Raw genomic sequence first — 94,778 nt, forward strand, 5'->3', positions numbered from 1 at the left:
CGGCTTCTTCTTCCCCATGCTCTCCATGATGGACATCATCCTTCCGGGGCCGAAGCCCCTGATCTCCGATGTCCGTCAAAGCGGATCAAGCCCACGAGTGTCAGCCGCCGTTCCGTGGTGCCCACATGATCACGCCCATGCCCGCCAGGCAGACCAGCACGCCCGTCACGTCCCAGCGGTCGGGCCGGTAGCCGTCGGCGACCATGCCCCACAGGATCGAACCGGCGACGAAGATCCCGCCGTAGGCGGCGAGGACGCGGCCGAAGTGGGCGTCGGGCTGGAAGGTGGCGACGAAGCCGTACGCGCCGAGCGCGAGGACGCCGCCGGCTGCCCACATCCAGCCGCGGTGCTCGCGAACGCCCTGCCATACCAGCCAGGCGCCGCCGATCTCGAACAGCGCGGCGACGACGAAGAGGGCGGCGGAACGGAGGATCAGCATGAGGGCAGCCTCGCACGAAGCCTCTGCCGGGAAGAGGGCGGTCCGGCCGACCGTTTTCGGTCACACAACGTGACACGTGTCGGCCGGCGACTTCGAGTGCCCCGGGATGGCGGGAGCCAATCCGAATAGTCATGAACAAGCCATGAAAATGGCCGGTCTTGTACTGCCGTCGTTAAACGTACGGTTGATCACATCCGGTTGTTGACCTTGGGCAACTGATGTCCTTTTCCTTCCTGTTGACGCTCCCTTTGCCTGCCCGTTTTAGATACGGAAGTCAACTGTGAGAGCGCCATGGGTGGGATGTAGCGGGGATGTGGACTGGATTGCGGGGCGGGAGCAGGGCCTTCGGAGCGCTGCTGAGCGTGACGTTGGCCGTGGGAGTGATTCCGGCCTTGGGAGGCGGTGAGGCCGCGGCGGCTGTGCCGGCCGCGCCGCGGAGCGCGGAGGCCGCCCCTGCCGAGGGTGGTGTGTCGGAGGCGGACGCGCTGGCCGAGGCCAGGCGGACGGGGAAGCCGGTGGAGATCTCCGCCCGGCGTGGGGAGAGCCGTGAGGTGTTCGCCACGCCGGAGGGGAATCTGGAGGCGCGGGAGTATCTGCGTCCGGTGTGGGCCCGTGGCCAGGGCGGCTGGAAGCATGTCGACACCAGCCTGGTGGCGACCGGTGAGGGCATGGTCGCGCCGAAGGCCGCGACGGTGGACGTGGAGTTCTCCGCCGGTGGCGGGTCGGCGCCGTTGGTGCGGATGCGGCGGGCGGGGCGTGAGCTGAGCCTGTCGTGGCCGACGGCCTTGCCGAAGCCGCGGCTGGAGGGGGCGGTGGCGACGTATCCGTCGGTGCTGCCGGACGTGGACCTGCGGATGACCGCGCAGGAGGACGGCTTCACGCAGCTGCTGGTGGTGAAGTCGGCGAAGGCCGCGGCGAGCGAGGAGCTGGCCGAGCTGCGGCTGAAGCTGTCGGCGTCGGGCCTGGACGTGCGGGAGACCGGCGAGGGCGGTCTGGAGGCCGTCGACAAGGGCGCGGCGGGCGCGGTGTTCGAGGCGCCGAAGCCGATGATGTGGGACTCCAGCGCGGGGGAGCAGGCCGCCGGCCCCGCGCAGTCGCGTGTCGCCACGCTCGGCGCGCAGGCCGCGGCGCCGGAGGAGGCGAGTGGTGAGCCGGGTGCGGGCGAGTCGGGCAAGCTCGCGCCGGTGGGCGTGGACGTGACGGCCCGGCAGGACGAGCTGGTGCTGACCCCGGACGCGGACGTGCTGAAGGGCGAGGACACCACCTACCCCGTCTACATCGATCCGCAGTGGTACACGCCGAAGGCGTCGGCGTGGACGATGGCGTCGAAGTACTGGGCCTCGTCGCCGCAGTGGAAGTTCAACGGCGCCTCGGATGCCGGTCTGGGCTACTGCAACTGGGACTACTGCGCCCCGCACGACACCAAGCGGCTGTTCTACCGGATTCCGGTGTCGACGTTCGCGGGGAAGTCGATCCTGTCGGCGGAGTTCGTGGTCCGCAACACGTGGTCGGCTTCGTGCAACGCGCGCAGCGTGGAGCTGTGGCAGACCAAGGACATCTCCTCCTCGACAACGTGGAACAGCCAGAACGCCTCGGGCTTCTGGATCAAGCAGCTGGCGTCGAAGTCCTTCGCCTACGGCTACACCGGCTGCGCGGCCAAGGACGCCGAGTTCGACGTGAAGTCGGCGGTGCAGACGGCCGCCAACAACAAGAGCGCCACGATGACGTTCGGGCTCCAGGCGGCCAGTGAGACCGACGGCTACGCCTGGAAGCGGTTCTCGGACAACGCGTATCTGCGGGTGCAGTACAACCGGCCGCCGCCGCAGATCAAGATGTCGCAGCTGACGATGGAGTACGGCGGCACGTGCAAGAAGCCCGCGGAGGCGGCGCGGGTGCGCACGCTGGGCAAGATCTACGCGAACAGCGTCACCGACCCTGACGGCGACACTGTCGCGGTCGAGTTCCAGGCGTCGTGGGACACCGGGGACGGCAAGGGTGTGATCGCGCGGTGGAAGCCGGCGCTCACCTCGTACAAGAAGTCCGGGTCCAGCTTCTCGATCAGCCTGCCGACCTCCGTGCCGCAGAACAAGCAGATCTACTGGCAGGCGCGCAGCTACGACGGGGCGCAGTACTCGCCGTGGTCGTCCTCGGGTGACCCGACCGCCTGCTACTTCTCCTACGACACGAAGGTGCCGAAGGCGCCGTCGATCAGCTCGGGCGAGTACCCGGCCTCGAACCCGGAGGACCCCGAGGACCCGTGGTACGACGGGCTGGGCAAGTACGGCACCTTCGAGCTCAAGGCCGCCGACACCGATGTGACCAAGTACTGGTACGGCATCAACGGCGACCCCACCTCGAAGAACGCGGTCACCACGTCCGCGGGCGCCGCGAAGAGCATCCGCATGCTGCCGGCCAAGCCGGGACTGAACTTCGTCACCGCGCAGGCCTTCGACCAGGCCGGAAACGCCGGTGAGGTCCGCACCTACCAGTTCCGGGTCAAGGCCGGACAGCCCGAGCGGGCGATGTGGCAGCTGGACGAGGCTGCCGGGGCCACCACGGCCGTGTCCACGACCACGCCGCGGACCGTGCGGCTGCACGGCGGCGCCGCGCTGGGCGCCGCGGGCAGGAAGGGCACCGGTCTGCACTTCGACGGCACGTCCGGGTACGCCGACTCCGACCTCACCGTGGTGGACACCTCGGACAGCTTCTCCGTGGCGGCCTGGGCGCGGCTCGACCGGATGCCGACGTCAGCGGCGATCATCGCCGCCCAGCCGGGCAACCACTCTCCGGGCTTCGAGCTGTACTACTCCCAGTCCTACGACCGGTGGGTGTTCAACCAGTACACCTCCGACACCGCGGGGGCTTCCATCGCCCGGGCCATGGCCGCCGCGCCCGGGGACGCCAAGGCGGGCGCATGGACCCATCTGGTGGGCGTGTACGACGGCAAGGCCAAGCAGCTGCGGCTCTATGTGAACGGCACGCAGGCCGGTGCCACCGCGTACACCACCGCCTGGGAGGCCCGCCGCGGGCTCCAGCTGGGCGCCGGCATCTACAGCGGTGTCCACAAGTCCTTCTTCCCGGGCACCGTCGACGATCTGCGGATCTTCGACCGGGCGGTCAGCGCGGCCGAGGCCGGGCGGCTGTACCAGGACCAGGAGCTCACGACCGGCCGTCCGGCCCGCGCGGTCTTCCCGCTGGACGAGGAGGCGACCGCCCAGGAAGCGGCGGGAACGGCCGCCCGGCAGCCGCTGACCCTGCACGGCGGCGCGAACCTGGGCGTGAAGGGAGTCGCGGGCAACGCCCTGAAGGTGGACGGGACCAGCGGTTACGCGGCCACGGACCTGCCCGTGCTCAACACGGCCCGCTCGTACTCCGTTTCCGCCTGGGCGAAGCTGCCCGCGGGAGGCACCAGCGGCAATCGCACGGTGCTCAGCCAGAGCGGCACCTATTACAGCCCGTTCTACCTCTCCTACGAGGGGGAGGTGAACACGTGGAGCCTGCGCACCTCGCTGGAGGACGTGGAGTCGGGCAACATCCGTGATCAGCGGGTGCGGGCCAACCAGCCGGCGCAGCCCGGTACGTGGACCCATCTGATGGCGGTCCACGACGTCGACGCCCAGCAGATCCGCCTGTACGTCAACGGGCAGTTGCAGGGCAGCTCCGCCGCGCCCAAGACCTGGGAGGCCCAGGGGCCGGTGCAGGTCGGCCGCACCATCTGGACGGGCAAGTACGTCGACTACTTCGCCGGGGAGATCGACGACGTACGCCTCTTCGACCGCCCGGTCACCGATGACGAGGCCCAGCAACTGTTCCGGCAGCGTCCGCTGGTCAAGGGGCGCTGGACGTTCGAGACGGCGTCGGGCTCCCCGCTGGTGACGCCGGACGCGTCCGCGTCGGGCAACGGCATGACGCTGTACGGCGGTGCGCAGCTCGACTTCGGCTGGGTCGACGGCGGCGTGAGCCTCGACGGCGTCAACGGTTACGGGGTGACGTCCGCCGTGCCCGTGGACACCGGCGCCAGCTTCACCGTCACCGCCTGGGCCCAGGCGGCGGCCGTCCCGGACAAGGGCGTTGCCCTGCTCAGCATGCCGGGGGCGACACAGGACGCGTTCGCGGTGCGGTACGAGCCGAGTGCCGATCCGGACCGGGATCCGGGCCGATGGCGGATCGCCGTGGCGTCGGCCGACAGCACCGGCGCCACGGTCGCCCAGGTCGACAACGGCCAGTTCTTCAGCCCGACCGACTGGACCCACCTGGCCCTGGTGTACGACGGCTTCACCAAGCAGCTTCAGCTCTATGTGAACGGTGAGCTCGAAGAGGTGGGGTGCGCCGACGGCGACGGCACGCCGGACGGTTCCGCCTGCACGGACCGGGTCTCCTGGGCGGACGACGTGCTGTCGTTCCCCGCGACACGTCCGTTGCAGCTGGGCCGGGCGCTGACCGGGCCGAGCACATGGGGGGCGTACTGGCCCGGTTCGGTGTCCGACGTGTGGGCCTTCCAAGGCACGTTGACCGAGGCGCAGGTCAGGCAGCTGGCCACCGGCCAGTTCGGCATGGCCACCGAGGTTCCCGGCGGCCAGTGACCCTCTCCGTGGCCGGCCTGCTTCCTCCGCGGCCGGCCACGGCCCTCCCCGGCTTGGCAACCGGCATCCAGCATCCAGCTTTCGCCCCACCCCGTGCCGTGCGCACGGGGCGGGGCTCGCAGTGAAGGGCGAAGTAGAGGATGAACGGCAGATCGAGCAAGTGGCTCGGCATGCTGCGACGAGGTACCGCGCTGACCGCGGCCGCGGTCATGGTCGGCACGCTCGTGCAGGGACTGACGGCACAGTCCGCCGCCGCGGCGGAGAACGGGAAGGGCCGCCCCGCGCTGCCGTCGTCCGAGCGGCCGGTTCCCGGCTCGGCCGGCAGCGTCAAACCCCGCACCCTGACGAAGGGGCCGCGCACCCCGGGCAAGGCGCCCGACGCGGTCTGGCCGGCGGCGGCGAGCACGTCGGTGGAGCTGCCCGCGGCGGGAAGCGGGAGCGCCGCGTCCGCGGCGCCGCGGGCCAAGGGATTCCCGCTGTCGCTGGACGTCCCGCCGGGGGCGGGCAAGAACTCCGCCCGGGGTGAGGTCGAGGCCCGTGTTCTCAGCCGCAGGGCGGCCGAGGACGCCGGTGTCGACGGCGTGCTGTTCACCCTGCGGTCCGGCGACGACCGGAAGCAGTCCCAGCCCGGCAGGCTGCGCGCCCGGCTCGACTACTCCGGTTTTGCGGGGGCGTTCGGTGGCGGTTATGCCTCCCGGCTGACTCTGGTGGAGCTGCCCGCGTGTGCGCTGACGACTCCGGAGGAGGCCCGCTGCCGTACGAGCGTGCCGGTGGAGACCGTCAACGACACCGAGAAGCAGACGCTGACCGCGCAGGGGGTGACGCTCGGCGCGGCCGCTCCGACGGTGCTCGCGGCGGTGGCGGAGGCGCAGAGTGCGAGCGGCGACTACACCGCGACGCCGCTGTCGCCCTCGGCGACCTGGAGCACCAGTCTGAACACGGGTGACTTCTCCTGGTCGTACGACATTCCGGTGCCGGACGTGCCGGGCGAACTGGCTCCGAGCCTCGGTCTGTCGTACTCCTCCGGCTCCGTCGACGGGCGCACCGGTGCCACGAACAACCAGGCGTCGTGGGTGGGTGACGGCTTCAGCCTGTGGCCCGGTTCCATCGAGCGGCGGTACAAGCCGTGTGCCGACGACGGAGTGAAGAACGCGGACGGCAGCAAGCCCGGTGACCTGTGCTGGGCGTACGACAACGCGTTCATCACGTTCAACGGCAAGGGCGGCGAGCTGGTCCCCACTGGCACCGACTCGTGGAAGCTGAAGGACGACGACGGCACCAGGATCGACCGGCTGACCTCCGGCGGCCGCGGCAACGGGGACAACGACGGGGAGTACTGGCGGCTGACCGACCCGGACGGCACGCGCTACTACTTCGGCTACAACCGGCTGCCGGGCTGGACGGACGGCAAGCCGGTGACGAACTCCGCCTGGACGGTTCCGGTGTTCGGCAACGACTCCGGTGAGCCCTGCCACGCCGCGGCGTTCGCCGACTCCTGGTGCCAGCAGGCCTGGCGGTGGAACCTGGACTACGCCGTCGACGTGCACGGCAACGCCATCGCCTACTACTACAACCAGGAGACCAACTCCTACGGCCGCAACCTGAAGGCCAAGGACAACACCCCCTATGTCCGCGGCGGCACGCTGGACCGGATCGAGTACGGTCTGAAGTCCTCCTCGATGTACGGCACGAAGGCGCTGGCCAAGGTCAGCTTCACCGACGCCGAGCGCTGCCTGCCCGACGCCTCCACCACCTGCACCGACATCGGCAAGGACGCGGCGTACTGGTACGACACGCCGTGGGACCTGAACTGCGAGGCGGGCAAGGACTGCGACAAGGGCCGTCTCTTCCCGGTGTTCTTCACCCGCAAGCGGCTCAGCGAGATCACCACCCAGGTCTTCGACGGCAGCGCCTACCAGCCCGTCGACTCCTGGAAGCTGACCCACCGCTGGGGCATGGCCGACACCGACTACCAGTTGCTGCTCGACTCGATCCAGCGCACGGGTCACACCGCGACCCCGGCGGTCACCCTGCCGAAGACCACCTTCGCCTACACCCAACTGGCCAACCGCCTGGACCGGACCGGTGACGGCTACCCGCCGTTCATCAAGGCCCGCCTGTCCACGGTCGCCGATGAGTACGGCGGCCAGATCGACGTCAACTACTCCGCCCCGGCCTGTGACTTCGCCGCGCTGCCGACACCGCAGTCGAACAGCACGCGCTGCTTCCCGCAGTACCTCGGCGGCAGTTCGTCGGCCGATCCGGAGCAGCAGTGGTTCAACAAGTACGTGGTCACGTCCGTGACGGCGACCGACCGCACGGGTGGGGCGCCGGACGAGGTCAGCACGTTCCAGTATCTGGGTGGTGCGGCCTGGCACTACGACGATGACGACGGGCTGACGAAGGAGAAGTTCAAGACCTGGTCGCAGTGGCGTGGTTACGGTCAGGTCCGGGTGCAGACCGGTGGCCAGGGCGGCGCGTCGGCGATGAGGTCGCAGGAGGACACGTACTTCCTGCGGGGCATGGACGGCGACCGCAAGGACGCCAGTGGCGGCACGAAGTCGGTGAGTGTGACCTTGGGCGCCGGTGAGGGCGATCCGATCACCGACCACGAGTCGGCGGCCGGCTTCGCCTACAAGTCCGTGCGCTACTCCGGCCCCGGTGGCAAGGTCCTGGAGAAGACGGTGGACCGGCCCTGGCACCACCAGACGGCGAAGAAGACCCGCAGCTGGGGCACTGTCACCGCCAACTTCACCGGTACCAAGTCGACCTCGTCGTGGACGTCGCTGGACGACGGCGCGGGCGTGAAGTGGCGGACCACCGAGACCCTCAACGAGTTCGACACGGTGGCCGGGCGCGTCACCCAGGTCGAGGACCGCGGTGACACGAGCACCGCGACCGACGACACCTGCACCCGCACCACCTACGCCACCAACACCACCGACAACATCCTCAACCTGCCCTCGCGGGTGGAGACGGTGGCGAAGGCCTGTACCGCGAGTGTCAGCCGTCCCGCGGACGTGATCTCCGACGTCCGCACGGCCTACGACGGCGGCGCGTACGACGCGGCTCCCACCAAGGGCGACGCGACGGCGAGCGCGGCGCTGAAGGACTACAACGGCACCACCGCCCTCTACCTGGAGTCCGGCACCACGTACGACTCCTACGGCCGGGAGCTGACCAGCACCGACCTGACCGCCGACGTGACCGCCACGGCGACGGGGACGGTCACGCGCGCAGCGCGCAAGGACGGCCGTACCACCACGACCGAATACACTCCCGCGACCGGTTTCGCCACCACGGTGAAGGTGACCACGCCCCCGGCCAAGGCGGGCAACGCGACCACCGCCCAGACGACGACCACCACCCAGGACATCCTGCGCGGGGTGCCGGTGAAGGAGGCCGACACCAACAGCAACTCCGTCGACTACGCCTACGACGCCCTGGGCCGCACGGCCAAGGTGTGGCTGGCCGACCGGCTCACCGGTCAGACCCCGACCTACCAGTACACCTACACCGTCACCGACGGCCGGCCGGTCGCCGTGGGCACCAGGACGCTGGGCAACAACGGCGCCCAGCGCACCTCCTACACCCTCTACGACGGCTTCCTGCGCACCCGCCAGACCCAGGAGCCCGGCCCGGACGGCGGCCGTCTGCTGACCGACACCTTCTACGACGAACGCGGCCTGACCGCGAAGGAGTTCGCCACCTACTACAGCACCGGCGCTCCCTCCACCACGCTGTTCAAGCCCGAGGACGCGCTGGGAGTGGAGAGCCAGAACCGGTACACCTACGACGGTCTGGGACGCGAGACGGAATCGAGGCAGATCGCCGGGAACGGCGACGGCGGCAGCGTGCTGGGCACCACCAGGACGATCTACGGTGGTGACCGGACCACGGTGATCCCGCCGGTCGGCGGCACCGCCACCACCACCGTCACCGACGCCCGCGGCCGGACCACCGAACTGCGCCAGCATGTCGCCCGCAGCGCGGAGGCGGCCTACGAGACCACCAAGTACACCTACACCCCGCGCGGCGAGCTGCTGAGGCTCACCGACCCGGCCGGCAACAACTGGTCGTACACCTACGACCCGATGGGCCGCCAGTTGACGGCGACGGACCCCGACAAGGGCACCACCACCAACAAGTACGACGACCGCGGCCAGTTGGTCACCACCAAGGACGCCCGCCCGGGCACCCCGGTCCTGTGGAACGGCTACGACGACCTCGGCCGCAAGACCGAACTGCGCGAGGGTTCGGCGACCGGCACCCTGCGCGCCGGCTGGACCTACGACACCGTCAGCGGCGCGAAGGGGCAGCTCGCCGAGTCCACCCGCTACGTCGACGGCGCCGCCTACACCACCAAGGTCACCCAGTACGACCGCCTCTACCGGCCGGTCAGGACCGCGGTGGTCATCCCCGAGCGGGAGGGCGCCCTGAAGGGCACCTACCAGAGCGGTACCTCCTACCTGACCTCCGGGCTGGTCGGCGGCGTGAGCTTCTCCGCGGCCGGCTCGCTCCCGGGCGGCAGTCAGTCGTTCACGTACGATCCGGAGACGCTGCGGCCCATCTCCCTGCTGGGCGACGGCTTCAAGGCGGAGACCAGCTACAGCCTCACCGGCAAGCCCCTCCAGTACGCGATCTCCAACACCAGTGGCGGCAAGACCACCTGGGCCACCAACACCTACGAGTGGGGCACCCGGCGTCTGGCGACCTCCCGCGTGGACCGCCAGGACATCGCCGGGGTCGACCAGAACAGCACCTACCGCTACGACGAGGCGGGCAACGTCCTGTCCGTCTCGGACGTCTCCCGCTCCGGCACCGACAACCAGTGCTTCACCTATGACCACGTGCGCCGCCTGACCGAGGCCTGGACCCAGACCACCACGGGCTGCGCCACCGCACCCAGCGGCAGCGTGCTCGGCGGCCCGGCCCCGTACTGGCACTCCTACACCTACGACCTGGCGAACAACCGTTCGACAGAAACCCTCCACGACCCCACCGGGAACGCGGCCAAGGACGTCAAGCGCGCCTACGCCTACCCCGACGCGGGCAAGGACCAGCCGCACACGCTGAACTCCGTGACCAGCACCGGCCCCACGGGGACGGTGAAGGACTCCTACGGCTACGACGAGACCGGCAACACCACCGGCCGCACCGTGGGCGGCACCACGCAGAGCCTGGAATGGGACACGGAGGGCCACCTGGCGAAGGTGACCGAACCCGTCGCGGGCGGCAGCGACAAGGTCACCGAGTATCTCTACGACAGCGAGGGCAACCGCCTGATCGGCCGCACCCCCACCGGTACCACCCTCTACCTCGGCGCCACCGAGATCACCCTGGCCAAGGGCTCCACCACGCCCAAGGCCACCCGCTACTACGACCTCGGCGACGGCAACCAGGCCGTCAAGAGCGACGACGGCACCGTCTCCTTCACCCTCGCCGACCACCACGGCACCGCCCAGCTCGCGATCGAGGCCGGTACCCAGAAGCTCACCCAGCGCCGCACCCTGCCCTTCGGCGGCACCCGCGGCACCGAGCCGGACGCCTGGCCCGGCACCAAGGGCTTCGTCGGCGGCACCGACGACACCCAGGTCACCGGCCTGACCCACCTCGGCGCCCGGGAACACGACCCCGCCACCGGCCGGTTCCTCTCCGTCGACCCCGTCCTGGACACCGGCGACCCGCAGAGCCTCAACGGCTACGGCTACGCCGGCGGGAACCCCGTCACCTACAGCGACCCGTCCGGGGCCATCAGGATGAACCCCGACGGCACGCAGTGCCGTGACGGCTGGGAGAAGTGCGGGCCCGGAAACGTCCGAAGCAGCGCTTCGAAGTCGAGCGGCTCCGAGGGTCCGGTCCGGGCCTGCCGGTGCGGATCACGTCCCGTGCTCGTCAAGGGCAAGACCAAGCCCACCGGCCTCGGCGGTACTCCGGGCCGCCGCAATCTCGCGCCCTCGAAGTCGGCTCCCAAGGGCTGGCTGAAGACCGCCCCGCCGAGCCCCAAGCCCGAATCCCAGAAGAAGTGGTACCAGCGTGCGGCCGACTCGTTCGCCACGACGCCCGGCGGCTTCAAGGAGAGGCTCCTGGGGGCGGCGTTCGGCGCCCTCGGAATGGACGACTCCAGAGGTTCGTGCGCCAGCCTGGGAGGAGGTTTCTTCGTCACCGGTGAGATCTCCGGCTGCCTCGTGATGACGAAGAGGCCGGATGGCCACGTGGACTTCGGGTGGACGAGGTCCGCCAGCGTCGGCGGGTTCGGCTTCGGATTCAGCGGTGACGTCTCCACGCTCCACAGCAACGCGGACGACATCAGCCAGTTCGCCGGAAACGGCCGCGACGTGGGAGCGTCCTTCTTCAGCGGCCTCGGTGGCACGGTCAACCACGAGACCGCCATCGGCACGTACAACTCCCGGGGGGAGCAGGTGACCTCGCTTGAGCTGGGCATCGGACTGGGTGTTGAGTACGAGGGATACGCCGGCGTGAACAGGACGTGGAGCGGCAGATGGTTCACCCGATGACAGCCAGAGAGGTCCGCACGTGTTCAGTCTGATCATCGGGATCGCCCTGATCGCCTTCGGGGTCTGCCTCATCGCGGACCTCGGGGGGATCGCGACCCGGATCCACGCCTTCTTCACCTCGTTCATGAACCCGGGACAGGCCACCACCGGAACCATCCGGCTGGTCGGGGTCTTCGCCGCCCTCGTGGGGGTCGTCTGGGTCGTGACGTCCTTCCCGCTCGGGTAGCGGGCCGTAGCGCGACCGAGGTGTGCCGGGAGCTGTCCCGGCACACCTCGGTCGTCGCATGCGGGCCGGGCGGAATACTTCCGGGGCGGGGACGGTTGGGCAGCTATAGTTGAACCGTCAACAACTTGGAGGGTGAGTGGCCATGCAGTTCGGGATCTTCAGCGTCGGCGACGTCACGCCGGACCCCACCACGGGGCGTACGCCGACCGAGCGCGAGCGGATCAAGGCCATGGTCGCCATCGCGCTGAAGGCCGAGGAGGCCGGCCTGGACGTCTTCGCGACCGGTGAGCACCACAATCCGCCGTTCGTGCCGTCGTCCCCGACCACCATGCTCGGCTACATCGCGGCGCGGACGGAGCGGCTGATCCTCTCCACCTCCACCACCCTGATCACCACCAACGACCCGGTGAAGATCGCCGAGGACTTCGCGATGCTCCAGCACCTGGCCGACGGGCGGGTGGACCTGATGATGGGGCGCGGCAACACCGGGCCGGTCTACCCCTGGTTCGGGAAGGACATCCGGCAGGGCATCAACCTCGCCGTCGAGAACTACGCCCTGCTGCACCGCCTGTGGCGCGAGGACGTCGTCGACTGGGAGGGCAAGTTCCGCACGCCGTTGCAGGGCTTCACCTCCACGCCCCGCCCGCTGGACGGCGTACCGCCCTTCGTCTGGCACGGCTCCATCCGCTCCCCGGAGATCGCCGAGCAGGCCGCGTACTACGGCGACGGCTTCTTCCACAACAACATCTTCTGGCCGGCCGACCACACCAAGCGGATGGTCGAGCTGTACCGGAGCCGGTACGCCCACTACGGGCACGGCACGCCCGAGCAGGCGATCGTCGGGCTCGGCGGCCAGGTGTTCATGCGGAAGAACTCCCAGGACGCGGTGCGCGAGTTCCGTCCCTACTTCGACAACGCGCCGGTCTACGGACACGGGCCCTCCCTGGAGGACTTCACCGCCCAGACCCCGCTGACCGTCGGCTCCCCGCAGCAGGTCATCGAGAAGACGCTGTCCTTCCGCGAGTACGCCGGCGACTACCAGCGCCAGCTGTTCCTGATGGACCACGCGGGCCTGCCCCTGAAGACCGTGCTGGAGCAGATCGACATGCTCGGCGAGGAGGTCGTGCCGGTGCTGCGCGAGGAGTTCGCCAAGGGCCGCCCGGCGGACGTGCCGGACGCGCCGAACCATGGCTCCCTGCTGGCCGCGAGCCGGTCCGGGAACGAGGAAGAGGTGAGCACCGTATGAAGCTCGTCGTCGTCTCGGCGGGGCTGAGCGTCCCGTCCTCCACGCGGCTGCTGGCCGACCGGCTGGCGGCCGCGACCGCCGAGCACGCCGGGTCGCTGGACACGCGGGTGATCGAACTGCGGGACCTGGCCGTGGAGATCGCGCACAACTTCACGGGCGGCTTCCCCGGCCCGGCCCTGGCGGACGCGCTGGACGCGGTCGCGGAGGCGGACGGGCTGATCGTCGTCACGCCGGTGTTCTCCGCCTCCTACAGCGGACTGTTCAAGTCCTTCTTCGACGTGCTCGGGGTACGGGACGAGGGCGCGCTGGCCGGCAAGCCGGTGCTGATCGCCGCGACCGGCGGCACCGCCCGGCACTCCCTGGTCCTCGACCACGCGCTGCGCCCGCTCTTCGCGTATCTGAAGGCCGTCGTCGTCCCCACCGGCGTCTACGCCGCCTCGGAGGACTGGGGCGCCGAAGGCCTGCCCGAGCGGATCGCGCGGGCCGCGCGGGAACTGGCGGCGCTGATGACGGGGCTGTCGGCGGGGCGGCGGCCGGAGCGGGCCGCCGTGCCGGAGCAGGCCGCGCACGCGCAGGCCGGCGGGTTCACGGTGGTGCCGTTCGAGGAGCAGTTGGCGGCGCTGCGGAGGTGACGCGTATCCGCTGCTCGGGAGGGCCGCGGGAGGGCGGGCGCCGCCGTCGATGGTGAGAGGACGGTAGGCGACCCGCCGCGTTGCCTCCGAGTCGGTGAGAGGCGGGTAAAAAGGGTGATCGTAGGCCCATTCGTCTCGGCCGCGGGCCTGCGGCCTTGGCAGACTGGACGGGTGCCTCAGACTCTGCTCCTCGCCGAAGACGACCGTGCCATCCGTCACGCCCTGGAGCGTGCCCTGACACTGGAGGGCTACGACGTGACGGCGGTTGCCGACGGCGTCGAGGCACTCGCCCAGGCCCACAAGAGCCCGCCGGACGTCCTCGTCCTCGACGTGATGATGCCGGGCATCGACGGGCTCCAGGTCTGCCGGGTGCTGCGCGCCGAGGGCGACCGCACCCCGATCCTCATGCTCACCGCCCTGGTGGAGACCGCCGACCGGATCGCCGGCCTGGACGCCGGTGCCGACGACTACGTCGTCAAGCCGTTCGACGTCGAGGAGGTCTTCGCCCGGCTGCGTGCCCTGCTGCGCCGTACCAGCCCGGTCGGCGTCGGCGCGGGCGGCGCGGGGGACGTACCGGCGAAGGAGCCGCAGGTGCCCGAGCGGCAGATCGAGGCGGCCGGGATCCGCATGGACCTCCAGGCCCGCCGGGTGTGGCGGGGCACGCGCGAGCTGGAGCTGACCCGCACCGAGTTCGAACTCCTCGAACTGCTCGTCCGCAACGCGGGAATCGTGCTGGACCACTCCACCATCTACGACCGGATCTGGGGCTACGACTTCGGCCCCGGCTCCAAGAACCTCGCCGTCTACGTGGGTTACCTGCGCCGCAAGCTCGACGAGCCGAACGCGCCGCAGCTGATCCACACCGTCCGAGGTGTGGGCTACGTGCTCCGGGAGGACTGAGTGGGCCGCCTCGCGCGGCTGCTGGACAGACCGCGGCCCCGGCTGTCGTCGCTGCGGACCACGTTCGCGGTGTCGTTCGCCGTGGTGACCGCCGCCGTCACCGTCCTCGTCGGCATCCTGTCGTACAACTCCGCCGCCCGGCTGGTGCGGGTGGACCAGCAGTCGGTGTTCACCCAGGTCGTGCAGGACGTACGGGACGAGGTACGGCGCTACCAGCTGATGCCCGCGGACTTCACCTCCTCCCGTCCCGGGCACGAACTGGTCCGGCCCAACCGCACCAACGTGCAGGTGCTCGGCGCGCACGGCGAGATCGTCGACCACGGCACACCGCCGCTGCCCGTGACCGCCGAGGACAAGGCCGTCGCCGCCGCCGCGAAGGCCGGCAAGTCCGTCGAGTACAAGGACGTGCACGTCAAGGGCGAGGTGTACCGGATCGCGACCGTCGCCCTCGGCAAGGGCCACGGCGCCGTGCAGGTCGCCCAGGAGTTCAGCGACACCGAGGACCTGCTGCGCGCGCTCCAGCAGCGCACGCTGATCCTGATGGGCGCCGTGGTGATCGCCGCCGGCCTGTGCGGCTGGTGGCTGGCCCGCCGCATCACGCGCCGGCTGGTGATCCTCACCTCCGCCGCCGAGGGCGTCGCCCGCACCCGGCGGCTCGGCGTCGCGGTGCCCGTCACCGGCTACGACGAGGTGGGCCGCCTCGGCCGCTCCTTCGACCGCATGCTGGGCCGGCTCGCCCAGTCCGAGGAGGACCAGCGCCGCCTGGTCCAGGACGCGGGCCACGAACTGCGTACGCCGCTGACCTCCCTGCGCACGAACATCTCCCTGCTGCGCCGCATCGACGAACTGCCGCCCGCCACCCGCGAGGAACTCGTCGCCGACCTGACCCAGGAGGCCCGCGAGCTGACCGACCTGGTCAACGAACTGGTCGACCTCGCGGCCGGGCAGTCCGACACCGAGCCCGTGCAGCGGGTCGACGTCGCCGACATCGCCGAGGACGTCGCGGGACTGGCGCGCCGGCGCAGCGGACGCGACATCGTGGTCCGCTCCAGCGGCGACACCACGATCCAGGGTCGGCCGGGCATGCTCCAGCGGGCCATCTCCAACCTCGTGGAGAACGCCACCAAGTTCGACCGCGGCGGCAGGGCGCCCATCGAGATCGCCGTCGCCGGGCCCGCCCGGCCGGGCACGGTCCGCGTCGAGGTCCTCGACCGCGGGCCCGGTATCGCCGCGGGCGACCTGATACGCGTCTTCGACCGCTTCTACCGCGCCGCCGACGCCCGCTCCCTGCCCGGTTCCGGCCTCGGCCTGTCCATCGTCCGCGAGGTGGCCCTGGCCCACGGCGGCGCGCCGTTCGCCTTCCGCCGCGAGGGCGGCGGATCGGTGATCGGGTTCACCGCGGGCGCGGAACGGGGCCACCACGACACGGGCGGAACGGCGACCGGATCCCGCGGTCCGGGCCGGGACCCGGGCCGCGGCAGCTGAGACGGGACACCGCCCGAGGAACTGGGACGGCGACGGGATACGCCCTCTAGGAAGACGCGTCGGTGCACTCCCCGGCCGGCCGGGACTCCTTGCGGCGGGCGAGGGACGGCAGGGCGGGCGCGGTGAGGAAGCCCTCGGCGCGGGCGCTGGCGATCCCGATGCGCGGGATGTCGCTGCTCTTGGCGAACAGCAGGAAGCGGGGCTCCCAGACCGGCCGGTACTTGGCGTTGGCGCGGTACAGCGATTCGATCTGCCACCAGCGGGAGAAGAAGGTGAGCACCGAGCGCCACAGCCGCAGCACCGGCCCGGCGCCCAGCCGCGCCCCGCGTTCGAAGACCGAGCGGAACATGGCGAAGTTCAGCGACACCCGCCGCACCCCGAACTCCCCCGCGCGCAGCAGAAGTTCGACCACCATGAACTCCATCAGGCCGTTCTCGCCGTCGCGGTCGCGGCGCATCAGGTCCAGCGACAGCCCGTGCTCGCCCCACGGGACGAAGCTCAGCAGCGCCCGCGGCACCCCGTCGGCGTCCCGGCACTCCAGCATCACGCAGCGGCCGTCGGCCGGATCGCCCAGCCGTCCCAGCGCCATGGAGAAGCCGCGCTCGGTGGCGCCGTCGCGCCAGCGGTCGGCACGCTCGACGAGCAGCGCCATCTCCTTGTCGGGGATGTCCTCGTGCCGGCGGACGCACACGGTGTAGCCGGCCCGGCGGACCCGGTTGTGGGCCTGCCGTACGACGCGCATGGCGCGTCCCTCAAGGCTGAAGTCGGCGACGTCGACGACGGCCTCGTCGCCCAGTTCGAGGGCGTCCAGGCCGTGCCGGGCGTAGATCGTGCCGGCCTCCTCGCTCGCGCCCATCACGGCGGGAGTCCAGGCGTGCCGGCGGGCCTCGGTCAGCCAGGCGTCGATGGCGCCGGGCCACGCCTCCGGGTCGCCGATGGGGTCGCCGGAGGCGAGGCTGACCCCGCCGACGACGCGGTAGGTGACGGCGGCCTTGCCGGTGGGGGAGAAGATCGCGGCCTTGTCGCGGCGGAGCGCGAAGTAGCCGAGGGAGTCCCGCTCGCCGTGTCCGCCGAGCAGTTCGCGCAGCCGCCTCTCGTCCTCCTCGCCGAGCAGGGCGCGGCCGCGGGGGGAGCGGAAGCAGGCGTACAGGACGAGGAGGGAGGTCGCCGCCATGGCGAGGTTGATGGTGATGTCGACCCAGTGGGGCACGTGCACGGCGGGGATGCGGTCGGCGAGCGGGCCGACGCTGACGCCGCGCAGCAGGACGTAGCCGATCCGCTCGGTCAGGGAGGCGCCGCCGTGCGCCCTGTTGGTGGCGTCCACCAGCCAGGTGCCGAGGCCCGCGCTGACCAGGACGCCGCAGGCGCCGACGGCGAGGGCGAGCCTCGGGTTGGAGCGGTCGCCGACGGCGTGGAACTCGCGCCGGCCGATCAGCAGCGCGGTCACGAAGAGGCCGGTGAGCGCGGCGGAGACCCAGTTGAAGACGTGGTCGTGGAACCGGTCCTGGGTCAGCGCGAGGACGTAGAGGACGAACAGGGGCCCGGCGAGCAGCAGGTTGAACACCCAGGCCGCGCGTTTGCGGCGCCGCATCACCACGGCCAGGAACAGCGCGAGCACCGCCGAGACCAGGCCCGCGGTGGCCAGGTACGGCGTGAAGAACTCACCGCCGTTGTGTTCGTGGACCTCCTCGCGGAACGGCAGGGAGAGCACCGCGACGATGTTGAGCACCGCGAGCAGCCGCAGGTACCAGACGGTGGCCGCCGCGGCCCGCGCCCGTAGCCGGGGGCCCGGCGAGGGAGAGGGGGAGGCGCCGGCGTCACGCTGGGCGGGGACGAGGAGCGACTGCTGTGCGGGCATGGGTGACACGTCACCTCGGAGCGGGCCGGGGAAGCCGGCGGGGACGGAACCGGCGGGAACGAAGCGGACAGCCGGAGGGTGGGCGGTCGTACGCCCCATGGCGATGGCGCCGACCCTACGCTCCGTAGGGTAACGGGGGCGCGTCGGAATCTTGTCCGCTGAGCGTCTGGAAAAGGTAAGGAAAAGGAACGAAGGCGCGGGGCGTGACGGGACAGGCCCGGGGTCTACTCGGTGGGAAGCGAGGCGGGCGCGCGCCGGCCGTCGGCGGGAGCGGCCGCGCGTCTGCGGGACGCCGTCAGCAGCCAGGCCAGGTTGCCCACCGCCGCGCCGGCCGCCACCGTGGCGACGATCACCCCGGCCGTGGCGAAACCGGCCCGGAACAGCCGCGGCCGCGGGTTGAGGCTGTGCAGCCCGAAGCCGCACAGCAGATAGACCCCGACAGCGGCGACGGTGAGGCTGACGACGAGCAGGGCGACGGTCGGACCGAGCCCGCCCTGCGCGTCCTCCCCGGGCGAAGCACCGGGCCGCCCCGTACCACGTGCTTCCTGCATGGGTCCCCCGTCGGTGGTTGAATGGCGAGCCGACCCCCTACAGTACGTAGGGCCGCTGCCGGAGGGAAACCGGTTCAGTCACCGGCCGTGTCCGACCGCCACGTCATCGTCACCTTCAGATGGGCCTCCGCCTCCGACTTGGCGATGACCGCGCCCAGCTCGGCGTTGAACCGCACCCCGAACTCCAGGCCGACCTCGCTGGGCGGGCTCGGCATGTCCCGCAGCCGGCGCAGCGCGGCCGCGGCCGCGTTCCGGATCCGGTCGACGCCCTCCTCGAACGACGCCGCGGCGTCGGCCACCGCGTCGCCCGCGCGGGAGACCTCGACCACGCCCGGTTCGTCCTCCGCCACCTCCACGACCAGGAAACCGTCACCGTCCTGCGCCGGGAACCGCAGCAACCGCGTCATGTCCGCCCCCTCCTGATGCCTCGTCCGGCCCCACGCACGGCCCCACGCTGTATGACCTGCGGCCGTCTTCCACTGGCGGGCCATTGCAGCCACCATGGAAGCGCACCCAGAGCCGCCAAACCACCACGTCAGGGGGAACCACGGTATGGCAGAGTCTGCGAAGGACTTCTGTTCCGACCTCGTCGATCTATCCGGGATCTCTTTGGCGGAGCTGCATTCCTGCGACGATCCGGCACTGCGACGCGCGTTGAGCCGGGCGGAGATCAGGGCGAGTCTGGCATTCGGGACGCTTGCCGGGGACGGCAACAGCGAGGGGCCGGGCTGCCTGCGCGGGCGTCGGCCCGGTCAGTGGCAACCGTGACGGCTATGCCGCTCGACGTCCATCGGGTCTCCCGGGAGACGCTCGGGGCCATGGCGGCGGGACGTGCGAGCTTGGCCGATCTGCACCTGCTGCGGTCGGCTCAGCGCAGTCAACTCCTCTTGATACTGCGTGCTTTGCTGGACCGCGTCGACGACGCTGCCCGGACCGCGCGGCGCCCCGGTGGTGTGCCGTCGGCTCAGGCCGCCTGGCAGTTGCTGTGCGCGGCCCAGCGACACGCCCCCGAGGCGGTCGAGACCGTGCTCGGCGATCCCACCGTCATGGCCTGGGCACTGCGTTTGCTGAGACGTCTCAGCGGATCGGACGGCACCTCGTCCTCCTCGGCCCCGCGGTGGGCCGACCTCGGCCAGTTCCAGGCGCTGGCCGCGGCGGCGGCACTGCGTGCCGGGGTCCCCGCCGTACTTCGGGTGCCGGCCCACCGGGGCATGGTCTGGCTGCCTGGTGCGGGAGTGGCGGGACCGGTGGCCCAGCGCCGGTGGAGCGAGGCGGAAGTCCGGCTGGAGGGGGACGGCGCCGTCGTGCGAGGGGAACTCGCGCAGGTGCGGTTGCCCCGCCTCTCCACCACGTCGTCGCCGGGCTGGCGCCCGCTGCGGGTGGTGCGTTCCCGAACGCCTCGTGCGAACGACACGACGGCAGCGGGCCCGTGGCTGGACACGGTGACGCCGTACCGCGACTTCGCGCGGTACCCGAGGTGCCCGGACCGGTTGGGCGAGCGCAGATTACAGCTGTGGGAGAACCGCCTCGCCGGTGCGTACGCCCTCCTCGACGAGGAGTCCCCGGTGGACGCCGCCGCACTGAAGGCGTTGGTACGGATGCTCGTGCCGCGGTCGTTCCCCACGACGAGGGGCGGCCTCGTGGCCAGTGCGTCCTCGCTGGACGCCTTCGGCGCGGTCTCCCTGTCGCTGCCGTACGACGTAACCCAGACGGCGGCGGTCCTTGTCCATGAAAGCCGGCATCAGCAGCTCAACGCGCTGCTCAGCCTGGTGCAACTGGTACAGGTCGGAGAGGACCGGCTGGGTGACCCCGGCGTGAGGCGGCTCTACTACGCGCCTTGGCGCAGCGATCCGCGGCCGGTACTCGGCCTGCTGCACGGAGTGTTCGCGTTCGCCGGGGTTGCCGGGTTCTGGCGAACGCACCGTGCGCACGCGACGGGGGCGGAGGCGCAGCGCGCCGACTTCGAGTTCGCCGTGTACAGGGAGCAGGTGCGGGAGGCCGTCGCCTCGCTCACGACCGAAGAGGCCCTGACCGAGGCGGGCAGGCTGTTCGTCGACGAGATCGCGGCGCTCGTCGAGGAGTGGCAGCAGGACGACGTAACGAACGGTCCACGTGCACTTGCCGAGCACTACTGCACGCTGCGGCGTGCCGTGTGGCGGGCGCGGCATCTGGAGATCGCCCGGCCCACGGCGGAGCGGCTGGCCACGGCCTGGGCGGCCGGGAAGGCGGCGCCCCAGCTGCCGACCTCGACCCTGCGTCCGCGTTCCGACCTGATCCGCCCCGACACATTCGGCCCGCTCGCCCGGTACCGCCTGTCGGCGCCGGACCGCTTCGCTCGCCGACGTCGGCAGGAGGACAAGAGCGGGGACCCGGCTCGCCGGGCCGAGTACGCCGCGGTCGCGGGCCATGCGGACGAGGCCGCGCTCGGCTACGCAGAGTGGGCGGAACGGGACCCGCATGACGCGGAGGCGTGGATCGGCGCCGTGCTGGCGCTTCCCGAGCCCGCCCGGGCACCGGGGGCCGCCCTGCTCCTGGACCGGCCCGAGGTGGTGGCCGGCGTGCGCCGGGCCGTCGCCGCCGCCGGGGGCGGACTCCCCGCCCCCCTCGACCTCGCCGCCTGGCTCGCCGCGGCGACTTGAGCCGGGGTTGCGGATTCCCGCAACCCCGCAGTGGTGACCTACAGCGACAACAGGTCGATGTCGGCGTTGGCCCGCAGGCCCTTCTCGGCGTCGAGCGTTGCGGCGTGGGAGGGGCCCAGTTCGTTGCGGTAACGCTCCAGGGCCGCGGTGTACAGCCGTTCGCTCTCCTCCGTGCGGCGCAGCGCCTTGAGGTCGTAGCTCAGATTGAGCTGCATGGCCACGTTCGCCGGGTGGTGCTCGCGCAGCCGTGCCGACTCCTCGGCCACGGCCTCGTCGATGGCGTGCGCCTCCTGGGGGTGACCGAGTGCGAAGTGGTCGCTGGCCAGGTTCATGCGGGCGAGCAGGGTACGTGGGTGGCCCGCGCCGAGTACACGGGTCAGGCCCTCGACCGTCTCGGCGTCCAGTTCCAGCGCGGCCTCGGGCTGCCCGAGCAGCCTGAGCGTCACCGCGAGGTTCATCGCGACCGCGTAACTGTGCGGGTGCTCCCGGCCGTACCGTTCGCGGTGCCGTTCCAGGACCTGCTCGCTCAGCGCGCGCGACTCCTGGAGCTTGCCGACCTGGCGCAGGTCGTTGGCATGGCTGATCGCGGTCAGCAGGTAATAGCGGCTGTCGGTGCCGAGCATTTCGGCGATCAGTTCGATGTAGCGACGGGACAGTGCGTACGCGCCTTCGTGGTCGCCCATCTTGCGGCGGATGACGCACCGGTTGCGGTTGACCAGCGCAGTGAAGGGATGGCGCTCGCCCAGCTTCTCGGTGACCTCCTCCGCCAGTTGCTCGTACCCCTCGAGGGACTCCTCGTAGCGGCCGACCTCCTGGAGGTCGAGCAGATAGGCCTCCCGCGTGGACAGCGTGTAGATGTGGTCCTCGCCCAGAGCCTCGATCCGACGCTGCCAGGTGTCGTAGTCGAGTTGCCGGGCCGTTTCCGAGGCGCCGGCCAGGCGCAGGCTCACCGCGTAGTTGTGGGCGGCGAGGAGCGTGGCCGGGTCGTCCGCGCCGAACTCCCGCAGACTGGTCTCGTAGACGCGCTGGTCCAGCTCGCGCGCCTCGTTGAAGTTGCCGCGGTTGCGCTGGTGGATGGCCATGAAGCTCTGTGCCTGGAGCGTGTCCTCGTGGGAGTCGCCCAGCACCCTGCTGAAGCGCTCCAGAAGCCCGGCCTGGAGTTCGTAGGCCCGCCGCAGGTGGGTTCCCTGCTCTCGCAGCGCCTCGGCGATCTGCTGGTCGATGGCGAGGACCTCCTCGTGGTCCTCGCCCAGGGTTCCGCGCCAGATCCGCGCGGCTCGCTCGCCCAGTTCGAGGGCCGCCGCGTGGTCGCCGCGGGCGCGCAGGAACCACACCTCGTTCAGGACCAGGCGGCGGGTCCACGGCTCCTCGCACTCCACGGCGTTGGACGCCCGCACGTGGGTGAGGAGAGCGGAGTAACGCGGCCAGTAGCTGGCACGCTGCGGGTTCCTGGGGTCGGCGTGCGCCAGCAGCTGGTGGGCCGCGTGCCGCATCGTCGCCCGCTCCTGCGTGTTCATCTGCTCGACGAGCACGCGCTGGACCAGTCGGTGCAGCTGAACCGTGTTCTGCCGGTGGTCGATCCGCGCCAGCGCGTACCGGCCGATCTCGCGGACCGCCCGGCCCAGCTTGACCGGGTCGTCCAGGGCTGCCTGGAGTTCCTGCGGGACGGCGACGCCCCGCACCGCGGAGAACAGGTCCCACTCGATGGGCTCGGGAGCGAAGAAGGCGCAGACCTGGAGGAGCTGGAGGGCGTCGGGGCGGGTCTCGCGCAGCCGGCCGAGGGAGACGTTCCAGGCGGCCGCCACCGACAGCGGGTAGTCGCCGGGCGGCTCCGACTGCATCAGTTCGGTGAAGTTGCGCTCGTAGACCTCGAGGTACTGCTGCACCGGCATCCCGGTCTCGGCCAGCCACACCGCGGCCTGTTCCACCGCGAGCGGCAGGTCACCGAGGGCGGCGGCGAGGTGGTCCACGGCGTCGTCGGGCAGCTGGGGGCTGCGACGGCGCAGCAGGGCGACGCTCTCGTCGCGTGCGAACACGTCGACCTCCAGAGAGCTGGCGTCGGTGGACCACTGGAAGTTCCGCGAGGTCACGACGATGCGTCCGGGCCCGTCGCTGGGGAAGTACTTGCGTGCCTCCTTGGGGTTCTCCGCGTTGTCGAACACCAGCAGCCAGTCGCGGTACGGCTCGCCCCGGCGCAGGGCGTCGAGCACCGCGGGCACCGCGCTCATCTCGGAACCCGCCTGGAGGCCCATCTGCTCGCCCAGTTCGATCAGCGACTGGACGATCTGGTTCTCCTGCTCGGACGGGATCCACCAGATGAGCCGGTAGTCCCGGCTGTGCCGGTAGACGTACTCGATGGCGATCTGCGACTTGCCGACACCGCCCATGCCGTGCAGGGCCTCCGGCAGGACCGCGGTGACACCGCTGCTCAGCCGTTCCTGGAGCCGTTCGAGCAGCGTCTCGCGCCCTGTGAAGTTCCGGTTCCGCTGCGGTACGTTCCCCCAGATGCGGGGCGGGTCGTGCGGGCTTCGCGGGCCCGTGGCAACGGGCAGACCGGCAGTCACGGCGATGCCTCCTTGTCGTGGACGCGCGGGCGCGGACGCGGGCGCGGGGGAGGGGGTGGGGGTGGAGCTGGGCTGGGTGGGCGGAACGGGGGCGGACGGCGGTTCCGCGGGTGAATTCCCCGCCGGTTGCGGGGCGTTCGCCGGTCGCGGGGCTTGAGGCGTTCGCGGCCCGTAATGTAGCGCGTCGCTGGGCGCAATGTTCAATTCTGATCGCATTTCTACGGATGAATACCCTGATGGCCGCTGGTGCCCTGATGCGGGCGCTGTGCCGGCGGCGACCTTTCCGGCCTGGTGGGGGACGGCCGTGCGCTGGAGCAGCCGGCCCAGGTGGTTGGCGCGAGCGAGGTAGGGCCCGGACACCGCGCACAGCGCCGTGTACAGGTGGTTGACGAACGGGCGGGTCTGCTCCGTCATCGGGGGATCCGCCGGATCCCCCTCCGGGGCGACCAGCGCGCTCGCGCCCTCCCCCCACACCTCCTCCAGCACCGGTCCGAGATGGCGCCGGACCTCGTCCAGCGCCCGGATCGTCCCGGCCCGGCTGCCGAGGGCGAGCAGTTCCTCCCGTACACCTTCCGCGAAGTCGAAGGACACCCGGTGGGGGTCCTCGACGTCCGCGGTGCCGTCGGTGCGGCGCACCAGGCCCAGCAGCACGATTTCGGCCAGGTTCCAGAATCTCGCGCCGGGCTGGGCCTGTTGGAGCAGCCGCATCACGGGGAGGTTGAGGGGGGCCGCGGCCAGGCGCTGGGCGAGGGCGTACGCGGCCGGGGAGGCGGTGGCGCGGAACCGGCGCACCGTGGCGGCGGCCCGCCTGGCCCGCCGGACCGCGGGCGACTCGTCCGCGCCGGCGCCGGCCCGCCGCGGTTCCGTGGGCCGGGGCGGGTCCGTGCGGTGTGGCGCCGTCCGCTGATGTCCGGGGTGCGAAGGCTCCGCCACGATGGTGGCGAGCCGCTCGGGGACCGGGCCGATCACCGCCGAACGCAGGTCCCGGTCCGGCGCGGTCCACAGCGCGGCCAGCCCGTGCCATTCGCCGCTGCCCGCCGCGGCCACCAGCCGGGCCCAGCGGGCCAGTGATGTCGGCCGCAGCTCGACGACCGGCACCGGGATCGCGGTCCCCAGGCCGGGGTGCGGCGCGAACTCCGGCTCGGGGCCCAGCGGGTCCGCGTGCGGGTGCTTCCACTCCGCGTCGTAGGAGCGGTTGGGTACGGCGGGGGCGGGTGCCCGCAGCCGGGTCCGGGTGACCGTGGGCAGCGTCAGGTCCCACAGGTGCTGGGGCAGCAGGCTCAGTACGGCGACGGGGGAGTGCCGGCCCAGCCGGTTCAGCAGCGCGGCCGCCCGGCCGGTGCGCCAGGCACTGTGGCCGCCGTCGGTGAGCGCCAGCACCAACTGCCGGTCGCTGGAGTGGAGTTCGGTCGCCGCGAGGCCCGCCGTCGCCACGTCGCCGCCGTCCGGGTCCCAGCGGACCCGCCGTACGGTGCGGAAGGCCGCCGTCTGCTCCATCAGCTCGGCGATCTGCCGTGCCGTGTGCGACCACAGCGCCATCGAGGGACTGTCGTCCACCAGCAGCAGCAGGTCCAGCCGCCGCTCCGGGACCGGCCGGCACACCGGTGTCCACACCCCGGCCAGCGCCGCCTGCTCGGCGGTCGCCTCCTCGTCCAGCTCCAGCTCGTGGGGCGAGGCGAGGAACAGGCGCAGCGGGCGCAGCGATCTGCCCAGGGCCAGGGAGTCGGCCAGCCGGGGGGACGCGGGCCAGCCGGCCGGCTCGGTGGACCACTCGTCCGAGTGCGGTACGGGGCGGTGCCGCGGACCGGCCGGCCTCGCCGCGGGGAGCGCGGCGAAGAGCGGGCGGGCCGCGTCCGTCAGGGTGGTCAGCCCCTCTGCCAGCAGGAGCAGTTCGTCGTCGGACCCGAGGCTGTGGCCGTCGTCCTGCGCTTCGGGCGGGCGGGAATCGTCGCCGGGTGTCCGGGAATCGTCGCCGGGTGTCCGGGAGTCGTCGCCGGGTGTCCGGGAGTCGTCGTCGGGTGTACGGGAGTTGCCCGGAGCCGGGGTTTCGCCGGCCGGGTGACGGTCGCCCGTGCCGCCCTCGGGGTCCGGGAGCGTGCCGTCCCGGTCCTCGGGCGCGGCGGATCCCGCGGCCGGGTCGCCGCCGGGGTCCCCGGGCGGCCGGGAGGCGACGGGCCCGGGGGAGCCGTGGCGGTCCCACGGGGGCGGCCGTTGGCCGGGACGGTTCTCCCGGCGGGACCGCTCGCCGCGCTCCCGGGCCTCGCGGCCGGGCACGTCGAACAGCGGTACGGCCGCGTCCTGGCAGGCCGCCAGGTACAGCGCGTCGGCCAGTTCCGTCCAGGTCGGCAGCTCCCGGTCCACGGCAGCCCGGGTTCCCCCCTCCGGCCGGTCGGGTGAGGCGGGGGTTCCGGGGGACGCCGTCATCCGGCCCTCGTTTCCGCCCCCGCTCCGTCGAGCCGGTGCCACAGCGCGTCCACGAGGTGCTCCAGCGACTCCTCGTCCTCGCCGGGGAAACGGCCGGAGGTGGCCAGGAACACGGCGTTGAGCAGCTGGTCCACGGCGAGGCCGCCCCGCTCCCGGCTGTTGCGCAGGAACCGGTCGACCAGCTCGTCCGCCCGGGCGGAGTTCGCCGACCCCTGCGCCGCCTCCCTCAGATGGGCCGTGATCATGTCGACCAGCTGCGAACGGTCCGGGTCCGGCATCCGGAGCCGCAGACAGCGGCGGAGGAAGGCGGGCGGGAACTCGCGCTCGCCGTTGGAGGTGATCACCACGATCGGGAACGCCCGGCACTTGACGACGCCGTCGGCGACCTCGGCGCTGCGGTGCGGATCGTCGGTCATCACCGTCACCCTGGGGTGCAGACGCCGGGCCCGGACCAGTTCGGTGATGGGGTACTGGCCTTCCTCGAAGACGCCGAGCAGGTCGTTGGCCAGGTCCTGGTCGCTCTTGTCCAACTCGTCGATCAAGAGCACCCGGGGAAGCTCGTAGGGCAGCAACGCTGTTCCGAGCGGGCCGAGTTGGAGGTAGTCGCCGATCCCGGGAAGGCCTTCCTCACCCGGTGTGCGGCCCTGCGGAGCGCCGTGGCCCGCGGCGTCCGTGGCGGCCCTGCCGTCCGTGTCGTACGGCCGGTGCGCGGCGCGTAACGCCGCCGAGTCCTGGACCCGGCCGATCGCGTCGTACTCGTAGAGCCCGGAGCGCAGCGTGGTGCGGCTGGTGATGTGCCAGCGCAGTACGCGGCCCAGCTTCAGCTCGCGGCTGATGCGATAGGCGAGGGACGACTTCCCCGTGCCGGGGCGGCCGGTGACGAGCAGCGGCCGGCGCAGCAGCAGGGCCGCGTTGACCATGTCGGCCTCGCGCCTGAGCTGGTCGGAACCCGTGGATAACGCCGAGACGCGGCCCAGCCGGCGCTCGATCTCCTCGTCGTCCGCCGGGGGCGGGTCGACCACGGGACCGCCGGTGAACCGGCGCCAGGGCGGCGGGGGCGGCAGGAGCTCGTCGAGGCTGGTGTCGTACAGGGGCTGCCCCGTACCGCGGTAGATCCACCACCGCTGGTCGGAGGCGCCCCGGACCGCACCGTCGGGCACGGGGCCCGCGGTGCCGTTCGCGTGCGGCCTCGGTGGACCCCCCGCCACCCGGTCGCCGTTCGGACGCGTCCCCCCGGATGCGCCGTCCTCGGGAAGCATCTCGTCCTACCCTCCCCCCTGCGCGGATGAATCCGCCGCGTCTGACCGACCGCTCGGTAGGCGGTACGGGTCGTCCCAGAGCAAAGCTGCGTGGCGACCGAGCGTAGAGGAGCCGCCCCCAGCAGGATCCTCGCCCCCGGCCTCTATGCGCAACGACCTGAGAGCGTCGGGTAGTCGGTGTATGCCCTTGCGGGAGGAGAGTTCCCGCAATTCGTCCCGAAAGGCTGGATCGACTCCCCCGCGCCGGTCCCAGACGACGATCGGCACACCCGCCCGCAGGGACTCACCCAGCTCATCGACCCCGGGGCCCCCGTCGCCGCCGCTCCCGGGCGGATCGCTGAGGACCACCATCACCGGCTGCGGCTCGGTGAGCAGATGGGCGCGGCCCTCGTCGGGGAACCAGTGCACGGGCCCTCCGCAGGCGGTCACCAGGGCGTCCCAGCGTTTGGCCCAGCGTCCATGCGTGTCCGCGCGTTCCATCCTTTCGAGGCTGCGCAGTACCACCGGGTGGTCCTCCCCGAGGGCGCCGTCCGCGCCGTGGAAGCCCTGTTTCGCCCATCTCTCGACCGGCAGGTCCAGCAGGTCCCTGGGCAGCAGGAACTCCAGGGTCAGGTCCTCCTTCCAGAAGTAGGCCCAGCCCGTCTCCGCCTCCTCCACCAGCGTCTTCACCCGCTCGGGCAGATCGGCCAGATCGACGCGCACGTCCCCGCCGCGCACCGGGTACGGCTCCGGTCCGTCGATCTGCCACCAGTACGACAGGAGCCGCTCCCCGCTGTGATCGGGGTCGGGCAGGGGGCGCAGCCGGACCAGCAGGCAGGCGCCGGGCGCCCAGACGGCGTCCGCGGCGTCGTCCTCCGGCAGCGGGACGGAGGCGGCGGCCGGCACGCCGGCCGGACGGGTGGTCACGTCCGTGGCCACCGGGGCGCTGCCCGCCCCGGAGACCAGCAGATCGCCGCCGGCCCGGGCGGCGACGGGCACCGCGGCGGCACTCGCCCTGGCCGTGGCCGTGGAGGCGGCCGTGGTCTGCGCGCCGGCCCCGACCGGGTGCGCGGCCGGCGCACCGGGATACATGTCGGGGCGGATCAGGTGCTCCTCCACCCACTCGAACAGATCCTGCTGCTGTTGGCCCTTGGCGTAGTGCGCGAGGCGCTCGACCAGCAGGACGCAGGGCAGCGGTTCGCCGGGGCGGGCGTTGAACGTCGCCGCGTGCAGCACCGCCGACCACGGCTCCGCGCAGTGGACCGGCAGCGGATCCGGGCGCCCCAGGGCCTCCCGGAAGATGCCCGGGACGTCCAGCACCTCCAGACCGCTGAGCAGGGACATCAGCCGTTCCCAGCTCTGCGGTGGGAAGAGTGGCACCTCCGCGAGCGCGATGGCGGTGCGCACCCGGCCCATGTGCCGGGTCTCGCCCTCCAGCGTCGAGACCACGCTGCCCAGCACCTGGATGCCGTCCGGATACGGCATCACCTCCCTGAGCAGGATCAGCAGCGAGAACCGCCGCCGGCTGCTGTCGGGCAGGGCGATCGTGACCCCCAGCGCGCGGCCCACCTGGCGGGCGCACTCCTGCAGCAGTCCGGACTCCTCGAAGCACGGGACGGCGTCCAGCGCGTCGAGCAGCACTTTGGGCGGCCCCCAGGCCCCCTGGGCGAGCGTCACGGAGCCTCACCCCCCGCGGTGGTGGGCCACAGTTCGTCGATGAGTTCCAGCACGGCACCCGCGGGCGCCGAGTCGTCGTCCAGCAGCCGCAGGGCGTCGATCAGGGCCTGCCTGCCGTCGCGGTGGTCGGCGCAGGCCTGGACGACGTAGAAGAGCTGGAGCCGGGGGCGGGGGCTGGTGCGGACGGCGCGGCGGATGGGGGCCGGCAGCAGTCGGCGCAGCGCCGCCGCGTCGTCGTCCTCGACCTGAGGCACGTTCAGCAGGGCATCGGCCAGGGCGAACTGGCTCTTGTCGGACGGCGGTTCGGGGGACATCCGCGGGGCGGGCAGCCGGGGCGGCACGAGGGCCGGGGCCAGCGCCGGCCACAGGCGGGCCGCCGACTCCAGCGGGAGCATCCAGGCCACCTTGGCCTGCCGGTCGGTGTAGGCGGCGGTGACCAGGCCGACGACCCGCCGCGCCGCCGGATCCCATACGCCGGCTCCGCTGAACCCGCGTTCCACCGGGACGCCCGTCGTGCCGAGTCCCTCCAGCTGGACCCAGTCCCGGTGCGGCCCGCCGCGCCCGGTCAGGCGGGCGGAGGACCACAGGCCGTCGGGCGCCCCGGCCGGGTGGCCGTACACGCCGACCTCGCGCCGGTCGGGCTCCCCGCACGGGCCGAGCCGCGCCGGAAGCACGTCGGCGGGCGGCGACCAGTCCGTGCTCAGGACGGCGAGATCCCCGTCCGACCCGCCGGCCAGCGGACCGGGAAACCAGCCGTCCGGCACGACGGCGGCCTCACCGGCCTCGACGTCCGGCCGCCCCGGAACGTCCACGACGACGGACCCCCGCGGCACGCCCCCGGCTTGCCCGCCGACCGCCCCGAGGGCCGACGCCACCACGTGCGCGCAGGTCAGTACGGTGTCGGGCCGTACCAGAACCCCGGCCCCGTGCACGGACCCGCGCGCCGACAGAACGCGTACCCGCCCCAAGGGCGACGCGCCCGTCATCTCCCCGTTGACCACTGCCACGTCCCTTCCCCCGCGTGCGGCCGTCGTACCGGACGGCTCCCACCTGTGAACCAGCGTACGAAGCGCATGCGCCCGGTACACGGGTCATGCGTATCCCGGAGCTTTACCGGTTGTGCCTTGGGCGAATCATCGGTTCACGGGCGGGCGCGCGGCGTCACAAGGGGGCGCACACCCGGATCCGTCAACCGTCTCCTGCCCCCACCACACCCCGGCACCCCCGTGGCGCGCCCGCCGATCCGGCACGGGCCCGCCGGACTGTGCTAGAGTTTTGGTGTTGCAGTTGTGGTACCCATGAACCTATGTGCGCCTGACGGGAATGTTTCTCCTGCAGGCGCATTATTTGTTTTCCGGCATCTCCGGATGGGGCCTCTGCCTACAGAAGGAGAAAGTCATGGCACAGGGAACCGTGAAGTGGTTCAACGCCGAAAAGGGTTTCGGCTTCATTCAGCAGGACGGCGGCGGCCCGGACGTCTTCGCCCACTACTCGAACATCGCGACCCAGGGCTTCCGTGAGCTCCAGGAGGGCCAGCGGGTCTCCTTCGACGTCACGCAGGGCCAGAAGGGCCCGCAGGCGGAGAACATCGTCCCCGCCTGATCGCCGGGCGCGTATCTGCTCACCGGGGTCGGCACCGACATGGTGCGGACCCCGGTTTGTGCTGTTTCGAGGAAGGCAGACCACCCACCGCATGTCCCGCAGATCCCAGAAGCCGAACAACCGACGCGCCTCGTCCCGCCCGTCGCCGTCCTCGTCGCCGTCGTCGCCGAGGGAATTCCGGCTGCCGGAAAGTACGACGCCCGCTCTTCCCCCCGTCGAGGACTTCGCCGGTCTGGACATGCCCGCGGGGCTGCTGAACACCCTCACCGCGCAGGGCGTGACCGCGCCCTTCCCCATCCAGGCCGCCACGCTCCCCAACTCCCTCGCCGGCCGTGACCTGCTGGGACGGGGTCGTACCGGCTCCGGCAAGACCCTCGCGTTCGGGCTGGCGCTCCTGGCCCGTACGGCCGGACTGCGCGCGGAGCCCAAGGCGCCCCTCGCCCTCGTGCTGGTGCCCACCCGTGAACTCGCCCAGCAGGTGGCGGACGCGCTGACCCCGTACGCGACGGCGGTGAACCTCCGGCTGGCCACCGTCGTCGGCGGGCTGTCCATCACCAAGCAGGCCGGTGCGCTCCGGCGCGGCGCCGAGGTACTCGTGGCGACCCCCGGCAGGCTCAACGACCTCGTGGAACGCGGGGACTGCGTGCTCGACGGCGTACGCATCACGGTGCTGGACGAAGCCGACCAGATGACCGACATGGGCTTCCTGCCGCAGATCACCAAGCTGATCCAGCAGGTGCGGCCCGACGGACAGCGCATGCTCTTCTCGGCCACCCTGGACCGCAACATCGACCGCCTGGTGCAGCGGTTCCTGACCGACCCGGTGGTGCACTCCGTGGACCCGTCCGCGGGAGCGGTGACCACCATGGAGCACCATGTGCTCCACGTCCAGGACGAGACCGACAAGAAGGCGGTCACCACGCGCATCGCGGCGCGTGACGGCCGCGTCATCCTCTTCCTCGACACCAAGAGGTCCGCCGACCGGCTCGCCAAGCGTCTCCTCGCCGTCGGTGTCCGCGCGGCGGCGCTGCACGGGGGCCGCTCCCAGCCGCAACGCAACCGCACCCTCGAACAGTTCAAGAACGGCCAGGTCACCGCGTTGGTGGCGACGAACGTCGCGGCCCGGGGCATACACGTCGACGACCTCGACCTCGTGGTGAACGTCGATCCCCCCACCGACCACAAGGACTACCTCCACCGGGGCGGCCGCACGGCTCGCGCCGGCGGCTCCGGCAGCGTGGTCACGCTGGTCCTGCCCGACCAGAAGCGGGACGTCACCCGGCTCATGTCGGACGCGGGCATCCGTCCCCGGACGGCGAGCATCAAGTCGAACGACGAGGAACTGGCCACCCTCACCGGAGCCCGCGAGCCCTCCGGCGTGGCCGTCGTCATCGAGGTACCCCAGCCCACGCCACCGACGGCGTCCCGCCCGGCCCGCAAGAGCGGCACCGAGCCCGGCCGGCGCTCCGGCCGCCGACGCCGCAACAGCGGCGGAACCGGCCCGGCGACCGGCGCCGCCACCGACACGGGCGCCCGCAACCGCCGTGCCCCGGCCGGGGCGGCAGCGGCCGGTACGGCCACCGGCACCTCCGCATCCGGCGGCCGCGGTTCCACCCGCCGAGCGGGAGCAGGCGGGGCCGGTGCGGTGAGCCGGGCGGGAGCCGGCGGGGCCGGTGCCGCCGGCCGGTCGGGATCCGGTGGGGCCAAGGGCGGTGCCGCCGGCACGGGCGGCCGCGGTTCCGACGGCCGGTCCGCGACGAGCTCCGTCTCCGGCAAGTCAGTCCGTGTCCCGGGCCGCCGCCCGGCGACGGGAGGAGCCACACGCGGCTCTTCCGGCACGGGTGGCCGTGGCTCGTCCGGCGCGGGCGGGCGCAACTCCTCCGCCACCTAGTACGGAGTACCCGGTACCGCATCAGGGACGACGTTCGCAGCCGCGTCCGGACCGGGTGACCGGTCGCGGCTGCGGGCGCCGACCGCATGCACACCCTCCGGACGCGTCCGCCCGAGCCCTTCGAAACCCTGGCTCAGGGCCACACCAGGCAATACGGCTGATGCCCCGCCTCATGCAGCCGGTGCGAGAAGTCCTGCCACTCGTGCAGCAGCTGGTACACGTTGAACGCGTCCCGCGGACCGCCGCGGTCCGGGACCGTGGACCAGATGAAGGCGGCCGCGCCGACCGCTTCCTCGCCGATGTCGCGCAGGGGGTCGACCGCGGTCGTCGGGAGTTTCACGACCGCGTAGTCGGGGTGCAGGACGACCAGCTCAAGCGGCGGCACCTTGTGCAGGGGCACGCCCTCGATGCCGGTCAGCACCATGGCGGCCATCGTCTCCGGCTTGATCTTGGTGAACATGCCGCCCATGCCGAGCTCGTCGCCGCCGAGTTCCTCGGGACGCATCGAGATCGGGACGCGGGCCGCCGTCGCGCCGTCGGGCGCGCCGAAATACTTGTACGTCACCCCCACCCGACCACCATTCCTGCTCCCTGCTCCCAGCAGCTCGGCCCGGCCCTCGCCTCGCCGGTCGGTCCGCTCGGACTCACTCGGTACATCCCGTGCCTGGCGTGCTTCGCTCGCTTCCTCAGCGTCGCGCCGGTGCCTTCCCCGCCGGGCACGACGAGGACCCAGGCCGTCAGTCCCCTCGCCCAGTCCGCCACCGCGATGCATATCTCCACCCGACTGCTTTTCTAGGACGCGTGGCCCCCGCCGCGCAACCCGATCATCGTGTCAGTGACCTCCCCCGCGGCCGCCCGCCGAAACGTGCGCCGAAACATCTGCCCGCGGGTTCCGGGCGGTCCCCGACACGCCCCTTCGCTTGTTCATACGTACGCGGAGCCCAGTTTCGCAGATGGGCCGCTCCGAATCCTCGAATCCGCCGCTCGTCGTACCCGGATCCGGCCGGACCCGGCCGCTCCGCCCCGGGTCCGCCGCCGTCGCTGGCCTACCCTGAACAGGTCACTGCCCACCGTATTCGGAGAACCCCCGAGAAGTCGGAGAAGTCGCAGGTCATGAGCGAACTGCCATATCCCTACGAAGCCCCTGTCTCGCAGGCGCTGTTCGACCGTGCGGCGGCCGTCACGCCCGGCGGCGTGAACTCGCCGGTGCGCGCCTTCCGAGCCGTGGGCGGCACGCCCCGGTTCATGGTCTCCGGCAGCGGTCCGTACCTGAACGACGCCGACGGGCGGGAGTACGTCGACCTCGTGTGCTCCTGGGGTCCGATGATCCTCGGGCACGCGCACCCCGAGGTGATCGCCGCCGTGCAGGAGGCGGTCGCGCACGGCACGTCCTTCGGGACGCCCGGTGAGGGCGAGGTCGCCCTCGCCGAGGAGATGGTGAACCGGGTCGGCCCGCTGGAGCGGGTGCGGCTGGTCTCCAGCGGGACCGAGGCCACCATGTCCGCGATCCGGCTCGCCCGCGGCTTCACCCGGCGGTCCAAGGTGATCAAGTTCGCCGGGTGCTACCACGGGCACGTCGACTCCCTCCTCGCCGCGGCCGGGTCGGGGGTCGCCACCTTCGCCCTGCCCGACACCCCCGGCGTCACCGGCGCCCAGGCCGGCGACACGATCGTGCTGCCGTACAACGACCTCGAAGCCGTGCGCGCCGCCTTCGCCGCGCACCCGGGCGAGATCGCCTGTGTGATCACCGAGGCCTCGCCGGGCAACATGGGCGTGGTGCCGCCGCTGCCCGGGTTCAACCAGGGACTCAAGGACCTCTGCGGCGAGAACGGTGCCCTGTACATCTCCGACGAGGTCATGACGGGCTTCCGCACCAGCCGGGCCGGGTGGTACGGCGTCGACGGGGTCGAGCCCGACCTGATGACCTTCGGAAAGGTGATGGGCGGCGGATTCCCGGCCGCCGCGTTCGGCGGGCGCGCCGACGTCATGGCGCACCTCGCCCCCGCCGGGCCCGTCTACCAGGCCGGCACCCTCTCCGGGAACCCCGTCGCCACCGCCGCCGGGCTCGCCCAGCTGCGCCTGCTCGACGACGCCGCGTACAGCAAGGTCGACTCCGTCTCGCAGCAGATCCAGGCCATGGTCTCCGAGGCGCTGACCAAGGAGGGCGTGGCGCACACCCTGCAGAACGCCTCCAACATGTTCTCCGTGTTCTTCACGGACCGTCCGGTGCGCGACTACGAGGACGCCAAGGCGCAGGAGTCGTACCGCTTCACCGCGTTCTTCCACGCGATGCTGGCGAACGGCGTCTACCTGCCGCCCTCGTCCTTCGAGTCCTGGTTCGTCTCCACCGCGCACGACGAGACGGCACTCCAGAGGATCGCCGACGCCCTTCCGGCGGCGGCCCGTGCGGCGGCGGAGGCGACGGCATGAGCGACGCCCCCGAGAAGAGCGGCCGGGACGACATCACCGTCGTCCACCTCATGCGGCACGGCGAGGTCGAGAACCCGGACGGGATCCTGTACGGGCGGCTGCCCGGCTACCACCTGTCCGAGCTCGGGCGGGAGATGGCCGAGCGGGTCGCCGAGCACCTCGCCCCCCGCGACATCACCTACGTCGTCGCCTCCCCGCTGGAGCGGGCGCAGGAGACGGCGACGCCGATAGCGAAGGCGCACGGACTCGACATCGCCACCGACGAGCGGCTGATCGAGGCGGCCAACGTCTTCCAGGGCAAGACCTTCGGCGTGGGCGACGGCGCGCTGCGCCGGCCCGCCAACTGGAAGCACGTGGTCAACCCGTTCAGGCCGTCCTGGGGCGAGCCGTACATCGACCAGGTGGTGCGCATGATGGGCGCGCTGAACGCGGCGAAGGACAAGGCGCGCGGACACGAGGCGGTACTCGTCAGCCACCAGCTGCCGATCTGGATCGTGCGCTCCTACGTCGAGCGGCGGCGGCTGTGGCACGACCCGCGCAAGCGGCAGTGCACACTCGCCTCGCTGACGACGTTCACCTACCGGGGCGACCGCATCGTCTCCGTCGGCTACACCGAGCCGGCCCGCGATCTGGTGCCGGCCCATCTCCTCGCGGGCGCCAAGCCGGTGAAGGGGCAGGGCAAGGCGTTCGGCGCGTGAAGAAGGACGCGTAAGGACGGGAAGGGCACGGGCGGAACCGCAGGGTCCCGTCCGTGCCGCGCTCTTCCTGTGCGTTCGTTGTGAAATTCATATCGACTCGCGGAACCCCCGTGTTCGTCGCCGCCTCTGAGTGAGTGACCACCAGCGGCAGTGACGAATCGGGGATCCCATGCGCACCTTCTCCCGAAGGGGACTACTCGGCCTCGGCGCGGGGGCCGCGGCCGCCGTCGGGCTCACGGGCTGCGGCAGCGTCAAGTCCTCGGACCCGGGCCGCCCCGGCGCTTCCCCCAGCGCGAGCGCGCCCAGCCCGCGTGCGCGTACGGCACCCCCCGCCCGCCTCATCGGCGACGGCTCGACCTCGTTCACCGGCAAGCAGCCGCACCAGCCGGCCGCGCCGGTCCCGCTGGAGCCGGGCGAGACCCCGCCGCAGTTCGTCGTCTTCTCCTGGGACGGGGCCGGCGAGGTCGGCAACGGGCTGTTCCCGCGCTTCCTGGACCTGGCCAGGCAGCACGAGGCGCACATGACCTTCTTCCTCTCCGGGCTCTACCTGCTGCCGGAGTCGAAGAAGCGCCTGTACGACCCGCCGAACAACCCGCGCGGCGCCTCCGACATCGGCTATCTGACCGACGACCACGTCAAGGCCACGCTCACCAACGTCCGCCGCGCCTGGCTCGAGGGCCACGAGATCGGTACCCACTTCAACGGCCACTTCTGCTCCGGCCACGGCTCGGTCGGGGGCTGGACGCCCAAGCAGTGGCACAGCGAGATCGACCAGGCCAAGGCGTTCGTGAAGGAGTGGCGGACCAACACCGGCTGGACCGATCTGCCCGCACTGCCCTTCGACTACGACAAGGAACTCGTCGGCGGCCGCACCCCCTGCCTGCTCGGCCAGAACCAGCTGCTGCCCACCGCCCGCGCGCTCGGCTGGCGCTACGACGCCTCCTCGCCCGGCGGCCGTCAGGTCTGGCCGGACAAGCGGCTGGGCATCTGGGACCTGCCGTTGCAGCAGATACCCTTCCCCGGACGCCGGTTCGAGGTCCTCTCGATGGACTACAACATGCTCGCGAACCAGTCCGTCAACTCCACCAACGCTCCCGCCCACAACCACCCGGGCTGGCGCCGGCAGTCCGCGCAGGCCTACATCCAGGGCTTCAGGCGGGCATACGAGACAAACCGGGCGCCGTATTTCATAGGCAACCACTTCGAACAGTGGAACGGCGGCATCTACATGGACTCCGTCGAGGAGGCCTTCAAGCACATCGCGCGGGAGAAGGAGAAGGGCGCCGACGTGCGCATGGTCTCCTTCCGACAGTTCGTCGACTGGATGGACGTGCAGAAGCCGGAAGTACTGACCAAGCTGCGCACCCTCGACGTCGGGCAGCGGCCGGCCGGTGGCTGGAAGGAGTTCCTCGGGGGCGCGGACAGCGCTGGCACGCCGAGCACGGAGGACCCCTCGAAGGCGGCCTGAAATGCACTTTTCCGGCCGTGAGGGGGGTGCGCAAGATCCTCGGAAGGGGCATGCGAAACTTTTCACATGAGTGCCGTCAGTCGTGCCCCCCAGTGCTCGAACCGGGCGAACCGCACGCCCCGTCCGCACCGCACGCGTTCGAGCCGTGTCCGTGGCCGCGCCGCCCTGCTCGCCGCCGGGGGCGCCGCCCTGGCACTCGCCCTGTCCGCCTGCGGCTCCGGCGGCACCTCCGGCGGCTCGGGCAACACCAACTTCATCACCGGCGCCGACGGCATCGCGACGGTGCCGAAGGGTGACCGCAAGCCCGCGCCCGACCTGTCCGGCAAGACCCTCGAGGGCAAGCAGCTCGACATGAGCGCCTACAAGGGCAAGGTCGTCGTCCTGAACGTCTGGGGCTCCTGGTGCTCGCCGTGCCGCGCCGAGGCGCCCAACCTGGCGAAGGTGGCCAAGGACACCGCCGGCAAGGGCGTGCAGTTCGTCGGCATCAACACGCGCGACACCAGCACCCAGCCGGCCCTCGCGTTCGAGAAGCAGTTCGACGTGTCGTACCCGAGCCTGTACGACCCGACCGGCAAGCTCATGCTCCGCTTCCAGAAGGGCACCCTGAACCCGCAGATGATCCCCACCACGATCATCGTCGACCGGGACGGGAAGATCGCCGCGCGCGCCCTCCAGGCGCTCAGCGAGGACAAGCTGCGCAAGATGCTCGACCCGGTCGTCGCGGAGAAGTGAGCCGCCGTGCTACTGGCCGCAGCCACTGATCCCAATCAGACGGTGTTCAGCGGAGCCCTGCTGCTCGCGCTGCCCATCGCCGTACTCGGCGGGCTCGTCTCGTTCTTCTCGCCCTGCGTCCTGCCGCTCGTCCCCGGCTATCTCTCCTATGTGACCGGGGTCACCGGCACGGACCTGGCCGAGGCCCGGCGCGGACGGATGGCCGTCGGCGCAGCCCTTTTCGTCCTCGGCTTCACCGTGGTCTTCGTCTCCGGCGGGGCGCTGTTCGGGTTCTTCGGGCAGACCCTCCAGGACTACAAGGGCACCCTGTCCAAGGTGCTGGGCGTGCTCATGATCCTCATGGGCGTCTTCTTCATGGGCCTGATGCCCTGGCTGACCCAGCGTGAGTTCCGCTTCCACACGCGCCCCACCGCGGGCCTTTTGGGCGCACCCGTCCTCGGGGCCCTGTTCGGAGTCGGCTGGACCCCGTGCATCGGCCCGACCCTCGCCTCCGTGGTGGCGCTCTCCTCCGCCCAGGCCAGCGCCGGGCGCGGCGCCCTGCTGACCGTCGCCTACTGCGCGGGCCTCGGCATCCCGTTCGTGCTCACCGCGATCGCCTTCCGCAAGGCGCTGGGAGCCTTCGGCTGGGTCAAGCGCCACTATGTCTGGGTGATGCGCGTCGGCGGCACGATGATGATCGTGACCGGCGTGCTGCTGCTGACCGGCGCCTGGGACCGGCTGGTGCAGGAGATGCAGACGTGGTCCACCGGCTTCACTGTGGGGATCTGATCCATGAGCAAGACGCCAACCAGTACGACGGACGACGAGACCCCGGTGGTGGTGCCGCCCGGCGAAGACGACCTCGGCGCCGCCGGGTCCCAGCTGTCCACCGCCCCCGCCGAGACGTCCGTCCCCGGCTCCTTCGGCGGCAACCGGGCGCCCGGACTGGCCGGCCGGCTCGCCTGGACCTGGCGGGAGACCGTCGGCTGGGCCCGCTGGTTCTGGCGGCAGCTCACCTCCATGCGCGTCGCGCTGATGCTGCTGTTCCTGCTCTCCCTCGGCGCCGTCCCCGGCTCGCTGATCCCGCAGAGCGGCACCGACGCGCTGAAGGTCGAGACCTTCAGGCAGACGCACACGACGCTCGCGCCCGTCTACGACAAGCTCGGCCTGTTCCACGTCTACAGCTCGGTGTGGTTCTCCGCGATCTACATCCTGCTGTTCGTCTCCCTCATCGGCTGCATCGTGCCGCGCACCTGGCAGTTCGTGGGCCAGCTGCGCGGCCGGCCGCCGGGCGCCCCCAAGCGGCTGAACCGGCTGCCCGCGTACACCACCTGGCGCACCGCCGCCGCCCCCGAGGAGGTCCGCGAGGCCGCGCTGAAGATCCTCAAGCAGCGCCGCTTCCGCGCCCTCCCCGACGGTGACGCCGTCGCCGCCGAGAAGGGCTACCTGCGCGAGGCCGGCAACCTCGTCTTCCACATCGCGCTGATCGTGATGCTGATCGCCTTCGCCTGCGGCCAGTTGTACAAGACCGAGGGCAACAAGCTGATCGTCGAGGGCGACGGCTTCGCCAACACCCTCACCCAGTACGACGACTTCAAGTCCGGCAACCTCTTCAACGACGACGATCTGGTGCCCTTCAGCTTCAACCTGAAGAAGTTCACCGGCACCTACGAGCGCACCGGCCCGCAGAAGGGCACGCCGCGCGTGTACCGGGCGGACATCACCTACAGCGTGGGCGCCCACGGCAAGGAGCAGAAGGCCAGCGTCTCGCCCAACCACCCGCTGAGCGTCGACGACGCCCGGGTCTACCTCGTCAGCCACGGCTACGCCCCCACCGTCACCGTCCGGGACGGCAAGGGCCAGGTGGTCTACCACCAGGCCGTGCCGCTGCTGCCGGTCGACTCCAACGTCACCTCGCAGGGCGCGATCAAGGTGCTCGACGGCTACAAGAACGCCCAGGGCAAGTCCGAGCAGCTCGGCTTCTCCGCGTTCTTCGTGCCGACCTTCGCCGGTGCCGGCAAGGGCACGATGTTCTCCCAGTTCCCGGCGCTGGACTTCCCCGTCCTCGCGCTGACCGGCTACCACGGAGACCTGGGCGTCGACGCGGGCGTCCCGCAGAACGTCTACCAGCTCGACACCAAGAACCCGAACCTCAAGCAGTTCAAGGACGCCAAGGGCAACCCCGTGGCCGCCCGGCTGCTGCCCGGCGAGACCATGACGCTGCCGAACGGCGCCGGCTCCATCACCTTCGACAAGGACATCAAGGAGTGGGCCGGCTTCCAGATCGTGCAGCAGCCCGGCACCGGCTGGGCGCTCACCGGCGCGCTCGCCGCCATCGCCGGACTGGCCGGCTCCCTGTTCATCCAGCGCCGCCGCGTCTGGGTGCGCGCCGTGCGGGGCGCCGACGGCGTGACCGTCGTAGAGATGGCGGGCCTGGGCCGCAGCGAGTCCGCGAAACTCCCCGAGGAGCTCGGCGACCTGGCCGCCCTCGTCCACGACAAGGCGCCCGCACAGGCCGACGCCGACCCCAACCGGGAGCCGGACGCCGGCACCCCCGTACCCGCCGAAGGGGCTGAGGAGAAATGACTCTCGCCGCCGCGACCGAGCTAGCCACGGCGTCCAACGAAAACCTGGCCAGCATCAGCAATACGCTGATCTACTCCGCGATGGCCGTCTACACCCTGGCCTTCTTCGCGTACATCACCGAATGGCTCTTCGGCAGCCGCAGCAAGGTGGCCCGCACGGCCGCCGCGCTGACCGCCAAGGACGGCGCGGCCAAGGCGCAGGGCCCGGCGGTGACCGTGAAGTCCGCCGGGGGCACCGCCGTGCTGGAGCGCCCGAAGGTGGTCGTACGGTCCGCCGCCGGAGCCCGCGACGTGCCCGACGGGCCCGGCGCGCACGGCGGCGACGAGAAGGGCGACCTGTACGGCCGGATCGCGGTGTCCCTCAGCGTCCTCGGCTTCCTCCTCGCGTTCGGCGGCGTGATCGCCCGCGCGGCCTCCGTGCAGCGGGCGCCGTGGGGCAACATGTACGAGTTCAACATCACCTTCTCCACGGTCGCGGTCGGCGTCTACCTGCTGCTGCTCGCGCTGAAGAAGAACGTGCGCTGGCTCGGCCTGTTCCTGACCACCACCGTCCTGCTCGACCTCGGCCTCGCGGTCACCGTGCTCTACACGGCGAGCGACCAGCTGGTCCCGGCCCTGCACTCGTACTGGCTGTACATCCACGTCTCCACCGCGATCTTCTGCGGCGCGGTCTTCTACGTCGGCGCGGTTGGCACCCTGCTGTACCTGTTCAAGGACTCCTACGAGAACAAGCTCGCCTCCGGCGGGAAGCCCGGCCGCTTCGCGACCTCCGTCCTGGAGCGGCTGCCGGCCTCGGCGTCCCTGGACAAGTTCTCCTACCGCATCAACGCCGCCGTCTTCCCGCTGTGGACGTTCACGATCATCGCGGGCGCGATCTGGGCCGAGTCCGCCTGGGGCCGCTACTGGGGCTGGGACCCCAAGGAGACCTGGTCCTTCATCACCTGGGTCGCCTACGCCTGCTACCTGCACGCCCGCTCCACGGCCGGCTGGAAGGGCCGCAAGGCCGCCTACATCGCGCTGATCGCGTTCGGCTGCTGGCTGTTCAACTACTACGGCGTGAACATCTTCGTCAGCGGCAAGCACTCGTACTCGGGCGTCTGACCGGCCCCTCGGCGACACTGGTGTCATGACCGGTTCCATCGAACAGGGCACCAGCCGGATCCACGGGAACACGCACCTCCTCACCTTCCTGGTACGGCTCCCCAGACCCATGGAGCAGGTCTGGCCGGAGCTGACCACACCGGAGGGCCTCGCGCGCTGGTTCACCGGTGCCGACGAGCTGGAACCCCGGCTCGGCGGCGCGGTGAGCCTGCGCGGTCTCGGCAGCGGGCGGATCACCGCGTGGGACGTGGACCGGGTCGCCGAGTACACCGTGGAGGGCGGCGGCCGCATCCGCTTCCACCTGGAGCGCGACGGCGCGGACGGCTCCGTGCTCCGCTTCACCCACGAGTTCCGGGGCGAGACGGAGTCGGAGCCGCGCTGGCGAGCCCGCTTCGAACGTCTGATCGAAGTTGTTACTCGCTGATGAAGTAGTCACTCGCCAATGTCCTCGCTCCACAGATCCGGGTGCTTCCCGGTGAAGTCCCGCATCAACGCCACGCACTCCGCGTCGTCCAGGACCACGATCTCCACACCGTGCTCCGCGAGCCAGTCGTGCCCGCCCCGGAACGTGGCCGCCTCACCGACGACCACCCGCGAGATGCCGAACTGACGGACCAGGCCGCTGCAGTACCAGCAGGGCGAGAGGGTCGTCACCATCGTCGTACCGCGGTACGAGCGCTGCCGTCCCGCGGCGCGGAACGCGGCCGTCTCCGCGTGCATCGACGGATCGTCGTCCTGGACGCGACGGTTGCGGCCGCGGCCGAGCAGGATGCCGTCGGCTCCGTAGAGCGCGGCTCCGATGGGGATGCCCCCCTCCGCCAGCCCGGCGCGGGCCTCGGCGAGGGCGGTGGCGAGCCATGAGCGTGCCTGTTCCTGATCCATGCCCTCACTGTGCTGACGCGCGCGCCGCACGGCAACGGCCGGCGCCCGCCCCCGGAAACCGCGCGCGCCGCACTCTGTACCCTGACTCGATCATCGCCGCACGCGCGGCAGTCGGCCCCGGTGGGTGGGAGGGAACGGTCATGGTCGCTGCTCCGGTTCTGGAGGAGCTGCGGGACGTCTGCCAGCCGCAGACGAAACTGGCGAGCCGCAACGGCGAGCACTGGGCGGGCCGCCTGTACATGCGGAGGATCTCGCTGCGGTTCACCCGGCAGCTGGTGCGCACGCCGGTGACCCCGGACCAGCTGACCTGGACCATGGTGGTGTGCGGGACGGCCTCCGGCGCCGCGCTGCTGATCCCGGGCCTGACCGGGCCCGTCCTGGCCGTCGTGCTGATGCAGCTGTTCCTCCTCTTCGACTGCGTGGACGGCGAGGTCGCCCGCTGGAAGGGCCAGAACAGCGCGGCCGGCATCTACGTCGACCGGCTCGGCGCCTACCTCGCGGACGCCGCCCTGATGGTGGGCGCCGGCTTCCACGCGGCCCGGTCCGGCTTCGGCGGCTGGGTGTCGCTGGGCCTGGCGACCGCCCTCGGCGTGGTCCTGCTGAAGGCCTCCACCGACCTGGTCGACGTGGCCCGGGCCCGGCGCGGGCTGGCCGTCGCCGACGACGAGTCGACCCGGCCGCGCTCGCAGGGCGTGGCCACCGTGCGCCGGCTGGCCGCCGCGTTCAAGATCCACCGGGTGACCAACGGCATAGAGGCGTCCCTGCTCCTGCTGGCCGCGGCCATCGGCGACACCGTCACCGGCGGCGCCGACGTCACCCGCTGGGCGCTGATCGCCCTCGCCACCATCACCTGGGTGATGGTCCCGGCCCACCTGCTGTCGATCCTGTCGTCGTCCCGGCTGCGCTAGAGCCTGTCCGGCGGACCGAGGCACAGGAAATCGGCGGTCGCTGCCAGCCTGGATGTGCTTCGCCGGCGAGGAGCGCGGCGCACCGGCTGTACGTCGGTGGGCCCGGGTCCCTCCAGGTGACGAGCGCCCCATCGCTGCACAGGGCGCCCGCATTCTCGGTGAACACGTCACCGGCCACCGAGGGCCCCGGCGGGTTCTGGTCCAGCCACCAGCCGCCGAGCACGAGGGTGCCGTGCCGGCGGACCCGGACTCGGGGCGCGGGCGGCGGCGCCGACCATGTACGCGGCTCCTCCGGCGGGTCGGGCGAGGGGTCGTGCGAAATGGGCGTCGGTGTGTCCGCCGGTGAATCCGCCGGTGTGGAGGAGGCGGGCGGCGATGTACCGCCGGAACCGGCCGCCGGGCCCATCGGCGCCACGGTCACGGTCACCGTGGCCCCGATCACGGCGGCGAGCAGCGCACCGACGAGCCCGACCCGGATCCCGCCGGGACGTCCCCCAGGGCCGGCCGCCGTGGGAGACCGCGGACCTGCGCCGGCACACCGGCACTCCGGGGCGCTACGCGCCCAGCAGCCCCAGGATCCGGTTGACCGCCTCGACCACAGGCCGGCCCACGGTTCCGACCGTCGCGGCGATGCCGGCGACGGCCATCAGCGCCCGGTGCCGCTCCTGCGGCGGCGCGGCGGGATCGGCGGTGATGTCCGGAACGGAGTCGTCGATGGTCCTGGCGCTGGCCGCCGGCACGCTCTCGCGCAGCTCCGCCAGGTGCTGGAGCAGCTCCCGCACCGCCGTTTCGAGTGCGGGGGACGCGGCCGTCGCGCCGGCGAGCGGCGCCTGGTTCCTGACGATGCCGGTGTTGCCCTGGCCCCCGTGCATGTTCACGTTGTCGCCGAAGTAGTAGTTGTCCCCGCTCATGCGCTGATCCCCACGTTGCCGGTGCCGCCGAACATGTTCACGTTGTCGCCGAAGTAGTAGCTCCTGGGATTGACCATGATGCTGTCCACCCGCACCTGGAACTCCGTCTCGGGATTCTCGATCGCGTGGACGATGCTGCCGACGAGCCCGTCCAGTTGCTCCCGGTGGCTGCTGGTCACCACCGCGACGGACGGGCCGGACGTCTCGACGGCCAGGACGTACTGGTCGGTCGCCGACAGCACGGACAGCAGCTCCACCGCGCTGACGACCAGTGCGGCCGCGGCACCGATCCAGACGAACGTGATGATCCCGCCGGCCGCGTCCCGGCTGGCGATGCTCGTGATGCCGCCCAGGATCGTGAGGGTGAACGCCACCGACAGGATGATCGCCAGGCGCTTGAGGAAGAGCAGCGTGGCGTCCTTGCGCCGGGGCGTGATGGTCAGGGTGTGCACCCGCGTGATGTTCTGCAGCGGATAGGCCGCTCTGCCCACCCACAGCAGCCTTTTGCCGACCCGCAGTTCGATGGCCCGCAGAGAGGGTGGGACGGCGGGCGGCGGCGGGATGTCGAAGTGCCCCGGCGGTTCGGCTCTGTCCATCGGTCCCCCTGGAGTACGGCTGGTGCCCCGTTACTGGGCGAAGACCATTAACTCCGTACCGTGTCCTGGGTGCAAGCCGGTAATGACCGTCAACTGTGTGGCAGATGTGGAGAGTTGGCGAACAGGGGCGGCTCGTCGCCCCGGTGGCGCCTCAGCTGCTCTTCGGCTCCTCGCCGTTCTCCTTGCGGCGCAGTTCCTCCTCGCGGCGGCGCAGATCGGCCTCCCAGTTCTTCAGCAGGTCCTCGTCCTTCTTGTTCTCCTCGGCGAGGGACTTCAGGAACGCGGGGTTGTCGTCCGGGGCGACGTACTCGAGCCGCTGGTTGCGGTGCCACTCCGAGGGCGTGCGGCCGTTCGCCGGGGGGCGGCGGTCCTTGCCCGCGGCGAGCCAGACGATCGGGCCGACGACCCAGAAGAGCAGGATGATGAAGACCCAGGCGACCTTGGGAAGGTGCTTGGCCTCGTCCTCTGGCGTGTTCAGGCAGTCGATGAACGCGAAGATCGTCAGTGCCAGCGGTACGACGTAGAGCAGCAGCACCCTGAGCATGCGAGAAGCCCCCTGGAAAGCGGTGGAGGGGCCCTGCACCGGCCCCGTGACGGGGCCAGGGTAGCCGCTCGGGGATACTGGACCCCATGGCGTACGACGATCTTCGTTCCTTGCTCAGGGCGCTGGAGCGCGAGGGAGACCTCAAGCGCATCAAGGCCGAGGTCGACCCGTATCTGGAGGTCGGTGAGATCGTCGACCGGGTACAAAAGTCGGGCGGCCCCGCACTGCTCTTCGAGAGCGTGCGCGGCTCCGCCATGCCCTTGGCCATGAACGTCTTCGGGACCGACCGGCGGCTGCTGAAGGCCCTCGGCCTGAAGTCGTACGGCGAGATCTCCGACAGGATCGGCGGGCTGCTGCGGCCCGAGCTGCCGCACGGCTTCGTGGGCGTGCGCGAGGCGTTCGGCAAGCTCGGCGCGATGACGCACGTACCGCCGAAGAAGGTGAAGTCCGACAACGCTCCCGTGCAGGAAGTGGTCCTGCACGGCGACGACGTCGACCTCGACGCCCTGCCGGCCCTCTTCACCTGGCCCCAGGACGGCGGCTCCTTCTTCAACCTGGGACTCACCCACACCAAGGACCCGGAGAGCGGCGTCCGCAACCTCGGGCTGTACCGCCTCCAGCGCCACGACAAGCGCACCATCGGCATGCACTGGCAGATCCACAAGGACAGCCGCAACCACTACCAGGTCGCCGCCCGGCGCGGGGAGCGGCTGCCGGTGGCGATCGCCTTCGGCTGCCCCCCGGCCGTGACGTACGCGTCGACCGCGCCCCTCCCCGGCGACATCGACGAGTACCTGTTCGCCGGGTTCATCGCGGGCAGGCGGATCGAGATGGTCGACTGCAAGACCGTCCCGCTCCAGGTCCCGGCGAACGCCGAGGTCGTCCTGGAGGGCTGGCTGGAGCCCGGCGAGATGCTGCCCGAGGGGCCGTTCGGCGACCACACCGGCTTCTACACCCCGCAGGAGCCCTTCCCGGCGCTGACCATCGACTGCGTGACGATGCGCAAGCGGCCCCTGCTCCAGTCGATCGTCGTGGGCCGCCCCCCGACGGAGGACGGGCCGCTCGGCCGCGCCACCGAGCGCTTCTTCCTGCCCCTGCTGAAGATCATCGTCCCGGACATCGTGGACTACCACCTGCCCGAGGCGGGCGGCTTCCACAACTGCGCGATCGTCTCGATCGACAAGAAGTACCCCAAGCACGCCCAGAAGGTGATGCACGCCATCTGGGGGGCACACATGATGTCGCTGACCAAGCTGATCGTCGTCGTCGACGCCGACTGCGACGTGCACGATCTGCACGAGGTCGCCTGGCGGGCCCTCGGCAACACGGACTACGCCCGCGACCTCACGGTCGTGGAAGGCCCCGTCGACCACCTCGACCACGCCTCCTACCAGCAGTTCTGGGGCGGCAAGGCGGGCATCGACGCCACGAGGAAGCTGCCCGAGGAGGGCTACACGCGGGACGGCGGGTGGCCGGAGATGGTCCTCTCGGACCCCGACACGGCCGCCCTGGTGGACCGCCGTTGGAAGGAGTACGGCCTGTGAGCTCGGCGTCCGCCGCGATCCCGCAGCCGGGACGCACCAAGGCCTTCCTGCGCCTGGTGATGATCGAGCACTCGATCTTCGCGCTGCCCTTCGCCTACATCGCCTCCCTGACCGCGATGTACGACTGGGACAGGACCATCCACTGGGGCAGGCTGCTGCTCGTCACCGTGGCGATGGTGGGGCTGCGCACGTTCGCGATGGCCGTCAACCGGATCATCGACCGGGAGATCGACGCCCGTAACCCGCGCACCGCGCAGCGCGAGCTAGTGACCGGCGCGATGTCGGTGCGGCACGCCTGGACGGGCGCGCTCATCGCGCTCGTCGTGTTCCTGGCGGCCGCGGCCCTGCTCAACCCGCTCTGCCTGGCCCTCGCCCCCATCGCGGTGATCCCGATGGTGGTCTACCCCTACGGCAAGCGGTTCACGAACTTCCCCCAGGCCATCCTGGGCCTGGCCCAGGCGATGGGCCCGATCGGCGGCTGGCTGGCGATCTCCGGCAGCTGGTCCTGGGAGGCGGTGATCCTGGGCCTGGCCGTCGGCATCTGGATCGGCGGCTTCGACCTCATCTACGCCTGCCAGGACGTGGAGACCGACCGCGAGATCGGCGTGAAGTCGGTCCCGGCCCGCTTCGGCGTCCCCGTCGCCATCTGGGGAGCGCGGGCCTGCCACTTCGTCACCGCCGCGCTGTTCGTCTGGTACGCGGTCGCCACCGGTGCCGGCGCCTTCTTCTGGCTGGGCCTGGTCGTCGTCGCGGGCGCCTTCGTCTACGAGCACACGATCGTCCGCCCGCACGACCTGTCCCGCCTCAACCGGGCGTTCTTCAGCGTCAACGGGTTCATCGGAATCGCCCTTTTCGTGTGCGCGCTGCTCGATCTGCTGGTGCGCGGTCTCACGGTCTGATCCCTCGCGGTTTGGATCATGAGCACCGACGGATAGGCTCGACACATGAAGCCAGGAGAAACGCGGCGCGCGCCTTGGATCGTGGGGGTGTCCGGAGCGTCCGGTACGCCGTATGCGGCCGCTGTGCTGCGTGCGCTGCTCGACGCCGGACAGAGCGTCGACCTGGTGGTCAGCCGGGCCTCGCGACTCACCCTGCTCGACGAGACCGGCATCTCCTTCCGGGACGCCCACTGGGGGGACGACCTGCGTGAATGGCTGTCCCTCGGCGCCGACGGCAAGCCCGGCACGTTCGACGTGGACATCACCGGGGTGCGGCACTGGAGCGCCGGTGACCTGGCGGCCGGTCCGTCCTCGGGGTCGTACCCGGCGAAGGGCATGCTGATCGTGCCCGCCTCGACGGCCTGTGTGGCGGGCGTCGCCCTCGGGCTGTCCAAGGATCTGCTGCAACGGGCGGCGAGCGTGACCCTCAAGGAGGGCAGGCCGCTGGTCGTGGCCGTACGGGAGACCCCACTGAACGGCCAGACGCTGCGGCACCTGGTGGCACTGGACGACGCGGGCGCCACCGTCCTGCCCGCCTCGCCCGCCTTCTACGCCGGGGCGACGCACATCCAGCACCTCGTGGACTTCGTCGCCGGCCGGGCCCTGGACGCGGTGGGCGTGCCCCACCGTCTCTACCGTCGCTGGGAGGGCGAACTGGGCGGCGCCCGGCCCGCGTGAGCGTCAGGCGGCGCTCTCCAGCAGTACCAGTACCACTCGACACTTCAGGAACTTTCTTCAGATCTCTCGTCGGATCTCTTCAGTGGAAGGCTTCGATCGCATGGACGCGGTGGACAGGCAGCTCATCCAGGCCCTGAGGGAGAACGGCCGGGCCTCTTACGCGGAGCTGGGGCGCCTCGTCGGCCTGTCGGGACCGAGCGTCACCGACCGCATCAACCGGCTGGAGGCGGCCGGTGTCATCACCGGCTACCGCGCCACCGTGGACGCCGCCTCGCTCGGTCTCGGCGTCACCGCCCTGATCGGCATCTCGCTCTCCGACGCCGCCGACCACGAGGACGTGGCGCAGCGGCTGAAGGACCTCTCCGAGATCGAGGACTGCTGGTTCATCGCCGGCGACGACTCCTTCATGCTCAAGGTGCGCGCCTCGGACGTCGACGGACTGGAGAGCATCATCCGGCGGCTGTCCGGGACCAAGGGCGTCTCCCGGACCCGTACCACCATCGTGCTGTCCACGAAGTGGGAGAACCGGGTGGGTGAGCTGCCCGAGGAGGTCTGATCCTTCAGGCGCGGAGCGCCGTTTGGGGGCACCCCCGCCCGGAGGGTGGGGGAGTACGGTGGTCGCAGTCTTCAGGAAAGAGGTAGAGGCATGGACGTCGGGCTCAAGCGCGAGCTGGAGGAGAAGGTGAGGGCGGGCGTCCGCCTGACCCGTGAGGACGGCATCGCGCTGTACGAGTCGGACGACCTGGCGTGGCTCGGCGGTCTCGCCCACGAGGTGCGCACCCGCAAGAACGGCGACGTGGTGCACTTCAACGTCAACCGGCACCTCAACATGACGAACGTGTGCACCGCGTCCTGCGCGTACTGCTCCTTCCAGCGCAAGCCGGGCGAGAAGGACGCGTACACGATGCGCATCGAGGAGGCCGTGAAGCTGGCCAAGGCGATGGAGTCGGAGAACCTCACCGAGCTGCACATCGTCAACGGCCTGCACCCGAACCTGCCGTGGCGCTACTACCCGCGTTCCCTGCGCGAGTTGAAGGCCGCGCTGCCGGACGTGTCGCTGAAGGCGTTCACGGCCACCGAGATCCACCACTTCGAGACGATCTCCGGGCTGTCCGCCTCCGAGATCCTCGACGAGCTGATCGACGCCGGTCTGGAGTCCCTGACCGGCGGCGGCGCGGAGATCTTCGACTGGGAGGTCCGGCAGCACATCGTCGACCACCGCACCCACTGGGAGGACTGGTCGCGCATCCACCGGCTGGCGCACGAGAAGGGCCTGAAGACCCCGTGCACCATGCTCTACGGGCACATCGAGGAGCCCCGCCACCGCGTGGACCACGTGCTGCGGCTGCGTGAACTCCAGGACGAGACCGGCGGGTTCCAGGTCTTCATCCCGCTGCGCTACCAGCACGACTTCGTCGACATGCAGGATGGCAAGGTCCGCAACCGCCTCCAGGCCCGTACCACCATGGCGACGGGCGCGGAGGCGCTGAAGACCTTCGCCGTCTCGCGGCTGCTCTTCGACAACGTCCCGCACGTCAAGGTGTTCTGGGTGATGCACGGCGTGCAGACCGCGCAGCTCGCCCTCCAGCACGGCGCGGACGACATGGACGGCTCGGTGGTCGAGTACAAGATCACGCACGACGCGGACAACTACGGCACCCCGAACAAGCTGACCCGCGAGGACCTGCTGGACCTGATCCGCGACGCCGGCTTCCGCCCGGTGGAGCGCAACACGCGCTACGAGATCATCCGGGAGTACGAGGGCCCGGACCCGGCGCGCCGCGAGTCGCCGCAGCCGATGCGGGTGTGAGCCCGCGCGTTCCGCGCACCCCGTGATGCCCCGTGACGTCGCCGGCCGGACGGGTACCCGTCCGGCATGGCCACCACGAAGGCGCCCGAGGACGCCTACACCGCCGCGCCCTTCGTGCCCCGGCACGCGGACCTGAACGCCCTGCGCGAGGCGGCCGCGGGCTGCCGGGGCTGCCCGCTGCACCGGGACGCCACGCAGACCGTGTTCGGAGCCGGGGACACCGGCGCCCGGGTCATGCTCGTCGGCGAGCAGCCCGGGGACCAGGAGGACCGGCGGGGCCGGCCGTTCGTCGGGCCCGCCGGGAAGCTGCTGGACCGGGCGCTGGCCGAGGCGGGCATCGACCCGGGCGAGACGTATGTCACCAACGCGGTCAAGCACTTCAAGTTCACCCGGTCCGGGCCCGGCAAGCGCCGTATCCACAAGGCGCCGAGCCTGCGTGAGACGGCGGCGTGCGGGCCCTGGCTGGCGGCCGAACTCATGCTCGTGGAGCCCGAGCTGATCGTGGTCCTGGGCGCGACGGCCGGCAAGGCTCTGCTGGGCTCCTCGTTCCGGGTGACCGAGGTGCGCGGGACGGTGCTGGAGGAGGAGATCCACGGGCGCCGGGAGCGGCTCGTGCCGACCGTGCACCCCTCGTCCGTGCTGCGCGCGGACGACCGGGAGAGCGCGTACCAAGGGCTGGTCTCCGACCTGAAAGTGGCTGGTCGCGCCTTGGTGTAATAGATACCATCGCCCAATGCCCCTTACGTTCACCCTTGATCCCGCCATCGACCCCGCCCTGCGCGACGGCATCCTCGACCTGTGGACCGATGTCACGAACGCCGGCGGAGCGGTCGGCTTCGTGCCGCCCGCGACGCGGGAGGAGATACGTCCGGAACTGGTCAAGCAGTTCCTCGCGCTGGCCGAGGGCCGCGCCCGGCTGCTGGTCGGCCACGACGAGGGGGGCCGGGTCGCCGCCACCGCCTTCCTGACCTTCAACACCCACCGGCTGATGACGCACTGGCTCTGGCTCTACACGGTGATGGTGCACCCGCGTCACCAGGGCCGGGGCTACGGACGGGACCTGCTGGCGGCCACCGCGGACGCGGCCGGCGGCTTCCCGGGCATCGACGCGATCCGGCTCACCTGCCGGGGCGGGCTCGGCCTGGAGCGGTTCTACGCCTCCTGCGGCTACAAGGAGGTCGGGCGGGTGCCCGGCGCCATCCGGGTGGAGCCGGGCGACGACCGGGACGACGTGATCATGCTCCTGCCGCTGACCTGAGGCTTTACCGGTCCTTGGCACCCCCCTGCGTGATCCGGCGTCCGGCGTGCTTCACTGGACGGTGCCCCTTTGGGAACCTTCGGAACGGAAGAGTGGATTGAGATGCTCCGCTACACGCTGATGCGCCTCGGGATTTTCGTGGGCTGCCTCGTGGTCGTCTGGGGCCTCGTCTACTCCGGTGTCGCCCCGCGCGGCCTCGGCAGCTCCAACGGGCTGTGGATCGTGACGCTCGCCCTGGTGATCTCGGCCCCGATCAGCTTCGTCGTCCTGCGCAAGGAGCGGGACCGGGCGTCGGTGCAGGTGTCCGAGCGGGTGGAGCGCATGAAGGCGAACTTCGAGGCCAACGCGGGCCAGGAGGACCTCGCCGACGACCGGGCTCGGGACCAGGCGCAGCCCCGGGAGCAGGCTCAAGGGCAGGCGTCCTGACGTCCTGATCCGGTCGGTGCGGCGTCCGCGCGGCCGTTGGGCCGGTGCCTGAACCGTGGGCTCGCGTTCATGGGTGCCGTCAGGACCAGGCGGATGCCGAGAGCGGTGCGCGAGCGGCAGATGCTCGACGCCGCCGTCCAGATCTTCGGGTGGCGCGGCTGCACCGCCGCGTCGATGGACGAGACAGCCGAACTGGTGGGCGTCTCCAAGCCGTTGGTCCATCTGTACCTGAACTCCAAGGAAGCACTCTTCACCGCCTGCATCCGCCGTGAGGCCGCCGCGCTGACCGAGGCGGTCCGCGCGGGAGTCCACCCCGGGGTGCCCGCCGACCGTCAACTCTGGGAAGGACTGCGGGCGTTCTTCCGGCACACCGCGCGCCACCCGGAGGGCTGGGCGGTGCTCCACCTACAGGCCCGTACGCACGGGGAGCCGTTCGCCGCCGAGATCGTCGCGATGCGTGCGGAGATCGTGGAGTTCGTGACCCGATTGATCCTCGTCGCCGCACGTGAGGCCCACCACGACCCCGGTCCGCCGGAGCGCGCGGTCGCCGGGCTCGCCGAGGCGCTGGCCGGCGCCGCCGGGTCCCTCGCCGACTGGGCCAACGCCACCCCGGGCGTCTCGGCCCGCCAAGCGGCGGCGACCCTCATGAACTTCGCGTGGGCGGGCCTGGGCGACCTCATGGAGGACCGGCCCTGGACCCCGCCCGCCGACGATCCCACCGCGCCGACCGCACTCACGTGAGCGGCGGAAGCACCTCGCCCCTCAGGTGGACCCGCTGCCCGGCTGGATCGCGCAGCTCGAAGCGGCCGATGCCGTCGGCGGCGTGCACGACCGTGCCCGGCAGCAGCACCGGGGATCCGAACTCCGCTCGTACCAGGGCGGCTTCGGGGGCGTCGTGGGCGGCGAGGCAGCGGGCGACGGTCCACATGCCGTGTGCGATCGCCCGCGGGAAGCCGAACAGGCGGGCGGTGAGCGGGTGGAGGTGGATCGGGTTGCGGTCACCGGAGGCGACCGCGTAGCGCCGCCCCACGTCCGGTCCGAGGCGCCACTCGGCGACGGCGGGCAGGGGCTCGCGTTCTCGCCGCGCACTCTCGGGCGCGGGCCCGCCGGTGCGGTGGCGGGCCAGATACGTGCTCGTCGACTCCCATACGACGTCTCCGCCCGCCGCCCTCAGCACGGTGACGACGGCGGCCTCCGTACCGCGCCGGTGCGGTGCCAATCCGGCCACGTGCACGGCCAGTTCGTACACGCCCGTGGCCGGCAGGGCGGTGTGCCGGGTGATGTCGACCGAGGTGTGCACCAGCCCGAGCAGCGGCAGCGGGAAGTCCCCGCCGCTCATCAGGCTCATGGCCGCCGGGAAGCCGAGCACGTGCGGATAGGTGATCGGCAGCGCGTCGTCGCCGGTCGCGAAGCCGCACACCCGCTCGTAGGCGGCCAGCCGCGCGAGGTCGACGCGGACGGAGGGCAGCACGAGCCGGGTGCGGGGGAAGGGGGCATCAGGGCGGGGCCGTTTGAAGGGGGAGCGCAGGGCTCCGCGGGCCAGAGCCGTCGCCAGGCGGAGGTCCGGCGCGGACACGGTGCGGGCGAAGCCCGTGAAGCGGTCGGCCAAGTCCCCTCTCCCCACGGGCTCACCTCACTCGTCCGAACGTAAGGTTACCGGAGGTAAGCCTATGTCGGGGTGCGGGTGTCCGGAGACCGAGGAGTGCGCAGCCCTGCCCCGGACCGTCTCCGGACCCTCCCCGAACCCGCACGAACTCCCCACCCCGGCCCCGTACGATCCCGTTTGCAACCGGCGGTAACACCCCAAGAGCGCGCACCACCGGTGAACGACTCGGTAAGCGCAGCGCGTACCACGTGCAGCAGAGCAGCGCGCAGCTGCAAGCCCCAGGAGCCGCCATGCCTCTCTCGTACTCGTCCCCGTCGTCCCACGGCCCGGCCCCGTCGCCCTCGTCGGGGTTCGACTTCGACCCCGACGCGGTCCCGGCGTTCGTGCCGCCGCAGACCCGCCGGCTGGACGGCGAGGTGCGCGAGGCGTACATCCCCCCGCTGGTGCCGCCGGTGACGCACGGCTCGCTGGCCGACCTGCCGTTCGAGAACGCGGCCGCCGACCCCGGTCGGCGGGTCGTCAGCCGCCGGGACGCCGACGGCGGCTGGACGCATCTGACGGCCGCGCAGTTCGCCGACCAGGTACTGGCGATGGCCAAGGGCCTGATCGCGGAAGGCCTGGCGCCGGGCGACCGGATCGCGGTCATGGCGCGCACGAGGTACGAGTGGACCCTCCTGGACTTCGCCGCCTGGGCCGCCGGTCTGGTCACGGTCCCCGTCTACCCCACGTCCTCCGTCTTCCAGACCCGCTCGATCCTCCAGGACTCCGGCGCGGTCGCCCTGGTGACGGAGAAGGCCCGGCAGGCGGCGGCCCTCGGTCCGGAACGCGAGCGCCTGATGGACCTGCGCCATGTGTGGGTCATGGAGAAGGGCCACCTCGACCGCCTGGCGGAGAGCGGCGCGGACGTCCCGGACCAGGAGGTCACCGTGCGCCGGGGCGTCCTGGGACCCGACACGCTCGCCACCCTGGTCTACACCTCGGGCACGACCGGCCACCCCAAGGGCTGCGCGCTGAGCCACGGCAACTTCCTGGCGGAGGTCGACAACGCCATCGAGGTCCTCTACCCGGCCTTCAGGGCGAGGACGTCGGAGGAGGCCGCGACGCTGCTCTTCCTGCCCCTCTCCCACGTCTTCGGCCGTATGGTCGCGGTCGCCTGCGTCCGCGCGGGCGTCCGGCTGGGCCACGCGCCGAGCCTGAAGTCGGAGGACCTGCTGGCGGACCTGGCGAGCTTCCGGCCGACGTTCCTGCTGGCCATCCCGTACATGCTGGAGAAGGTCTACAACAACGCGCGCGCCACCGCCGAGCGCGGCGGCCGGGCGTCGTCCTTCGACCGCGCGGCCGACGTGGCCCGCCGCTACGGCGAGGCGGCCGAGGCCCGCCGGCACGGTACGGGCCCCGGTCCCAGCCGCGCCCTGAGGACGGCCCGCGCCTTCTACGACGTTCTCCTCTACCGCCGTATCCGGGCCGCCCTCGGCGGCCGCCTGCGCTATCTCATCTGCGGCGGCTCCCCGCTGGGCCGCCGCCTGGCCGCGTTCTACGAGGGCGCCGGCGTCGAGGTCTACGAGGGCTACGGCCTGACCGAGTCGACGGGCGCGGCCACGGTCACGCCTCCGCAGAAACCCCGCCTGGGCACGGTCGGCTGGCCGCTGCCGGGCACGCGGGTGCGTATCGCGGCGGACGGCGAGGTGCTGCTGGCCGGGGGCCAGGTCCTGCGCGGCTACTGGAACCCGCACGCGGGCGGGGTGGTGCCGGCGACGCACGACGGCTGGTTCCCGACGGGCGACATCGGCCGTCTGGACGACGACGGCTACCTGACGATCACGGGCCGGAAGAAGGAGATCCTGATCACCGCGGGCGGCAAGAACGTCGCCCCGGCCCCCTTGGAGAACTGGCTCCGCGCCCACCCGCTGATATCCCAGTGCATGGTGCTGGGCGACCGCCGCCCCTACATCTCCGCCCTGATCACCCTGGACCCCGAAGGCATCACCCACTGGCGGCAGATGAACGGCAAGCACCCCGTCCCCGCCGAACTCCTCGTCGACGATCCCGAGTTGGCGGCGGTGCTGCAACGTGCCGTGAACGAGGCGAACAAACTCGTCTCCCGCCCGGAGTCCATCCGCCGCTTCGCCGTCCTCCCCGTGGACTTCACGGAACGGGAGGGCCACCTGACCCCGACGATGAAGCTCCGCCGGGATGCGATCCTGCGCGACTTCGCACAAGAGGTGGAGGGGTTGTACGCGTAGCGTCCGCAATGGCGCGAACCGCCGCTGCGTCCCCCTCGCGGCCGCCGCGGCCTTTGCCTCGCTCCAGTCATCTCCGGGACGGCGCGGCATTCATTTCCGGGACGGCCGGCGATGCCCCGGAAAGAGTTCGCCGGGAATTCACCGGGCAGTATGTCCGGAATCCGGACGCCCCGGCCGGGGAAAGGCAGGAGCCCCGTCGCCTGACGGCGCGGGGCTCCTTGGGTACTGCACTCAGAACGGATACTGCGCGCGAACGCTCAGACCGGGGTGACGTTCTCCGCCTGCGGGCCCTTCGGACCCTGGGTGACGTCGAAGCTCACCTGCTGGTTCTCTTCGAGGGAGCGGAAACCGGTCGCGTTGATTGCGGAGTAGTGGACGAAGACGTCGGGGCCGCCGCCTTCCTGGGCGATGAAACCAAAGCCCTTTTCGGCGTTGAACCACTTCACGGTTCCGGTAGCCATAAGCCCTCCTTGGGCTCAAAGGGTCGCCCTGCTCCAGAACCTGCAAGTGTGATAACGAAATCGCCGCACAACTGCATACGTCTGAAAACGACCAGAGCCCGCGGTCACATGCTCCGCAGGCTCTGTACTGCAAGGGAAACCAAACTGCAACTTGCTGGCGAGCCTAGCATGTGGGCAGCCGAATGCAATAGAGGTCAAGATCACTTCACCCGGATGTTTGAAGGCTCGGGTGAGAGGTTGACGCAGTGGGATCGGCGGGGCCTCACAGGAGGATGGCAGGGACTCCGCCAATCGGGGTCCTCGGGGGCGGCGGCAGGGGCGGCGGGGGGACGGCGCCGCCCAGGGTCTAGCCTCACGATGTGGACAATTCTCGCACCCGGCCGCGCGTCGGCCACATCCAGTTCCTCAACTGCCTGCCCCTGTACTGGGGGCTCGCGAGAACCGGCACGCTCCTCGACCTCGAGCTGACGAAGGACACCCCGGAGAAGCTCAGCGAGCGGCTCGTGCGGGGAGAACTCGACATCGGGCCGATCACCCTCGTCGAGTTCCTCAAGCACGCGGACGACCTGGTCGCCTTTCCCGACATCGCCGTCGGCTGCGACGGACCGGTGATGTCGTGCGTGATCGTCTCGCAGGTCCCGCTGGACCGGCTCGACGGCGCCCGGGTCGCCCTCGGGTCGACCTCCCGGACCTCCGTCCGCCTCGCCCAGCTGCTGCTGGCCGAGCGGTACGGGGTGGCCCCCGACTACTACACCTGCCCGCCCGACCTCAGCCTGATGATGCAGGAGGCGGAGGCGGCGGTGCTCATCGGCGACGCCGCCCTGCGCGCCAACCTCCACGACGGCCCGCGCTACGGACTCCAGGTGCACGACCTCGGGCAGCTGTGGAAGGAGTGGACGGGACTGCCGTTCGTCTTCGCGATCTGGGCGGCGCGGCGCGATTACCTCGAGCGTGAGCCGGACATCACCGGCAAGGTGCACGAGGCCTTCCTGGCCTCCCGCAACCTGTCCCTGGAGGAGGTCACCAAGGTCGCCGAGCAGGCGGCCCGCTGGGAGGCCTTCGACCAGGAGGTCCTGGAGCGGTACTTCACCACCCTCGACTTCAGCTTCGGCGACCCGCAGCTCGCCGCGGTGGCCGAGTTCGCGCGGCGCGTCGGCCCGGCGACCGGCTTCCCGGCGGACGTGAAGGTGGAGCTGCTGCGGCCGTAGCGCACTACCCTGCTGTGAGGCGTACGGGGGAGGGGGAGGACGCCATGCAGCCGCTCGAAGCAGACGAGCCCGCCACCGTGGGTCCCTACCGGCTGCTCGGCCGGCTGGGCTCCGGCGGCATGGGCCGTGTCTACCTGGGCCGCAGCGCGGGCGGCCGCACCGTCGCGGTGAAGATCGTGCACCCGCACTTCGCGCTCGACGAGGAGTTCCGCGCCCGGTTCCGCCGCGAGGTCGAGGCCGCGCGCCGGGTGGGCGGCGCCTGGACCGCGCCGGTCCTGGACGCCGACCCCGAGGCGCCGGTGCCGTGGGTGGCCACCGCCTACGCGGCCGGCCCCTCCCTCGCCGCGGCGATCGCGGACGCCGGCCCGCTGCCCGAGCACTCCGTACGGGTGCTGGGGACGGGCCTGGCCGAGGCGCTGGCGGCGGTGCACGAACTGGGCCTGGTGCACCGGGACGTGAAGCCGTCCAACGTGCTGCTCACCCTCGACGGCCCGCTGCTCATCGACTTCGGCATCGCCCGCGCCACCGACGGCACCGCGTCCCTGACCTCGACCGGTGTCTCGGTCGGCTCGCCCGGCTACATGTCGCCCGAGCAGATCCTGGGCAAGGGCGTCACGGGCGCGGCCGACGTCTTCTCCCTGGGGGCGGTGCTGGTGCACGCCGCGACGGGCGAGCCCCCGTTCCCGGGCGACTCCTCGGCGGCCCTCCTGTACAAGGTCGTCCACGAGGAACCTGAACTGGGTTCCCTTACGGCAGACTTGCGGGACCTGGCGGCGGTCTGCCTGGCCAAGGACCCCGGCGCCCGGCCCGGCCCCGGCGAGGTGGCCCGCCGCCTCGCCCCCGAGGGCGCCTCCCGTCTGGTCGCGGCCGGCTGGCTCCCGTCCCGCCTGGTCGAACAGGTCAGCCGCAGCGCCGTGTCGCTGCTCAACCTGGAGGCGACGGCAGCGGAAGCGCCACCTCAGTCGGCGTCAGGTCCGCTGGGGTTCAGCCGAGTCTCGGTGCCGGGCCCCGCCCCGGTCGCCGCCGGTGAGCCCCCGCAGCCCGCGGAAGCCGTACCCGGCGGCCGGTTCGGCCCGCCACCCCTCATGGGAGCCGGGGCCGTGGGAGCCGGGGCCATGGGAGCCGGGGCGACCCCTACCCACTCCGATCCGCAGGACGCGCCCCCACGGGGCACCACCGTGCCGGCCGCTCCCGGCAGATTCTCCGTCACCGTGGCCGGCAAGGCGGCGCCCGGCGCCGACGGCCGGGGCCGCCGCCTGAGCTGCACCGTGGTCCTCGCGGTCGCGGGCGCGCTGGCGGCGGTGACCGTCGGTTCGCTGTGGCTGCTCCCGTTCCGGGACGACCGCGGCGACAGCGCCGGCGGAACACCGACACCGGCCCCCACCGCGGGCGGCGACCACCGCTCCACCGGGCCGACCACCACCGCCTCGCCCGTCCCCGCCCGCTACCTCGGCACCTGGGAGGGCCAGGGCACCGCCCTCGAGGGCACCCTGCCCCTCGGTGACTTCCGGCTGACCGTCCACCAGGCCGCCGTGGGCCAGGAACTGGGCACCCTCCGCCAGACCGACCAACTCGGTGGCGTCTGCGACGACGTACTCACCCTGAAACAGGTGACGAACACCCAGCTGGTCGCCGTCTCCCGCGGCGCCAAGACCAACCACGCGGGCTGCAACCCCGCCCCGCACACGGTCCGCCTCACCACGGTCGGGGACGACCTCAGGTACACGGCGGACAGCTCGGCGGAGGGGAACCCGGTGGCGCGGTTGTCGAGAGTCAAGTAGTCCCAGAAAAGGATGGATCCAGCAAATCTCCCCGTCTGCGGCCCGGTGATCTCTCCACGCCTCCGCTGTCACTACTGTGTCTGCTGCAGCGAACGACAGCACACCAACCGCTCACGCCGCAGTGCAGCACAGGGCAACGCGGAAGGACGGGTGAGCCCTGTGGGAAGTTGCCGGAGCATACAGTGCGCACCTTGGCGGTCCGACGCGCGCGGCTCGCGGTGGCATACGAATCGGCGGCCAACGACGGCACCGGTCGCGCCGTACCGATTCTCACGTACGACGGCCTGCTCCTGATCCACGCCACCCACTCGTGGCGAACGACGTGAAGAACAGTAGGACTCTGAGAGGTCATCGGACGAGAGCGGCAAACCGGGCTGCCACTAGTCTCCGTCAGCTGTATCAACCAATGTGGCCACAGATGCCAACGGGGAGGAAGACCATCATGCAGACGCTAGTCACGGTCGTGCGCGAGGGTGGTGAGCCGCACGACGTCGTGGTCACTACCGACGACACAGCTACCGCCGGGGACGTTGCGGAGGCGCTGAGGGCGAATCTCGAACACCCGGTGCGCCCGTCCGGTGAAACCCGGGGAAACGTCGTGCCGATGCCCGGCAGATCCCCTGCCCTCTTGCCCGACTACGACGCCGCGGCATCCGGGACGTTGTCGCTGTGGGCGGACGGCGTCCCCTGCGACCAGGACGCCCCTGCGGTCGCCGTGCTGCGCGACGGCATGCGAGTCTCCGTCGATGACTCGATAGGCCCACTTCTGCGTCGGGGCGAGCCGGTTGGTCAGTACGAGCTCAGGGTCACAGCCGGCCCCGCGTCGGGCCGGGTGATCCGGCTGGGTGTCGGTGTGGCCACCGTCGGATCGGCGCCCACCTGCTCGCTCTCCTTGCCGGACGCCGCTGTGCCGCCGGTCGCGCTACGGCTCACAATTGATGTGCGGGGCAACGCCACACTCAGCCCTGAAGGCAGCAATGGCGTACGACTGGACGACGAGCCGGCGGGGGCCGGGAGGACCTGGCCGTTCGGCGGTGTCGTGCGCGTCGGAGATTCGCTCCTGGTCCTCGACAAGGTGTCCGAGCCCGACGCACACCTGTCCCCGATGAGCGAGGGCGGCCTCGCCTACAACCGTCCCCCGCGCCTTTCCTCACTGCGCCCCCGACGACGACTCGTTGTGCCGGTGCCACCCACGAAGGGAGAGCGGGCACGCTTCCAGCTCCTCATGGCGTTCATGCCCCTGCTCTTCGGGCTGGGCATGTACTTCGTCACCAAGCAGATCTACATGCTGGCGTTCTGTCTCATGAGCCCGCTGATGATGGCGGGCCAGTGGCTGAGCGAGAACCGTGAGGGTAAGAAGAAGCACAAGACCTCACTCAAGCAGTACAAGAAGGACCTCGCCGCTCACCAGGCCGAACTGGCCATGCTGGACAAGGAGGAGCAGCGCGCTCGTCGCGAGGACACCCCCGACCCGGCCGAGATCCTGCTCTTCGCCACCGGTCCGCGCCGCCGCCTCTGGGAGCGCCGGCTCACGGACCCGGACGCGATGCAGCTGAGAGTCGGGGTCGGCAGCCTGCCCTCCGACGTCGAACTCGTCCTCGCGAACGGCGGCACGTCGAACGGCGAGGACGCTCCGGAGCCTCCGGTCCTGCCGGATGTGCCGGTCACCCTCCCCTTCGCCCGGATCGGAGTCGTCGGCATCGCCGGCGACCGGTCTCGAGCTCTCGCCACGGCCCGGTGGCTCGGCGTGCAGGCCGCCGTCCTCCACAGCCCCCGGGACCTCTCGCTCGTGACGCTCGCTGCCTCCCCGGCCGCCGGAGCCGAATGGCAGTGGACGCACTGGCTGCCCCACACCAACCCCGATCAGGGGCAGGACTGCGTCGCGTTGGTCGGTTTCGACTCGGAGGGCATCACCCGTCGGGTCAACGAGCTCCTCAACGAACTGGTCCGCCGTAAGGCGGCTCGCGATCAGAACAACATGACGAGCCAGCTGTACCCGGACCCCAACATCCTGTTGGTCCTCGACGGAGCGCGCCTTCTGCGCCGGGTACCCGGCATGCCTCAACTACTGGCCGAGGGACCGCGGTACGGCATCCTCGCTCTCTGCATCGACGAGGACGAGCGCCTGCTGCCCGAGGAGTGCAAGGCCGTCGTGGCCTGGTCACCCGAAGCAGCGCACCATGTGAGAGTGCGTGGGTACGGCCTGGAGTCCGTCGGGGACGTCCTGGCCGACCAGGTCACACCGGAGTGGTGCGAACTGCTCGCCCGGTCCCTCGCGCCCGTGCGTGATGTCAGCCGTGACGATGCCAACAGCAGCCTGCCCACCTCTGCCCGGTTGCTGAGTCTGCTGGGGCTGCCCGATCCCACGGGCATGGATGTGGAGCGGATCTGGGAGACGCGCGGCTCGACGACGGCCGCACCCGTCGGCATCGCGGCGGACGGGCCGTTCGTCCTGGACATCCGGCGAGACGGTCCGCACGCACTGGTCGCGGGTACGACGGGTGCTGGTAAGTCCGAGCTCTTGCAGACGATCATCGCCTCGCTCGCCGTCGCCAACCGTCCCGACGCCCTGAACTACGTCCTCATCGATTACAAGGGCGGCAGCGCGTTCATGGACTGCGCCCGGCTGCCGCACACAGTCGGCATGGTCAGCGATCTGGACGCCCACCTGACCGAGCGGGCCCTGGCATCCCTCGCGGCCGAGCTGCACCGCCGGGAGAAGATCCTTTTCGATGCGGCCGCCAAGGACATCGAGGACTACAACGACACGCGCAAGAACCGCCCCGAGCTCGAGCCGATGCCTCGGCTCGTCCTGGTCATCGACGAGTTCGCCTCGCTCGTCGCCGAACTACCCGACTTCGTCGCGGGCCTTGTCGACATCGCCCGCCGTGGCCGTTCCCTCGGTGTGCACCTGATCCTGGCCACGCAGCGGCCGGCGGGTGTGGTCAGCGCGGACATCCGCGCCAACACCAACCTGCGGATCGCGCTACGCGTGACGGACGCATCGGAGTCCATGGACGTCATCGACGCCCCCGACTCGGGCGCCATCGCGAAGTCCACCCCCGGACGCATGTACGTCCGCTCCGGTGCCCAGTCCCTGGTCGGCGTGCAGTCGGCGCGTATCGGCGGCCGCCGCCCCGCCACGGGCCGTACCGGCCCCAAGGCGACGCTGCTCCACCTGCCCTGGAATTCCTACGGCCGCCCGCTGCCGAAAGCGGCGGAGTCCGAGGACGACGGCACCATGGTCACCGACTTGGCGGTCCTCGTCGACGCTGTGGCGGACGGCGCGGTGCGGATGGGCTTCGGGGAGCAGCGCAGCCCGTGGCTGGAGCCGCTGGCACAGAAGGTGACGTTGGAAGAACTGGCCACATACGGCAAGGCCCCTTCGGCTCAGAAGGGACACGGCGAGGATGTGCCGCCCATTCCCTTCGGCCTGATCGACCTCCCGGCCCAGCAGAGCCGTAGGCCCATGGTCCTGGACCTTGTGCACGGCGAGCACACGATGCTGGTGGGCGGCGCGCGCTGTGGCCGCTCGACAGCCCTGCGCACGCTGGCCGGCTCCCTGGCCCGCACCACCTCCCCGCATGACGTGCACGTCTACGGCATCGACTGCGGTTCCAACGCACTGCTGCCGTTGATGCGTCTGCCGCACGTCGGAGCCGTGGTCAGCCGCGACGAGCCCGACCGGGTGCGGCGCCTGATCGACCGCCTGCTGGCCGAGATCGCAAGGCGTCAGCAACTGCTGGCCGTGGAAGGCACCTCCAGCGCCGCGGAACAGCGCGCAGCCGCGGCGCCCGAGGAGCGGCTCCCGTGGATGGTGCTGCTTCTCGACAGCTGGGAAGGCTTCACCTCCACCTTTGAGAATTTCAACTACGGTCAGATGATCGAGCTGATGCAGCGGATCTTCCGTGAAGGCTCCGCGGTGGGCCTGAAGGTGGTCATGACCGCCGACCGCAGTGGCCTGAGCGGGCACGTCTCCTCCGCCTTCGCCGACCGGCTCGTTCTGCGTTTCGCCGATCCGAACGACTACTCCGCGGCCGGCCTCCAAGCTCGCGAAGTGCCCAAGAACATGCCGCCCGGCCGTGCCCTGCGCGTCACCGACGACGGTGTCGACGAGACCCAGATTGCTCTATTGGACGACGATCCCTCGGGCCAAGTCCAGGTCCGTGCGTTGCGAGCCATCGCGGAGGAGGCCGCGTCACGCCACGGCCGTTTGCCCGCCGGGCACCGCCCCATGCGGGTAGACGCGCTGCCTTCCCGGATTACGGCCTCCGAGGCGCTGGCCTTGGACCCCGACTTCGCACCCTCGTCGCCACTGTGGGCACTTCTGGGCGTCGGTGGCGACGAACTGCGCCCAGTCGGTATCGACCTGGAGGAGAACGGTCCGGGCTTCGTCATCGCAGGCCCGCCGAAGTCCGGCCGTTCGACCCTGTTGACGGCCGCCACCCAGTCACTCCTGGCGGCCGGTACCCACGTGGTCGTCGTCACGCCGCGCCGTTCACCGCTGCGTGCTCTGGAGGGGCGTGCCGGTGTCCTTGGATTCCTCAACGCCGACAGCCGAGAGGAAGACCTCGACGAACTGGTCGAGAACCTTGAGGGAGGCCCGTACATCGTCGTCGTCGACGACGCGGAACTCCTCTACGACACTCGGCTCGACGAGGCGTTGGAGAGCTTGGTCCGCAAGGGTGGGGACGGAGGCCTCGGGCTCATCGCCGCCGGCATGGCGGACAGCCTGGCGGGCCAGTACCGCGGCTTCGCCACGGAGGCCCGCAAGTCCCGAAACGGATTGCTGCTCACCCCGCAAAGCCCCTCGGACGGCGAACTGTTCGGCATCCGGCTCCCTGCGAACAGCGGCGGCGGACCGGCCGGCAGCGGGCTGTTCGTGTCGGCAGGCTCGTTCATGCCCATCCAGGCCGTCATCAACGACTGACGGCACGACGGTGCAAGCGCCGGGACTCCATCCGAGCGGATGGAGTCCCGGCGTCCAGGCGATACCGGCAAGATGGCCGCGCACGCCGTCAGCCATGCGGCCGCGAAGGTCGGCAAGGGGAAGCCAAGAAGCTCGGTGGCCGGCTAGGGCTTGAGACGGAGAATCGTTCTCATGGGAAAAACGAAGCGATGGCGAAACGACTGGACGCCGCCACCGAAATCCCGCTGAACGGCTGAACGGCTGAACGGCTGACCGCAGAGGCGGAGTTGCGGAAGCAGCGCGCCGGTGTACGTCAGCCGCCACTCCCGCAGCGGCAGTTTGTCGCGGTCGCACGCTGCCATCCGTAGCGAGCCCGACAAGGTCTCGGCGGTCGATGCCCGGCTGTACCAGTAGAGCATCTGACGATCCGGAAGGCGTACATGTACCACCAGGCACCGGGCCCCGACCCCGACGGCTTGGGGCCCGGTGCACTGTCAGAATGTGGCACAAGCAGGAGGCTGCCCGGGATCAGGTAGCGCGCTCGATGTTGTCGGCGCTCGTGTTGGCCGACTTGCTGGCGTCGTGCAGGGTGTCGACCCACTTGGAGAACGTCGGCTTGACGTCGTGCCAGTCCTGGCGGAACCGCTCGGCCTTCGGGCCCTTCCAGTAGCTCTCGCTGCTGCCCGTCGCCGAGTCCAGCTCCTTGATGAGCACCTGCAGATCGTGTGACTTGCGGGCGTAGAGCTTGGAGAGCTCCCGAAGCCGGTGGAGATCTGCACCGCGATCCATAGCGACCAACCCCGTCTGGTTCAAAAGCAAGCGGACTGTCCGTTTGCGACAGTGGACGCTACCGCACCATCCATGGCTCTCGTCCAACACTGCAGGAGATCGGGACTTCTGGTGAACGAACGGTGATGGTCCGGGCCATGGGGCCGCGCGGAGCGAGTGGGGCAGCGTCAGTATGCTGAAGTCCCGAGACAGCGGGGGAGGCTGCTATGGCAAATCCTGATATTCAGGAACTCAACCATCGTGCCAGCCAGTTGCGGTCGCTGGCCGACCACATCGACTCGCTCGTCGACACTGCCAAGAAGCACGCGACCACGGGGATGAAGACCTGGTCGGGCCCGAACGCGGACAACGTGCGCGGCAGGCTGAGGAGCTGGCAGACGACGTGTGGCACGGTTGCGAAGGCGCTGCGGGACGAAGCGCACCAGTGCACTCAGGACGCCAAGGACCTGCAGGAAAAGAAGAAGTGAGTCGGCGCCGCCGCCTCAGGGGAGGAATCCAGACCAGTGCCCTCGTACGACAGCTCGCGAGCACGCTTCCGGCTGGCCGACCGCCACATCGCCGTCTTCGCCCACCTGCTGGACGGTGAGACGCCTCCCGAGGAGTTGTGGGAGTCGTTGGTCGAGCTCCAGCGCATCGGTCTGGTGGGAGGAGAGGGCGAACTGGCCCCTCTGCTCCGAGACCTGCTCGGCGCTCTGGCGGACCCGATGGTCATGGTCCAAGTGGAAATCACCGGCGAGCACGGTCCGGTCAACCACGGTGTGGTCGTCGGCCAGGAAGCGGTGATCTCGCACGACGGCTGGCCGGGCGAGGAGGAGTCCGAGTACGTCTCCATCGAGCCCAACACACTCGTGTGGGAACTGTCCCGCAAAGTCAACCTGCACCGCGGGGACAAGCCCGAGGATGGTGCCCCCGAGGTCCGCATCGAGACAACGATGGCAGCGCTGGACGCCGCGTTCGTGGCACTCGAGGAGCCGGGCGCCGACGACGACGAGACGCGCGCGCTGGTGCGCAAGGCGCTGGCGGACGCCGACGCCGATCTCAAGGACCCGCAACTCGCCCAGTTCCTGGATCTGGTCGTCTCCCTCAATGCAACTTGGCGCATCACCACGGCCTGGGACGGCGAGCACGACGGCGAGCGCGCCGCGATGATCCGAGCCCTGGCCGTCTGGGACTGCGGTTCACTCGGCTACTGGATCCGTGAGCAGCCGGAGGAGCCCATCATGCCGGGTCAGGTAGGCCCGGACAGTCCACTCGTCCTGGTGAAATCGAATTCTTCCGAGGTCTGGGACAAGATCACGAACCTGCTGCCGGACCGGAACGAGCTTCTGATCGACAGCGAGTGACGATGCGCCGCAGTCGGCCGGGAAACATTGAAGGACCGAACAACACGATGACCACCTGGAAGAGTGAGCGCCCGGCGACTGGGCCGGAGACGGTACTGCACGTGGCGAGGCCGTGCCGGTGGCCCGGCACTATGGCCATCTTGATCCTCACTCCAGCGGTGATGGCGGGCTGTTCATGGCTCGCACAGAAGCAGGGGACGCTCGTGCTCCTCCTCGGAGCCTTCTTGGCAATGCTCGTCCTGGTCATCGCCTGGACGATGTGCGGTGCGGGGCCGGGTGCCCTCGTGGCAGTCTCCGGCTTTGCCTTCATGCTCTTCGTGGGGCCCGCGCTGGACGACTACGTTTTGGACCAGCGCGGGCTGAGGCAAGACGCGGTGATTGTCAAGATCGGTGGCTATCACACAAGACACACAAGAGCTGACGGACGGACGTGCACGGTCGTGCCGCTGGAGACGGCAGAGACCGGCTCCCGCTCCTACGACGTGGACGGTACCGACGGTTGCGGTGAGGAACTCAAGACCGGACAGCGCGTCATGCTGGTGACCGACCCGCAGGACTGGCTTGCCCCGCGGATGAGCACGGAGGTTACCGGCGTGTCCCCGTCTCAGGTGTGGATCAGCGGCGGGTTGCTCGTCTTGATGGAGGCTTTCACCCTGTACGGGCGCCTGCGGCGGCGGGCGTAGGTCATGCCGCTCCCTGTGGTCAGAACCAGTTCATTGGATTCACCTTGGACTTGGCGATGCTCTTGCCCAGGTCTTTCGTCTTGCTTCCCACCCAGTCGGCAGCCTTCCCCGCCCCCTTCTTGATGTCGTCCCAGTGCTCGACGACCTTGGCGCCGGCATAGATGACGCCGGTTCCCACGGCGAGGCCGATGGTGATCGGGTTGGGGGCGATCATGGCCGCGGTCATGGATGCGTTGAAGCCGACCTCTGCTACGTCGGCCACGTAGCCCGCACCGTTGCGCTTGAAGGCCTCTACCGGGTTGCCCTGCGAAATGACGTTGGCGGCGCTGAGCCCTGTCGAGGCGACTCCGCCGACGATACCTGCGCCCCGGAGAAAGCCGGCCGTCTTCGCTGCCGCACCGAGCCCGGTGCGGAATGCGCCTGCGCCGCGCGCGGCATTCGGCAGCGAGTTGGTGAATCGCTGTACGTTTGCAGCTTTGGTGAAAACCTTGATGAGGCTGGCGTTGCCAGCTCGCATTGCGGCTTGACCCGAGTGGGTGAAACCGCCATAAACTTGCGCCAGTTCGTCTGATCCGACCAAAAAGTTAATGGCTTTATTGACGGTCAGACCCCGCCACAGAGGCGTATCCATGATCGGCAGGCGGCGGGCTGCGTTGTAAGCGGTGCCAGTCCAGTCGCCGACGGGCCCCCGGAGGAGCGGGACCTTCCGTGCCCATGAACTGAGGGCGCTGGGAAACCAACTACCGGGTGCGCTGAGCGAGCGAAGCTTGGGAGTCCACTCGACGAGTCCGTTACCGGCCCACTTCAGTGCACCGTTGTTAGTGCCTCGGAGCGCAAGTCCAATACGGTTCTTCCAGGTTGTGAGCGCACCCTGTTTGAGGGAGTTTCCCAGCAGTACCCTGGTCAGTGAAGTGCCCTGCATAGTGATGGTGGCGGTGGCCTTCGTGACCGACGTCCAATCGCCGTAATAACCGATAATTGTTGCAATGGTCCCCTCATGGGGCTGCAGCCCGGGTATCTGCGTGATTGCGTGGGCCTTCATGCGTTCGATCCAGTCATTGAGCGACTCGTCGGGCGTTCTCTTGAAGGAGTAGGCTTTCGGGTCGTCGCTGGCCGCAACGGAGTTCGCGAGTAGGATCTCGTCCGGAGAGAGTCCCTTTCCACCGTGCCTATCGAGGTACTTCTGCAGATCACTCGCGCTGAATCCCGCCCAACGTACCCCTGCCTCGGGATCGCCGTCCTCCAGACGTGCGATTGTGGCCCGCTTGCGCAGGTCGGGTGCTGCGTCTTTGGCCCAGCCGCGCATCGGCTTCAGAGACGTGAGGTGACTGGTGACGCCGAGTCGTGAGGCTCGCGTGAAGGCCTCGTCGAGTTTGTCCTGTATGCCGCCCCGTCCGTCCAGGAGTTTGGCGAGCTGGTCCAGATCGTCCGGATTGACGGTCCTCACGCTTTTCCCCCTTAAAAGTGCGGCACGCATTTTGATCTTATTGGTCCCTACCGGCTCAGGATAATCATCGTACGAGGACTTGCCGTTCGTCCCCGTAAGGCAACCCGCTGATCGGGATGGTGCCCTACTTGGCTCTCCTCGGAATGGAGACGAACGCCAGACGATCGTCAAATGGGTGTCCGTGCGGAGGCGGACAGCTCATCCATTGCGTACCAGGGCGTATGCGAACACGAGTCGCCGGTCGATCCACCCGGCCCTGAGCAGGAACGACCGGTGTCCCTGAGACGTCATCACCAACTCATCACTAGCCCGCCACTCCAGTGGCCGCTGCGGCGAGGAATGGTCACCTCCCTCCGCTCCGAGGTCGGCCACACCCTGGACGACGCTCGTGAGCAACTTCCCGGCTCCCCGTTGAACGATTCCCTTGGTGCCGCCCTTCGCCCACTCGTGGCAGCTCACGATGGCGGGTCGCCCGGGCTGCTCGATGTACCACTCCGGCTTCAGCGCCCGCCTGAGAGCGGCGGCTGTGTGAATCGAACCGATGACACGTCCGTCGCCATCGTGGACCCGGAAGTAGCGTTCTCCGCTTCTGTCTTCCGGTGCGGTGAGGTAACAGAGAAGCTGCTGTCCTTCGGGGTCCTCGAACAAGCGGAGATCTCCGGGCGTGGACGTTGACGACTGGGACTCTGGCGGGAAGAACGCGCACGGTGCGAAGACGCGGTGCATGCCACCGCCGCTAGGAACACGGAAGGCACGCGGCCCGTGGACGGCGTTCTTCCGACCACTCGCGGCCGGACGTTCCTCGGTCCCGATCACGAACTCCCACGCATCCACCCAGCCGACGGGCTGCACGCGCGGCTCTTCGGCCTTCCTGCTCCTGCCGAACGCCATACCTGACTCCTATCGCGACCTGTGCATCAGGGAACGACACGACTGTAGAGGAACCATCAAACCCGGTGGGGCCGAGCCGAAAAGGCTCGGCGATGGCACGTTGGACACTGCAGACAGCCTAGGCCCGTCGCCGTGACAGGCTCGAGCAGCGCTCGACGCAGGCTAGGCAGGTGAAGAGACAGAAGGCAGCACGGACGGCGGCGCGGCCTTTCTGTCCTACTTGCTGGCCTGTCTCAACCACACGCCCTTCTTGGCGAGTTCCGACACCTCGAACATCACCCCCGCAAATTCCACCGTGTCGCCAACCCGGACGTCCTTGTACACAGCGACGGGCATCGCGGCGCAGTTCGCGCCGATGCCGGCGGCTCCCGCTGCGGTGTCGACGTACGAGACGGTGAGGGACAGACCAGTCGGGAAGCGCTGAACGCCGCCGTTGTTGAGTAGGGAGAGTGTCTGGTCCTCGGAGGGGGAGGCCTTGGCTCTCCCACAGCGTCGCTGTGCGAGTCATACCGTCGGCCTGTGCGGCGTTGTTGCCGGGTAGCCGGAACCCGCCGCCGCGCAGCAGGTGCAACCCGTCCGGCGAAGCCTTGCCTACACACACCGGGCGCTTGTCCTTCGTCGCTGCCCCTGTGCACGCGGGTGCGGTAGACGATGCGCCGCCTTGATTTGGTCGCCCGGCAGCTGATCAAGGAGTCGGGGCCAGGCAAGCCGACACTCAGGATTGGCTCGCCCCTGCGGATGAGCACGGAGGTTACCGGCGTGTCCCCCTCTCAGGCGTGGGTCATCGGCGGGTTGCTGTACGGGCGCCTGCGGCGGCGGGCGTAGCTCATCCCGCTCCCTGTGGTCAGAACCAGTTCATTGGATTCACCTTGGACTTGGCGATGCTCTTGCCCAGGTCCTTCGTCTTGCTTCCCACCCAGTCGGCAGCCTTCCCCGCCCCCTTCTTGATGTCGTCCCAGTGCTCGACGACCTTGGCGCCGGCATAGATGACGCCGGTTCCCACGGCGAGGCCGATGGTGATCGGGTTGGGGGCGATCATCGCGGCTGTCAGGGAGGCGTTGAAGCCGACCTCGGCCACGTCGGCCACATAGCCGGCGCCCTTACGTTTGAAGGCATCGACCGGGTTGCCCTGCGAAATGACGTTGGCGGCACTCCACACCGTCGAGGCCGCGCTCCCGGCGATGCCCGCCCCTCGCAGGAAACCCGAGACTTTGCCAGCCCCGGCCAAGCCCTTGGCGAGGGAGGCCGTGCGGCTGAACCCGAGGCCTCGAGCCCTCGAGTAGATATTGTTCGTGACTTTGACGAGGCTGGCGTTCCCAGCCCGTGCCACTGCTTGTCCCGAGTGGGTAATTCCTCCGTACCGAGCAGCCACGGCGTCAGAACCGACCAGAAAATTAATGGCTTTGTTGACGGAGATCCCATTAACGATGGGAGCGCGCATGATGCTCGTGCGACGGAGCCTGTCGAGTACACCGCCCGTCCAGTCGCCGATCATTCCATTTGCGCCGGGGATTTTCTGAGCCCACTGACTGAGCTTGCTGGGCAGCCAACTGCCTGGTGCGCTCAAGGAGCGGATGGTCGGATTCGCTGCAAGGATCTTTCCCCCGGACCATCGCAGCAGCCCATTGTTGGACCCTCGCAGCGCCATGCCGATCCGGTCCTTCCAAGGTCCCAAGACATTCGTCTTAAACAAGTTGCCGACAAGGACTTTGGTGAGGGCTGTCCCTTGAATCGTAACGACAGTTGTAGCCTTGGTGACGTCCTTCCAGTCCCCATACAGGTCGATCACGGTCATGATGGTCTCTGCGTGAGGTTTGAGCCCGGGGATCTGCTCCAAAGCATGTGTCTTGATTCTCTTGACCCAGTCGTCGAGCGATTCATGTGGCTGGCGCTTGAAGGCGCTCGCGTGCGCGTCGTCGCTGGCAGCTATCGAATTGGCAAGGAGGATCTCGTCTGGGCTCAGCCCATCGCCGTCGTGCTTCTTGAGGTACTTCTCGATGTCCTTGGGTTCGAACCCTGCCCACCTGAGGCCGGCTTCTGGATCGCCGCTTTCCAGACGAGCGATCGAGGCTCGCTTACGCAGGTCGGGTGCAGTATCACCGACCCAGCTTCGTAATGGCTTCAGCGCCGCGAGATGACTGGTGACCGCGAGTCGGGAGGCCCTTGTAAAGGCTTCGTCCAGCTTGTCCCGTACGCCACCACGCCCGTCGAGTAGTTTGGCAAGTTGATCAAGATTGTCTGGATTGACGGTCCTCATGTTCTCACTTCCCCCCAAAAGTGCGTACCTTGCAGGCGTCGAGACTTGACATCTTCACTTCAATCAGAGCGGAAGGGTCGCGTCATATGCGGCGAGTCCGCCGGCGCGACCGGACGCAAGTAAGTTCGGCGGCAGGCTACTTGTCTCCAACCAGAGCGAAGGCGAACGCTAGTCGCCGATCGACCCAGTCCGCCTGGATCTCTACTTTGGAGCTACCCTCCGATGTCATGACGACCTCGTCCCCGGCCAGCCATTCCAAAGTCCGGGCCTTGGTTGTTGGCTTTTGGTCGGTGCCCGCATAGAACGCGCTGTCCACTGCTTCGAAGGCGGCACGGATGGCAACGCGTGCAACTGCCTGACCGGCAGTTCCACTGGCCCATTCGTTACGGCCGATGATTGTGGGATGTCCGGGTTGGTCGATTCGCCAGGTGTGTTTGAAAGGGCGCTTCGGTGGTACGCGGCGGAGGGTCCCGATGGCCTGTTGCCGTGAGTCGCGCACGACATAGTGCTGTTCTCTGTTTACTTCCTGAGGTTCCTCGACGTAGCACAGTAGACGCTGGCTGTCTATGTCCTCGTAAAGTGTGAGTTCAGGGCGAGACGGAGGATTTGGGACGGACGATGAACCGAGGAACGCACACGGGGCGAGGGCAGGGTAGTCGCTACTGCCAGTTGGCACGCGCACAGCTGGCTTACCCCACACCGAACGCATCCGCTTTGGTGACTTGGGGCGCTCGACGGAGCTGATGACGAACTCGCGCACGTTTGCCCACGGCGTGGGTTCCACCGGTGGTTCCTCCGCTGCCTTCGCCCTCTTACGCCCGCCGAATGCCACTCGTACCTCCAAGATCATCGGGATGAAGTGCCCGCCTGACTCTACCTATGCCAAATGCTGGCCAAGCCAGGAGCGCGTGCCTGATGGGAAGACGGGGGTCTGGGCTCTGTGCGAGCAGACCCCGCCCTGTTGTCTGGTACAGCATGACGCTGCTGACATGTCCGGCCTTGTATCAGCGATGCGCAGCAATAAGCGGCGATGTTTACCGTAAAGCGGCCCTGGGCGCGCCTTACCGTCTCTTCACCGGCCTTTGATGAAAAAATCCGGTACTTCCACTCACGGCAAGCCTTGGCCCAGTGCGCCCTCGCAAGCCGCCGCCTGCACCCTGCTTGACGCTCGTGGGCTGAGTCTTTTTTTCGAGAACAGCCTGTCATCGCTTCTGTCTCGTTTTTCGACATGGCATCAGTTGCTCAACGGTTGACGGCCTGAATCTCCTGGACGGTGACGTCCTGTGTCGCCCCGAAGGTGCCATCGGGAAGCTCTCCGCCGGCGCCACCGGTGCCGATCCAGTTGATCCTCCAGGTGATGGTCGCTTTGAGGTTGAACGGTCCGTTGCCGGAGGACCGGAGGTACTTGATTCCGCAAGGTGGTGCTTGGACGGACTTGCCCCTGGTGTATGACTCGCCGATCGAGCCATCATTATTGATCGCGCACTCACCCGAGGCGGGGTAGGTCTCTGCGTCAGCGGTTCCGGGCTGGAGCTTGAGGGAGACCGGTTTGGCGGTGGTCGTCGCCTGGATGTTGAGGCCGGCCGCGTTGAGGGAAGCGGTCACTTGGACCGGCTTGAACGCGGACGGATCAAGCCACGCCCATGTCGGGAGGTTGACCTTGGTCACGTTCTGGGGTGCTAGGGTGACCTTGGTGTCGGGGAGCAGGATTCTGCTGTAGGCGAGTTCCGCGAGGACCTGTGGCGTGATGGCGTTCTGTACGGCTGGTGTGTCGCCGTTTCGGACCCAAAAAGGCAGCTTGTCACAGGTGAACGCGCCCGGGTCGTCAAGGCGGTTGGGGTCCTGGACTGCTATCCACCAGTTGCCTTCGTCGGCCTTGTCGAGATTGTAGTTCTTATACTTGTCATCCTTGTAGGTGTTCCGGAACTGGCCCGTCGCCGCCTTGGCATAGTTGGGTTGCCGGGGGTCGTTGACGACCTCGGCGTACTGGCTCTCGACCTGGTTCTGGAAATCCTTGGCTGACACGGGTTCGTACCAGCACGCGGGCGGGTTCCAATTGCCGATGGGGGCTACGTTGCCTGTCGAGGTGCCGTTGATCCCGCCGATGCGGCCGGAATAGGTGATGCGTGACTCAAGCGTGTTCCCCGATCTGGTCCCCGACGTCTTCGCGCCGCCGTCGGAACCGCCCGGACCGCGCTTCGCGTAGGCTGGGCTCGAGGCCAGCAGGCATGCAGCGGCAAGGATGCTGATAGCAGCCCCCGCGCGGTGCAACCTCATGGCGTGCACTTCGCGTTCCCCCTGTCGGAAACGAGCTCCGTGGTCTGCCAGACGCCGTCCTTGTTCCGCTTCAGGTGCGTGTTGTAGTAGACGTACGAGTCGCTGTCCGGGGGTGTCCTGTCGACCTTCTGCGTCTTCGTGTCCTTGTTGAACGCCTTCGTTTCATCCGTGCAGAACGTCACCGCTGCCGAGGTCTTGCTGTAGGTGATCACGTTGGGGTTGAAGTACCGCACAGTGCCCGTGTAGGTGATCCCGGCATCTACAAAGGACTTGACCCACTCAGCGCCGCCGACGAGAGCGTTCCCCTGCCGGTAGAACGCGAGAGCCGGTTCGTCGGGGTTCCCCTTGATGATTGCGTAGTTGGTGGCAGTCTGCGCACGGCCGGCATCGGCGAGGATGGCGTCATTGGTCGGATCGCCTGTATGCCAGCTCTCAAAGACGTCCTTGACGTCGCCGGGCAGCGTGATGTCTGGTCGATGAGGCTCGTCCGAAGCGTCAGCGCTGGGCGATGGCGACGCTTGCGTATCGCGGGTGTCAGCGCCCGGGATCGTGTCGTTGGCCTTGGAGCTGCCGCCTCCGCCACTGCAAGCCGTCGTCAACAAGGCTGCGGCTGCGACGAGCGCGGCAGCAACGGGCAAAGAACGTCGCTTCACTGTGACTCCCCGTGAGCGCTGAGTTAGTCAGGGAGTTCGACGGTATCGGTGCTGCGGTTGCTTCCGCCAAGCTGGGCCCCTCTCCGGGTAGGTCAATTTCGGACTTCTTGCTGCCGAGGTGTGATGCAGCGCAGCCTGATCGGTCCAGTCGCGGCGGTGCCAGTGGGTCACGGCCGGGCAGTCGCTTGTCGGCGGCGGCGATGTCCTCTGCATCGTTCAAGCAGGCGGATAGCGCGACGGTGACCAGCGCAGAGGCGGACAAGGTCAACGGTGCTTGCTTCATGGGGAAGATCACGGCATGACTGATCCGCTCCCTTGTGAGCAATTCGTGCAGGCATGGTGCGTGCCCAGTGGTCGCGGGTCAGGCGTGAGCCGGGACTCCAGAGGGTCACCGTGACGACGGGTTCGCGGTCGCACACTCGCGTGGGTGTGATTCGGTCGCGCCTCATGAGGCAGGCCTGCAATGGAGTTGCTGACGGATAACGTCAAGTCGACCGTGACCCAAGGGGCCTGACTCGCCTTGAGGGGCTTATGTGCGGCTGATACCGTGCGATGGCTTGACACTCGACCCCGCGCCGGATAGTCGCGACATCGCCCGGATCGCTGGTGAAGTGTCCGGGTTTGCAGCCCAGGCAAAGAGCTTGGCAGACGACATCTTGGGTGTACGGGGAGCGGTTGCGTGAAGATCCAGGAGCGTACGGGGGCGGGCGCGGGACGTGCCGCGGCTCCGGCCCAACCGTCGGTCGGTGACCGGCTTCCCACATCGCCTCGCGAGCGCAAACCGGCGCTCGCGGCCCTGGCGGTGCTGCTCATCCTGGTGGGCGCGCTGGGCGCCACGATGCTCGTGCTCCAGGCCGGGGACCGGATCGAGGTCGTCAAGGTGGCGAAGGACATCCAGGCCGGAGAGTCCGTCACCTCCGATGACGTGACCTCGGTGATGGTGGCCGCCGACGACTCGATCGACTACGTCCAGTGGTCGCAGCTGGGCGCCCTCAAGGCCCTCAAGGCCAAGTCCACCATCTACGCGGGCACGGTTGTGGTGGGGCAGATGTTCGGCGCGAAGAGCAGCCTTCCGGCCGGTAAGGCCTCCGTCGGTGTCGCCCTCAAGGAGGGGCAGTACCCGTCGGGCATCAAGAGCGGCGACATCGTCGCCGTCTACCGCGTCGGCGACAACGCGTCGAGCTCCAACTCCGGCAGCGGCTCCACCGGCTCGTCCGCCGGCGGCAACCTCATCGTCGACAAGGCGCGCGTCAGCTTCAAGAGCGACAACAGCGACGCCGCCGTGAGCACCGGCAACCTGTCGCTGACCCTTCTCGTCGACCAGTCCGACGCCGCCGCCGTGACCCAGGCCGCCTCCGCGGGTTCCGTCGCCGTCGTCGTCGTTCCCGGCAACTGAGGGCGGCAGCGCACCCATGGCCCTCATCGCACTGGCCGCCGACAAGGGTTCGCCCGGCGTCACCACCGCCGCCGTCGCGCTGGCCGCCGTCTGGCCGCGGCGCGTGCTGCTCGCCGAGACGGACCCGGCCGGCGGCGACCTCGTCTACCGCAGCGCCGCAGCCCACGGCGGGCCGCTCAACCCGAACGTCGGCATGCTGTCCATCGCCGCGACCGCGCGCCGCGGGCTCGTTCCCGACCAACTCTGGGATCATGTACAGCCGTTGAGCGGTGGCCTGGAGGTCCTCGTCGGACTCGGCATCGCCGAGCAGGCCGCCGGTCTCGCCGGGCTGTGGCCCACCCTGGGCCATGCCTTCGCCTCGCTCGCCGACTCCCCGAACGCGCCCGCCGACGTCATCGCCGACTGCGGCCGGATCAGCGGGGACACCCCCGCCGTGGAACTGTTCCCGCACGCCTCCCTCGTCCTGCTGATCTCGCGCACCGAGCCGGAGGCCATCGCCCGCGTCCGCGACCGCGCCGCCGCGCTGTCCGCGAAGCTGCACGGCGGCCCGCGCGGTGCCGCGAGCCTGGCGACCCCGGTGGTCGGCGTCGTCCTGGTCGCCGACCCGAACACCGCGGGCAAGGTCTCCGGTCAGGTCAACGACATGCTGGTGCACGCCCAGACCGGTGCCCGCGTCGTCGGCACCATCGCCGACGACCCGGCAGGCGCCGACCAGTTGGCCGGGCGCAGGCGCGGCCGCCTGGACAAGTCCTTGCTGATCCGCTCGGCCCGCAAGGTCACCGCCGACCTGTACCAGCAGTACGGCGCCGCCTGGGCCGTATCCGCACAGGCGCACCAGACGCAGCAGGCGCCCCAGGCCCAGCACGTGAACCAGCACGGCCAGCACCCGCCCCACATGAACGGTCAGCCAGGAGCCGGGCGATGACCGCTGTCGACCACCAGCTGGTCAAGCGGTTCCGGCAGGACGCCGGTGACCGCATCGCCGAGCAGCGCCGACTCGACCAGGTCAACGGCGTCACGCCGATGTCCGGCGAGGACGAGCGGCAGTACGCCCGCGCGGTCATAGCGCAGATACTGGAGGAGTACGCCCGCGCCGAGATCAACGCGGGCCGTACGCCGCTGGACGCCGAGACCGAGGAGCAGTACGCGGCCGCCGTGCACGCGGCGCTGTTCGGCGTCGGCCGGCTCCAGCCGCTGCTCGACGACCCGCAGGTCGAGAACATCGACATCAACGGCTGCGACCAGGTGTTCGTCGGGTACGCCGACGGGCGCGAGGTCAAGGGCGAGCCGGTCGCCGAGACCGACGAGGAGCTGATCGAGCTCATCCAGGTGCTCGGCGCCTACTCGGGCCTGTCGTCCCGCCCCTTCGACTCCGCCAACCCGCAGCTCGACCTGCGGCTGCCGGACGGTTCGCGGCTGTCGGCCGTCATGGACGTGACCCGCCGGCCCGCGCTGTCCATCCGCCGGGCCCGGATGGGCAAGGTGTTCATCTCCGACCTGGTCGGCAACGGCACGCTCGCGCCGGAGCTGGGGCACTTCCTGGCCTGCGCGGTCCGCGCCCGCAAGAACATCATGATCGCGGGTGCCACGAACGCCGGAAAGACGACGCTGCTGCGCGCCCTCGCCAACGAGATCCCGCCGCACGAGCGGCTCATCACGGTCGAGCGGGCGCTGGAGCTCGGGTTGGACACCTTCCCCGAACTGCACCCCAACACGGTGGCGTTCGAGGAGCGCCTGCCCAACTCCGAGGGTCAGGGCACCATTTCCATGGCCGAGCTGGTGCGCCGGTCCCTTCGTATGAACCCTTCCCGCGTCATCGTCGGCGAGGTGCTCGGCGACGAGATCGTGACCATGCTGAACGCGATGTCGCAGGGCAACGACGGCTCGCTGTCCACGATCCACGCCAACAGCTCCAGCGAGGTCTTCAACCGCATCTCCACCTACGCGTTGCAGGCGACGGAGCGGCTGCCCATCGAGGCCAGCCAGATGCTGATCGCGGGCGCGGTGAACTTCGTCGTCTTCATCCAGCGGCGCAACAACTTCCAGACCGGCGGCCGGCTTCAGCGCATGGTGACCTCGGTCCGCGAGGTCAACGGCGTCGACGGCCGCGTGCTGTCCAGCGAGGTGTTCGCCGAAACGCCCGACGGCCGGGTCGTGCCGCACGCGCCCATAGCCTGCCTGGAGGACCTCATGGCGCACGGTTACCAGCCCCACGGAACCTGGGGGTGACCATGACGTCTGCCGCACTGGACCCGCTCGGCTCCATGGGGGGCCTGTTCTCCACCACCGTCCTGTACTCGATCGGTTCCGGCGTCGCCGTCGGCGGCGGTCTCGCCCTGCTGGTCGTCGCCGTCCGCGGACTGCCCGCCAAGCCCGAGCACGAGAAGCAGAGGGCGAGCCGGCGGGCGAGCGAACTGCTCCGTTTCGCCGGGCAGCGCGGCTCCGTCGCCGCTCTCGTCGGCCTCGCCGTCCTGCTGCTCACCCGGTGGGCGGTCGCCGGCATCGCGGCCGGTGTCCTCCTCTTCTTCTGGGACCGCCTCTTCGGCGGTGCGGCGGAGGAGCGGGCCGCGATGCGCCGAGTGGAGGCCCTGGCCTCCTGGACGGAGTCGCTGCGTGACACGATCGCCGGCGCGGTCGGCCTGGAGCAGGCCATCCCGGCCTCGGCGCGCGCCGCCGCCCCGGTCCTGCGTCCCCACCTGGACTCTCTGGTCGACCGGTTGCGTGCCCGCACTCCGCTGCCCGACGCGCTGCAACTGCTCGCCGACGAGATCGACGACGCCTCCGCCGACATCATCGTCGCCGCGCTCATCCTCAACGCCCGGCTGCGCGGTCCCGGTCTGCGCCAGGTTCTCGGCGCCCTGGCCAAGTCGGCGCGCGAGGAGGTCGACATGCGTCAGCGCGTGATGGCCCAGCGGGCCTCGACCCGCCGCTCGGTGCAGATCGTCGTCGCCGTCTCCGTCGCCTTCGTGCTCGGACTGTCCGTCTTCAACCGTGACTTCGTCTCGCCGTACGGCACCCCGGTCGGCCAGTTGGTCCTCGCGGTCGTCTGCGGTCTGTTCGCGCTCGGCTTCTGGTGGCTGCGCAAGCTGTCCACGATCGAGACGCCCGAACGCTTCCTGGTGCGGGACGGGGCGGCGGTGCAGCTCGTACGGCCGCGCACGCCCGCTCAGCAGGAGGAAGGGGTACGCCGGTGAACCTGACGATGCCGGTCGTGGTCGGAGCGGTCCTCGGCCTCGGCGTCTACGCCCTCGTACGCGCCCTGTTGCCGTCCAGGCGGAGCGCGGTCGCGCAGGTCGCGCGGATCGACGCGATGCGGGCGCGGGGCGCGGCGTACGAGACGCGGCACCAGACCCGGGAGGAGACGGGCCGCTTCGGTACGTTCCGCGCCCAGGTCGGCGCGCGCGTCGCGGAGTTCTACCTTCAGCAGGGCTGGGAGCAGCGCTCGTTGCGCGCCGATCTCGCGGTGCTGGAGCGCAGCTGGGAGAGGTTCCTGGCGACGAAGGTGCTGCTGTCGGTCGCCGGGCTGTTCTTCGGTCCGCTGCTGTTCGCCGTGGTCTACTCGCTGGGATTCGGCCGCAGCCCGGTCATCCCGGTCTGGCTGGCGCTGCTGTGCGCGGCGCTGTTCTTCTTCCTGCCCGATCTGGAGATCCGGCGGGACGCGGCCGACAAGCGCCGTGACCTGCGCCGGGTCATCGGCGCGTATCTGGACCTGGTGTCCATGAGCCTGGCCGGCGGCCGCGGTCTGCCGGAGGCGCTGATGGCGGCGGCCGAGGTGTCCGACGGCTGGGCGAACCAGCGGATCCGCAACGCCCTCGCCGACGCCCGGATCACCGGCATCAGCCAGTGGCAGGCGCTCGGGCAGCTAGGAGAGGAGCTGGGCGTGGAGGAGCTGAAGGACCTTTCGGCCTCCCTGGCCCTGGTCGCGGACGACGGCGCGAAGGTGCGCGAGTCGCTCGCCTCGCGCGCCGAGACCATGCGCCACCGCGAACTGGCCGAGATCGAGGGCAGCGCGGGCGAGAAGTCCCAGTCGATGCTCGTGGCCCAGCTGCTGCTGTGCGCGGGTTTCCTGGTGTTCCTGATCTTCCCGGCGGCGATGCGGGTGTTCCAGGTGTGAGCGCCGCCCCTGCCAAACCCTGCCAACTGCCCTGAATTCGAGAGGAAACGACTGTCATGAACGGACGAGACTTCCACACCGGGATCCCGGCCGTGGACTTCCTGGTCACCTTCCTGGGCGGCCGTGTGCGGCGCGCCCGCTCCGGCGAACTGGACCGCGGTGCCTCCGCGGTCGAGTGGGTCATCATCTCCGCGGTCGTCGTGGCGATCGTCGGCGTGGTGGCCGCCATCATCAACTCCGCGCTGAGCGAGGGCGCCAACAAGGTGGGCGACTGCATCAAGGGCGCGGACGCGGGCAAGACCTGCTGACCGGGCACGGCGAGGGCACGTACGACGAGTGCTACGGCGAGGGCACGTACGGCGAGTGCTACGGCGAGGGCACGTACGGCGAGCGTACGCAGGACGTGCGCACGTACGACGCGCGTACGACGAGGAAGCACGACGGGGTGGACGGGGATGCTGGCGGACGTGGGCGGACGGGTGCGACGCGCGGTACGCCGCAGGGTGCGGGTCGCGCGTGAGGCGGCGGCCACCGGCGGCGACCGCGGGATGACCGCGATCGAGTTCGTGCTGCTCACCCCCGTACTGTTCTTCATGATCTTCGCGACGGTGCAGTTCGCGCTGTACTTCTTCGCCGACCACGTCGCCCAGGCGGCGGCCCAGGCCGGCGCCCGCAAGGCCCGCGCCACGGCCGACGAGCAGCCCGGCGCCTGGCGGGGCGAGGCGCGGAACGTCGTCGACGCCTACATCCGTCAACTGGGCCCTCAACTGGTGCTGTCGCCGGACGTGAAGATGCTGCAACCGGAGCAGAACACCGTGGGCGTGGAGATCTCGGCGCGGATCCCGACGGTGTTCCCGGGCCTGGATCTGACGGTGCACGCGCAGTCGTCGGGTCCGGTGGAGAGGTTCGTGCGGGAGGACGGGAACTAGATGAACCGCTCTTCCCGGCCGTCTTCTTCGTCCGCCCGTGACGACAGCGGCCTGTCCACCGTGGAGGTCGTGATCCTCGCCCCGGTGATGATCCTGTTCATCCTGGTGCTGGTGGCCTTCGGCCAACTCGTCGAGGGCCGTGGCGCGGTCGACGGAGCGGCACGGGACGCGGCGCGCGCGGGCTCCATCCAGAAGGACCATGCGACGGCCATGTCCGAGGCGCGCAAGGCGGCGGAGGCGGACCTGGCCGATGTCTGCTCTGGGCCGGTCTCCGTGGTACAGACGAGCGCGGGCTTCGCCCCCGACACCCTGTTCACAGTCGAGGTCAGCTGCCAGGTGCGCGGCCTGGCGTCACTGGGCCTGAACATCCCGACGCGGCTGTCCGCGAGCTTCAGCTCGCCGCTGGACCCCTTCCGGAGGTCGGCGTGAGGAACGTGAGCGCCGCCGCGGCCGATCGCGTGCGCACCTGGTGGTCCACCCGAGCGACCGCACTGGACGACCGCGGCTCGGGCGCCGGCGCGGTCATCATCTTCGCGCTGGTCTTCCTCGCCCTGTCCGCCTTCGTCATCGACGGCGGCCTGTCCATCTCCAAGCGCGAACGGGCGGCGGACATAGCGGAACAGGCGGCCCGCTACGCCGCCCAGGACATCGACCGCGAGGCCCTCTACGACAACGAGGGCGGTCCCGCCCCGATCAACTACGAGAACTGCGACGCCCGCGTGAAGGCCTTCGCCCGGGAGATGAGCATGACGGGCGCCGACATCGCCGCGAGCCACTGCGTGGCAGCCGACGTCGACCAGGTACAGGTCGAGATCCAGCTGTCGTACTCGCCCGTCTTCACCGGCATGTTCTACGGCGGCAGCGTGGTCGTCCACGGTCGGGCCGTGGCCAAGAACGAGGTGGGGTGACGCCGACATGAGCGATCAGCAGATGGACATGGACCGGGTCACCGGGTGATCTACGAACCGGCTCTCAGGCCTGCGGCGTCACGCGGCCCCGGCCTCGAACTGTGCCACCGCTCACGGCTCTACCTGGACGACGGCGACCTCGTACTGCAGACGCGCACGCGCACGTGGCGCTTTCCGATCGGAGACGGTGGGATCACACGCGCGGTCTTTCTCGACATCCCCGGTGACGACAAGGAACGCATGGGGCCCACGATCGGGGGCTCGTGGGGCGAGGTCCAGCTACAGGACCGCGATGGTGCGCTGGTCGGCTCCTTCGACATGGAGGACTGGCTGCCGGAGTCGCCCGCGCTCCCGGACCGATGGGTGAAGGGCGAGCAACTGCTCGACCGTACGGGTGTGGCCGCCCTGCTCAAGGCCGCGGGCATCCCCCTGCACGTGGTGACTGACCGAGACGACACGCTGCTGGCGTCCGGTTCACGTCGACGCGGAGCCAAGTCCCTTGCTCCAGGGGGTGATTTCCCTCTGTGGTACTGGGGGGTTCGCGCCGTGGCCGGAGCGGTCTGGTTCGCCCTGTTCACGGTGGTCCTGTTCTTCGAGACCACCGAACCCTGGGTCATCCTGCTGCTGGCCGCCACCGCTCTCGTCGGCCCGATGGCGCGGCTCGTCGTACGGGCGTGGACCCGGCTGCGACTGCGGGAGTGCGTCCCTGTCGTACGGGATCGGATCCGGCCCGCGCCTGTGGAAGGGACGGGAGCGACCGTCAGGTTCTGCCGGGACACGGAGTTGCGAGTGCAGGACCGCGATCTCGTCCTGCGCGTTCTCGGCGGGCGGGAGTACTGGCTTCCGCTCAGTGGTCCGCACGCCCTGACTTCACTGGTGCTGGTGCGCGACCGGACCGGCCGGCCCCTCGGGGTCGAACTGCGCGGCCCGCACGACCAGGTGCGAGCCGTACTTCCGTGGCAGCTCTGGTTCGGCGGCAGGGGTGGCGCCGACGGCTGGTCCAGGCTGCGCCGGACCGCCGGGCTGCCCGGCTCCGAGCGCAAGCTGGTCGGGAAGGCCCCATGGCCCAAGGCACTGGGGGCGCTCGGCACCAACCTGCTGCCCGACTCCGCGGGGACGGCACGCACGTTGTCCCGCTTCCCCAGCACCATCGTCGGCCTGTCGTCCACGGCCACCATGGCGTTCGGATCATGGTTCTCCATCGTCCAGGGCCTGTGGATCGAGGACGTACACCCCGGAGCGGGGATGGCGGCGATCCTCGCGGGGGCGGTCGGCCTCGTCCTACAGGCGGTGCCCTACGCCGCACACCAGCTGCGCAGCCGGCTCTGGCTGGAACGACCGGCGCCGGAACCGAACCCCATGGAGCAACCCGCATGAACCAGACCGAGGAGACCGAGGAGACCGGTGAGACCGAGGAGACCGGTGAGACCGAGGAGACGGCTCCTCCGGGCGACTACCGGCTGCTGCTTCCGGACGGGTGGTTCCGGATCCTCCTGGAGCCCGACCAGCGCGACAAGTCGATCGACGCGCTCGTGGAGCGCCAGTTCCACGGCATCGACAACGCGCCGCACCTGAAGGAGGAACTCCACAGGGACCTGCGGCGCCGCGCGGCCAAGGCGCACCGCAGCGGTGGCATCGAGCTGTACCTCAGCCTCCAGGAGGTCGGCCCCTTCACCATCCCCGCGTCGCTGCTGGTCACGCTGGCGCCGCTGCGGCACCCCGAGCCCCTGCCGCTCGAAGCCCTGGCGCAGCGGTTCGCCGACGGCGGCGAGGGATCGGTGAGCATCGAGGAACTGCGCTCGGGCCCAGCCGTCCGGGTCCGCAGGCTGATACCGCAGGGCAACGACGAGGAAGGCGCCGAGCCACCGCGCAACTCGCTCTCGGTGGAGTACCACGTCCCAGTACCCGCCAGCACGGCCTTCCTGCTGCTGACCTTCTCCACACCGCTCGAGGCGATCGCGGACGCGATGGCCGAACTCTTCGACGCGATCGCCGACTCGCTGACCTGGACGGAGTGACCGACACCATGACCGACGACCTCTCGAACCTCGGCCTGGAGTGCTCGGAGGACTGGGTGCCCTTCCCCGTCGCCGGGAGCGTGGACCTGGACTACTGGGCCAAGCACCAGGCGGAGGAACTCGCCGAACGGTACGTGCAGGACGGCGAGAGGGGCGACGTCCGCCGCCTGGCACGGGACCTGAAGCGCACGGCCGCCGACTGCCACACCCGCGATCCGCTGGCCGCCTTCGGCTGGTACGTGAGCGGTCACGAGACGGTGGCGGCCATCATGGAACTCGACGCCATCCACCCCGACGAGACGTTCCCCGAGGTCTCCCTCTCCCTGCTGGCCGAGCACATGACCAGCCACGACTTCGGCGAACCGGACATCCGCGAGGTACGGCTCGCCCTCGGCGATGCCGTCCGCATCCGCCAGAACCTCATCGGCGAGAAGAAGGGCTTCTTCGGCCCCCGCCCGGTGGTCCACACGGTGTTCTACGGCGTTTGCCCGGACGGCATGCAGACGGCCCTCACGATGCTGGTCTCCTGGACGGAACCGATCCTGGACGAGCCGGCCGAGCGGATGGCCGACGACATCGCGAAGACGCTCTCACTCTGACGATTTGAGGGAGTCGAGGAAGGTGGCGAAGGCTGCGGCCGGGAACGAGAGCGTGGCTCGGGCCGGAGCTTTTGAGTCGCGGACGGCTGTGCGGTTGTGCAGGTTCGCTATCTCCACGCAGGTGTTGCCGTCACCTCCGCCGGAGAACGACGACTTCCGCCAACGGATGACCTGCTCCATGCGGGCGCCTCACAGTTCCTTCGTCAGGTGGTGGATGAAGTCCCGTGAAGCCACGGGCTCCAGGGCTGCCTTCTCCACTCTATGGAGCAGGGCACGGAAGCGCGCCAGCTGGGATTCGGCATCGATGAAGGCGGTGCCGTGCGGGGCATCGCGGAGAACCGTGTCCAGCCGGGGGAGCAGACCGCCCACATACACCATTTCGATCCCGGCTCCGGCGAAGCCCTCTCTGGCGAACGGGATGACACGCACGGTCGCATGTCCACGCTCGATCTCCTGCAGGATGTGCAGGAGCTGAGTCCGGGCGACTCCACGATCGGACACCAGGATGCGGAGCGCTGCCTCGTGCACGGTCGTCTCATACGGCGTTGGGCGTGTGCGGTTGAGCACGGCCCGGCGCTTCATGCGGTGCTCGACCCGGGGCTCCAACTCGCTCTCGGGTAGTTCGGGAACCATGTAACCGAAGACCGCTCGTGCGTAGTCCCGGGTTTGGAGGAGTCCGGGGATGTGGCTGATGACCACCTCTCGCAGGAATGCCGCGTGATGCTCCGCCTCGGCGACATCCAGGAACACGGGAGGAAGCACCGCGCGGTACTCGTCCCACCAACCGCGCGTGCGTTCGCCGCCCATGGCCACCAGCGCGTCGATCAACACCTCGTCCGCGCAGGCGTAGTGGGACGCCAGGCGACGAATGCGCTCCTCGCTGACGCCTGCGATGCCTGCCTCCACCTGACTCACCTGCGCCGAGGTCGAGTTCAGGAACGCCGCTACATCGCGCGCCTTCAGGCCGGCGGACTCACGTAACCTGCGCAGTTCGGTGCCCAGACGTCGTTGGCGCGCGGTGGGATGGCTCCTTGGCGCCATGTTCCCTCCCGTCTTCAACGCCCCTCAGTACGTGCCACGTTCGGGTGTCAGACTATGCCAACCAGTTGCAGGGGCAGAAATTAATGCCCTACCGTCGGTGACGCGACGCACACGCTGCGACAATCCGGGGCCCCGGAAGCGCACCGCTCCGTCCTGCCACGACGGCTGCGGCAAGGCCACCGCCCACCACCGCGGCGTCATCCCGACCCCACCTCACGTCACTGGAGTGACCCATGCCCGAAAACGAACCGTGGGAGTACACCCTGTACATCCCGAACGACCCCCGTGCGGTCACCATCTCCCGCCGGACCCTCCGGCTGATCCTCACGATGCACGGCCTCATCCGCCATGTGGACACGGCCGAGTTGCTGGCGACGGAGCTGGTCTCCAATGCCGTACGGCACACCAAGGGGCCGGCTGCCCTGCGGGTGCGCTGGTCGGTGGGCGTACTGCGGATCGGCGCATGGGACACCGATCCCGCGCCGCCCGAGCCGCCGGCACGGTTGGACCAGGTCGCCGACCTGGAAGAGGGACGCGGGCTCGCCCTGGTCCGGGCCTGCGCCGACCTGTGGGGCTGGCAGCCACTGTCCAGGGAGGGCAACCGGGGCAAGTACGTGTGGTGTGACCTGGTGGCGGCGTAGCTCGTTGATCGCATGGGATGGAAAGGAGAGCGGATGGTCGGCTCGTCACACGAAGGTCTGCATCAGATCTGTCAGAAGGACCCGGCGGGTTTCACCCGCACGCTTCAGCATGTACTGCACATCCCGATTCCCGAACCGCGCGATTTCGCGGTCCTCAACGCCGACCTGACGGAGATCGAGCCGGTCGAGCGGCGTGTGGACACCCTGCTGCGGGCGGAGACGGATGAGGGGACGTATCTTCTGGTCGTCGAGTCCCAGGGCAAGCGGGACGAGGACAAGCGCGGGAGCTGGGCCTACTACCTCAGCTACTTGTACGCGAAGTACGCTGGGAGCCGGTGCTGATCGTCCTGACGCAGAGCAGGTCCACGGCCCGCTGGGCGACACGGCCGATCCGCCTGGGGCTGCCTGGCTGGCACTCGCTCACCGTGCGACCGCTGGTGCTGAGTCCGGAGAACGTGCCGCGTATCGCCGATGAGGCGGAGGCCCAGCGAGATGTCTTTCTTGCGGCGTTCTCGGCGATGACGCATGGTACAGGGCCGGGTGCCGCTGCCATACTGAAACCGCTGGCGGCAGCCCTGGCGACCACCGATACCGACAGCGCTGGAATGCTCGCGCAGTTCGTGGAGTCGTGCCTGGTCGATGTCCAGGCCAAGCAGATCTGGAAGGAGCTGATGATGCCGGTCAACTACTTCTTCCGGCACGAGGTCGCCGAGAAGGTACGGGAACAGGCTCGCGAAGAGGGCATCGAGGAGGGTGTGGAGAAGGGTGTGGAGAAGGAGCGTGCGTCGATGGTCCTCCGGATCCTCGACTGGCGTGGCATCCCTGTACCGGACTCCACACGCGATCGAGTGAAGAGCTGCTCCGACCTGGACCAACTCGAGGTCTGGGCCCAGCGGGCCGTCCACGCCACGAGCGCGGAGGAGCTGTTCGTGGACCATGGCGACGGATCGGCCTGAGGACGACGGCCGACCCCGGGTGGTTCAGCGGTTGATCGACTGGATTTCCTGGACGTTCATGTCCTGGGTCGTCTCGAAGGTGCCGTCGGGGAGGTTGCCCTTGGCGCCGCCGGTGCCTTGCCAGGTGATCTGCCAGGTGATCGACGCCTCGAGGCGGTACGGCCGGCCGTTCGTGGCGCGGAGGTACCTGATGCCGCACGGCGGGGTCCTGTCCGCGTTGCCCTTCGCGTACGGGGTGCCGATCGAGCCGTCGTCGTTGATGGTGCAGTTGCCGGAGGACGGGTAGGTCTCGGCGTCGTCCGTGCCGGGGGCCAGGTGGAGGGCGACCGGCTTGGCTGTCGTCTCCGCCCACAGGTTCGTGCGGGGGAGTTCCGCGCGGACCTTGACCTCCCTGAAAGTGCCCTTGTCCAGCCAGACCCAAGTCGGCAGGTTCACCGTGGACTTGGTGGTCGGCTTCAGTTCGATCTCGGTGTCGGGGACCTTGACCTTGTTGTACGCGTAGTCGGCCAGCATCTCGGGTGTCGGGGTGTGCGGGATCTTCGGGACCTGGCCGGCATCCTGCCAGAACATGATCCTGCCGCAGTCCCAGGACTTGGGGTCCGAGGCATCCGGGGCGACGCTGCGCCAGAAGTAGCCGTTCTTGCCGACGTTGTAGTCCTTGTAGCCCTCGGCCGTGCTGGACTCGTCGTCGAAGTTGGTTCCGGGCTTGCCGTCCTGGTAGTGGTCGGTCCAGAGCCTCTTGCCGAACCAGGATTCATGGATGCCCACGTCGCCGTTGCCGTCTGTCCTGTCGACGAACGCCTGGAGTTCTTCGCCGGTGAACACGGGCTCGTACCAACAGGCGGGCGGCTCCCAGTTCACGTCCACCGAGGAAAGGGTGCCGCGCGTTCCGCCGGTGGGGCCGCTCACCTGGCGGACTGTGATCCGGGAGTAAGTGGCGGAGGCGTAGATGTCCTTGTGGTCGGTGCCGCCGTGCGTTCCGTCGTTGGTGCCTCCGCCGCCGATGGCGTCGGCGGGCGTGGAGGCGAGGAGAATCCCGGCCACAGACACGATCGTCGCCGGAATGGCGTGCCTGGGCCTCATCTCAGCAGCCGCCCCGCTTCGCACGGGTTGAGACGTTCTGCCAGACTCCGTCGTCGTTCTTGGCCAGCGTGACGCTGTAGAGGACCTTCGGGTCCGTACCCACGGGATTCCCCTGAACCTCCTTCGTCTTGCGGTTCCTGGTGTAGGCCTTGCTCTCGTCCGTGCAGTACGTCACCACGGCACGCGTCTTCCTGTCACCGAGGAGGACGGTCTGCGGGTCGTACGCCGGCAGTTTCCCGAAGACGGTGAGGTCCTTGCTCGTATAGGTCTTGATCCACTGTCGGTCCTGTGACAGACCCGGCTTGGTGTCGTAGAAGGCGAGGGCGTTACCGCCGTCCGGCTCGTTGGCGATGATCGCGGCGTAACCTGCCCGGAGTTGCTCTTTGGTGTCGTTGAGGATGGCCTGCTCGACACTGTCACCACTCGTCCAACTGTCGAACGTCAGCTGGAACTCCGTCGGGAGCTTGATGTCGGGACGCTGGACCCCGGACGCCTGAGATGCCGAGGCGGAAGCCGACGGACTGCCCCCTGCCGTCTCCGCACCTTTGATGGCATCGGACTTGGCGCCCCCGCCCCCGCCGCACGCGGTGAGCGTGAGGGTCGCGATGGCGGTGAGCGCGGTGGCGGGTAGGGCGCGGCGGGCCACGGTGGATCTCCCCCGGAGGACGACGACGTGTGCAGCGGACAACGAAGCTATCAGGGGCGACAGGGGAGAATTTGGGTGCTCGGCGGGGGATTGTGGGGGAAGTCGAGAGGTGCGGCGTGGCTGTTGTGAACGGCGTGGGGGCGTCCGGGGTTGAGGGACGGAAGCTGTGTCGCCCCCGTCAATAGGATCTCTGTAGGCTCAGTACGCCCCATTTACCGCACCCACTTCACACACCATCAGGACACCCGCCATGCCGCGACGCCGTAGTTCAAGCTCGACGGGAAGCCCGACGGGAAACCCGGCGGGAGGCTCGACGGCCCCGAGGAACCGGACGCCGCAGCCGGTGCGGGTGCGGCGGCGTACGGTCGGGGACTTCGTGAAGGCGTTCCTCGCCTTCCTGGCCCTGCTCGTCCTGCTCGTCGGCGTGCCGCTGGCGCTGGCCACGCAGATCGGATGGCCGCTGCCGCACGGCGTACCGAGCCTGGACTGGCTCCAGCAGGAGATCACCGTCCAGACCTTCCTGAGCATCCTGACGGTCGTCGTCTGGCTCGCCTGGGCGCAGTTCACCGCCTGTGTGCTCGTGGAGATGAAGGCCGCGCTCTCCGGCGTCGGGGTGCCGGGGCGGGTGCCCGGCGCCGGCCCCAGCCAGCTGCTCGCGCGGCAACTCGTCGCCGCGCTGCTGCTCGTCGGGGCCACGGCCGCCAGCTTCACGCCGGGGCTGTCGCAGCTCGGGCACGGCCTGGAGGGGAACCAGAAGGGGACCGTCGCCGCCGCGCAGCAGACGCCGGGCGGACTGTTCGGGCAGCAGCGGGAGCAGGCCGCGAACACCGCGGCGGCCGTCGCCGAGCAGGCCGCGAGCGCCGCCGCGCAGGCGGAGGCCAAGCAGGGCGACACGAAGTACTACCGGATCCAGCCGCCCGAGGGACGCCACCACGACTCGCTCTGGGAGATCGCCCAGCGGCACCTCGGCGACGGGCGCCGGTACAAGGAGATCTACCAACTCAACAAGGACCGGGTCCAGCCCGACGGCTCCCGGCTGTCCGAGGCCAGCCTCATCCGGCCCGGCTGGATCATGGAGATGCCGGCGGACGCGCACGGCGGCGAGCTCGTCGAGATGCCCGACGGCGCGCCGGGCGTCTCCGAGCAGGTGCGGCAGCAGATCCACGACTACGCCAAGACCGGTGACCACGCCCAGGGCGGGGGCGACCACGCGCAGGGCGGCGGCCATCAGCAGGGCGGTGGCTCCCACGCCTCCGTACCCGCCCAGCGGCCCGCCCCCGACGCCGGGCAGGACCGGCAGCGGCACGCCGACGACAGCACCGCAACCCCCGCCTCCTCCGGGCGTTCCTTCGGACTGCCCGAAGCCCTCCTCGGCGCCCCACTCCTCGCCGCCGGTCTCCTCGGCGCACTCGGCCACCGGCGCCGGCAGGCGCTGTGGCAGTCGGCGCTCGGTGCCGTCGGCGGGCGGCGCGGCATGGAGCCGCCGACGCCGACCGGGGACGCGCTGGACGTGCAGGACGCGCTGCTGGTGGGCGCAGACCCCGAGGGCGTACAGCGGCTCGACCGGTCCCTGCGCGCCCTCGCCGCCGCCCTCGCCGCCGAGTCCCGGCCGCTGCCCGTCGTCTACGCCGCCTGGCTCACCGGGGGCGACCTGCACCTCCAGCTCGCCCAGCCGGCCGGCAAGCCGCCCGCGCCCTGGCAGACCGGGCAGGACGAGACGTTCTGGATGCTGGCGCGCGCCGACGCCGAGCAGTACGAGGAGACTGAGACCGCCGCCCCGTATCCCGGGCTCGTCAGCCTCGGCACCATGGACGACTCCCGCCTGCTGCTCAACCTGGAGGCCGTGCCCGGCATCGTCTCGCTGAGCGGCCGCGCCTCCGACCGGGCCGCCGTGTTCGCCTCGGTCGCCGCCGAACTCGCCACCAACGGCTGGTCGGACCGCATGACCGTCACCCTCGTCGGCTTCGGTCAGGACCTGACCCCGCTCGCTCCCAACCGCCTGCGCCACCTCGACGGCATCGAGGCGCTCCTCGAGACCATGGAGGCCGAGACGCGGCAGCGGCGTGGCGCGCTGGGCGCCGCCGGGCACGACTCCGTACTCACCGGCCGCACTGGTCCCGCGCAGCACACCCGTTGGGCCCCGCACCTGGTGCTGCTGGCCGCTCAGCCCTCGGCCGAGGATGCCCGCAGCCTCTCCGAACTCGCCGCCGACGCCAGCCGGTTGGGCATCGGCTACCTCGTCGGCACCGATTCCGGCGAACTGCCGGGCGCCGCCTGGGAGATGGAGATCACCAGCGAGGGCAGGCTGCTCGCCCCGCTGCTCGGGCTCGAACTCGACGCCCAGATGCTGCCGTCGGCCGAACAGAAGGCGGTGGTCGAGCTGTTCGTCGAGGCCGACCCGGAGAGCGGGCCCGACGGGCCGGCGCCCACCCCGCCGTTCCTCGTCGACATCAGCGAACAGGGGCGGCCGGCGGTGTACGCGCGGCTCGTGGGCCCGTACGAGATCATCGGCCTCGACACCCCGGACGACGAGCGCAGCGCGCTGCTGCACGAGGCGCTGGCGCTGCTGCTCCTGCACCGGGAGGGCGTGCATCCGCGGGTGTTGTCCTCCGCGCTGTGGCCGCGCGGGGTCACCGACGACGTGCGGGACGCGCTCGTCGAGCGGCTGCGCTCCTGGCTCGGCACCGACCCCGACGGCACCCCCCGGCTCGGTACGGACGACACCGGGCGGCTCACCCTCGCCAAGTCCGTCGTCTCCGACCTGGACGTGCTGCGCTCGCTGTACCACGAGGCCACACAGGGCAAGGGCGCGGACAGCCGGGCCGTACGCGGCCGGCTGCTCACCGACGCGCTGGTGGTGGTGCGCGGACCGCTGCTCGCCGACCGGCCCGAGGGCCGCTACCGGTGGCTCACCCACGAGATCGTCGACGCCCAACTGCCGCTCATCGTCGCGGACATCGGGCTCGCCCTGTCCTCCTTCCACCTGGAGAAGGACCGCGCGGAGAAGGCGATCGAGGCGCTGGACGCCGCGCTGCGCACCGCCCCGGCCGACGAGCGCCTGTGGAACGAGCTGCTGCGCGCCACACACGCCACCGGTGACACCGCCCGCCTCCAGGCGCTCGCCGCCGACCTCGTCGGCCGCGGCGGAGCCCGCGGCCTGCCGCCGCGCACCGAGGCCCTGCTCGACGAACTGCTGCCGGCCTGGCGCAGCGCCGTCGCCGCGGCGGGATGAGCACCGTGCCGTCGACCGGTCTGCCGCTGGTCGCCGCCGCCGCGCTGTGGGGCGCGGTGGCGGGTGCGTCGCTGCCGCGGGCCGCGTACCGGTTCTCCGTGTCGTCGGGGGAGTCGTGGCGGGAGCGCTGCCCGGGCGGGCATCCGGTACGGGGCTGGATCGGACGCGGACGGTGCGGGCAGTGTGCCGGCACCCCCGGCGCTTCCCCCCGCACCCTTATCGGCGGCGGCACCCCCGCCCGCGACCGCGCCTCCTACGGCCCCCGCGCCCTGCCGGCGTGCGCCGTCACCGCTCTCGTCTGCGGCGCGCTCGCCGCGGCCACCGGTGGCCGGCCCGAACTCGCCGTCTGGCTGCTGCTCGCGCCGGTCGGCGTGCTGCTCGCGGTGGTCGACTTCCGGGTGAGGCGGCTGCCCGACGTGCTGACCCTGCCCCTCGCCGGCGCCGCCCTCGCGCTCCTCGGCGTGGCCGCCCTGGTTCCCGGGCACGCCGGCCACTGGCCGACCGCGCTGTACGGCGCCCTCGCGCTCAGCGGCGGCTACTTCGTGCTGTTCCTCGTCAACCCCGCCGGGATGGGGTTCGGCGACGTGAAGCTGGCCCTCGGGGCGGGCGCCGTCCTCGGCTGGTACGGCTGGCCAGTCGTCCTGCTGGGCACCTTCGCCGGTTTCCTGTTCGGCGCGCTGTACGGCGGCGCGCTCGTCGTCGTACGGCGGGCCGGCCGCAAGACGGCCATCGCGTTCGGGCCGTTTCTTGTCGCCGGGACCTTCACGGGAGTTCTGATCGGCGCGTACGCAACCTGAGGTCAGCGCCGAGAAACGGCTGACGTAGGCTGGTTCGGTCTGTCCACAACCCTTACGAATCCTGCGAAAGGGACGCCGGTGACCGAGAAGGCCGACCTCACATCTCCTGATGTCACAGCCGTCCTCGACCGTGCCGCCGCGGGCGGACGGATCACCCCCGAGGAAGCGCTCGATCTCTACCGCCACGCACCGCTGCACGCGCTGGGCGCCGCCGCCGACGCCGTGCGCCGCCGGAAGTACGCGGGCACCGAGCACATCGCGACGTACATCATCGAGCGCAACATCAACTACACGAACGTGTGCGTCACCGCGTGCAGGTTCTGCGCCTTCTACGCCGCACCCAAGGACACAGCGAAGGGGTGGACCCGCGACCTCGACGACATCCTGCGGCGCTGCGCCGAGACCGTCGAACTCGGCGGCACGCAGATCATGTTCCAGGGCGGCCATCACCCGGACTACGGCGTCGAGTACTACGAGAAGCACTTCAGCGCCATCAAGGAGGCCTTCCCGCAGCTCGTGATCCACTCGCTGGGTGCCTCCGAGGTGGAGCACATGGCGCGGATCTCGGGTGTGTCGGTGGAGGAGGCCATCACGCGCATCCACGAGGCCGGCCTGGACTCCTTCGCCGGCGCCGGCGCCGAGCTGCTGCCGGAGCGGCCGCGCAAGGCCATCGCCCCGCTGAAGGAGTCCGGGGAGCGCTGGCTGGAGATCATGGAGGCCGCGCACCGGCTGGGCGTGGAGTCCACCTCGACGATGCTCATGGGCACCGGCGAGACGAACGCCGAGCGGATCGAGCACCTGCGGATGATCCGTGACGTGCAGGACCGCACGGGTGGCTTCCGGGCGTTCATCCCTTACACCTACCAGCCGGAGAACAACCACCTGAAGGGCCGTACGCAGGCCACCCTCTTCGAGTACCTGCGGATGATCGCGATCGCGCGCCTCTTCCTCGACAACGTGATGCACATCCAGGGCTCCTGGCTGACCACGGGCAAGGAGGTCGGCCAGCTGACCCTGCACTACGGCGCCGACGACCTGGGCTCGATCATGCTCGAGGAGAACGTCGTGTCGTCGGCCGGCGCCAAGCACCGCTCCAACCGGATGGAGATCATCGAGCTCATCCGGAAGGCGGGGCGGGTTCCGGCGCAGCGGGCGACGACGTACGAGCACCTCGTCGTCCACGACGACCCGGCGAACGACCCGGTCGACGACCGCGTGATGTCGCACATCTCGTCGACGGCGATCGCGGGCGGGACTGCCCACCCCGAGCTGAAGCTGCTCGCCTCCAACTGAGGTACGGGTGCTGACGATTCACGCGGCGGACGAGTTCCGCGCCGACTGGGAAGCGGAACCTGTCGAGGGCGGTGCGGTCGCCGTCGAGGGCGCCCGGGTCGCGGCCGTGGGGTCGCTCGCCGAGCTGGAGCGGCGGTTCCCGCACGCGCGCGTGCGGCGCTGGCCGGGCGTGCTCGGGCCCGCGCGCGTCCACGAGGGGCCGCTGCCGGACGCGCCGAGTCCGCGCGAGCGTGTCCACGCGGTCCTCAAGCGCGGCGCGACGGCCGTGCTCGCCGGGCACGCGGACGCGCCCGGACTGCGGGAGGCCGCCGCCCGGAACGACGTCGCCGTCCTGGCCGGACCCCGGCCGGCGGCGGTGGTGGAGGGCGGCCGTGCCGACCTCGCCGTCTTCGACGGCGGCGGCGCCTGCCTCGCCACCGTGTGCGCGGGGCGCCTGGTGCACCGCAGACGCTGAGCCAGCCCGCCTCAGCCGCCGGGCGCCTGCCATGCCGCTGGGCGCCCGCCTCAGCCGCCGGGCGCCCGCCCGCCTCGGCTGTTGGAGCCGTGAAGCCCGTCCCAGCCCCGGGCGTCCGCCATGCCGCCGGGCGCCTGCCATGCCGCTGGGCGCTCGTCCTAG

The 94,778-nt window shown here is 70.2% G+C and carries 80 protein-coding genes and 1 pseudogene; 54 read left to right on the forward strand and 27 right to left on the reverse strand.

Features of this window, described 5'->3' with window-relative positions:
• Window positions 1-100: 100 nt before the first annotated feature.
• Window positions 101-439 carry a YnfA family protein gene (locus ACFY3J_RS15260; RefSeq protein ID WP_390841017.1) on the reverse strand — a complete coding sequence of 113 codons (339 nt, stop codon included), beginning with the start codon at window positions 437-439 and terminating at the stop codon, window positions 101-103.
• A gap of 311 nt (window positions 440-750) precedes the next feature.
• On the opposite strand from ACFY3J_RS15260, the gene ACFY3J_RS15265 reads away from it, so the two are divergent.
• The 7 genes from ACFY3J_RS15265 (at window position 751) to ACFY3J_RS15295 (ending at window position 16,029) form a co-directional block, all read left to right on the forward strand.
• Window positions 751-5,022, forward strand: coding sequence for a LamG-like jellyroll fold domain-containing protein (locus ACFY3J_RS15265; RefSeq protein ID WP_384176259.1), 4,272 nt, complete (start codon window positions 751-753; stop codon window positions 5,020-5,022).
• A gap of 140 nt (window positions 5,023-5,162) precedes the next feature.
• Window positions 5,163-11,540 (forward strand): RHS repeat domain-containing protein, encoded by a 6,378-nt coding sequence (locus ACFY3J_RS15270; protein WP_390841018.1) that lies wholly within the window; start codon window positions 5,163-5,165, stop codon window positions 11,538-11,540.
• A gap of 19 nt (window positions 11,541-11,559) precedes the next feature.
• Window positions 11,560-11,766 (forward strand): hypothetical protein, encoded by a 207-nt coding sequence (locus ACFY3J_RS15275; protein WP_141359524.1) that lies wholly within the window; start codon window positions 11,560-11,562, stop codon window positions 11,764-11,766.
• Between the two features lie 142 nt (window positions 11,767-11,908).
• A complete protein-coding gene (locus tag ACFY3J_RS15280) occupies window positions 11,909-13,012 on the forward strand; it encodes an LLM class flavin-dependent oxidoreductase (RefSeq protein WP_384176255.1) in 1,104 nt (367 codons plus the stop codon).
• Window positions 13,009-13,644 (forward strand): CE1759 family FMN reductase, encoded by a 636-nt coding sequence (locus tag ACFY3J_RS15285; protein ID WP_390841019.1) that lies wholly within the window; start codon window positions 13,009-13,011, stop codon window positions 13,642-13,644. Before ACFY3J_RS15280 ends, ACFY3J_RS15285 begins: the two co-directional genes overlap by 4 nt.
• A gap of 183 nt (window positions 13,645-13,827) precedes the next feature.
• Window positions 13,828-14,544 (forward strand): response regulator transcription factor, encoded by a 717-nt coding sequence (locus tag ACFY3J_RS15290; protein WP_263638281.1) that lies wholly within the window; start codon window positions 13,828-13,830, stop codon window positions 14,542-14,544.
• Entirely contained in the window at window positions 14,545-16,029 is a 1,485-nt protein-coding gene (locus tag ACFY3J_RS15295; protein WP_384176251.1) for an ATP-binding protein, read from the forward strand.
• Window positions 16,030-16,075: 46 nt separating this feature from the next.
• On the opposite strand, the gene ACFY3J_RS15300 is transcribed toward ACFY3J_RS15295, so the two are convergent.
• From ACFY3J_RS15300 to ACFY3J_RS15310, 3 genes are all read right to left on the reverse strand, one after another.
• Window positions 16,076-17,887: a phosphatidylglycerol lysyltransferase domain-containing protein gene (locus ACFY3J_RS15300; protein ID WP_390841020.1), complete on the reverse strand. Its 1,812-nt coding sequence runs from the start codon at window positions 17,885-17,887 to the stop codon at window positions 16,076-16,078.
• A gap of 224 nt (window positions 17,888-18,111) precedes the next feature.
• Entirely contained in the window at window positions 18,112-18,438 is a 327-nt protein-coding gene (locus tag ACFY3J_RS15305) for a hypothetical protein (protein ID WP_384176246.1), read from the reverse strand.
• Window positions 18,439-18,512: 74 nt separating this feature from the next.
• A complete protein-coding gene (locus ACFY3J_RS15310) occupies window positions 18,513-18,845 on the reverse strand; it encodes a CU044_2847 family protein (RefSeq protein WP_384176244.1) in 333 nt (110 codons plus the stop codon).
• Between the two features lie 366 nt (window positions 18,846-19,211).
• Here ACFY3J_RS15310 and ACFY3J_RS15315 point away from each other — a divergent pair, with 366 nt between their 5' ends.
• A complete protein-coding gene (locus ACFY3J_RS15315; protein WP_384176242.1) occupies window positions 19,212-21,077 on the forward strand; it encodes an aKG-HExxH-type peptide beta-hydroxylase in 1,866 nt (621 codons plus the stop codon).
• Window positions 21,078-21,115: 38 nt separating this feature from the next.
• Here the strand turns inward: ACFY3J_RS15315 and fxsT are convergent, their stop codons facing one another.
• From fxsT to ACFY3J_RS15335, 4 genes are all read right to left on the reverse strand, one after another.
• Window positions 21,116-26,002 (reverse strand): FxSxx-COOH system tetratricopeptide repeat protein, encoded by a 4,887-nt coding sequence (gene fxsT, locus ACFY3J_RS15320; protein ID WP_390841021.1) that lies wholly within the window; start codon window positions 26,000-26,002, stop codon window positions 21,116-21,118.
• Window positions 26,003-26,061: 59 nt separating this feature from the next.
• Entirely contained in the window at window positions 26,062-27,225 is a 1,164-nt protein-coding gene (locus ACFY3J_RS15325) for an AAA family ATPase (RefSeq protein ID WP_390841022.1), read from the reverse strand.
• A gap of 105 nt (window positions 27,226-27,330) precedes the next feature.
• Entirely contained in the window at window positions 27,331-28,980 is a 1,650-nt protein-coding gene (locus ACFY3J_RS15330; protein ID WP_384176236.1) for a hypothetical protein, read from the reverse strand.
• A complete protein-coding gene (locus ACFY3J_RS15335; RefSeq protein WP_390841023.1) occupies window positions 28,977-29,987 on the reverse strand; it encodes a trypsin-like peptidase domain-containing protein in 1,011 nt (336 codons plus the stop codon). The genes ACFY3J_RS15330 and ACFY3J_RS15335 overlap by 4 nt, the downstream gene beginning before the upstream one ends.
• A gap of 391 nt (window positions 29,988-30,378) precedes the next feature.
• Here ACFY3J_RS15335 and ACFY3J_RS15340 point away from each other — a divergent pair, with 391 nt between their 5' ends.
• A complete protein-coding gene (locus ACFY3J_RS15340; protein WP_023544341.1) occupies window positions 30,379-30,582 on the forward strand; it encodes a cold-shock protein in 204 nt (67 codons plus the stop codon).
• Window positions 30,583-30,673: 91 nt separating this feature from the next.
• Window positions 30,674-32,473 (forward strand): DEAD/DEAH box helicase, encoded by a 1,800-nt coding sequence (locus tag ACFY3J_RS15345; RefSeq protein ID WP_390841024.1) that lies wholly within the window; start codon window positions 30,674-30,676, stop codon window positions 32,471-32,473.
• Window positions 32,474-32,606: 133 nt separating this feature from the next.
• On the opposite strand, the gene ACFY3J_RS15350 is transcribed toward ACFY3J_RS15345, so the two are convergent.
• Window positions 32,607-33,245, reverse strand: coding sequence for a hypothetical protein (locus ACFY3J_RS15350; protein WP_225078116.1), 639 nt, complete (start codon window positions 33,243-33,245; stop codon window positions 32,607-32,609).
• A gap of 341 nt (window positions 33,246-33,586) precedes the next feature.
• On the opposite strand from ACFY3J_RS15350, the gene hemL reads away from it, so the two are divergent.
• The 8 genes from hemL to ACFY3J_RS15390 all read left to right on the forward strand — a co-directional run bounded on the left by hemL (window position 33,587) and on the right by ACFY3J_RS15390 (window position 41,890).
• Window positions 33,587-34,903, forward strand: a complete 1,317-nt coding sequence (gene hemL / locus ACFY3J_RS15355; protein WP_390841025.1) for a glutamate-1-semialdehyde 2,1-aminomutase — start codon at window positions 33,587-33,589, stop codon at window positions 34,901-34,903.
• Window positions 34,900-35,601 carry a histidine phosphatase family protein gene (locus ACFY3J_RS15360; RefSeq protein ID WP_384176227.1) on the forward strand — a complete coding sequence of 234 codons (702 nt, stop codon included), beginning with the start codon at window positions 34,900-34,902 and terminating at the stop codon, window positions 35,599-35,601. Before hemL ends, ACFY3J_RS15360 begins: the two co-directional genes overlap by 4 nt.
• A gap of 169 nt (window positions 35,602-35,770) precedes the next feature.
• Complete coding sequence (locus ACFY3J_RS15365) at window positions 35,771-37,069, forward strand: hypothetical protein (protein ID WP_384176225.1); 1,299 nt, start codon at window positions 35,771-35,773, stop codon at window positions 37,067-37,069.
• Window positions 37,070-37,135: 66 nt separating this feature from the next.
• Window positions 37,136-37,801: a TlpA family protein disulfide reductase gene (locus tag ACFY3J_RS15370; protein ID WP_384176223.1), complete on the forward strand. Its 666-nt coding sequence runs from the start codon at window positions 37,136-37,138 to the stop codon at window positions 37,799-37,801.
• A 6-nt stretch (window positions 37,802-37,807) separates the two neighbouring features.
• Window positions 37,808-38,569: a cytochrome c biogenesis CcdA family protein gene (locus ACFY3J_RS15375; protein WP_384176221.1), complete on the forward strand. Its 762-nt coding sequence runs from the start codon at window positions 37,808-37,810 to the stop codon at window positions 38,567-38,569.
• A gap of 3 nt (window positions 38,570-38,572) precedes the next feature.
• Entirely contained in the window at window positions 38,573-40,366 is a 1,794-nt protein-coding gene (locus tag ACFY3J_RS15380; protein ID WP_390841026.1) for a cytochrome c biogenesis protein ResB, read from the forward strand.
• On the forward strand, window positions 40,363-41,466 hold the full coding sequence (gene ccsB, locus ACFY3J_RS15385) for a c-type cytochrome biogenesis protein CcsB (RefSeq protein WP_390841027.1): 1,104 nt from the start codon (window positions 40,363-40,365) through the stop codon (window positions 41,464-41,466). The genes ACFY3J_RS15380 and ccsB overlap by 4 nt, the downstream gene beginning before the upstream one ends.
• A gap of 25 nt (window positions 41,467-41,491) precedes the next feature.
• Window positions 41,492-41,890 (forward strand): SRPBCC domain-containing protein, encoded by a 399-nt coding sequence (locus ACFY3J_RS15390; protein WP_384176216.1) that lies wholly within the window; start codon window positions 41,492-41,494, stop codon window positions 41,888-41,890.
• 8 nt (window positions 41,891-41,898) lie between these two features.
• Here ACFY3J_RS15390 and ACFY3J_RS15395 read toward each other — a convergent pair whose 3' ends face one another.
• Window positions 41,899-42,348: a nucleoside deaminase gene (locus tag ACFY3J_RS15395; RefSeq protein ID WP_390841028.1), complete on the reverse strand. Its 450-nt coding sequence runs from the start codon at window positions 42,346-42,348 to the stop codon at window positions 41,899-41,901.
• 140 nt (window positions 42,349-42,488) lie between these two features.
• Between ACFY3J_RS15395 and ACFY3J_RS15400 the strand changes: the two genes are divergently transcribed.
• On the forward strand, window positions 42,489-43,256 hold the full coding sequence (locus tag ACFY3J_RS15400; RefSeq protein WP_390841029.1) for a CDP-alcohol phosphatidyltransferase family protein: 768 nt from the start codon (window positions 42,489-42,491) through the stop codon (window positions 43,254-43,256).
• Window positions 43,257-43,810: 554 nt separating this feature from the next.
• Here the strand turns inward: ACFY3J_RS15400 and ACFY3J_RS15405 are convergent.
• The 3 genes from ACFY3J_RS15405 to ACFY3J_RS15415 form a co-directional block, all read right to left on the reverse strand.
• A complete protein-coding gene (locus ACFY3J_RS15405) occupies window positions 43,811-44,167 on the reverse strand; it encodes a hypothetical protein (protein WP_384176210.1) in 357 nt (118 codons plus the stop codon).
• Entirely contained in the window at window positions 44,164-44,763 is a 600-nt protein-coding gene (locus tag ACFY3J_RS15410; protein ID WP_390841030.1) for a DUF6232 family protein, read from the reverse strand. Before ACFY3J_RS15410 ends, ACFY3J_RS15405 begins: the two co-directional genes overlap by 4 nt.
• 151 nt (window positions 44,764-44,914) lie before the next feature.
• The gene (locus ACFY3J_RS15415) at window positions 44,915-45,307 is read right to left on the reverse strand and encodes a PLD nuclease N-terminal domain-containing protein (RefSeq protein ID WP_384176206.1); all 393 of its coding nucleotides are present in this window, start codon (window positions 45,305-45,307) and stop codon (window positions 44,915-44,917) included.
• A gap of 86 nt (window positions 45,308-45,393) precedes the next feature.
• On the opposite strand from ACFY3J_RS15415, the gene ACFY3J_RS15420 reads away from it, so the two are divergent.
• The 9 genes from ACFY3J_RS15420 to ACFY3J_RS15460 all read left to right on the forward strand — a co-directional run bounded on the left by ACFY3J_RS15420 (window position 45,394) and on the right by ACFY3J_RS15460 (window position 52,702).
• Window positions 45,394-46,851, forward strand: coding sequence for a menaquinone biosynthesis decarboxylase (locus tag ACFY3J_RS15420; RefSeq protein ID WP_390841031.1), 1,458 nt, complete (start codon window positions 45,394-45,396; stop codon window positions 46,849-46,851).
• Entirely contained in the window at window positions 46,848-47,750 is a 903-nt protein-coding gene (gene mqnP / locus ACFY3J_RS15425; RefSeq protein ID WP_384176202.1) for a menaquinone biosynthesis prenyltransferase MqnP, read from the forward strand. The genes ACFY3J_RS15420 and mqnP overlap by 4 nt, the downstream gene beginning before the upstream one ends.
• 45 nt (window positions 47,751-47,795) lie before the next feature.
• Window positions 47,796-48,467, forward strand: a complete 672-nt coding sequence (locus ACFY3J_RS15430) for a UbiX family flavin prenyltransferase (protein WP_384176200.1) — start codon at window positions 47,796-47,798, stop codon at window positions 48,465-48,467.
• Window positions 48,468-48,567: 100 nt separating this feature from the next.
• On the forward strand, window positions 48,568-49,023 hold the full coding sequence (locus ACFY3J_RS15435) for an Lrp/AsnC family transcriptional regulator (protein ID WP_141366372.1): 456 nt from the start codon (window positions 48,568-48,570) through the stop codon (window positions 49,021-49,023).
• 90 nt (window positions 49,024-49,113) lie between these two features.
• Window positions 49,114-50,277: an aminofutalosine synthase MqnE gene (gene mqnE / locus ACFY3J_RS15440; RefSeq protein WP_225078099.1), complete on the forward strand. Its 1,164-nt coding sequence runs from the start codon at window positions 49,114-49,116 to the stop codon at window positions 50,275-50,277.
• A gap of 66 nt (window positions 50,278-50,343) precedes the next feature.
• Window positions 50,344-50,994: a UdgX family uracil-DNA binding protein gene (locus tag ACFY3J_RS15445; protein ID WP_390841033.1), complete on the forward strand. Its 651-nt coding sequence runs from the start codon at window positions 50,344-50,346 to the stop codon at window positions 50,992-50,994.
• 16 nt (window positions 50,995-51,010) lie between these two features.
• Window positions 51,011-51,535, forward strand: a complete 525-nt coding sequence (locus tag ACFY3J_RS15450; protein ID WP_384176195.1) for a GNAT family N-acetyltransferase — start codon at window positions 51,011-51,013, stop codon at window positions 51,533-51,535.
• 102 nt (window positions 51,536-51,637) lie between these two features.
• Window positions 51,638-51,961: a DUF4229 domain-containing protein gene (locus tag ACFY3J_RS15455; RefSeq protein ID WP_384176193.1), complete on the forward strand. Its 324-nt coding sequence runs from the start codon at window positions 51,638-51,640 to the stop codon at window positions 51,959-51,961.
• 69 nt (window positions 51,962-52,030) lie between these two features.
• Window positions 52,031-52,702 (forward strand): TetR/AcrR family transcriptional regulator, encoded by a 672-nt coding sequence (locus ACFY3J_RS15460; RefSeq protein WP_390841034.1) that lies wholly within the window; start codon window positions 52,031-52,033, stop codon window positions 52,700-52,702.
• Here the strand turns inward: ACFY3J_RS15460 and ACFY3J_RS15465 are convergent.
• Window positions 52,695-53,570 (reverse strand): MaoC family dehydratase, encoded by an 876-nt coding sequence (locus ACFY3J_RS15465; protein ID WP_384176189.1) that lies wholly within the window; start codon window positions 53,568-53,570, stop codon window positions 52,695-52,697. The two genes, ACFY3J_RS15460 and ACFY3J_RS15465, sit on opposite strands and share 8 nt — an antisense overlap.
• A 287-nt stretch (window positions 53,571-53,857) precedes the next feature.
• Between ACFY3J_RS15465 and ACFY3J_RS15470 the strand changes: the two genes are divergently transcribed.
• Complete coding sequence (locus tag ACFY3J_RS15470; RefSeq protein ID WP_390841035.1) at window positions 53,858-55,810, forward strand: AMP-dependent synthetase/ligase; 1,953 nt, start codon at window positions 53,858-53,860, stop codon at window positions 55,808-55,810.
• A gap of 257 nt (window positions 55,811-56,067) precedes the next feature.
• On the opposite strand, the gene ACFY3J_RS15475 is transcribed toward ACFY3J_RS15470, so the two are convergent.
• The gene (locus tag ACFY3J_RS15475) at window positions 56,068-56,271 is read right to left on the reverse strand and encodes a cold-shock protein (RefSeq protein ID WP_004984723.1); all 204 of its coding nucleotides are present in this window, start codon (window positions 56,269-56,271) and stop codon (window positions 56,068-56,070) included.
• 359 nt (window positions 56,272-56,630) lie between these two features.
• Between ACFY3J_RS15475 and ACFY3J_RS15480 the strand changes: the two genes are divergently transcribed.
• The 4 genes from ACFY3J_RS15480 (at window position 56,631) to ACFY3J_RS15495 (ending at window position 64,190) form a co-directional block, all read left to right on the forward strand.
• The gene (locus ACFY3J_RS15480; RefSeq protein WP_390841036.1) at window positions 56,631-57,479 is read left to right on the forward strand and encodes a menaquinone biosynthetic enzyme MqnA/MqnD family protein; all 849 of its coding nucleotides are present in this window, start codon (window positions 56,631-56,633) and stop codon (window positions 57,477-57,479) included.
• Between the two features lie 44 nt (window positions 57,480-57,523).
• Window positions 57,524-59,260, forward strand: a complete 1,737-nt coding sequence (locus ACFY3J_RS15485) for a serine/threonine-protein kinase (RefSeq protein ID WP_390841037.1) — start codon at window positions 57,524-57,526, stop codon at window positions 59,258-59,260.
• A 191-nt stretch (window positions 59,261-59,451) separates the two neighbouring features.
• The gene (locus ACFY3J_RS15490; protein ID WP_384176181.1) at window positions 59,452-59,586 is read left to right on the forward strand and encodes a hypothetical protein; all 135 of its coding nucleotides are present in this window, start codon (window positions 59,452-59,454) and stop codon (window positions 59,584-59,586) included.
• 116 nt (window positions 59,587-59,702) lie between these two features.
• On the forward strand, window positions 59,703-64,190 hold the full coding sequence (locus tag ACFY3J_RS15495) for an FtsK/SpoIIIE domain-containing protein (protein ID WP_390841038.1): 4,488 nt from the start codon (window positions 59,703-59,705) through the stop codon (window positions 64,188-64,190).
• Between the two features lie 143 nt (window positions 64,191-64,333).
• Here the strand turns inward: ACFY3J_RS15495 and ACFY3J_RS15500 are convergent, their stop codons facing one another.
• Complete coding sequence (locus tag ACFY3J_RS15500) at window positions 64,334-64,588, reverse strand: hypothetical protein (protein WP_390841039.1); 255 nt, start codon at window positions 64,586-64,588, stop codon at window positions 64,334-64,336.
• Between the two features lie 109 nt (window positions 64,589-64,697).
• On the reverse strand, window positions 64,698-64,958 hold the full coding sequence (locus ACFY3J_RS15505) for a WXG100 family type VII secretion target (RefSeq protein ID WP_384176177.1): 261 nt from the start codon (window positions 64,956-64,958) through the stop codon (window positions 64,698-64,700).
• Between the two features lie 206 nt (window positions 64,959-65,164).
• Between ACFY3J_RS15505 and ACFY3J_RS15510 the strand changes: the two genes are divergently transcribed.
• From ACFY3J_RS15510 to ACFY3J_RS15520, 3 genes are read left to right on the forward strand one after another with little or no spacing between them, the layout of a single operon-like run.
• Window positions 65,165-65,425 carry a WXG100 family type VII secretion target gene (locus ACFY3J_RS15510; protein WP_384176175.1) on the forward strand — a complete coding sequence of 87 codons (261 nt, stop codon included), beginning with the start codon at window positions 65,165-65,167 and terminating at the stop codon, window positions 65,423-65,425.
• A 36-nt stretch (window positions 65,426-65,461) separates the two neighbouring features.
• The gene (locus ACFY3J_RS15515; protein WP_384176173.1) at window positions 65,462-66,301 is read left to right on the forward strand and encodes a hypothetical protein; all 840 of its coding nucleotides are present in this window, start codon (window positions 65,462-65,464) and stop codon (window positions 66,299-66,301) included.
• Window positions 66,302-66,348: 47 nt separating this feature from the next.
• Entirely contained in the window at window positions 66,349-66,984 is a 636-nt protein-coding gene (locus ACFY3J_RS15520; protein WP_390841040.1) for a hypothetical protein, read from the forward strand.
• Between the two features lie 19 nt (window positions 66,985-67,003).
• Here ACFY3J_RS15520 and ACFY3J_RS15525 read toward each other — a convergent pair whose 3' ends face one another.
• From ACFY3J_RS15525 to ACFY3J_RS15550, 6 genes are all read right to left on the reverse strand, one after another.
• Window positions 67,004-68,431, reverse strand: coding sequence for a PE-PGRS family protein (locus ACFY3J_RS15525; protein ID WP_390841041.1), 1,428 nt, complete (start codon window positions 68,429-68,431; stop codon window positions 67,004-67,006).
• Between the two features lie 198 nt (window positions 68,432-68,629).
• Window positions 68,630-69,322: a hypothetical protein gene (locus ACFY3J_RS15530; protein WP_390841042.1), complete on the reverse strand. Its 693-nt coding sequence runs from the start codon at window positions 69,320-69,322 to the stop codon at window positions 68,630-68,632.
• A gap of 844 nt (window positions 69,323-70,166) precedes the next feature.
• Window positions 70,167-71,579: a PE-PGRS family protein gene (locus ACFY3J_RS15535; RefSeq protein ID WP_390841043.1), complete on the reverse strand. Its 1,413-nt coding sequence runs from the start codon at window positions 71,577-71,579 to the stop codon at window positions 70,167-70,169.
• Between the two features lie 136 nt (window positions 71,580-71,715).
• Window positions 71,716-72,363 carry a hypothetical protein gene (locus tag ACFY3J_RS15540; RefSeq protein ID WP_384176161.1) on the reverse strand — a complete coding sequence of 216 codons (648 nt, stop codon included), beginning with the start codon at window positions 72,361-72,363 and terminating at the stop codon, window positions 71,716-71,718.
• A gap of 458 nt (window positions 72,364-72,821) precedes the next feature.
• The gene (locus ACFY3J_RS15545) at window positions 72,822-73,856 is read right to left on the reverse strand and encodes a hypothetical protein (protein ID WP_390841080.1); all 1,035 of its coding nucleotides are present in this window, start codon (window positions 73,854-73,856) and stop codon (window positions 72,822-72,824) included.
• Window positions 73,853-74,509, reverse strand: a complete 657-nt coding sequence (locus ACFY3J_RS15550; protein ID WP_390841044.1) for a hypothetical protein — start codon at window positions 74,507-74,509, stop codon at window positions 73,853-73,855. Before ACFY3J_RS15550 ends, ACFY3J_RS15545 begins: the two co-directional genes overlap by 4 nt.
• Before the next feature lie 679 nt (window positions 74,510-75,188).
• On the opposite strand from ACFY3J_RS15550, the gene ACFY3J_RS15555 reads away from it, so the two are divergent.
• The 12 genes from ACFY3J_RS15555 to ACFY3J_RS15610 all read left to right on the forward strand — a co-directional run bounded on the left by ACFY3J_RS15555 (window position 75,189) and on the right by ACFY3J_RS15610 (window position 84,473).
• A complete protein-coding gene (locus ACFY3J_RS15555) occupies window positions 75,189-75,905 on the forward strand; it encodes an SAF domain-containing protein (protein WP_384176155.1) in 717 nt (238 codons plus the stop codon).
• 16 nt (window positions 75,906-75,921) lie between these two features.
• Entirely contained in the window at window positions 75,922-76,830 is a 909-nt protein-coding gene (locus ACFY3J_RS15560; protein ID WP_390841046.1) for a hypothetical protein, read from the forward strand.
• Complete coding sequence (locus ACFY3J_RS15565; protein WP_384176151.1) at window positions 76,827-78,134, forward strand: CpaF family protein; 1,308 nt, start codon at window positions 76,827-76,829, stop codon at window positions 78,132-78,134. Before ACFY3J_RS15560 ends, ACFY3J_RS15565 begins: the two co-directional genes overlap by 4 nt.
• Before the next feature lie 35 nt (window positions 78,135-78,169).
• Window positions 78,170-79,099 carry a type II secretion system F family protein gene (locus ACFY3J_RS15570; RefSeq protein WP_390841081.1) on the forward strand — a complete coding sequence of 310 codons (930 nt, stop codon included), beginning with the start codon at window positions 78,170-78,172 and terminating at the stop codon, window positions 79,097-79,099.
• A complete protein-coding gene (locus tag ACFY3J_RS15575; RefSeq protein WP_384176149.1) occupies window positions 79,096-80,019 on the forward strand; it encodes a type II secretion system F family protein in 924 nt (307 codons plus the stop codon). The genes ACFY3J_RS15570 and ACFY3J_RS15575 overlap by 4 nt, the downstream gene beginning before the upstream one ends.
• A gap of 56 nt (window positions 80,020-80,075) precedes the next feature.
• On the forward strand, window positions 80,076-80,327 hold the full coding sequence (locus ACFY3J_RS15580; protein ID WP_384176147.1) for a hypothetical protein: 252 nt from the start codon (window positions 80,076-80,078) through the stop codon (window positions 80,325-80,327).
• A gap of 147 nt (window positions 80,328-80,474) precedes the next feature.
• Complete coding sequence (locus ACFY3J_RS15585) at window positions 80,475-80,948, forward strand: TadE family protein (RefSeq protein WP_384176145.1); 474 nt, start codon at window positions 80,475-80,477, stop codon at window positions 80,946-80,948.
• A complete protein-coding gene (locus ACFY3J_RS15590) occupies window positions 80,949-81,377 on the forward strand; it encodes a TadE/TadG family type IV pilus assembly protein (RefSeq protein ID WP_384176143.1) in 429 nt (142 codons plus the stop codon).
• 5 nt (window positions 81,378-81,382) lie between these two features.
• Complete coding sequence (locus ACFY3J_RS15595) at window positions 81,383-81,856, forward strand: pilus assembly protein TadG-related protein (protein ID WP_384176343.1); 474 nt, start codon at window positions 81,383-81,385, stop codon at window positions 81,854-81,856.
• A 45-nt stretch (window positions 81,857-81,901) separates the two neighbouring features.
• On the forward strand, window positions 81,902-83,233 hold the full coding sequence (locus ACFY3J_RS15600) for a hypothetical protein (RefSeq protein ID WP_390841047.1): 1,332 nt from the start codon (window positions 81,902-81,904) through the stop codon (window positions 83,231-83,233).
• Window positions 83,230-83,874, forward strand: a complete 645-nt coding sequence (locus tag ACFY3J_RS15605; protein ID WP_390841048.1) for a hypothetical protein — start codon at window positions 83,230-83,232, stop codon at window positions 83,872-83,874. Before ACFY3J_RS15600 ends, ACFY3J_RS15605 begins: the two co-directional genes overlap by 4 nt.
• Window positions 83,875-83,882: 8 nt before the next feature.
• Window positions 83,883-84,473, forward strand: a complete 591-nt coding sequence (locus tag ACFY3J_RS15610) for a hypothetical protein (protein ID WP_384176137.1) — start codon at window positions 83,883-83,885, stop codon at window positions 84,471-84,473.
• Here ACFY3J_RS15610 and ACFY3J_RS15615 read toward each other — a convergent pair.
• A complete protein-coding gene (locus ACFY3J_RS15615) occupies window positions 84,465-84,653 on the reverse strand; it encodes a DUF397 domain-containing protein (protein ID WP_384176135.1) in 189 nt (62 codons plus the stop codon). The two genes, ACFY3J_RS15610 and ACFY3J_RS15615, sit on opposite strands and share 9 nt — an antisense overlap.
• Before the next feature lie 9 nt (window positions 84,654-84,662).
• A complete protein-coding gene (locus tag ACFY3J_RS15620) occupies window positions 84,663-85,514 on the reverse strand; it encodes a helix-turn-helix domain-containing protein (protein ID WP_384176133.1) in 852 nt (283 codons plus the stop codon).
• A 233-nt stretch (window positions 85,515-85,747) separates the two neighbouring features.
• Between ACFY3J_RS15620 and ACFY3J_RS15625 the strand changes: the two genes are divergently transcribed.
• The gene (locus tag ACFY3J_RS15625) at window positions 85,748-86,155 is read left to right on the forward strand and encodes an ATP-binding protein (RefSeq protein WP_384176131.1); all 408 of its coding nucleotides are present in this window, start codon (window positions 85,748-85,750) and stop codon (window positions 86,153-86,155) included.
• Window positions 86,156-86,188: 33 nt separating this feature from the next.
• Window positions 86,189-87,111 (forward strand): annotated as a pseudogene (locus ACFY3J_RS15630) (hypothetical protein).
• 24 nt (window positions 87,112-87,135) lie between these two features.
• On the opposite strand, the gene ACFY3J_RS15635 reads toward ACFY3J_RS15630, so the two are convergent.
• The gene (locus tag ACFY3J_RS15635) at window positions 87,136-88,194 is read right to left on the reverse strand and encodes a hypothetical protein (RefSeq protein WP_390841049.1); all 1,059 of its coding nucleotides are present in this window, start codon (window positions 88,192-88,194) and stop codon (window positions 87,136-87,138) included.
• Window position 88,195: 1 nt separating this feature from the next.
• Window positions 88,196-88,840 (reverse strand): hypothetical protein, encoded by a 645-nt coding sequence (locus tag ACFY3J_RS15640; protein ID WP_390841050.1) that lies wholly within the window; start codon window positions 88,838-88,840, stop codon window positions 88,196-88,198.
• A 250-nt stretch (window positions 88,841-89,090) separates the two neighbouring features.
• On the opposite strand from ACFY3J_RS15640, the gene ACFY3J_RS15645 reads away from it, so the two are divergent.
• The 4 genes from ACFY3J_RS15645 to ACFY3J_RS15660 all read left to right on the forward strand — a co-directional run bounded on the left by ACFY3J_RS15645 (window position 89,091) and on the right by ACFY3J_RS15660 (window position 94,616).
• Window positions 89,091-92,072, forward strand: coding sequence for a BTAD domain-containing putative transcriptional regulator (locus ACFY3J_RS15645; protein ID WP_390841051.1), 2,982 nt, complete (start codon window positions 89,091-89,093; stop codon window positions 92,070-92,072).
• Window positions 92,069-92,869 (forward strand): prepilin peptidase, encoded by an 801-nt coding sequence (locus ACFY3J_RS15650; RefSeq protein ID WP_390841052.1) that lies wholly within the window; start codon window positions 92,069-92,071, stop codon window positions 92,867-92,869. Before ACFY3J_RS15645 ends, ACFY3J_RS15650 begins: the two co-directional genes overlap by 4 nt.
• Before the next feature lie 78 nt (window positions 92,870-92,947).
• The gene (gene mqnC / locus ACFY3J_RS15655) at window positions 92,948-94,162 is read left to right on the forward strand and encodes a cyclic dehypoxanthinyl futalosine synthase (RefSeq protein ID WP_141359471.1); all 1,215 of its coding nucleotides are present in this window, start codon (window positions 92,948-92,950) and stop codon (window positions 94,160-94,162) included.
• Between the two features lie 7 nt (window positions 94,163-94,169).
• Window positions 94,170-94,616, forward strand: coding sequence for a hypothetical protein (locus tag ACFY3J_RS15660; protein ID WP_384176118.1), 447 nt, complete (start codon window positions 94,170-94,172; stop codon window positions 94,614-94,616).
• Window positions 94,617-94,778: the final 162 nt, after the last annotated feature.

The organism is Streptomyces sp. NPDC001231, from assembly GCF_042896885.1.
In the GTDB taxonomy this organism is placed as follows: domain Bacteria; phylum Actinomycetota; class Actinomycetes; order Streptomycetales; family Streptomycetaceae; genus Streptomyces.

What these genes read in the sequence shown, in the direction of transcription:
- ACFY3J_RS15270 (WP_390841018.1), top strand. Translation starts at nt 5,163, where the DNA reads ATGAACGGCAGATCGAGCAAGTGGCTCGGCATGCTGCGACGAGGTACC.
- ccsB (WP_390841027.1), top strand. Translation starts at nt 40,363, where the DNA reads ATGACTCTCGCCGCCGCGACCGAGCTAGCCACGGCGTCCAACGAAAAC.
- ACFY3J_RS15380 (WP_390841026.1), top strand. Translation starts at nt 38,573, where the DNA reads ATGAGCAAGACGCCAACCAGTACGACGGACGACGAGACCCCGGTGGTG.
- ACFY3J_RS15365 (WP_384176225.1), top strand. Translation starts at nt 35,771, where the DNA reads ATGCGCACCTTCTCCCGAAGGGGACTACTCGGCCTCGGCGCGGGGGCC.
- ACFY3J_RS15520 (WP_390841040.1), top strand. Translation starts at nt 66,349, where the DNA reads ATGACCACCTGGAAGAGTGAGCGCCCGGCGACTGGGCCGGAGACGGTA.
- ACFY3J_RS15315 (WP_384176242.1), top strand. Translation starts at nt 19,212, where the DNA reads ATGCCGCTCGACGTCCATCGGGTCTCCCGGGAGACGCTCGGGGCCATG.
- hemL (WP_390841025.1), top strand. Translation starts at nt 33,587, where the DNA reads ATGAGCGAACTGCCATATCCCTACGAAGCCCCTGTCTCGCAGGCGCTG.
- ACFY3J_RS15590 (WP_384176143.1), top strand. Translation starts at nt 80,949, where the DNA reads ATGAACCGCTCTTCCCGGCCGTCTTCTTCGTCCGCCCGTGACGACAGC.
- ACFY3J_RS15410 (WP_390841030.1), bottom strand. Translation starts at nt 44,763, where the DNA reads ATGGACAGAGCCGAACCGCCGGGGCACTTCGACATCCCGCCGCCGCCC.
- ACFY3J_RS15390 (WP_384176216.1), top strand. Translation starts at nt 41,492, where the DNA reads ATGACCGGTTCCATCGAACAGGGCACCAGCCGGATCCACGGGAACACG.
- ACFY3J_RS15635 (WP_390841049.1), bottom strand. Translation starts at nt 88,194, where the DNA reads ATGAGGCCCAGGCACGCCATTCCGGCGACGATCGTGTCTGTGGCCGGG.
- ACFY3J_RS15285 (WP_390841019.1), top strand. Translation starts at nt 13,009, where the DNA reads ATGAAGCTCGTCGTCGTCTCGGCGGGGCTGAGCGTCCCGTCCTCCACG.
- mqnE (WP_225078099.1), top strand. Translation starts at nt 49,114, where the DNA reads ATGGACGTCGGGCTCAAGCGCGAGCTGGAGGAGAAGGTGAGGGCGGGC.
- ACFY3J_RS15505 (WP_384176177.1), bottom strand. Translation starts at nt 64,958, where the DNA reads ATGGATCGCGGTGCAGATCTCCACCGGCTTCGGGAGCTCTCCAAGCTC.
- ACFY3J_RS15565 (WP_384176151.1), top strand. Translation starts at nt 76,827, where the DNA reads ATGACCGCTGTCGACCACCAGCTGGTCAAGCGGTTCCGGCAGGACGCC.
- ACFY3J_RS15475 (WP_004984723.1), bottom strand. Translation starts at nt 56,271, where the DNA reads ATGGCTACCGGAACCGTGAAGTGGTTCAACGCCGAAAAGGGCTTTGGT.
- ACFY3J_RS15395 (WP_390841028.1), bottom strand. Translation starts at nt 42,348, where the DNA reads ATGGATCAGGAACAGGCACGCTCATGGCTCGCCACCGCCCTCGCCGAG.
- ACFY3J_RS15545 (WP_390841080.1), bottom strand. Translation starts at nt 73,856, where the DNA reads ATGAGGTTGCACCGCGCGGGGGCTGCTATCAGCATCCTTGCCGCTGCA.
- ACFY3J_RS15340 (WP_023544341.1), top strand. Translation starts at nt 30,379, where the DNA reads ATGGCACAGGGAACCGTGAAGTGGTTCAACGCCGAAAAGGGTTTCGGC.
- ACFY3J_RS15510 (WP_384176175.1), top strand. Translation starts at nt 65,165, where the DNA reads ATGGCAAATCCTGATATTCAGGAACTCAACCATCGTGCCAGCCAGTTG.
- ACFY3J_RS15500 (WP_390841039.1), bottom strand. Translation starts at nt 64,588, where the DNA reads ATGCTCTACTGGTACAGCCGGGCATCGACCGCCGAGACCTTGTCGGGC.
- ACFY3J_RS15560 (WP_390841046.1), top strand. Translation starts at nt 75,922, where the DNA reads ATGGCCCTCATCGCACTGGCCGCCGACAAGGGTTCGCCCGGCGTCACC.
- ACFY3J_RS15350 (WP_225078116.1), bottom strand. Translation starts at nt 33,245, where the DNA reads ATGCATCGCGGTGGCGGACTGGGCGAGGGGACTGACGGCCTGGGTCCT.
- ACFY3J_RS15605 (WP_390841048.1), top strand. Translation starts at nt 83,230, where the DNA reads ATGAACCAGACCGAGGAGACCGAGGAGACCGGTGAGACCGAGGAGACC.
- ACFY3J_RS15495 (WP_390841038.1), top strand. Translation starts at nt 59,703, where the DNA reads ATGCAGACGCTAGTCACGGTCGTGCGCGAGGGTGGTGAGCCGCACGAC.
- ACFY3J_RS15470 (WP_390841035.1), top strand. Translation starts at nt 53,858, where the DNA reads ATGCCTCTCTCGTACTCGTCCCCGTCGTCCCACGGCCCGGCCCCGTCG.
- ACFY3J_RS15625 (WP_384176131.1), top strand. Translation starts at nt 85,748, where the DNA reads ATGCCCGAAAACGAACCGTGGGAGTACACCCTGTACATCCCGAACGAC.
- ACFY3J_RS15610 (WP_384176137.1), top strand. Translation starts at nt 83,883, where the DNA reads ATGACCGACGACCTCTCGAACCTCGGCCTGGAGTGCTCGGAGGACTGG.
- ACFY3J_RS15615 (WP_384176135.1), bottom strand. Translation starts at nt 84,653, where the DNA reads ATGGAGCAGGTCATCCGTTGGCGGAAGTCGTCGTTCTCCGGCGGAGGT.
- ACFY3J_RS15450 (WP_384176195.1), top strand. Translation starts at nt 51,011, where the DNA reads ATGCCCCTTACGTTCACCCTTGATCCCGCCATCGACCCCGCCCTGCGC.
- ACFY3J_RS15650 (WP_390841052.1), top strand. Translation starts at nt 92,069, where the DNA reads ATGAGCACCGTGCCGTCGACCGGTCTGCCGCTGGTCGCCGCCGCCGCG.
- ACFY3J_RS15530 (WP_390841042.1), bottom strand. Translation starts at nt 69,322, where the DNA reads ATGGCGTTCGGCAGGAGCAGGAAGGCCGAAGAGCCGCGCGTGCAGCCC.
- ACFY3J_RS15430 (WP_384176200.1), top strand. Translation starts at nt 47,796, where the DNA reads ATGAAGCCAGGAGAAACGCGGCGCGCGCCTTGGATCGTGGGGGTGTCC.
- ACFY3J_RS15305 (WP_384176246.1), bottom strand. Translation starts at nt 18,438, where the DNA reads ATGCAGGAAGCACGTGGTACGGGGCGGCCCGGTGCTTCGCCCGGGGAG.
- ACFY3J_RS15645 (WP_390841051.1), top strand. Translation starts at nt 89,091, where the DNA reads ATGCCGCGACGCCGTAGTTCAAGCTCGACGGGAAGCCCGACGGGAAAC.
- ACFY3J_RS15415 (WP_384176206.1), bottom strand. Translation starts at nt 45,307, where the DNA reads ATGCTCAGGGTGCTGCTGCTCTACGTCGTACCGCTGGCACTGACGATC.
- ACFY3J_RS15620 (WP_384176133.1), bottom strand. Translation starts at nt 85,514, where the DNA reads ATGGCGCCAAGGAGCCATCCCACCGCGCGCCAACGACGTCTGGGCACC.
- ACFY3J_RS15300 (WP_390841020.1), bottom strand. Translation starts at nt 17,887, where the DNA reads ATGCCCGCACAGCAGTCGCTCCTCGTCCCCGCCCAGCGTGACGCCGGC.
- ACFY3J_RS15435 (WP_141366372.1), top strand. Translation starts at nt 48,568, where the DNA reads ATGGACGCGGTGGACAGGCAGCTCATCCAGGCCCTGAGGGAGAACGGC.
- ACFY3J_RS15310 (WP_384176244.1), bottom strand. Translation starts at nt 18,845, where the DNA reads ATGACGCGGTTGCTGCGGTTCCCGGCGCAGGACGGTGACGGTTTCCTG.
- ACFY3J_RS15265 (WP_384176259.1), top strand. Translation starts at nt 751, where the DNA reads ATGTGGACTGGATTGCGGGGCGGGAGCAGGGCCTTCGGAGCGCTGCTG.
- ACFY3J_RS15580 (WP_384176147.1), top strand. Translation starts at nt 80,076, where the DNA reads ATGAACGGACGAGACTTCCACACCGGGATCCCGGCCGTGGACTTCCTG.
- ACFY3J_RS15455 (WP_384176193.1), top strand. Translation starts at nt 51,638, where the DNA reads ATGCTCCGCTACACGCTGATGCGCCTCGGGATTTTCGTGGGCTGCCTC.
- ACFY3J_RS15535 (WP_390841043.1), bottom strand. Translation starts at nt 71,579, where the DNA reads ATGAGGACCGTCAATCCAGACAATCTTGATCAACTTGCCAAACTACTC.
- ACFY3J_RS15400 (WP_390841029.1), top strand. Translation starts at nt 42,489, where the DNA reads ATGGTCGCTGCTCCGGTTCTGGAGGAGCTGCGGGACGTCTGCCAGCCG.
- ACFY3J_RS15585 (WP_384176145.1), top strand. Translation starts at nt 80,475, where the DNA reads ATGCTGGCGGACGTGGGCGGACGGGTGCGACGCGCGGTACGCCGCAGG.
- ACFY3J_RS15405 (WP_384176210.1), bottom strand. Translation starts at nt 44,167, where the DNA reads ATGAGCGGGGACAACTACTACTTCGGCGACAACGTGAACATGCACGGG.
- ACFY3J_RS15460 (WP_390841034.1), top strand. Translation starts at nt 52,031, where the DNA reads ATGGGTGCCGTCAGGACCAGGCGGATGCCGAGAGCGGTGCGCGAGCGG.
- ACFY3J_RS15360 (WP_384176227.1), top strand. Translation starts at nt 34,900, where the DNA reads ATGAGCGACGCCCCCGAGAAGAGCGGCCGGGACGACATCACCGTCGTC.
- ACFY3J_RS15485 (WP_390841037.1), top strand. Translation starts at nt 57,524, where the DNA reads ATGCAGCCGCTCGAAGCAGACGAGCCCGCCACCGTGGGTCCCTACCGG.
- ACFY3J_RS15280 (WP_384176255.1), top strand. Translation starts at nt 11,909, where the DNA reads ATGCAGTTCGGGATCTTCAGCGTCGGCGACGTCACGCCGGACCCCACC.
- ACFY3J_RS15420 (WP_390841031.1), top strand. Translation starts at nt 45,394, where the DNA reads ATGGCGTACGACGATCTTCGTTCCTTGCTCAGGGCGCTGGAGCGCGAG.
- ACFY3J_RS15570 (WP_390841081.1), top strand. Translation starts at nt 78,170, where the DNA reads ATGGGGGGCCTGTTCTCCACCACCGTCCTGTACTCGATCGGTTCCGGC.
- ACFY3J_RS15370 (WP_384176223.1), top strand. Translation starts at nt 37,136, where the DNA reads ATGAGTGCCGTCAGTCGTGCCCCCCAGTGCTCGAACCGGGCGAACCGC.
- ACFY3J_RS15445 (WP_390841033.1), top strand. Translation starts at nt 50,344, where the DNA reads ATGGCCACCACGAAGGCGCCCGAGGACGCCTACACCGCCGCGCCCTTC.
- ACFY3J_RS15260 (WP_390841017.1), bottom strand. Translation starts at nt 439, where the DNA reads ATGCTGATCCTCCGTTCCGCCGCCCTCTTCGTCGTCGCCGCGCTGTTC.
- ACFY3J_RS15345 (WP_390841024.1), top strand. Translation starts at nt 30,674, where the DNA reads ATGTCCCGCAGATCCCAGAAGCCGAACAACCGACGCGCCTCGTCCCGC.